This window comes from Streptomyces sp. MRC013 (genome assembly GCF_023614235.1).
In the GTDB taxonomy this organism is placed as follows: Bacteria; Actinomycetota; Actinomycetes; order Streptomycetales; family Streptomycetaceae; genus Streptomyces.
Genome location: NZ_CP094264.1, coordinates 1,143,437 through 1,258,779 on the forward strand (window position 1 = coordinate 1,143,437; position 115,343 = coordinate 1,258,779).

89 protein-coding genes, 5 tRNA genes, 10 pseudogenes and 1 riboswitch (2 of these 105 running past the window's edge) are annotated in these 115,343 nt (G+C 73.4%); of the genes and pseudogenes, 25 read left to right on the plus strand and 79 right to left on the minus strand.

Annotated elements, in window-relative coordinates; genetic code table 11:
• The 3 genes from ffh to nsdA form a co-directional block, all read right to left on the minus strand.
• A protein-coding gene (gene ffh, locus LUW75_RS05035) for a signal recognition particle protein (protein ID WP_250334546.1) crosses the window boundary here: on the minus strand, positions 1–1,528 show its 5' portion. It extends 23 nt beyond the left edge of the window; the window shows 1,528 of its 1,551 coding nt (coding positions 1–1,528); the start codon lies at positions 1,526–1,528; the stop codon falls past the left edge of the window.
• Positions 1,529–1,775: 247 nt separating this feature from the next.
• Complete coding sequence (locus LUW75_RS05040) at positions 1,776–3,131, minus strand: ammonium transporter (RefSeq protein WP_250334547.1); 1,356 nt, start codon at positions 3,129–3,131, stop codon at positions 1,776–1,778.
• Between the two features lie 303 nt (positions 3,132–3,434).
• Complete coding sequence (gene nsdA / locus LUW75_RS05045) at positions 3,435–4,904, minus strand: transcriptional repressor NsdA (RefSeq protein WP_250334548.1); 1,470 nt, start codon at positions 4,902–4,904, stop codon at positions 3,435–3,437.
• 429 nt (positions 4,905–5,333) lie between these two features.
• Here nsdA and LUW75_RS05050 point away from each other — a divergent pair, with 429 nt between their 5' ends.
• Positions 5,334–6,041, plus strand: coding sequence for a bifunctional DNA primase/polymerase (locus tag LUW75_RS05050; protein ID WP_250334549.1), 708 nt, complete (start codon positions 5,334–5,336; stop codon positions 6,039–6,041).
• Between the two features lie 437 nt (positions 6,042–6,478).
• Here the strand turns inward: LUW75_RS05050 and ftsY are convergent, their stop codons facing one another.
• From ftsY to LUW75_RS05075, 5 genes are all read right to left on the minus strand, one after another.
• Positions 6,479–7,708, minus strand: coding sequence for a signal recognition particle-docking protein FtsY (gene ftsY, locus LUW75_RS05055; RefSeq protein ID WP_250334550.1), 1,230 nt, complete (start codon positions 7,706–7,708; stop codon positions 6,479–6,481).
• Between the two features lie 304 nt (positions 7,709–8,012).
• On the minus strand, positions 8,013–9,431 hold the full coding sequence (locus LUW75_RS05060) for a sugar porter family MFS transporter (RefSeq protein WP_250334551.1): 1,419 nt from the start codon (positions 9,429–9,431) through the stop codon (positions 8,013–8,015).
• A gap of 204 nt (positions 9,432–9,635) precedes the next feature.
• Positions 9,636–13,205, minus strand: a complete 3,570-nt coding sequence (gene smc / locus LUW75_RS05065) for a chromosome segregation protein SMC (protein WP_250334552.1) — start codon at positions 13,203–13,205, stop codon at positions 9,636–9,638.
• A gap of 207 nt (positions 13,206–13,412) precedes the next feature.
• Entirely contained in the window at positions 13,413–13,625 is a 213-nt protein-coding gene (locus LUW75_RS05070; protein ID WP_010472387.1) for a hypothetical protein, read from the minus strand.
• Positions 13,626–14,021: 396 nt separating this feature from the next.
• Complete coding sequence (locus LUW75_RS05075; protein WP_250334553.1) at positions 14,022–14,303, minus strand: acylphosphatase; 282 nt, start codon at positions 14,301–14,303, stop codon at positions 14,022–14,024.
• A gap of 150 nt (positions 14,304–14,453) precedes the next feature.
• Between LUW75_RS05075 and LUW75_RS05080 the strand changes: the two genes are divergently transcribed.
• On the plus strand, positions 14,454–15,374 hold the full coding sequence (locus LUW75_RS05080; RefSeq protein ID WP_250334554.1) for a CAP domain-containing protein: 921 nt from the start codon (positions 14,454–14,456) through the stop codon (positions 15,372–15,374).
• A gap of 38 nt (positions 15,375–15,412) precedes the next feature.
• Positions 15,413–15,628 (plus strand): hypothetical protein, encoded by a 216-nt coding sequence (locus LUW75_RS05085; RefSeq protein WP_250334555.1) that lies wholly within the window; start codon positions 15,413–15,415, stop codon positions 15,626–15,628.
• 249 nt (positions 15,629–15,877) lie between these two features.
• Here the strand turns inward: LUW75_RS05085 and mutM are convergent, their stop codons facing one another.
• The 9 genes from mutM to LUW75_RS05130 form a co-directional block, all read right to left on the minus strand.
• Positions 15,878–16,747, minus strand: a complete 870-nt coding sequence (gene mutM, locus LUW75_RS05090; protein ID WP_250334556.1) for a bifunctional DNA-formamidopyrimidine glycosylase/DNA-(apurinic or apyrimidinic site) lyase — start codon at positions 16,745–16,747, stop codon at positions 15,878–15,880.
• A 121-nt stretch (positions 16,748–16,868) separates the two neighbouring features.
• Positions 16,869–17,744 (minus strand): ribonuclease III, encoded by an 876-nt coding sequence (rnc, locus tag LUW75_RS05095; protein ID WP_250334557.1) that lies wholly within the window; start codon positions 17,742–17,744, stop codon positions 16,869–16,871.
• A 7-nt stretch (positions 17,745–17,751) separates the two neighbouring features.
• Positions 17,752–17,925 (minus strand): 50S ribosomal protein L32, encoded by a 174-nt coding sequence (gene rpmF / locus LUW75_RS05100; RefSeq protein WP_250334558.1) that lies wholly within the window; start codon positions 17,923–17,925, stop codon positions 17,752–17,754.
• A gap of 2 nt (positions 17,926–17,927) precedes the next feature.
• On the minus strand, positions 17,928–18,533 hold the full coding sequence (locus LUW75_RS05105; protein WP_250334559.1) for a YceD family protein: 606 nt from the start codon (positions 18,531–18,533) through the stop codon (positions 17,928–17,930).
• Between the two features lie 200 nt (positions 18,534–18,733).
• Positions 18,734–19,807: an ATP synthase F0 subunit B gene (locus LUW75_RS05110; protein WP_250334560.1), complete on the minus strand. Its 1,074-nt coding sequence runs from the start codon at positions 19,805–19,807 to the stop codon at positions 18,734–18,736.
• A 133-nt stretch (positions 19,808–19,940) separates the two neighbouring features.
• Positions 19,941–20,450: a pantetheine-phosphate adenylyltransferase gene (coaD, locus tag LUW75_RS05115; RefSeq protein ID WP_250334561.1), complete on the minus strand. Its 510-nt coding sequence runs from the start codon at positions 20,448–20,450 to the stop codon at positions 19,941–19,943.
• Positions 20,447–21,031 carry a 16S rRNA (guanine(966)-N(2))-methyltransferase RsmD gene (gene rsmD, locus LUW75_RS05120; RefSeq protein ID WP_250334562.1) on the minus strand — a complete coding sequence of 195 codons (585 nt, stop codon included), beginning with the start codon at positions 21,029–21,031 and terminating at the stop codon, positions 20,447–20,449. The genes coaD and rsmD overlap by 4 nt, the downstream gene beginning before the upstream one ends.
• Before the next feature lie 69 nt (positions 21,032–21,100).
• Entirely contained in the window at positions 21,101–23,260 is a 2,160-nt protein-coding gene (gene recG / locus LUW75_RS05125; RefSeq protein WP_250337552.1) for an ATP-dependent DNA helicase RecG, read from the minus strand.
• Positions 23,261–23,415: 155 nt separating this feature from the next.
• Positions 23,416–25,047 (minus strand): DAK2 domain-containing protein, encoded by a 1,632-nt coding sequence (locus tag LUW75_RS05130; protein ID WP_250334563.1) that lies wholly within the window; start codon positions 25,045–25,047, stop codon positions 23,416–23,418.
• Positions 25,048–25,327: 280 nt separating this feature from the next.
• Here LUW75_RS05130 and rpmB point away from each other — a divergent pair, with 280 nt between their 5' ends.
• Positions 25,328–25,513 (plus strand): 50S ribosomal protein L28, encoded by a 186-nt coding sequence (gene rpmB, locus LUW75_RS05135; protein WP_003957616.1) that lies wholly within the window; start codon positions 25,328–25,330, stop codon positions 25,511–25,513.
• A 199-nt stretch (positions 25,514–25,712) separates the two neighbouring features.
• On the opposite strand, the pseudogene thiD reads toward rpmB, so the two are convergent.
• A pseudogene (gene thiD, locus LUW75_RS05140) lies at positions 25,713–26,536 on the minus strand (bifunctional hydroxymethylpyrimidine kinase/phosphomethylpyrimidine kinase).
• The gene (locus LUW75_RS05145; RefSeq protein WP_250334564.1) at positions 26,533–27,507 is read right to left on the minus strand and encodes a thiamine-phosphate kinase; all 975 of its coding nucleotides are present in this window, start codon (positions 27,505–27,507) and stop codon (positions 26,533–26,535) included. Before LUW75_RS05145 ends, thiD begins: the two are co-directional and overlap by 4 nt.
• Positions 27,508–27,770: 263 nt before the next feature.
• Between LUW75_RS05145 and LUW75_RS05150 the strand changes: the two genes are divergently transcribed.
• Both LUW75_RS05150 and LUW75_RS05155 read left to right on the plus strand, forming a co-directional pair.
• Positions 27,771–28,004 carry an Lrp/AsnC ligand binding domain-containing protein gene (locus tag LUW75_RS05150; protein ID WP_250334565.1) on the plus strand — a complete coding sequence of 78 codons (234 nt, stop codon included), beginning with the start codon at positions 27,771–27,773 and terminating at the stop codon, positions 28,002–28,004.
• 20 nt (positions 28,005–28,024) lie between these two features.
• Entirely contained in the window at positions 28,025–28,516 is a 492-nt protein-coding gene (locus LUW75_RS05155) for a DUF3515 domain-containing protein (protein WP_250334566.1), read from the plus strand.
• Positions 28,517–28,539: 23 nt separating this feature from the next.
• Here LUW75_RS05155 and LUW75_RS05160 read toward each other — a convergent pair whose 3' ends face one another.
• The 3 genes and pseudogenes from LUW75_RS05160 to LUW75_RS05170 all read right to left on the minus strand — a co-directional run bounded on the left by LUW75_RS05160 (position 28,540) and on the right by LUW75_RS05170 (position 31,481).
• Entirely contained in the window at positions 28,540–29,688 is a 1,149-nt protein-coding gene (locus LUW75_RS05160) for a D-alanine--D-alanine ligase family protein (RefSeq protein ID WP_250334567.1), read from the minus strand.
• A 34-nt stretch (positions 29,689–29,722) separates the two neighbouring features.
• Complete coding sequence (locus LUW75_RS05165) at positions 29,723–30,733, minus strand: NAD(P)H-dependent glycerol-3-phosphate dehydrogenase (protein WP_250334568.1); 1,011 nt, start codon at positions 30,731–30,733, stop codon at positions 29,723–29,725.
• Positions 30,730–31,481 (minus strand): annotated as a pseudogene (locus LUW75_RS05170) (lysophospholipid acyltransferase family protein). Before LUW75_RS05170 ends, LUW75_RS05165 begins: the two are co-directional and overlap by 4 nt.
• Positions 31,482–31,617: 136 nt before the next feature.
• Here LUW75_RS05170 and cofC point away from each other — a divergent pair.
• Positions 31,618–32,280 (plus strand): annotated as a pseudogene (gene cofC / locus LUW75_RS05175) (2-phospho-L-lactate guanylyltransferase); the annotation flags it as partial.
• Between the two features lie 378 nt (positions 32,281–32,658).
• Here the strand turns inward: cofC and LUW75_RS05180 are convergent.
• From LUW75_RS05180 to leuC, 4 genes are all read right to left on the minus strand, one after another.
• Positions 32,659–33,318, minus strand: a complete 660-nt coding sequence (locus LUW75_RS05180; protein ID WP_250334569.1) for an HU family DNA-binding protein — start codon at positions 33,316–33,318, stop codon at positions 32,659–32,661.
• A 143-nt stretch (positions 33,319–33,461) separates the two neighbouring features.
• Positions 33,462–33,689 (minus strand): SCO5555 family protein, encoded by a 228-nt coding sequence (locus LUW75_RS05185; RefSeq protein ID WP_250334570.1) that lies wholly within the window; start codon positions 33,687–33,689, stop codon positions 33,462–33,464.
• A gap of 338 nt (positions 33,690–34,027) precedes the next feature.
• Entirely contained in the window at positions 34,028–34,621 is a 594-nt protein-coding gene (gene leuD / locus LUW75_RS05190; protein ID WP_250334571.1) for a 3-isopropylmalate dehydratase small subunit, read from the minus strand.
• A 3-nt stretch (positions 34,622–34,624) separates the two neighbouring features.
• A complete protein-coding gene (leuC, locus tag LUW75_RS05195; RefSeq protein ID WP_250334572.1) occupies positions 34,625–36,049 on the minus strand; it encodes a 3-isopropylmalate dehydratase large subunit in 1,425 nt (474 codons plus the stop codon).
• A 185-nt stretch (positions 36,050–36,234) separates the two neighbouring features.
• Here leuC and ndgR point away from each other — a divergent pair, with 185 nt between their 5' ends.
• Positions 36,235–36,951: an IclR family transcriptional regulator NdgR gene (ndgR, locus tag LUW75_RS05200; protein WP_250334573.1), complete on the plus strand. Its 717-nt coding sequence runs from the start codon at positions 36,235–36,237 to the stop codon at positions 36,949–36,951.
• 153 nt (positions 36,952–37,104) lie between these two features.
• On the opposite strand, the gene LUW75_RS05205 is transcribed toward ndgR, so the two are convergent.
• The 9 genes from LUW75_RS05205 to LUW75_RS05245 form a co-directional block, all read right to left on the minus strand.
• A tRNA-Glu gene (locus LUW75_RS05205) sits at positions 37,105–37,177 on the minus strand.
• Between the two features lie 22 nt (positions 37,178–37,199).
• Positions 37,200–37,271, minus strand: a tRNA-Gln gene (locus LUW75_RS05210).
• A gap of 18 nt (positions 37,272–37,289) precedes the next feature.
• Positions 37,290–37,365: transfer RNA gene (locus LUW75_RS05215), tRNA-Glu, on the minus strand.
• A 61-nt stretch (positions 37,366–37,426) separates the two neighbouring features.
• Positions 37,427–37,499, minus strand: a tRNA-Glu gene (locus LUW75_RS05220).
• Positions 37,500–37,520: 21 nt separating this feature from the next.
• Positions 37,521–37,592 (minus strand) — tRNA-Gln (locus tag LUW75_RS05225).
• Positions 37,593–37,680: 88 nt separating this feature from the next.
• Complete coding sequence (locus LUW75_RS05230; RefSeq protein ID WP_250334574.1) at positions 37,681–38,400, minus strand: HAD family hydrolase; 720 nt, start codon at positions 38,398–38,400, stop codon at positions 37,681–37,683.
• A 266-nt stretch (positions 38,401–38,666) separates the two neighbouring features.
• Positions 38,667–40,142, minus strand: coding sequence for a glutamate--tRNA ligase (gene gltX, locus LUW75_RS05235; RefSeq protein WP_250334575.1), 1,476 nt, complete (start codon positions 40,140–40,142; stop codon positions 38,667–38,669).
• Positions 40,135–40,923, minus strand: a complete 789-nt coding sequence (locus LUW75_RS05240) for a fumarylacetoacetate hydrolase family protein (protein WP_250334576.1) — start codon at positions 40,921–40,923, stop codon at positions 40,135–40,137. The genes gltX and LUW75_RS05240 overlap by 8 nt, the downstream gene beginning before the upstream one ends.
• 123 nt (positions 40,924–41,046) lie before the next feature.
• Positions 41,047–41,226, minus strand: coding sequence for a hypothetical protein (locus tag LUW75_RS05245; RefSeq protein WP_250334577.1), 180 nt, complete (start codon positions 41,224–41,226; stop codon positions 41,047–41,049).
• Between the two features lie 588 nt (positions 41,227–41,814).
• On the opposite strand from LUW75_RS05245, the gene LUW75_RS05250 reads away from it, so the two are divergent.
• The 8 genes and pseudogenes from LUW75_RS05250 to LUW75_RS05285 all read left to right on the plus strand — a co-directional run bounded on the left by LUW75_RS05250 (position 41,815) and on the right by LUW75_RS05285 (position 52,266).
• Positions 41,815–45,450 (plus strand): sensor histidine kinase, encoded by a 3,636-nt coding sequence (locus LUW75_RS05250; protein ID WP_250334578.1) that lies wholly within the window; start codon positions 41,815–41,817, stop codon positions 45,448–45,450.
• 5 nt (positions 45,451–45,455) lie between these two features.
• Complete coding sequence (locus tag LUW75_RS05255) at positions 45,456–45,869, plus strand: roadblock/LC7 domain-containing protein (protein ID WP_250337553.1); 414 nt, start codon at positions 45,456–45,458, stop codon at positions 45,867–45,869.
• A gap of 132 nt (positions 45,870–46,001) precedes the next feature.
• Positions 46,002–46,412, plus strand: a complete 411-nt coding sequence (locus LUW75_RS05260; RefSeq protein WP_250334579.1) for a DUF742 domain-containing protein — start codon at positions 46,002–46,004, stop codon at positions 46,410–46,412.
• Complete coding sequence (locus LUW75_RS05265; protein ID WP_250334580.1) at positions 46,393–46,974, plus strand: GTP-binding protein; 582 nt, start codon at positions 46,393–46,395, stop codon at positions 46,972–46,974. The genes LUW75_RS05260 and LUW75_RS05265 overlap by 20 nt, the downstream gene beginning before the upstream one ends.
• A gap of 390 nt (positions 46,975–47,364) precedes the next feature.
• A pseudogene (locus LUW75_RS05270) lies at positions 47,365–50,663 on the plus strand (sensor histidine kinase).
• 10 nt (positions 50,664–50,673) lie between these two features.
• Complete coding sequence (locus LUW75_RS05275) at positions 50,674–51,087, plus strand: roadblock/LC7 domain-containing protein (protein WP_240111643.1); 414 nt, start codon at positions 50,674–50,676, stop codon at positions 51,085–51,087.
• Positions 51,088–51,182: 95 nt separating this feature from the next.
• Complete coding sequence (locus LUW75_RS05280; RefSeq protein ID WP_250334581.1) at positions 51,183–51,704, plus strand: DUF742 domain-containing protein; 522 nt, start codon at positions 51,183–51,185, stop codon at positions 51,702–51,704.
• Positions 51,685–52,266 (plus strand): GTP-binding protein, encoded by a 582-nt coding sequence (locus tag LUW75_RS05285; RefSeq protein ID WP_069978110.1) that lies wholly within the window; start codon positions 51,685–51,687, stop codon positions 52,264–52,266. Before LUW75_RS05280 ends, LUW75_RS05285 begins: the two co-directional genes overlap by 20 nt.
• A gap of 105 nt (positions 52,267–52,371) precedes the next feature.
• On the opposite strand, the pseudogene LUW75_RS05290 reads toward LUW75_RS05285, so the two are convergent.
• From LUW75_RS05290 to LUW75_RS05335, 10 genes and pseudogenes are all read right to left on the minus strand, one after another.
• Positions 52,372–52,566: pseudogene (locus LUW75_RS05290) on the minus strand (acyl-CoA carboxylase subunit epsilon); the annotation flags it as partial.
• 25 nt (positions 52,567–52,591) lie between these two features.
• Positions 52,592–54,175, minus strand: coding sequence for an acyl-CoA carboxylase subunit beta (locus LUW75_RS05295; RefSeq protein WP_250334582.1), 1,584 nt, complete (start codon positions 54,173–54,175; stop codon positions 52,592–52,594).
• A gap of 680 nt (positions 54,176–54,855) precedes the next feature.
• Positions 54,856–56,211, minus strand: a complete 1,356-nt coding sequence (locus tag LUW75_RS05300; protein WP_250334583.1) for a hypothetical protein — start codon at positions 56,209–56,211, stop codon at positions 54,856–54,858.
• A 46-nt stretch (positions 56,212–56,257) separates the two neighbouring features.
• Positions 56,258–57,858 (minus strand): annotated as a pseudogene (cimA, locus tag LUW75_RS05305) (citramalate synthase).
• Positions 57,859–58,430: 572 nt separating this feature from the next.
• Positions 58,431–59,522, minus strand: a complete 1,092-nt coding sequence (locus LUW75_RS05310; RefSeq protein WP_250334584.1) for a branched-chain amino acid aminotransferase — start codon at positions 59,520–59,522, stop codon at positions 58,431–58,433.
• Positions 59,523–59,786: 264 nt separating this feature from the next.
• Positions 59,787–60,830, minus strand: coding sequence for a 3-isopropylmalate dehydrogenase (locus tag LUW75_RS05315; RefSeq protein WP_250334585.1), 1,044 nt, complete (start codon positions 60,828–60,830; stop codon positions 59,787–59,789).
• Between the two features lie 112 nt (positions 60,831–60,942).
• The gene (locus LUW75_RS05320) at positions 60,943–61,086 is read right to left on the minus strand and encodes a hypothetical protein (RefSeq protein ID WP_250334586.1); all 144 of its coding nucleotides are present in this window, start codon (positions 61,084–61,086) and stop codon (positions 60,943–60,945) included.
• A 229-nt stretch (positions 61,087–61,315) separates the two neighbouring features.
• Positions 61,316–61,864, minus strand: coding sequence for a GNAT family N-acetyltransferase (locus LUW75_RS05325; protein WP_250334587.1), 549 nt, complete (start codon positions 61,862–61,864; stop codon positions 61,316–61,318).
• A 234-nt stretch (positions 61,865–62,098) separates the two neighbouring features.
• Positions 62,099–63,730 carry an L-glutamate gamma-semialdehyde dehydrogenase gene (gene pruA, locus LUW75_RS05330; RefSeq protein WP_250334588.1) on the minus strand — a complete coding sequence of 544 codons (1,632 nt, stop codon included), beginning with the start codon at positions 63,728–63,730 and terminating at the stop codon, positions 62,099–62,101.
• Between the two features lie 56 nt (positions 63,731–63,786).
• On the minus strand, positions 63,787–64,713 hold the full coding sequence (locus LUW75_RS05335; protein WP_250334589.1) for a proline dehydrogenase family protein: 927 nt from the start codon (positions 64,711–64,713) through the stop codon (positions 63,787–63,789).
• A gap of 183 nt (positions 64,714–64,896) precedes the next feature.
• Between LUW75_RS05335 and LUW75_RS05340 the strand changes: the two genes are divergently transcribed.
• Positions 64,897–66,099, plus strand: coding sequence for a PucR family transcriptional regulator (locus LUW75_RS05340; RefSeq protein ID WP_250334590.1), 1,203 nt, complete (start codon positions 64,897–64,899; stop codon positions 66,097–66,099).
• Positions 66,100–66,288: 189 nt separating this feature from the next.
• On the opposite strand, the pseudogene serA reads toward LUW75_RS05340, so the two are convergent.
• From serA to LUW75_RS05370, 6 genes and pseudogenes are all read right to left on the minus strand, one after another.
• Positions 66,289–67,877, minus strand: a pseudogene (gene serA, locus LUW75_RS05345) (phosphoglycerate dehydrogenase).
• Between the two features lie 258 nt (positions 67,878–68,135).
• The gene (gene ilvC / locus LUW75_RS05350) at positions 68,136–69,134 is read right to left on the minus strand and encodes a ketol-acid reductoisomerase (RefSeq protein ID WP_250334591.1); all 999 of its coding nucleotides are present in this window, start codon (positions 69,132–69,134) and stop codon (positions 68,136–68,138) included.
• An 82-nt stretch (positions 69,135–69,216) separates the two neighbouring features.
• Positions 69,217–69,741, minus strand: a complete 525-nt coding sequence (gene ilvN, locus LUW75_RS05355; RefSeq protein WP_168439028.1) for an acetolactate synthase small subunit — start codon at positions 69,739–69,741, stop codon at positions 69,217–69,219.
• Positions 69,742–69,763: 22 nt separating this feature from the next.
• Entirely contained in the window at positions 69,764–71,614 is a 1,851-nt protein-coding gene (locus LUW75_RS05360) for an acetolactate synthase large subunit (protein ID WP_250334592.1), read from the minus strand.
• Positions 71,615–71,857: 243 nt separating this feature from the next.
• Positions 71,858–74,722, minus strand: coding sequence for a putative bifunctional diguanylate cyclase/phosphodiesterase (locus LUW75_RS05365; protein WP_250334593.1), 2,865 nt, complete (start codon positions 74,720–74,722; stop codon positions 71,858–71,860).
• A gap of 435 nt (positions 74,723–75,157) precedes the next feature.
• Complete coding sequence (locus tag LUW75_RS05370) at positions 75,158–76,123, minus strand: 2-hydroxyacid dehydrogenase (RefSeq protein ID WP_250334594.1); 966 nt, start codon at positions 76,121–76,123, stop codon at positions 75,158–75,160.
• Between the two features lie 73 nt (positions 76,124–76,196).
• Here LUW75_RS05370 and LUW75_RS05375 point away from each other — a divergent pair, with 73 nt between their 5' ends.
• Together LUW75_RS05375 and LUW75_RS05380 are read left to right on the plus strand one after the other, a co-directional pair.
• Positions 76,197–77,207, plus strand: a complete 1,011-nt coding sequence (locus tag LUW75_RS05375) for an aldo/keto reductase (RefSeq protein WP_250334595.1) — start codon at positions 76,197–76,199, stop codon at positions 77,205–77,207.
• 91 nt (positions 77,208–77,298) lie between these two features.
• Positions 77,299–78,444, plus strand: coding sequence for a PQQ-dependent sugar dehydrogenase (locus LUW75_RS05380; protein WP_250337554.1), 1,146 nt, complete (start codon positions 77,299–77,301; stop codon positions 78,442–78,444).
• Positions 78,445–78,561: 117 nt separating this feature from the next.
• Here the strand turns inward: LUW75_RS05380 and LUW75_RS05385 are convergent, their stop codons facing one another.
• The 13 genes and pseudogenes from LUW75_RS05385 to mnmA all read right to left on the minus strand — a co-directional run bounded on the left by LUW75_RS05385 (position 78,562) and on the right by mnmA (position 94,098).
• Positions 78,562–79,128: a GNAT family N-acetyltransferase gene (locus LUW75_RS05385; protein WP_250337555.1), complete on the minus strand. Its 567-nt coding sequence runs from the start codon at positions 79,126–79,128 to the stop codon at positions 78,562–78,564.
• Between the two features lie 37 nt (positions 79,129–79,165).
• Positions 79,166–81,406: an MMPL family transporter gene (locus LUW75_RS05390; protein ID WP_250334596.1), complete on the minus strand. Its 2,241-nt coding sequence runs from the start codon at positions 81,404–81,406 to the stop codon at positions 79,166–79,168.
• Between the two features lie 196 nt (positions 81,407–81,602).
• On the minus strand, positions 81,603–83,117 hold the full coding sequence (gene gatB / locus LUW75_RS05395) for an Asp-tRNA(Asn)/Glu-tRNA(Gln) amidotransferase subunit GatB (RefSeq protein ID WP_250334597.1): 1,515 nt from the start codon (positions 83,115–83,117) through the stop codon (positions 81,603–81,605).
• A 17-nt stretch (positions 83,118–83,134) separates the two neighbouring features.
• On the minus strand, positions 83,135–83,374 hold the full coding sequence (locus LUW75_RS05400) for a hypothetical protein (RefSeq protein WP_250334598.1): 240 nt from the start codon (positions 83,372–83,374) through the stop codon (positions 83,135–83,137).
• An 88-nt stretch (positions 83,375–83,462) separates the two neighbouring features.
• Complete coding sequence (gene gatA, locus LUW75_RS05405) at positions 83,463–84,962, minus strand: Asp-tRNA(Asn)/Glu-tRNA(Gln) amidotransferase subunit GatA (protein WP_462933693.1); 1,500 nt, start codon at positions 84,960–84,962, stop codon at positions 83,463–83,465.
• 5 nt (positions 84,963–84,967) lie between these two features.
• Complete coding sequence (gatC, locus tag LUW75_RS05410) at positions 84,968–85,264, minus strand: Asp-tRNA(Asn)/Glu-tRNA(Gln) amidotransferase subunit GatC (protein ID WP_168438730.1); 297 nt, start codon at positions 85,262–85,264, stop codon at positions 84,968–84,970.
• 86 nt (positions 85,265–85,350) lie between these two features.
• Positions 85,351–87,489 (minus strand): putative bifunctional diguanylate cyclase/phosphodiesterase, encoded by a 2,139-nt coding sequence (locus tag LUW75_RS05415; RefSeq protein WP_250334599.1) that lies wholly within the window; start codon positions 87,487–87,489, stop codon positions 85,351–85,353.
• Positions 87,490–87,721: 232 nt separating this feature from the next.
• Positions 87,722–89,926, minus strand: a complete 2,205-nt coding sequence (gene ligA, locus LUW75_RS05420; protein ID WP_250334600.1) for an NAD-dependent DNA ligase LigA — start codon at positions 89,924–89,926, stop codon at positions 87,722–87,724.
• 13 nt (positions 89,927–89,939) lie between these two features.
• Positions 89,940–90,953 carry a methionine synthase gene (locus LUW75_RS05425; protein ID WP_284453803.1) on the minus strand — a complete coding sequence of 338 codons (1,014 nt, stop codon included), beginning with the start codon at positions 90,951–90,953 and terminating at the stop codon, positions 89,940–89,942.
• Between the two features lie 23 nt (positions 90,954–90,976).
• Entirely contained in the window at positions 90,977–91,666 is a 690-nt protein-coding gene (locus tag LUW75_RS05430; protein WP_250334601.1) for an SDR family oxidoreductase, read from the minus strand.
• Positions 91,667–91,691: 25 nt separating this feature from the next.
• Positions 91,692–92,231: an LOG family protein gene (locus tag LUW75_RS05435; protein ID WP_250334602.1), complete on the minus strand. Its 540-nt coding sequence runs from the start codon at positions 92,229–92,231 to the stop codon at positions 91,692–91,694.
• 249 nt (positions 92,232–92,480) lie between these two features.
• Positions 92,481–92,900 carry a hypothetical protein gene (locus LUW75_RS05440; protein WP_250334603.1) on the minus strand — a complete coding sequence of 140 codons (420 nt, stop codon included), beginning with the start codon at positions 92,898–92,900 and terminating at the stop codon, positions 92,481–92,483.
• Positions 92,901–92,963: 63 nt separating this feature from the next.
• Positions 92,964–94,098, minus strand: a pseudogene (mnmA, locus tag LUW75_RS05445) (tRNA 2-thiouridine(34) synthase MnmA).
• 61 nt (positions 94,099–94,159) lie between these two features.
• On the opposite strand from mnmA, the gene LUW75_RS05450 reads away from it, so the two are divergent.
• Entirely contained in the window at positions 94,160–94,867 is a 708-nt protein-coding gene (locus tag LUW75_RS05450; protein WP_250334604.1) for an N-acetylmuramoyl-L-alanine amidase, read from the plus strand.
• Between the two features lie 84 nt (positions 94,868–94,951).
• On the opposite strand, the gene LUW75_RS05455 is transcribed toward LUW75_RS05450, so the two are convergent.
• From LUW75_RS05455 to LUW75_RS05505, 11 genes and pseudogenes are all read right to left on the minus strand, one after another.
• Positions 94,952–96,115, minus strand: coding sequence for a cysteine desulfurase family protein (locus LUW75_RS05455; protein ID WP_250334605.1), 1,164 nt, complete (start codon positions 96,113–96,115; stop codon positions 94,952–94,954).
• A 113-nt stretch (positions 96,116–96,228) separates the two neighbouring features.
• A pseudogene (locus LUW75_RS05460) lies at positions 96,229–97,076 on the minus strand (thioesterase family protein).
• Entirely contained in the window at positions 97,076–97,756 is a 681-nt protein-coding gene (locus LUW75_RS05465; protein WP_250334606.1) for a trimeric intracellular cation channel family protein, read from the minus strand. The pseudogene LUW75_RS05460 and the gene LUW75_RS05465 overlap by 1 nt, the downstream one beginning before the upstream one ends.
• Before the next feature lie 131 nt (positions 97,757–97,887).
• Positions 97,888–98,970, minus strand: a complete 1,083-nt coding sequence (locus LUW75_RS05470; RefSeq protein ID WP_250334607.1) for an ABC transporter ATP-binding protein — start codon at positions 98,968–98,970, stop codon at positions 97,888–97,890.
• Positions 98,967–99,967: pseudogene (locus tag LUW75_RS05475) on the minus strand (ABC transporter ATP-binding protein). Before LUW75_RS05475 ends, LUW75_RS05470 begins: the two are co-directional and overlap by 4 nt.
• A gap of 6 nt (positions 99,968–99,973) precedes the next feature.
• Entirely contained in the window at positions 99,974–100,927 is a 954-nt protein-coding gene (locus LUW75_RS05480; protein ID WP_250334608.1) for an ABC transporter permease, read from the minus strand.
• Between the two features lies 1 nt (position 100,928).
• Positions 100,929–101,933, minus strand: coding sequence for an ABC transporter permease (locus tag LUW75_RS05485; protein WP_250334609.1), 1,005 nt, complete (start codon positions 101,931–101,933; stop codon positions 100,929–100,931).
• Positions 101,934–102,024: 91 nt separating this feature from the next.
• A complete protein-coding gene (locus LUW75_RS05490; protein ID WP_250334610.1) occupies positions 102,025–103,707 on the minus strand; it encodes an ABC transporter substrate-binding protein in 1,683 nt (560 codons plus the stop codon).
• A 187-nt stretch (positions 103,708–103,894) separates the two neighbouring features.
• Positions 103,895–104,632 carry an enhanced serine sensitivity protein SseB C-terminal domain-containing protein gene (locus LUW75_RS05495; RefSeq protein WP_250334611.1) on the minus strand — a complete coding sequence of 246 codons (738 nt, stop codon included), beginning with the start codon at positions 104,630–104,632 and terminating at the stop codon, positions 103,895–103,897.
• Positions 104,633–104,765: 133 nt separating this feature from the next.
• The gene (locus LUW75_RS05500) at positions 104,766–105,545 is read right to left on the minus strand and encodes an enhanced serine sensitivity protein SseB (protein ID WP_250334612.1); all 780 of its coding nucleotides are present in this window, start codon (positions 105,543–105,545) and stop codon (positions 104,766–104,768) included.
• Between the two features lie 80 nt (positions 105,546–105,625).
• Positions 105,626–106,270: an AAA family ATPase gene (locus tag LUW75_RS05505; RefSeq protein WP_250334613.1), complete on the minus strand. Its 645-nt coding sequence runs from the start codon at positions 106,268–106,270 to the stop codon at positions 105,626–105,628.
• 155 nt (positions 106,271–106,425) lie between these two features.
• Positions 106,426–106,523: riboswitch (glycine riboswitch) on the plus strand.
• A gap of 135 nt (positions 106,524–106,658) precedes the next feature.
• Between LUW75_RS05505 and gcvT the strand changes: the two genes are divergently transcribed.
• From gcvT to LUW75_RS05525, 4 genes are all read left to right on the plus strand, one after another.
• Positions 106,659–107,798, plus strand: coding sequence for a glycine cleavage system aminomethyltransferase GcvT (gene gcvT, locus LUW75_RS05510; protein ID WP_250334614.1), 1,140 nt, complete (start codon positions 106,659–106,661; stop codon positions 107,796–107,798).
• A gap of 93 nt (positions 107,799–107,891) precedes the next feature.
• On the plus strand, positions 107,892–108,266 hold the full coding sequence (gcvH, locus tag LUW75_RS05515) for a glycine cleavage system protein GcvH (RefSeq protein ID WP_250334615.1): 375 nt from the start codon (positions 107,892–107,894) through the stop codon (positions 108,264–108,266).
• A gap of 34 nt (positions 108,267–108,300) precedes the next feature.
• Positions 108,301–109,560, plus strand: a complete 1,260-nt coding sequence (gene glyA, locus LUW75_RS05520; protein ID WP_250334616.1) for a serine hydroxymethyltransferase — start codon at positions 108,301–108,303, stop codon at positions 109,558–109,560.
• 167 nt (positions 109,561–109,727) lie between these two features.
• Positions 109,728–111,095 carry an L-serine ammonia-lyase gene (locus LUW75_RS05525; protein WP_250334617.1) on the plus strand — a complete coding sequence of 456 codons (1,368 nt, stop codon included), beginning with the start codon at positions 109,728–109,730 and terminating at the stop codon, positions 111,093–111,095.
• A gap of 171 nt (positions 111,096–111,266) precedes the next feature.
• Here the strand turns inward: LUW75_RS05525 and LUW75_RS05530 are convergent, their stop codons facing one another.
• Positions 111,267–111,482 (minus strand): EF-hand domain-containing protein, encoded by a 216-nt coding sequence (locus LUW75_RS05530; RefSeq protein ID WP_168438314.1) that lies wholly within the window; start codon positions 111,480–111,482, stop codon positions 111,267–111,269.
• Positions 111,483–111,574: 92 nt separating this feature from the next.
• On the opposite strand from LUW75_RS05530, the gene LUW75_RS05535 reads away from it, so the two are divergent.
• Positions 111,575–112,213 carry a GNAT family N-acetyltransferase gene (locus LUW75_RS05535; RefSeq protein ID WP_250337558.1) on the plus strand — a complete coding sequence of 213 codons (639 nt, stop codon included), beginning with the start codon at positions 111,575–111,577 and terminating at the stop codon, positions 112,211–112,213.
• Positions 112,214–112,596: 383 nt separating this feature from the next.
• Here LUW75_RS05535 and LUW75_RS05540 read toward each other — a convergent pair whose 3' ends face one another.
• The 3 genes from LUW75_RS05540 to LUW75_RS05550 all read right to left on the minus strand — a co-directional run.
• Complete coding sequence (locus tag LUW75_RS05540) at positions 112,597–113,103, minus strand: ATP-binding protein (protein WP_250334618.1); 507 nt, start codon at positions 113,101–113,103, stop codon at positions 112,597–112,599.
• A 298-nt stretch (positions 113,104–113,401) separates the two neighbouring features.
• Positions 113,402–114,169 (minus strand): enoyl-CoA hydratase/isomerase family protein, encoded by a 768-nt coding sequence (locus LUW75_RS05545; protein WP_250334619.1) that lies wholly within the window; start codon positions 114,167–114,169, stop codon positions 113,402–113,404.
• An 86-nt stretch (positions 114,170–114,255) separates the two neighbouring features.
• Positions 114,256–115,343, minus strand: the 3' portion of a protein-coding gene (locus LUW75_RS05550; protein WP_250334620.1) for a L,D-transpeptidase. It continues 169 nt past the right edge of the window; only the last 1,088 of its 1,257 coding nucleotides appear in the window; its start codon lies off the right edge, out of view — the gene reads right to left on this strand; the stop codon is at positions 114,256–114,258.

Consider the following 115,343-nt stretch of genomic DNA (forward strand, 5'->3'; position numbering starts at 1 on the left):
CGTCGGGCAGCTCGAAGTCCTGGCCCGGCTGGCCCGTCGGGAGCCCGAACGCCCCGCCCTGCTGCGCCTGCTGCTCCCGGCGCTGCGCGGCGGCCTCCTCCTCGGCCCTCCGCTTCATCGGGTTGCCGCTGCGCCGCTTGCCCTTCGCCTGCTTCTGCTGCTTCTTCTGCCGGCCCGCGCCGCCCGTGCCGGGCATGCCCGGCATCCCCGGCAGGCCGCCGCCCTGCGCCATGCGCGACATCATCTTCCGCGCCTCGAAGAACCGCTCCACCAGCGACTTCACCGCGCTGACGTCCACACCGGAGCCGCGCGCGATACGTGCTCGGCGCGAACCGTTGATGATCGTCGGGTCCTGTCGCTCGGCCGGGGTCATCGACTTGATGATCGCCGCCGTGCGGTCGACGTCCCGCTCGTCGATGCTGTTGATCTGGTCCCGCATCTGCGCCATGCCGGGCAGCATGCCGAGCAGCTTGGAGATGGAGCCCATCTTGCGGACCTGCTCCATCTGGGCCAGGAAGTCGTCGAGCGTGAAGTCCTTGCCCTTGCTGCTCGCCAGCTTGGAGGCCATCTTGGCGGCCTCTTCCTGGCTGAAGGTCTGCTCGGCCTTCTCGATCAGCGACAGCACGTCGCCCATGCCGAGGATGCGGGACGCCATGCGGTCCGGGTGGAACGCGTCGAAGTCGTCCAGCTTCTCGCCGTTGGAGGCGAACATGATCTGGCGGCCGGTGACGTGGGCGATCGACAGGGCGGCGCCACCGCGGGCGTCGCCGTCGAGCTTGGACAGGACCACGCCGTCGAAGCCGACGCCGTCGCGGAAGGCCTCCGCGGTGTTGACGGCGTCCTGACCGATCATCGCGTCGACGACGAAGAGGATCTCGTCCGGGGAGACGGCGTCGCGGATGTCCGCCGCCTGCCGCATCATCTCCTGGTCGATGCCGAGGCGGCCGGCGGTGTCGACGACGACGACGTCGAACTGCTTGGTCCGCGCGTACTCGACGGAGTCCTTCGCGACCCGGACCGGGTCGCCGACGCCGTTGCCCGGCTCCGGCGCGTAGACGCCCACGCCGGCGCGCTCGGCGACGACGGAGAGCTGGTTGACGGCGTTCGGCCGCTGGAGGTCGCAGGCGACGAGCAGCGGCGAATGCCCCTGGCCCTTGAGCCACTTGCCGAGCTTTCCGGCGAGCGTGGTCTTGCCGGCGCCCTGGAGACCGGCCAGCATGATCACGGTCGGGGGCTGCTTGGCGAAGCGCAGCCGGCGGGTCTCGCCGCCGAGGACCTTCACCAGTTCCTCGTTGACGATCTTGACGACCTGCTGGCCCGGGTTCAGGGCCTTGGAGACCTCGGCGCCCAGGGCCCGTTCCTTCACGCTCTTGATGAAGGCCCGGACGACGGGCAGGGCGACATCCGCCTCGAGCAGCGCGATACGGATCTCACGTGCCGTGGCGTCGATGTCGGCCTCGCTGAGGCGTCCCTTGCCCCGGAGCGTTTTGAAGGTGTTCGCCAAGCGGTCGGAGAGAGTATCGAACACGGCGGTCGCGGATCCTCGGGTCTAGGGGGCGGACGGTCGCCCCCAAGGGTATCCGGCCCCTCCGGTGAGGGCGCCCCCACCGGAGGGGCGCGGACGGGGGCCGCGGCGGTCCCCGCCGTCCGCCGGACACATGCGCGCCGGCGCGTGCGCGGACGGCCGCACCGGCGGGGGCGGACCGCACCCGCCGGCACCGGCGGCTCCCCCGGGCCCGCCGGGCCGGTGCGTCCCGGTGGGCCCGGAGCGGGCCTCACGCGTCCACCGCGCGCCGCGCCGCCGTCACGGGCCGGGCGGGGAGGGGCACGGCCCCGCCGGGGGTGGGACCGTGCCCGTCCCCGCCGAGGTCGTACGCGGTCCCGGCGTGTTCGGCCCGGTCGATGCCGGAGACCTCGTCGTCCTCGCTGACGCGCATGCCGACCGTCCTGTGGAGGACCAGGGCGAGGGCGGCGGAGACGACCAGGGAGTAGACGAGGACCGCGGCGACGCCGACGACCTGCTTGACCAGCTGGTCCGTGCCACCTCCGTAGAGGAGGCCCCGGGCCTCGGACTGGACGCCGCCGGTGGCGAGGAAGCCGACGAGGACGGAGCCGACGACGCCGCCGACGAGGTGGACGCCGACCACGTCGAGGGAGTCGTCGTAGCCGAACCCGTGCTTGAGCCGGACGGCCGCCGCGCACAGGGGGCCGGCGACGGCGCCGATCGCGACGGCGCCGAGCGGGGAGCAGGAACCGCCGGACGGGGTGATGGCGACGAGGCCGGCGACGGCGCCGGAGGCGGCGCCGAGGGCGGTGCAGGCGCCGTGGCGGATCCTCTCGTACGCGAGCCAGGCGAGCATGGCGGCCGCCGCCGCGACCTGGGTGTTGACGAACACCACCGCGCCGACGCCGTCGTCGTTGCCGAGCCGGGAGCCGGCGTTGAAGCCGAACCAGCCGAACCAGAGGAGGGCGGTGCCGAGCATGACGAGGGGGAGGTTGTGGGGGTGTGCCGGGTCCTTCCCGAAACCGACGCGCCGGCCGATGACGAGGATCACGCCGAGGGCGGCGGCCCCGGCGTTGACGTGGACGGCGGTGCCTCCGGCAAAGTCCACGACGCCCGCCTCGAGGAGCCAGCCTCCCGGGCCCCAGACCCAGTGGGCGACGGGGAAGTAGACGGCCGTGGCCCACAGGGCGACGAACAGGACCCAGGAGCCGAACTTCACCCGGTCGGCGAGGGCCCCGCTGATCAGGGCGGGCGTGATGACCGCGAACATCAGCTGGAAGGCGGCGAAGGCGAGGACCGGGATCGCGTACCCGTCCCAGAGCCGGTCGCGGCCGACGCCGCTCAGTCCGGCGAAGTCCGGGGACCAGCCGACGACCGACCCGAAGTCCGTGCCGAAGGCGACACCGAAGCCGTAGAGGACCCACAGGACCGTGACGACCCCGAGGGCGGCGAAGCTCATCATCAGCATGTTGAGGGTGCTCCTGGAGCGGACCATGCCTCCGTAGAAGAAGGCCAGGCCGGGTGTCATCAGCATCACCAGGGCGGAGCAGAGGAGCATGAAACCGGTGTTGGCGGCGGAGAGGGCGGGGGTCTCCCCCGCGGTGAGCATCGGGGTGCCCGGTGGCATCGGCGTCTCCTCGTCGTCGGCCGGCCGGTGCGGGGCACGGACCGGGGCTGCGCGGCCGCGGGCGCGGCCGGTCGTGCCGCAGGAGCCTGGCGCGGCGCCGTTTCGGCCGGTGCCGTCCGGCGTTTCGGCGCGGTGACGAAGGGGCGGGCCGTGTTACGCCGCGGTGAACCACCGGCCGCGCTCCGATGACACGGTGCCCTCCGCCGGCCTCGGAGCGGCTGCCGGCCGACTGCGGCGGCCGCGCCCGTCCACCCGGCGCGGGAGCGGGCCGGCGGGCGCGGCGCCGGGGAGGCCGAGAGGGGGTCAGACCGCTTCGGCGGTCTCGGGGAGGGTCCTGGCCAGGAGGTCGGTGATGTCGACGATCTCCGGGACGTCGCCGAAGTCGCGTGCGGCGGTGCCGACGGTCTTGCGCAGGCGGGTGTTCACCCGCTCGGACCGGACGCGCCGGGCGACCTTCAGTGCCTGCCCCGCCCTGGCCGCCGCCTGCTCGGGCTCGCGCTTCAGCAGGTGGACGGTGGCCAGGCCGACGAGGTTGAGGGCGTAGGAGCGCTGGTGCTCCTCGTCCTCGGCGAACAGTTCGACGGCGCGCTCCATGACGGGTTCGGCGAGGGAGGCGTAGGCGGGGCTGCGGCCGGCGAAGTAGGCGAGGTCGCGGAAGGAGTGGGAGTTCTCGCCGTTGAGTTCGGCCTCGTTGAAGAAGCGGATCCAGTCGGGGTCCGGCTCGCCGTCGAGGCCCGCGTCGGCGAAGGTCTCCTCGGCCATCCGCACGGCCCGCTTGCACTTGCCGGGCTGGCCCATGTTCGCGTACGCGCGGGCCTCCATCGCGTACAGCATGGCCTGGGTGCGGGCGGTGGCGCAGTCGCGGCTGCCGTACTGCGCGAGGTGGATGAGTTCGAGGGCGTCGTCCGGCCGCCCGAGGTGGATCATCTGGCGGCTCATGGAGGACAGGACGTACGAGCCGAGGGGCTTGTCACCGGCCTCCTTGGCCGCGTGGAGGGCGAGGACGAAGTACTTCTGGGCGGTGGGCTGGAGACCCACGTCGTAGCTCATCCACCCGGCGAGCTGCGCCAGTTCGGCGGCGCAGCGGAAGAGACGGCGGGAGACGGCGGCCGGCTGCGGTTCCTGGAGGAGGTCGGTGACCTCGTGGAGCTGGCCGACGACGGCCTTGCGGCGCAGACCGCCTCCGCACTGGGCGTCCCAGGTGCGGAACATGGCGGTGGTGGACTCCAGCATCTCCAGTTCGGCGTGGGAGATCCGGTGCGGGCGCCGGCTCGGCGGGGGCGGGTCGGCGCGGTCGGCGGCGGGGCCCGGGATGAGCCAGCGCTGCATGGGCTCGATGAGGGAGGGGCCGGCGGCGAGGGTGAGCGACGTGCCGAGGAAGCCTCGCCGGGCGAGCATGAGGTCGCTGCGGGAGAACTCGCTGAGCAGGGAGACCGTCTGCGGGCCGGCCCAGGGCAGGTCGACACCGGACACCGAGGGCGACTGGTGGGTGGTGCGCAGACCGAGGTCCTCGACGGCGACGACGGTGCCGAAGCGCTCGGAGAACAGCTCGGAGAGGATGCGGGGGATGGGCTCGCGGGGCTGCTCGCCGTCGAGCCAGCGCCGCACGCGGGAGGTGTCGGTGCTGACGTGGTGGGCGCCCATCCGGCGGGCCCTGCGGTTCACCTGGCGCGCGAGCTCGCCCTTCGACCAGCCGCTGCGTACGAACCACGAGCCGAGTTTCTCGTTCGGGCGCTTCCCGGCGTTCGTACCGTCCGTGCCGCTGCCGCCCAATGGAAGGCCCCCATCCGCTGGATCTCCGTGTCGCCGAACCCCGGTCGGAATGCCGCGGACCGCGGTCCGGCGCCGGGGTCCGCACCCTCCGGGCGGGACGCCGGGTCGTCTCCGGCACACCTGCGGGTGCGGACGCTGTCCGGGGGTTCGGGCACCGAAAGTAACCCCGTGATCACGTGCCCTGCGGGGCCGATCACAGAAACGCCACCATTCGCCACCCCTTCGAATGAACTCTCCCAGCATCAGGCGCGATTCACTTGACACGCTGCGGTCGGGAGCACGGTGCACCGAGGTCTGAAGTGGCGCACGGGTGGCGTGCACGCTACCGGAAAAGCATCCACGCGCCTCCCGAGCGGAGACCTTAGTGACGGAGAGTAAGGAATAAGCTCCGCATGGTAACCATCGGCGAATCAATCCGTTGGAGGGGGCATGGGCTTCACGATCGGCGGCACGCGTATCCGCGAAACGCGGTCCGGGCGAGCGGGTCTCACCGGACTGGCCAGGCTGACGTTCCCGGGGACCCGTCGCCGCGGGACGCGGACGACGGAGTGCACGGTGGTGGCGGAGTACACCGGCCTGTGGGGCTGGGACGTGGTGCCCGGGGCCCGCATGGCACCGGGCGGGTGCTCCTGCGGGGAGACGTCCTGCGCGGCTCCGGGGGCCCATCCGCTCCGGGGGGCGCCGGAGGTGCCGGCGGGCGCCTCGCTGGACGAGGCGGTGGAGGCGTGGTCGCGGTTCCCGGACGCACCGTTGACGCTTCCGGTCGGGCGCTCCTTCGACGTGCTGGAGGTCGCGGAGGCGGCGGGGCGGCGGGCCCTGGTGCGGTTGGAGCGCATGGGGCTGCCGCTGGGACCGGTGTGCGTGACGCCGACGGGCCGGGCGCAGTTCTTCGTGGCGCCGGGGGCGGCGCAGGAACTGCCGCGGCTGCTCTACCGGTTGGGCTGGGATGACGCGGACCTGGACCTGCAGTGCCTGGGGCCCGGCTCCTGGATCACCGCCCCGCCGTCCGACCTCGGCGGTCTGGGTCCGGTCCGCTGGCTGCGGCCCCCGTCCCCGGAGGTCGGCCACACCGCCCCGCAGGCCCGCCTCCTGCTCGGCACCCTGGCCTACATCAGCCACCGCTCGGCCGCGGCCTGACCCCGGGCCGCCCCGGGCACGCGCCCTGCGGAGCCCCGGCCCGTCCGCGGGCGGCGGCCCGGGCACGCACGGCGGACGCCCGGCGCGTCCCGCCCTCCCCCCGGGCCCTCGGCGGCCCGGCCGCCCGCGTGCGCCGTCGCGCCGGGCGCGCCGCCGGTGAAACCGCGTGTCCGCCCCGGCCCGCCGCGGCACCGGGCGCCGGGGCTCCCCGGCCCCACCCGCGTCGTTCCCCGACCGGGCCGGGCGGCCGGAGCGTCCGCCGCCCGTCTCCCGGCAGCCCCCGTCGTTCCCAGCCACCACCCCGACCGCCCCGACCGCCCCGACCGCCCCGGGTACCGCCGGGTCCGCTCGACCGGCGGCGCGAACGGCGGCGGGGCGGCCCGCCGGACGCTTGTGCGCGTGCCGGCCGACCGCCCCGCTCGCGGGACGCGCGAGGCTCAGGCGCCCTCGCCGATCAGGGCGTCGACGAAGGCCTCCGGTTCGAAGGGGGCCAGGTCGTCCGGCCCCTCGCCGAGGCCGACGAGCTTCACCGGGACGCCCAGCTCGCGCTGGACGGCGATGACGATGCCGCCCTTCGCCGTACCGTCCAGCTTGGTGAGGACGATGCCGGTGATGTCCACGACCTCCGCGAAGACACGCGCCTGGATCAGGCCGTTCTGCCCGGTCGTGGCGTCCAGGACGAGGAGGACCTCGTCGAGCGGGCCGTGCTTCTCGACGACGCGCTTGACCTTGCCCAGCTCGTCCATGAGACCGGTCTTGGTGTGCAGGCGGCCCGCGGTGTCGATGAGCACCGCGTCGGCGCCCTCCGCGATGCCCTCCTTCACCGCGTCGTACGCGATGGAGGCCGGGTCGCCGCCCTCCGGACCGCGCACCGTACGGGCGCCGACGCGCTCGCCCCAGGTCTGGAGCTGGTCGGCGGCGGCCGCGCGGAACGTGTCCGCCGCGCCGAGCACGACGGAGCGGCCGTCCGCGACCAGGACGCGGGCGAGCTTGCCGGTCGTCGTGGTCTTTCCGGTGCCGTTGACGCCGACGACCATGACGACGCCCGGCGTCTCCAGTCCGCCCTCCGTCTTCACGGAACGGTCGAAGTCGGTCCCGACGAGGGCGAGCAGTTCCTCGCGGAGCAGGGCGCGCAGTTCGTCGGGCGTGCGCGTGCCGAGTACCCGGACGCGTTCCCGCAGACGCTTCACGAGCTCCTGGGTGGGGGCGACGCCGACGTCGGCGGTGAGGAGGGTGTCCTCGACCTCCTCCCACGTCTCCTCGTCGAGGGTGTCGCGCGAGAGCAGCGTGAGCAGGCCCCTGCCGAGGGAGTTCTGGGAGCGGGCGAGCCGGGCCCGCAGCCGGACGAGCCGGCCGGCGGCGGGTTCCGGGATCTCGATCTCGCGGACGGGAGGCTCCGCGACGACCGGGTCCTCGACGGCGGCCGGGGTCCCGACCGCCTCCTCCGCCGTCGGGAGATCGACCTCCTCGACGGTTCTGCGCGGTTCCCCGCGGGGTGTCTCCGCCTCCTCGCCGACGCGCGGCTCGGCGGGCGGAGCGGTGATGGTCGGCGTGGTCGACGGGGCCTCGGGCGGCAGCCGCCTCCTTCGGCGTCCGCCGACGACGAGGCCGCTGATCACTCCGACCGCGACCAGGGCGATGACTACAGCAAGGATGACGAATTCCATGGTCCGTCCAGTATGCGCGACGCCGCCGCCCCGGCTCCCTCATGGGAATGCCCCGCCCCGGTGATTGTGCGGCGGGCCCGGGGCGGGCCGGGACCGTGCACCCGTACCGGTCCGTCCAGGGCCGCCCCGGTGCGGGCGGCGCCGGGACCGGGCCGCCCGGAATGCCGGCGGTGCCGGCGGGCGGAGTGCCCCGCGGGCCGCCCCGGGGCACGCGGGGGGCGGAGGGGGCGGGACGGCAGGCCCGTGGGACGACCGGACGGTGGGGCGACGGGGCCGGTGGGACCGCATGGCGGCGGGGCGGCGGTCAGCCCATCTCCTCCAGCGCCTTGCCCTTGGTCTCCTTCACGCAGACGAGCACGAAGGGGAGGGAGAGCACGGCGAAGACCGTGTAGACGAGGTACGTGCCGGAGAGGTTCCAGTCGGCCAGCGACGGGAAGCTCGCGGTGATGAGCCAGTTGGCCAGCCACTGGGCGGAGGCGGCGACGCCGAGCGCGGCCGCCCGGATCCGGTTGGGGAACATCTCGCCGAGGAGAACCCACACGATCACGCCCCACGAGAGCGCGAAGAACAGGACGAAGGCGTGCGCGGCGATCAGGGCGACGACGGCCTGGGTGCCGGGGAGCCTGCCGTCCACGAGGTCGGCGGAGAACGCCCATGCCTCGAAGGCGAGGGCGAGGGCCATGCCTGCGGAGCCGACGAGGGCGAGCGGCTTGCGGCCTACCCGGTCGACCAGGACCATCGCGATCACGGTGCCGACGATGTTGATGATCGACGTGGTGAACGAGTAGAAGAACGAGCCGGACGGGTCGATGCCGACGGACTGCCACAGGGTGGCGGAGTAGTAGAAGACGACGTTGATGCCGACGAGCTGCTGGAACACCGACAGCCCGATGCCCACCCAGACGATCGGCAGGAGCGCGAAACGGCCGCCGACCAGGTCTTTGAAGGTGGACTTGCGCTCGCGGCGCATGGCCGCCTCGATCTCGGCCACGCGCGCGTCGAGGTCCACGCCTCCGCCCTCCACCTCGGCGAGCACCTCGCGGGCGCGGCCCTCGCGGCCCACGGAGATCAGGAAGCGGGGCGACTCGGGGATGGCGAGGGACAGCAGGCCGTAGAGGAGGGAGGGTACGGCCATGACGCCGAGCATCCACTGCCAGGCCTCCAGGCCGGCGATCTCGCCGCGCTGGTCGCCGTCGGCGACGTTGAGGATGGCCCAGTTGACCAGCTGGGAGACGGCGATGCCGACGACGATGGCGGCCTGCTGGAAGGCGCCGAGCCGGCCGCGGTACGCGGCGGGGGCGACCTCCGCGATGTAGGCGGGGCCGATGACGGAGGCCATGCCGATGGCGAAGCCCCCGACGACGCGCCAGAAGGCGAGGTCCCACAGCGCGAACGGCAGGGCCGAGCCGACGGCGCTGGACGTGAAGAGCACGGCGGCGATCTGCATGCAGCGGATGCGGCCGATGCGGTCGGCGATCCGGCCGGCGGTGGCGGCGCCCACGGCGCAGCCGATCAGGGCGACGGCGATGACCTGGGCGAGGGTGCCGGAACCGATGTCGTACCGGTCCCGGACGGCCTCGACCGCGCCGTTGATGACGGAGCTGTCGTAGCCAAAGAGGAAGCCGCCCATGGCGGCGGCCGCCGTGATGAAGACGACGTGGCCGAGGTGGTCGGGGCGAGCCTGCCGGGCTCCCGACGCAGGGGGTTGCGTGGCGCTGGTCAACGTGTGCTCCTGGGCCCGGCACCGCCGGGTGTGTGGGGGTCCCTTCCGGTGGTGCACGGCCTCACGGCGCCCCACCACCCGGAAGAGGGCGTTCCCTCGAACGTACTCCTTCGGGTCCCGAAGCCGGTGATGCGGGTCCCGCTTCCCGCACGCCTGCGGATCGGTCGATCGGCTTCGGGGGGCGGAGCCGGTCCCGCGAGCGCGTCAGCGGAGTCTCTGACTCACGACCTTCGACACTCCGTCGCCCTGCATCGACACCCCGTAGAGCGCGTCCGCCACCTCCATCGTCCGCTTCTGGTGGGTGATGACGATCAGCTGCGAGCTCTCCCGGAGCTCCTGCATGATCCGGATGAGCCGCTGGAGGTTGGTGTCGTCGAGCGCGGCCTCCACCTCGTCCATCACGTAGAAGGGGCTGGGCCGCGCCCTGAAGATGGAGACGAGCACGGCGACGGCCGTCAGCGACCGCTCGCCGCCGGACAGCAGCGACAACCGCTTGACCCTCTTGCCGGGCGGCCGTGCCTCGACGTCCACCCCCGTGGCCAGCATGTCGCCCGGGTCGGTCAGCACCAGCCGTCCCTCGCCGCCCGGGAACAGCCGCGAGAAGACGCCCTCGAACTCGCGTGCCGTGTCCCGGAACGCCTCGGTGAAGACCTGCTCGACCCGCTCGTCGACCTCCCTGACCACGCGGAGGAGGTCCGCGCGGGTCTTCCTGAGGTCGTCCAGCTGCTCGGAGAGGAACCCGTGCCGTTCCTCCAGCGCCGCGAACTCCTCCAGGGCGAGCGGGTTCACCTTCCCGAGCTGCTGGTACGCCCGCTCGGCCGCCCTCAGCCGCTTCTCCTGCTCGGCGCGGACGAAGGGCCTGCCCGGCGCGCCGTCGGCGTCCTCGGAGGGTTCCCCGCCGTCGGCGGGCGGCGGGGGCGGTACGGGCTGGTCGGGCCCGTACTCGGCGACGAGCACCGCGGGCCCCACGCCCAGCTCCTCCAGTGCGCGGCTTTCCAGCTGCTCGATGCGCAGCCGCTTCTCGGCGCCGAGGACCTCCCCGCGGTGCACCGAGTCGGTCAGCTTGTCCAGCTCCTCCTTGAGATCGCGGCCCCGGGCCCGGGCCGCGGCCAGGTCCTGTTCGCGGGCGGACCGGGCGGTCTCGGCCGCGGACCGCTCCCGCTCGGCGCGCACGAGGGACGCCTCGATGTGCGCGAGCAGCCGGCGGGCACCGGAGGCGACGGCGGCGGCGACCTCCGCCTCCTGGCGCAGCCGGGCGCGGCGCCGCTCGGCGCGGACGCGGACCTCGCGCTCGGCGCGGGCCGCGCGGTCGAGGGAGTCGGCCCGGCCGGCGAGGGCCTTGGCGCGCTCCTCGTGGGTGCGCAGCTGGAGGCGGGCCTCCAGTTCGGTCTGACGGGCGTCGGCGCCCTCGGCGGCCAGCCGGTCCCGTACGGAGGCGTCGGGCTCCTCCTCGGCGGGGGCCTCCTCGGCCACGGCCAGCCGTTCGGCCAGCTCCGCGGCCTCCTCCGCGGCCCGGTCGAGGGCCTCCCGGGCGCGCACCGCGGCCGCGGCGGCCCGTTCGGCCTCGCCTGCCGCGCCCCTGGCCTGCCCGGCGAGCCGCCCGAGCCGCTGGGCGACGGCCGACTTCTCCCGGTCGGCGGCCCGGCGCCGCTCCCCCAGCTCCTCGACCCGGTCGGCGCACGCCCGGCGGTGTCCGGCGGCCCGTTCCTGCCGTTCGGCGAGCTCCTCGCACCGTACGGCCAGCGCGTCCAGCTCGGCGGCGGCCTCGTCCACGGAGGCCCGGACCTCCAGGAGGCTGGGTGCGCCGGAGGAGCCGCCGTACGCGAAGTGGGCGGCCAGCAGGTCGCCGTCGGCGGTGACGGCGGTGGTCCCGGGCCGGGCGCGCACCAGGTCCTCGGCGTCCTCCAACGTGGCGACCACCACGACGTCCCGCAACAGGCGCCGCACGGCCGGCATCAGGTCCTCCGGGCCGTGCACCAGGTCGACGGCGTACCCGGCGCCCTCCGGAAGGGCGGGACGCTCCGCGTCCGGCGGGCCGGACGGGCCGGGTGCGGGCGGGCCGGCGACGAGGAGGGCGGCGCGGCCGGCGTCCTGCTTGCGCAGCAGCCGGATCGCCTCCGCGGCGGCCGCCGGGCCGTTCACGGCGAGGGCGTCGGCGGCGGCGCCGAGGGCGGCGGCGAGCGGGACCTCCCGGCCCGGGGTGACGGTGAGCAGTTCGGCGGCGGGGCCGAGGAGGCCGGTGAGGCGCCCCGCCTCGTCGAGGAGGGTGCCGGTGCCGTCCTTGCGGCGCAGGCCGAGGGCGAGGGCGTCGTGCCGGGCGCGGGTGGCGGCACGGCGGCGTTCGGCGTCGGTGGCGGCTTCGCGGGCGGTGGCGAGTTCGGCGTCGGCGCCGGCCAGTTCGCGTCTGGCGGCCTCGTGGGCGGCGGCGAGTTCGGCGTCGGCGGCGTCGAGGCCGTCGACCTCGGCCCGGAGCCGTTCGTACTCCTCCCCGGCGGCGGCGGCGCGTTCCCGCGCCTCGTCGCGGGCGGCGGCCAGGCGGTCGGCCTCGTCGCGGGCGGCGGCGGCACGGGAGCGGGCGGCACCCACCCGGCCGGTCAGCCGGGCGAGCCCCTCGCGGCGGTCGGCGGCGGCGCGGGCGGCGTCCTTGAGGCGGCGCTCCTCGGCGGCGAGCGCCCGTTCCAGTTCGGCGCGGCGGGCGACGGTGTCCTCCAGTGCCCGTTCGGCCGCCTCCCGGGCGGCCTGGAGCTCCGCCTCCTGCTCCCGCACGCGGGCCGCCTCGCGCTCCAGGTCCTCGGGGTCGCGGCCGCGGGGCTCCTCGGCGGGCCGGGCGGTGGCGCTCTTGACGCGGGCGTCGGCCAGGGAGACGGTGCCGCGCACCCGCTCGGCGAGCCGCGACAGCTCGTACCAGGTGTGCTGGGCGCGCTGGAGGCGGGCAGCGAGGCACCGCACCTCCTCCTCCAGGGCGCTCTCGCGGGCGAGGGCCGCCCCCAGCTCGGCCTCGGCGTGCTCCTTGCGCTCCTTGAGCGCGGCCTCGTCGGCGAGCTCGGCGTCCAGGGCCTCGCGGAGGCGTACGAGGTCGTCGGCGAGGAGCCGCAGCCTCGCGTCCCGCAGCTCGGCCTGGATGACGGCGGCACGCCGGGCGACGGCGGCCTGCCTGCCGAGGGGCTTGAGCCGACGCCGCAACTCGTCGGTGAGGTCCTGGACCCGCGCCAGGTTGGCCTGCATGGCGTCGAGCTTCCGCAGCGCCTTCTCCTTGCGCTTGCGGTGCTTGAGGACGCCTGCGGCCTCCTCGATGAAGGCCCGGCGCCCCATCGGGTCGGCGTGGAGGACGGCGTCGAGCCGGCCCTGGCCGACGATGACGTGCATCTCGCGGCCGATTCCGGAGTCGCTGAGGAGTTCCTGGACGTCCAGGAGGCGGCAGGTGTCGCCGTTGATCTGATATTCGCTGCCGCCGTTGCGGAACATGGTCCGCGTAATGGTGACCTCCGCGTAGTCGATCGGAAGGGCACCGTCGGAATTGTCGATCGTGAGGGACACCTCGGCCCGTCCGAGGGGCGGCCGGCCGGTCGTCCCGGCGAAGATGACGTCTTCCATCTTGCCGCCCCGCAGGGATTTCGCCCCCTGCTCGCCCATGACCCAGGAGAGGGCGTCGGCGACATTGGACTTTCCGGAGCCGTTGGGGCCGACGACGCAGGTGATGCCCGGTTCGAACCGCAGGGTGGTGGCGGAGGCGAACGACTTGAATCCGCGGAGGGTCAGGGCCTTGAGGTGCACGCTCCCGGACTCTACCGGGCGGGTTTCGTTTGGCCCGTGAACCAGGAGGGCAGATCAGTCGGTAAGTGCGGCGCCCGCGGTCGACGGCGCGCCGGCGGACGCAGGGCGAAAAGAAAGAAGGGACGCCGAAGCGTCCCTTGCATATCTGTTCGCGAGAGTGTTTCTCACCGTCCCGCGGATCCGAGTGGCGCGGGTTCCCCGGCGGGGTCAGGTGAGCGCAGGCTCGCCCTTGGGTACGTCGATGTCGATGCCGTCGAGCAGCGGCTCGCGGTGAGCGGCGGCAGCGGCGAGCGCGTCCTTCTCGGACTGGATCCGGACCAGCTCGGACTCCAGGTCCTGGACGCGCTGCTGAAGCCGTCGCATCTCGGCGAGCAGTCGCGGGTCGGTACCGCCGACATAACCGAGAAGCGCCTTTGCCATGATGGATGGTCCTCCACACTGAGTGACCGACCGAAGCGGTGTGGGTCGTGAGGGATTCGCACCTGCGGTGCCCGGTGGCGGGTATGCCGCTGCGGTTCTTGCCACCGAACAGCCGAGGTGCGCGGGGCTTCCAGAATCTCACCAAAAAGTTTGACGGTCAACACGATCACGCCCCCGATCGACGGGCGGCCGGGGGCGACACTGCCGCTGGACATGCGGCGGCGCCTCGCACGGCACCCGGAAGGGCGTGGGGATCATCCTTGCGCGCCGGGGCCGCCACCACAACCCTTTCTCGGCAATCACCTGGTCATTTCCGTGCCGGCAGGTGCCGTGGACGGTCGGCGACGAGGCCCCGGACACCCCGTGCGCATACCGGGGCGGGAGGCGCGCGCCCTTTCAGCGGACCTCGAATCCCCCATACCCGCCGCGCGGCGTGTCCCAGATCTCCGTGACCCCCTCGACGCGTCCGGGTGTGTCGCCGGAGCGCAGCCAGTCCAGAAGACGGTGGCAATTCTCACGCCGGCCTTCGGCCACGACCTGGACGCGGCCGTCGTCGAGGTTCAGGGCGAAGCCGGTGAGACCGCCGATCTCCAGGGCGTTCGCCCTGGTGAACCAGCGGAATCCCACTCCCTGTACCCGTCCGCGTACCCATGCCGTGAGCCGTGCCTCGTCGTCCATGGCTGCACGCTAACCGGCCGATTATTCCGGCGACGCTTCACCCCGGCGTGTCATGGCGTACAGTCCCCGTCCAATGAGCCTCACTCGTTCGGGTGTATTTCAGCGGTTCGGGCTCACGACCGACAGACAGCAGTGCAGGAGGCAGAGCAGATGGGACGCCATCGGCGCTCCGGCGCCGCACCCGCCGCCGACGCGTACGCGGCCGGCGCCGCCGGTGAGCCCCGCGGACACCGGGGGACACGGCGGAGGAAGCGGACGCTGCCCCTCCGCGGAGGGTTGCTCGGTGCTTCGGCCGCCGTGGCGGTGGGCGTCGCCGCGGTGACGTCGGGGATCCTGCCCGGCGGTGGGACGTTCGTGGTCAGCGGCGACGTTCCGCAGGAACGGACACGTCCCGGCGGTGTGTCGGAGCTGGACGCCCAGGGCCGCGCCCACGCCGTACCGGACACCGGGGCACCGGTCTCCCCGGGACCGGCGGCCGTACCGAGCGCGACGCCGTCTCCGGCGGCCTCCTCGAAGCCCCCGTCGGGGACGCCCTCCCCCGAGCCGTCCGCCCCGTCGTCCTCGCCGGCGCGGACCGGGACGGCGTCCCCGGCGCCCGTGCGGACGTGGACGCCCTCGGTCCCGTCCCGCACGGAGGTGCCCGCGCCGGACGGGAGCACCACCCCGCCCCCCTCGCGGACGGCGACGAGCCGGGCCGTCGCGATGGAGGCCGCTGTCCTCGACCTGGTCAACCGGGAGCGCGCCGCGGTGGGCTGCAGCCCGGTCCGCGCCTCGACGGAGCTGGGTGACCTGGCGCGGGCGTTCAGCCAGGACATGGCGGAACGGGACTTCTTCTCCCACACGGACCCGGACGGCGACGGTCCCTGGGAGCGCGCCGCGCAGGCGGGCGTCGAGGGTCTGGGCGGCGAGAACATCGCCCGCGGCCAAGCCGACGCGCAGGCCGTGATGGACTCCTGGATGAACAGCGACGGACACCGCGCGAACATCCTGAACTGCGACTTCAAGCGCCTGGGAGTCGGCGTCCACATCGCCGGCGGCGGCCCGTGGTGGACCCAGGACTTCGGCTTCTGAACTGGTGGGGGGCGGCCCCCGGCTGCCAGGATCGATCCGTGAGCAAGTCTTCGAGAGTCACGGGACCGGGCAGGACCCTCGACTGGGCGGGACTGGTCCCGTCCGGCCTCCTGCTGGCGACCGGAATCAGGGACTACCGCGACGGCGGGTCCGTGGGGTGGCCGATCGGCGGGGCGCTGCTCGTCCTGATCAGCCTCTGGGTGGTGTACCGCGGGAGGGCCCGCCGGGCCCGTGACTCCGCCACTCCCCGATAGGCGTACGGCAGCGCCGTGCGCGCCGCTCCGGCCCGCAGCCGTCGCTCCGCCCCGGGACGCCTCGCGGCGGCCGCGGTACGGCCGTCGGCGGCCGGTTCCGCCGGAGCCGCGGGCCACGGACCGAGCGGCGGGCGGCGGGCAGGCGTAGGGCCGTACGCCGCTCGCGAGGGTGGCACATCACTCGCACACCGGACGGCGGACGGCGCTGTGCGGTCGCGCGGCGCTCGCGCGCCGGGCGGGGCGGGCGCCTCAAACGCCGGGCGCCGCCGGCCGGGGCGGGCGCTGGCAGCGCGGGCAGAAGTAGCTGGACCGGTTCATCCACGGGCGGCGGCGCAGCGCGGTGCCGCAGCGCCGGCAGGGCTCGCCCTCGCGCCCGTACGCGTCGAGCGACCGGTCGAAGTAACCGGATTCGCCGTTCACGTTGACGTACAGACTGTCGAAGCTGGTCCCGCCGGCCGCGAGGGCGGCGTTCATCACGTCCCGGACGTGGCCGAGCAGCTCGTACGAGCGGGGGCGGGTGAGCAGCGCGGTGGGACGGTCGTAGTGGAGGCGGGAGCGCCACAGCGCCTCGTCCGCGTAGATGTTGCCGACGCCGCTGATCAGGCTCTGGTCGAGCAGGGCGCGCTTGACGGTGGTGCGGCGCAGCCGCAGCGCCGTGTGGAAGGCGGCGGCGTCGAACGCCGGGTCCAGCGGGTCGCGGGCGATGTGCGCGATGGCGTCCGGCAGGCCGTCGGGGGTGTTGTCGTGGAGGGAGAGCCCGCCGAAGGTGCGCTGGTCGACGAAGCGCAGCTCGGTGCCGAGCGGGTCGTCGAAGCGTATGCGGACGCGCAGGTGCCTCTCGTCGAGGGCGGTCTCGGGCTGGACGAGGAGCTGGCCGCTCATGCCGAGGTGGCCGAGGACGGAGGCTTCCGTGCCGTCGAGCGGCAGCCACAGGTACTTGCCGCGCCGTCGAGCGACGCCGAAGCGGTGCCCGGTGAGGCGCGCCGCGAAGTCGGGCCCGCCTCCGAGGTGTCGCCGCACGGCACGCGGGTGCAGCACCTCGACGGCGGCGACGGTGCGTCCGCTCACCCAGCGTTCGAGACCCCGCCGGACGACTTCGACCTCGGGTAGCTCGGGCACGGCACTCCTCGGATGAGGGACGGTGGGGCGGGTGGCGTGGACGTGCCTCCGGCGGCCGGCCCGAGCGGGCGGCCGCCGGAGGCGCGGCGGATCGGGGCCCGGCGGGCCGGGCCCCGGAGCGTCAGGCCGTCATCGAGTCGGCCGTCGCCGGTCCGGACGCGGGCTCCCCGGCGGGGAGGTCCTCGACCGGGGGCTCCTCGGCCCGCGGCGCCGCGGCCGCGTCGGCCTCCTCCGCCGCCGCCTCGCGTTCGTCGGCGGCCGCGCGGATGGCGCGCCACGCGGACTCCGCCGCCTGCTGCTCCGCTTCCTTCTTGCTGCGGCCGGTGCCGGTGCCGTACGAGACACCACCGACGCGGGCGGCAGCAGTGAAGGTCTTCTCGTGGTCCGGACCCGTCTCGGTGACGAGGTACTCCGGCACCCCGAGGCCCTCGGCCGCGGTGAGTTCCTGAAGGCTGGTCTTCCAGTCCAGGCCCGCACCGAGGTTCGAGGACTTCTCGATCAGCGGGTCGAAGAGCCGGTGGACCAGCTCGGACGCCGCGTCGAGACCCTGGTCGAGATAGACCGCGCCGATCACCGCTTCGAGGGTGTCGGCGAGGATGGACGCCTTGTCCCGGCCGCCCGTGCCCTCCTCGCCCCGGCCGAGCCGGATGAAGGAGCCCAGGTCGAGCCCGCGGCCGACCTCCGCCAGCGCACGCGAGTTGACCACCGCGGCCCGCAGTTTGGCCAGCTGGCCTTCGGGCAGGTCGGGGTGGGTGCGGTACAGCGTGTCCGTGACCACCAGGCCGAGCACGGAGTCCCCGAGGAACTCCAGCCGCTCGTTGGTGGGCAGGCCGCCGTTCTCGTACGCGTACGAACGGTGGGTCAGCGCACGCACCAGAAGGGCGGACTCGACCTGGTAACCGAGCCGCCCTTCCAGAAGCGTGTGGGACGAGGCCGTGTTCTCCGCCTGCTTCTTGGCGTCATCCGCCGTTTCGTGGCTGGACACGGTGCCTCTCACCAGCCGCTCAGACCGCGAGGACCTGGCGCTTGTTGTACGTGCCGCAGCTGGGGCACGCGATGTGCTGCCGCTTCGGCTCCTGGCAACGCTCGCACGAAACCAGGGTGGGGACCGCAGCCTTCCACTGCGACCGGCGGTGGCGCGTGTTGCTGCGCGACATCTTCCGCTTCGGAACAGCCACGGCTACTTCTCCTGCTTCTCGTCGACGCCCGGTTCGGCGCCGCTCATGTCGTCCTTCTCGTCGGTCCCGAGTGAACCGGCGAGTCCCTGCAGTGCCGCCCAACGGATGTCGACGGCGTCGTGGTGGTGGTCCGGGTCGTCGTTCAGGTCGGCCCCGCACTCGGGGCACAGTCCCGCACAGTCCTCCCGGCACACCGGCTGCATCGGCAGTGCGAGCACCACCGCGTCACGCAGCACGGGTTCGAGGTCGAACATGCCGTCCTCGAGGGGGGTGACGTCCTCGTCGTCCTCGGCATCGTCGTCCGCGGCCGCCCTGCGGTGGCCCCGGTCGTCGGTGTCGGGGTACGAGAACATCTCCTGGAAGTCCGCCGCGACATCCTGGCGCAGCGGCTCCAGACACCTTACGCACTCCCCCTCGGCCGACGCACGGGCGGTGCCCGTGACGAGCACCCCCTCCATGACCGACTCGAGGCGGAGTTCGAGCTCGACGGGCGAGCCCTGCGGTACGCCGACGACCCCGTCGATGCCGAGGTCGGCGGGGGCCGCCACCTCGCGGGTGAGCCGCTGGAGGGCACCGGGACGCCGCCCCAGCTCGTGCGTGTCGAACACGAGGGGGTTGCGGTGGTCGAGGCGCGTGCTCAGGGCTCTTCCTGCCTTCGGGATCGGGGGTGGGCCGTCCGCGCCGTGTGCGGCGAAGCGGGCAGCCTGGACCGCGGACGTACCCGCGACCGAACAGCCAGGATACTGGACGCTCCGCCCAGGACCCAATCCGGCCGGTCGCGCGAGGGCCGCCGCGGGGCCCGCGGGGGTCAGTGCCCCTGGCCGTGGCCCTGCTCGTAACGGCGCAGCTGCTCCAGGTCGATCATGCTCGTGTCGAAGAAACTGGTCTCGTCGAGCGCCGCCGCCTGCTGGTGCGGCACCTGCGGGGCGCGGGGGGCCTCCTGGGGCTGCTGGTAGGCGTACGGGTCGGGCTGGGCCCCGTAGCCCTGGGTGTAGCCGCCCTGGTCGTAGGCCTGCTGGTGGTAGGCGTAGGGGTCCTGCCGGTAGGCGTAGGCGTCCTGGGGCTGCTGCGCCGGGTAGCCGTACGGGTCCGGCTGGTGCGCGGGCGGGGGCGGGGCCTGCGCGGGGACGGCCGCGGCGGCGGGCCGGGGCTCGGCGGACTCGGCGAGGCCCGCCAGGTAGTCGGCGTCGCTGGTGTGCGGCTGCTGCGGACCCGCGGCGTCCTGGGCGGCCATGTGCTCGCCGAGTGCGTCCGCGGTGGTGCGCCCGTGGAGCTTCTGGCGCCCGCGGCCCACGGCCTCCAGGGTCTTGCCGAGGACCGCCTCGAAGGCGCTCAGCTTGGCGTCCACGTACTCGTCGGCGCGCTGGACGAGGGTCTGCGGGTCGGGGCTGTACTCGGGGGCGTCCTCGTCGGCGTACCCCTGCTCGTCGAGGCCCGGGCCGCGGCCGAGGAGCTTCTCGCGGCCCCGGTCGACGGAACCGATGGTCTTGGTGAGGACGACCTCGAAGTTGGCCAGCTTGGAGTCGACGTAGTCGTCGGCCTCGGCGCGGATCTCCTCGGCCTCCCGGCGGGCCTCCCGCAGGATCCGGTCGGCCTCCTCCCGGGACTGGCGGGCGACCTGGCTGTCGGAGACCAGCGAGCCGCGTTCGGCGTGGGCGGCCGCGATGATCCGCTCGGCCTCCCGGCGGGCCTCCTCGACCATCTGCTCGCGTCCGCCGATCAGCTCCCGCGCCTGGGCGAGGGAGCCCGGGAGGGCCCGGCGGACCTCTTCGAGCATCGCGAGCAGTTCGGCGCGGTTCACCACGCAGGAGGCCGACATGGGCATGGAGCGGGCGCTCCCGACCGCCTCGACGATCTCGTCGAGTTTCTTCTGCACGTCCACCGTGTGCTCGCCACTCTCTACAACCGGATGGGAAGACGGACGGGACGACTGTACGGCCAGTCCGGCCCCGTCCGACACCGGTCCTCCGGGCCCGGTCCCGATCGCTCCGGGGTCCCGCCGGGCCGCCGGGCGGTCACTTCTCGCGGAGCCGCGCCACCAGCGCCTCGTGCACGGCCGGCGGCAGCAGGTGCGAGACGTCGCCGCCCCACGCCGCGACCTCCTTGACCAGCGAGGAGGAGAGGAAGCTGTACGTGGGGTTGGTCGGCACGAACAGCGTCTCGACCCCCGTGAGGCCGTTGTTCATCTGGGCCATCTGGAGCTCGTAGTCGAAGTCGCTGACCGCGCGCAGGCCCTTCACGATGGCCGGGACGCCGCGCTCGCGGCAGAAGTCGACGAGGAGGCCGTGGTGCGACTCGACCACGACGTTGTCGTACTCGGCGGTGACCCGGCGGATGAGGTCCATCCGCTCCTCGACGGTGAACAGGCCGCTCTTGGACTTGTTGATCATCACGGCCACGTGCACGACGTCGTACAGCCTGGAGGCGCGGGCGATGATGTCGAGGTGTCCGTTGGTGATGGGGTCGAACGACCCCGGACAGACTGCTCGGCGCAACTGAAGTCCCTCGCTCTCCGGTCCGGTCATGGTGCCCCTCCGCACGCGGAGGCGGCGCGACCGTACCAAAACGTTCCCTCGCCGTAGCGACGGGACCGCAGCGGTTCGAACCCCTCCGGCCAGCCGAATTCCCCGCCCCTGGTGCTGCGCTCCACGGTGACGAGGGCGTCCGCCGCGAGCCAGCCCCGGGTCCGGAGTGTGAGGAGTATCTCGCGGAGATCGTCGTCGGAGACGGCGTACGGCGGGTCCAGGAAGACCGCGTCGTACGGCTCGGCGGGCGCGGGTCCGGCGACGGCCTGCTCCGCCCTGCCGGTGCGGACCTCGGCGCCGGGCAGGCCGAGCGCGCGGACGTTCTCGCGGACCGTGCGGGCGGCACGGGCGTCGGCCTCCACGAGCAGGGCGTGCGCGGCGCCCCGCGAGAGGGCTTCCAGGCCGACCGCGCCGGACCCCGCGTACAGGTCGGCGACGCGGATGCCGTCGAGCGTGCCCAGGAGTGCCTGCCAGGTGGAGAACAGGCCTTCGCGCGCCCGGTCCGAGGTGGGGCGGGTGCCGTTGCCCGGCGGCACGGCCAGGCGGCGTCCGCCGGCCGCCCCGGCGATCACGCGGGTCATGTCAGTCCTTGTCGGTCGTTCACGGGCCTGCCTCGGCTCCACGATATGGCCGGCGCGCCCGGGGGCGCGTCATCCCTTCTCCAGGTACCGCTCGCGCTCCGCGTCCAGCAGCGCGTCGAGGGCGGTGCGCAGCTCCGGGTGGCGCTCCAGGTCGGGGTCGGCGGCGACGAGGGCGGTGGCCTCGGCGCGGGCGGCGGCGATGACCTCCTCGTCCTCGACGACGGTGAGCACGCGCAGGGAGGAGCGGACGCCGGACTGGGCCTGGCCGAGGACGTCGCCCTCGCGGCGCTGTTCGAGGTCGATGCGGGAGAGCTCGAAGCCGTCCAGCGTGGCGGCGACGGCGGCCAGCCGCCGCCGGGCGGGGGCGGCCTCGGGCACGTCGGTCACGAGGAGGCACAGGCCGGGGGCGGAGCCGCGGCCGACGCGGCCGCGCAGCTGGTGCAGCTGGGAGACGCCGAACCGGTCCGCGTCCATGATCACCATGGCGGTGGCGTTGGGGACGTTGACGCCGACCTCGACGACGGTGGTCGCGACGAGCACGTCGGTCTCGCCCGCGGCGAAGCGGCGCATGACGGCGTCCTTGTCGTCGGGGTGCATCCTGCCGTGCAGGACCTCCACGCGCAGGCCCGCCAGGGGGCCCTCGGCGAGCTGCCCGGCCACCTCGGTGACGGCGAGCGGCGGCCGCTTCCCGGCGTCCTCCGCGGCCTCGGCGCTCCCCGTCTTCTCCGCGGCCCTCGCGGCGGACCCGGCGCCGCCCTGCTCGTCCTGGTCGTCGCCGATGCGCGGGCACACGACGTACGCCTGGTGGCCGTCCCCCACCTCCTCGCGGACGCGCTCCCAGGCGCGGGCGAGGAAGTGCGGCTTGTCCCGGGCGGGCACGACGTGGGTGGCGATCGGCGAGCGGCCGGCCGGGAGCTGGTCGAGGACGGAGGTCTCCAGGTCGCCGAAGACGGTCATGGCGACCGTGCGCGGGATGGGTGTGGCGGTCATGACCAGCAGGTGGGGCGGGTGACTGCCCTTGCCGCGCAGGGCGTCGCGCTGCTCGACGCCGAAGCGGTGCTGCTCGTCGACGACGACGAGGCCGAGGTCGTGGAACCGGACCCTGTCCTCGATCAGCGCGTGCGTGCCGACGACGATGCCGGCCTCGCCCGTGGCGAGGTCGAGGAGCGCCCGGCGGCGGGCGGCGGCGCCCATGGAGCCGGTGAGCAGGACGACCCTGGTGGCGTGCTCGGCGCCGCCGAGCATCCCGCCCTGGGCCAGGTCGCCCATCATCTCGGTGATCGAGCGGTGGTGCTGCTGGGCGAGGACCTCGGTCGGGGCGAGCATGGCGGCCTGCCCTCCCGCGTCGACGACGGCGAGCATGGCGCGCAGGGCGACCATCGTCTTCCCGCTGCCCACCTCGCCCTGGAGGAGGCGGTGCATGGGGTGGTCGGTGGCGAGGTCGTCGAAGATCTCCTTGGAGACCGCGCGCTGGCCGTCGGTGAGGGTGAACGGCAGGCGCTCGTCGAAGGCGTCGAGGATGCCGCCGGGGACGGGCACGCGGGGGACGGCGGGCAGCTGCGCGTCGGCGTACCGGCGGCGGGCGAGGGCGACCTGGAGGACGAACGCCTCGTCCCACTTGAGCCGTTCGCGGGCGTCGGCGACGTCCGCCCCGGTCCGCGGGCGGTGGATCCCGCGGAGGGCGTCGGGCAGGTCGGCGAGGCCCCGGCCCTCGCGCAGGGCGGGGGGCAGCGGGTCGACGGCCTCGTGGACGCGCGGCAGGACCGCGTCGACGGCCTTGGCGATCTTCCAGGACTCCAGTTTCGTGGTGGCCGGGTAGATCGGGATGAGGGCGCCGGCCCAGGCGTCCACGGCCTCGCCGCCGTCCCCGTGCAGGAGTGCGTAGGCCGGGTGGGCGAGCTGGAGCCGGCGGTTGAAGAGGGAGACCTTGCCGGCGAACATCGCGCGGGTGCCCGGCAGGAGTTCCTTGTGCGGCTTGTGGACCCCCTTGCCGAAGAAGACCAGCCGCAACCGCCCGGTGCCGTCGGTGATGGTCACCTCCAGCCGCTGGCCGCGCCCCCGGGAACCGCTGTACGTGTGCAGGCGCGCGTCGGCGACCTGCGCGACGACCGTGACGTGCTCGTCCAGCGGCAGGTCGGACATCGCGGTCAGCTCGCCCCGCTCGGCGTACCGGCGCGGGTAGTGGTGCAGGAGGTCCCCGACGGTGTGCAGGTCGAGGTCCTCGGCCATCACCTTGGCGGTGGCCGGCCCGAGGACCTTCCTCAGGGGTTCGCTCAGCACGGCAGCCTCCTCCTCCGTACCCCGTCCCGGTCAGGGGTCCATTCCACACCACGCCGCCGACAGCGGGCGGCGGCCCGGCCCGGCCACCGGGACCGGGGGCCGGGTCACTCGACGCCGATGAGGAGCGGGGCCTGCTGGCGGCCGCCGCGGTAGACGCAGGTGTCGACGGCGAGGTACCGGTCGCGCACGTGGCGCTCCAGGTGGTCGGCGAGGGCCGGCGGGGCGTCGTCGGCGAGGACCAGGGTGACCAGTTCGCCGCCGCCCGACAGCATCCGGTCGAGGAGGGTCCGGGCCGTCTCGGCGAGGTCGTGGCCGATCACGGCCACGTCGCCGTCGATGAGGCCAAGGACGTCCCCGGCCTGGCAGACCCCGGCCGAGGTGAACGACCGGTGCTCGGCGACGGCCAGTTCGCCGTGGCGGGTGGCGCCCGCGGCGGCCGTCATGGCGACCACGTCCTCGTCGAAGCGGCGGCCCGGCTCGTGGACGGCGAGCGCGGCGATGCCCTGGACGGCCGCCCTGGTGGGGACGAGGGCGACGCGCACCCCCTCGGCCCGGGCCTGCTCGGCGGCGGCCGCGGCGGTGTGGCGCAGCTCGGTGGAGTTGGGCAGGAGGACCACTTCACGCGCGTGGGCGCGGCGGATCGCGTCGAGCAGTTCGCCGCTGGCGGGCGGGCGGCCCGGCAGCGCCAGGACGGTCGTGGCGCCCGCCTCGGCGCACAGCCCGGCCAGCCCCTCGCCCGGGACGACGGCGACGACCGCGCGCTGGGCCGGTTCGGCCGGCCCGGCCGGGGGCCTCGCGGCTCCGGCGGCGAAGTGGGTGACGCGGATCCGGTACGGGCGGCCGGCCTCGACGCCCGCCTCCACGGCCGCGCCCGCGTCGTCGACGTGCACGTGGACGTTCCACAGGCCGTCGCCGCCGACGACGACCAGGGAGTCCCCGAGCCCGTCGAGGCGGGTGCGCAGCCGGGCGACGGCGTCGTCGTCGGCCTCCAGCAGGTAGATCACCTCGTACGCGGGCCCGCCCGCCGCGCAGGGCCCCGCCGCCGCGGCGGCCGGCGGGGAGGACACGGCCCGCCGGGGGCGCGGCGCCCTCGCCGGCGCCTCCCCCGACAGCGCCTCGACGAGCGCGCCGAGCACGGTGACGAGGCCGCGCCCGCCCGCGTCGACGACGCCCGCCCGGGCCAGGACGTCCAGTTGGCCGGGGGTGTCCTCCAGTGCGGCGAGGGCGCCCTCGTACGCGGCCCCGGCCACCGCCGGGAGGGTGGAGCCGGCCTCGGCGGCGGCCCGTGCCGCGGCCGCGGCGACGCTGAGGATGGTCCCCTCGACGGGGTGGGCGACGGCCCGCCGGGCCGCGGCGGAGGCGGTGCGCAGCGCCTCCGCCAGGTGGTTTCCGTCACATCCGCGGGCCAGCACCTCGGCCATGCCGCGCAGGAGCTGCGCCAGGATGGTGCCGGAGTTGCCCCGGGCGCCGATCAGCGCGCCGTGCGCCAGGGCCCGCACGGTGTCGGCGGGCGCGGGGGCGGTGCCGTCCGCGTCGTGCGCGGCGAAGACGGCCTCCACAGCCTGGCGCGCGGCCTCCACGGTCAGGTAGAGGTTGGTGCCGGTGTCCCCGTCCGCGACCGGGTAGACGTTGATCGCGTCGATCTCCTCGCGCTCCCTGCCCAGGGCGTCCAGCGCCAGTGCGCACCAGGCGCGGACCGCTGCGGGGTCGAGGTCCCGCCCCAACTTCTCCGGCACCTGGTGATCCTCCTCGTGGGGCTCCCGCGCGCCGCCGGGCGCCGGGTGTGGACTGCACCGCAGGGTAGACCCAGGGAGGCCGCGGGGACCGGGGCGGGGGCCCGGCGGCCCGTGGTAGTTTCGTTCTATCGAAGCGGCCGTTGTATGCTGCTCCGGTTGCCCGATGAGAATCGGGCCGTTTCCCCGGCAACGCCACTTCAGTCACCGACCTGATGTCATCGACCTGATTCCGGCTCGCCGGATTTCACTGTAAGTGCATCTGAAGTCTTTGGAGTGACCCGTGGCTGCCAACTGCGACGTCTGCGGCAAGGGGCCGGGCTTCGGCAACAACATCTCCCACTCGCACCGCCGCACGTCCCGTCGCTGGAACCCCAACATCCAGCGCGTGCGTGCCGTGGTCGGTCGGACGCCGAAGCGGCTCAACGTCTGCACCTCGTGCATCAAGGCCGGCAAGGTCTCGCGCTAAAGGCGACGTCCCGTCGCGGCGCAGCCTCTGCGGTTGCCTTGGAAGCCGGTCCGCCCTCGGGCGGGCCGGCTTCTCGCCGTTCCCGGCGCCCCCGCACCCGGTGAGACCGCGCCCGGCGCGTGCGGCGCGGGCGCCGCACGGGCCGGGAGGGAGCGCGCGGCGCCCAGGGGCGGAGGACCCGCGCGACCGGGCCGGTTCCTCACCGGGCGCCGGGAGCCGGACCGCTTTCCCGGCGGAGGCGCCAGGCGTGGTCGACCGGGCCGATCCCCCCGCCCAGCGCGAACCCCGCGGCGATGGCCCCGGTGACGTACTCCTTGGCGCGCCCCACCGCGTCCGGCACGGACAGGCCCCCTGCCAGTCCCGAGGCGATCGCGGAGGCGAGCGTGCAGCCCGTGCCGTGGGTGTGCCGGTTGTCGAGACGGGGGGCGCGGAACCAGTGCTCCTCGCGGCCGTCCGTCAGCAGGTCGACCGCCTCGCCGGCCAGGTGCCCGCCCTTCACCAGCGCCCAGCGCGGCCCGAACGCCAGCACGGCGCCGGCGGCCCGCCGCAGGTCCTCCTCGCCCTCCACCCGTACACCGGCGAGCTGCTCCACCTCGTCGAGGTTCGGGGTCGCGACGGTCGCCAGGGGAGCAGCCGCCCGCGCACCGAGTCGAGCGCGGAGGCGGCGAGGAGCGGGTCGCCGTGCTTGGAGACGCCCACGGGGTCGACCACGACGGGGGCGTCCGTCGCCGCGAGCAGTTCCGCGACGGTCTCGACGAGCGGGGCGGACGCGAGCATCCCCGTCTTCACGGCCTGCACGCCGATGTCTCCGACGACGCTGCGGTACTGGGCCCGTACGGCCTCCTCCGGCAGTTCCCAGGCGCCCTGCACGCCCAGCGAGTTCTGCGCGGTGACGGCGGTGAGGACGCTCATGCCGTGGACGCCGAGGGCGAGCATGGTCTTCAGATCCGCCTGGATTCCGGCGCCGCCGCCGGAGTCGGACCCGGCGACGGTGAGCACGCGGGGCGGGGCCTGGCGGGTCACTCGCCCTCCCCGTGGGGGCCGCCGAAGTGGTCCCAGCCGCCGGCGGTGTGCCAGGGCGCGCCGTCGACGGTGACCCGGGGCAGGGCGGACGGGTGGAGGACCTCGCCGATGACCTTCCAGCGGGCAGGCAGCTTCACGTCGGGCGGGAAGGTGGCGACGATCGCGTGGTCCTCTCCCCCGGTGAGCACCCACTGCAGCGGGTCGACGCCGACGGCCTGCCCGATGTCGCTCATCTGCGTGGGGATGTCGATGGCGCCGGAGCGCAGGTCGATGCGGACCTTGCCGGCCGCCGCGATGTGCCCGAGGTCCGCGATGAGGCCGTCGCTGACGTCGCACATGGCGGTGGCGCCGAGGCTCGCCGCGGCGGGACCGGCATGGTACGGGGGCTCCGGCCGGCGGTGGGCCTCGACGAACGCGCGCGGGGAGCGCAGGCCGCGGGAGAGGACCGCGTACCCGGCGGCGGACCAGCCGAGCCAGCCGGTGTAGGCGACGACGTCGCCGGGCCGGGCGCCGCCGCGGGTGACGGGTTCGTGGTTGCGCAGGTCGCCGAGGGCGGTGATGGCCACGGTGATCGTGTCGCCGCGCACGACGTCGCCGCCGACGACGGCGGCTCCGGCGACCTGGCACTCGTCGCGCAGCCCGTCCATGAGCTCGGTGGGCCAGGTGGCGGGGAGTTCGGCGGGCACGACCAGGCCGAGGAGGAGCGCGGTGGGGACGGCGCCCATGGCGGCGATGTCCGCGAGGTTCTGCGCGGCGGCCTTGCGCCCCACGTCGTACGCGGTGGACCAGTCGCGGCGGAAGTGGCGGCCCTCCAGCAGGACGTCCGTGCTGGCGACGACGCGCCGGTCGGGTGCGGCCACGACGGCGGCGTCGTCCCCCGGCCCGATCCGTACCGCCGGGGTGGTGGTGAGCCGGGAGGTGAGCTCCCTGATGAGCCCGAACTCCCCGAGCTCGCCGACAGTGCCCTTCACCGAGGTCCACCTCTCCATGTCGTCGTGGGCTCACCGTGCGACCGGCTGGTCCTCGTGCGGTTGCGGTCGCGAGCCGTCACTGCTGTAGGTACGGTCATCGAGACGGGCGAAGCCGTCAACTTCTGTCTTGCGTGCACCGTGTTCCGGGCACCCGCCGACCCGCGGTCTCCCCGCCGCGCGCGGCGACGCGATACCGTGGCGTCCCTTTCTCCCCCCGGGTCCTTCCGGCCCGGAATGGTCCCCGTGGTCGCCCTGGAGGTTCCGTGGTACAGGCGTACATCCTCATTCAGACCGAGGTGGGCAAGGCGTCGCTGGTCGCCGAGACCATCGCGCAGATCTCCGGCGTGATCCGGGCCGAGGACGTGACGGGCCCGTACGACGTGATCGTGCGCGCACAGGCGGACACGGTCGACGAGCTGGGCCGCATGGTCGTCGCCAGGATCCAGCAGGTGGAAGGCATCACCCGCACCCTGACCTGCCCGGTGGTCCACCTGTAGCCCCCGTCTACGCTGAGCCGGTGAAGTCCTCCCACCGGTTCTCCCGCCTGCCCGCCGCGGTCGGCGCCGTCGCCGCGGCGGTGCTGCTGGCGACGGCGCCGGGCTGCGCCATGACGGACGCGAAGGCGCCCGTTCCGGTTCCGAGCCCGGCCGCCGAGGACGTCTCGTACTGCCGGGCGCTGCACCGGGAACTTCCGGACGCGGTCGCGGGCCTGCGCCGGAGCGCGACGGAGCCGCGTTCCGAACTGACCGCCGCGTGGGGGGACGGGGCGATCGTACTGCGCTGCGGGGTGCCCCGGCCCGCCGCGATGAGCGACCCGCAGGCGCAGGCGGTCGAGGTGAACGGCGTCGGCTGGCTGGTGGAGCGGCGGGAGGGGACCGGACCGCGCTTCACCACCACGTACCGCGAGGCGTACGTGGAGCTGTCGCTCGACCGGAGGTTCGCGTACGACGGCGGCCCGCTGGTGGCGTTCGCCGGACCCGTGGGCAGGACCGTCCCGCCGACCGTCTGAGGCGGCCCCGCCGTGCGCGGGTGCTAGCGCAGTCCGGTCGGACGGCGCAGCGCGGCCTGGACGAGGCGGTCGATCAGCTCGGGGTAGCCGACGCCGCTCGCCTCCCACATGCGCGGGTACATCGAGATCGGGGTGAAGCCCGGCATGGTGTTGATCTCGTTGATGACGAACTCGCCGCCGTCGGTGAGGAAGAAGTCGGCGCGCACCAGGCCCTCGCAGGAGGCGGCCTCGAACGCGGCGATCGCGAGCCGCTGCACCTCGGCGGTCTGCTCCGGGGTGATCGGGGCGGGCACCACGCCGGACGCCGAGTCGATGTACTTCGCCTCGAAGTCGTAGAAGTCGTGGTCCCCGACGGGCGGGATCCAGGCCGGGGCGCTGGCGCGCGGGCCGTCCTCGAACTCCAGGACGCCGCACTCGATCTCGCGGCCGGTGAGCAGCGACTCGACCAGGACCTTGGGGTCGTGGCGGCGGGCCTCGGCGATGGCCGCGTCGAGACCGGACTCGTCGTCGACCTTGGTGATGCCGATGGAGGAGCCGGCGCGGGCGGGCTTCACGAACAGCGGCCAGCCGTGCTCGGCGGCGAAGTCGGTGACCTTCCGCCGGGCGGCGGCCGGGTCGCGGTCCCACTCGCGGGGGCGGACGACCTCGTACGGGCCGACGGGCAGGCCGAAGGAGGCGAAGACGCGCTTCATGTACTCCTTGTCCTGGCCGACGGCGGAGGCGAGGACGCCCGCGCCGACGTAGGGCACCCCGGCCAGCTCCAGCAGTCCCTGAAGGGTGCCGTCCTCCCCGTACGGGCCGTGGAGCACGGGGAAGACGACGTCGACCTCGCCCAGGGCCTTCGGGACGGAGCTGGGCTCCGTGTAGACGATCTCCCGGTTGGTGGGGTCGGCGGACAGCACGACGCTGCCCTCGCCGTGCTCGGCGAGGTCGTCGACGCTGGGCAGCGCGCGGTCGGCGATGGCCATCCGCTCCGGGGCGTCGGCGGTCAGCGCCCAGCGGCCGTCGGTGGTGATGCCGATGGGCAGCACGTCGTACTTCGTCCGGTCGATGGCGCGCAGGACGGCGCCGGCCGTGACGACGGAGATGGCGTGCTCGGAGCTGCGTCCGCCGAAGACGACGGCCACGCGCGGCTTACGCCCGGGGCTGGTGGGGAGGTTCTCGCTGCTCATATCGCGATGAGCGTACCCGCTCGCCCCGGCTCCGTCAGCGCCGCTCGGGCTTGGCGCTCCGGGACATCAGCTCCTTGAGGGCCACCATCGGCGGCTTTCCCCCGTGGACGATGCCGACGACGGTCTCGGTGATCGGCATGTCGACGCCGTGCCGGCCGGCCAGGTCGAGGACGGACCGGCAGGACTTGACGCCCTCGGCGGTCTGGCGGGTGACGGCGATGGTCTCCTCCAGCGTCATGCCCTTGCCGAGGTTGAAGCCGAACGTGTGGTTGCGGGACAGCGGCGAGGAGCAGGTGGCGACCAGGTCGCCGAGGCCGGCGAGGCCGGAGAAGGTGAGCGGGTCGGCGCCCATGGCGAGCCCGAGCCGGGTGGTCTCGGCCAGGCCTCGGGTGATGAGGGAGCCCTTGGCGTTGTCGCCGAGGCCCATCCCGTCGGCGATGCCGACGGCGAGGCCGATGACGTTCTTGACGGCGCCGCCCAGTTCGCAGCCGACCACGTCGGTGTTGGTGTAGGGGCGGAAGTAGGGGGTGTGGCAGGCGGCCTGGAGCCGCCGGGCGACGGCCTCGTCCCGGCAGGCGACGACGGACGCGGCCGGCATGCGCGCCATGATCTCCTTGGCGAGGTTGGGTCCGGTGACGACCGCGACGCGGTCGGCCGGGGCCCCGGCGACCTCCTGGATCACCTCGCTCATCCGTTCGCAGGTGCCGAGTTCGATGCCCTTCATCAGGGAGACGAGGACGGTGCCGGGGGCGAGGTCCGGCACCCAGGCGGCGAGGTTGCCGCGGAGGGTCTGGGAGGGGACGGCGAGCACCGTGAAGTCGGCGCCGGCGGCGGCCTCGGCGGGATCGCCGGTGGCGCGGAGGTTCGCCGGCAGTTCGACGCCGGGGAAGTAGTTGGGGTTGGTGCGCGTGGTGTTGATGGCGCGGGCGACCTCGGGGCGGCGGCCCCAGAGGGTGACGTCGCAGCCGGCGTCGGCGAGGACCATGCCGAAGGCCGTGCCCCACGAGCCGGTTCCGAAGACCGCCGCCTTGACGGGGGGTGTCACTCGGCTTCCCTCCCCACGGTCCTGCGGCGCTGCCCCGGCCGGGCCCCGCGGTGGTCGTACGGCTCGTCGGGGGCCTTCTCGCCCCGGACCTCCTCCAGCAGCGCGGTGATGGCCCGCATGATCTCCTCGGTGGCCTCGTGCAGCACCTCGCTGGTGGGTTCCACGCCGTGGAACCGGGAGAGGTCGACGGGCGGGCCGGCGACGACGGTCAGCGTCTTGCGCGGGAAGAGGCGGAGCCTGCCCTTCTCGGCGTAGGGCGGCATCACCAGGTTGGCGCCCCACTGGGCGACGGGGATGACCGGCGCCCTGGTGAGGAGGGCGACCCGGGCGGCGCCGGTCTTGCCGGTCATGGGCCACATGTCGGGGTCGCGGGTGAGGGTGCCCTCGGGGTAGAAGGCGACGCACTCGCCCCTCTCGATGGCGTCGACGGCGGCGCGGAAGGCGTCCAGGGCGTTGGTCGTCTCGCGGTAGACGGGGATCTGCCCGGTGCCGCGGAGTATCGCGCCGACGAAGGCCCCCGGAAAAGGCCGGCCTTCGCCAGGAACCGCGGCACGCGTCCGGTGTTGTACTGGAAGTGCCCGTACGACAGCGGGTCGAGATACGAGTTGTGGTTCACGACCGTGATGAACCCGCCGTCGGCGGGAATGTGCTCCATTCCGCGCCAGTCCCGCTTGAACAGAACCACCAGCGGCGGTTTCGCGATGACCGCTGCCAGGCGGTACCAGAAGCCGATTCTACGGCGGGACACGCGGACACCTTTCTGTGGTACTCGTCTTGCCGGGGGTCAAGTGTCGCCCCACGCCCCTGACCTGTCGAGGACACCGTACGCCCCGCCCCCAGGGCCGGTTCCCCGGGCCGCGGCCGGCCGCGCCACAATGGCGCGGATGGAGAAGGACGCGGAGCGGGCCGTCGGCGCCGGCGGACGGGGGCGGACGGGGCCGTCCTGGTCGCTGGTGGTCCCGCTGAAACCCCTTGCCGTGGCGAAGTCCAGGCTCGCCGGGGCGGTCGGGGCGCCGGAGCGGCGGCGGCTGGCGCTGGCGTTCGCGCAGGACACGGTGGCGGCGGCGCTGGCCTGCGCCGCGGTACGGGATGTGGTGGTCGTCACGGACGACCCGGTGGCCGCGACGCGGCTGGTCGCGCTGGGCGCCGGGGTCGTACCGGACCGGCCGGCCGCGGGGCTCAACGCGGCGCTGGCGCACGGGGCGGAGGCGGTGCGGGCGCGGCGTCCGCGGGCCGCGGTGGCGGCGGTGAACGCGGATCTCCCCGCGCTGCGCCCGGCGGAGCTGGAACGGGTCCTGGCGGCCGCGGGCCGCTTTCCTCGGGCCTTTCTGGCGGATGCCGCCGATATCGGCACGACTTTCCTGTCCGCAGCGCCGGGAATTGAATTGCGTCCGGCTTTCGGGGGTGCCTCGCGGCTGCGTCATTTGTCGTCGGGCGCGGTGGAAATCCGGCTCGGTGGCGTGGCGTCCGTGCGGCGGGACGTGGACACGGAGGCGGACCTGCGGGCGGCCCTGCGCCTGGGCGTGGGGCGGCACACGGCCCGGTGGTGCCGGGCGGGAACCCCGCCGGCGGGGTGGCGGGATAGGCTGCGGCGCATGCAGGCGACCGCGTACACGTACGACCCCGAGACCCGCAGCGGCAGCGTGCTGCTCGACGACGGCACGCCGGTGGAGTTCGGCGCGGAGGCGTTCGACGCGGGGGGCCTGCGGCTGCTGCGGCCCGGGCAGCGGGTGCGGATCGAGACGGAGGGCGGGGACGGGGTCCCGCGGATCACGCTGGTGACGCTGCAGACGTTCTGAGCGGCTCCCCCGCCGGCACCCGGACGACACCGCGGGCCGGGCCTCCCCGGAGGGAGGCCCGGCCCCGCGTGCGTGCGGCCCGGCGGGTCGCCGCCGTCGCCGTCGGGTGTCTCCTCGCCGCGCCGCCTACTTGTTCCTCGCCGACGTGGTCTTCTTGGCCGTGGCGGTCTTGCGCGCCGTGGTCTTCCTGGCGGGAGCCTTCCTGGCGGTGGCCTTCTTGGCGGGCGCGGTCTTCTTCGCCGTGGTCTTCTTCGCGGCCGCGGGCGCGGTCTTCGCGGGGGTCGCCTTCTTGGCGGGCGCGGTCTTCTTCGCCGCGGTCGTGGCGGTCTTCCTGGCCGCCGCGGTGGTCTTCGACGCCGTCGCCGTCTTCCTGGCCGGGGTCGCCTTCTTCGCCGCGGCCTTCTTCACGGCGGCCTTCTTGGTGGCGGCCTTGGCGATGGTGGGCGGCGCGCCCGAAAGGCTGCCCTTGGGGGCCTTCTTGACGGCGACCTCGCCGCCCTTGGGCAGCTTCTTGGTGCCGCTGACCAGGTCCTTGAAGCCCTGACCGGCGCGGAAGCGGGGAACGGAGGTCTTCTTGACCCGCACGCGCTCGCCGGTCTGCGGGTTGCGGGCGTAGCGAGCCGGCCGCTCGACCTTCTCGAACGAGCCGAAACCGGTGACCGAGACCCGGTCGCCGGCGACCACCGCACGGACGATCGCGTCGAGTACCGCGTCGACGGCGTCGGCCGCCTGCTGCCGGCCCCCCATCTTGTCGGCAATCGCTTCTACGAGCTGCGCCTTGTTCACGTCTTCCCCTTCGGAGACATTGCCGGAACGAAAGTGTTCAAGCGATTTCGCACGTTAGGCAGATATATACCGCAAATCAAACACGAAACGGGCTAATCACCCTTGTGCCGCAACGCAGTAGCCGTTCGCGGACTTCCGGGCGGTCAGTCCCCTTCAGGGAGTCGGCCCTCGTCGAGGTCCCTCATCAACCGGTCGAGACGCCGCGCCGCGTCCGCGAGATCGTGCTTCGCCGCGGCCGTGACGACCAGCAGCTTCCGGGACAGCGCCACCCTTACGCCCTCCGGGACTTGCAGTGCGCGCACCCGGGAGTGCGCTTCTTTCAGCCGGGCCGCGACCGCCTCGTAGAGCTCGAGTTGGCTGTCGCGTTCCATGCGCCGATTGTGCCATCTGGGGCGAGTTGTCGCCCGCGTAGGGGGTAACTGACATGTTCCAACAGCGTTTCGACATGGGGTGGGTCGCCTTCCGTGCGGCACCTCCCGTTTGCCCAAAGCCCCAGGTCATAAACCGAGTTGGCTCCGCTCCGACCACTCCCGGGGCGGCTCCGGAGGTGTCCGGGCACGTGGTGCGCGGCGTCAGCCGGATGGCGGCGGGACACTCCTCACGGGGGTCCCGAGGGTCGTTTTCACGCCAGTTGGATACGGCGGTGCCCCCGGCCGCCGGGGGCGGTCGGGGGCACCGGGTGCCGTGCGGGAGCGGGTCCTCCGAGAGGTCAGGCCGGGAGGGTGCGCGGCTTGTACGAGGGGCGCCCGGCCTCGTACGCCGCGATGTCCGCCTCGTTCCGCAGGGTGATGTCGATGTCGTCGAGGCCGTTGAGCAGCCGCCAGCGGGCGTTCTCGTCGAGTTCGAAGCCGGCGGTGACGCCTTCGGCGCGGACCTCGCGGGCGACGAGGTCGACGGTGACCCCGGCCCGCGGGTCGGCCTCGGTGAGCTCCCACAGGGCGTCGATCTCGCTCTGGTCGAGAACCACCGTGAGCAGGCCGTTCTTCAGCGAGTTGCCGCGGAAGATGTCGGCGAAGCGGGAGGAGAGGACGGCCTTGAAGCCGTGGTTCTGCAGGGCCCACACGGCGTGCTCGCGGGAGGAGCCGGTGCCGAAGTCGGGGCCGGCGACGAGGACGGTGGCGCCCTGCCGCTCGGGGTGGTTGAGGACGAAGCCGGGGTCCTTGCGCCAGGCCTCGAAGAGACCGTCCTCGAAGCCGTCGCGGGTGACCTTCTTGAGCCAGTGCGCGGGGATGATCTGGTCCGTGTCGACGTTGCTGCGACGCAGCGGCACGGCGCGGCCGGTGTGCGTGGTGAAGGCTTCCATGGTTCAGACCCCCGCGAGAGTGGTGGCGTCGGACAGGTCGGCCGGGGAGGCCAGGCGGCCGAGGACCGCGGTGGCGGCGGCGACCTGCGGCGAGACGAGGTGGGTGCGGCCGCCCTTGCCCTGCCGCCCCTCGAAGTTGCGGTTGGAGGTGGAGGCGCAGCGCTCGCCGGGGGCCAGTTGGTCGGGGTTCATGCCGAGGCACATGGAGCAGCCCGCGTGCCGCCATTCGGCACCGGCCTCCTTGAAGACCTCGTCCAGGCCCTCGTCGACGGCCTGGAGGCCGACGCGGACGGAGCCGGGGACGACAAGCATGCGTACGCCCTCGGCGATCCGGCGGCCTTCGAGGACCGCGGCGGCGGCGCGCAGGTCCTCGATGCGGCCGTTGGTGCAGGAGCCGACGAAGACCGTGTCGACCCTGATCCCGCGCAGGGGCTGCCCGGGGGCGAGGTCCATGTACTCCAGGGCCTTCTCGGCGGCGAGCCGCTCCGAGGCGTCCTCGTACGAGGCGGGGTCGGGGACGGACGCCGAAAGGGGCGCTCCCTGGCCGGGGTTGGTTCCCCAGGTGACGAACGGGGACAGCTCCGAGGCGTCGATGACGACCTCGGCGTCGAAGACGGCGTCGTCGTCGGTGCGCAGGGTCCTCCAGTACGCGACGGCGGCGTCCCAGTCGGCGCCCTCGGGGGCGTGGGGGCGGCCCTTGAGGTACGCGAAGGTGGTCTCGTCGGGGGCGATCATGCCCGCGCGGGCGCCGGCCTCGACGGACATGTTGCAGACGGTCATGCGGGCCTCCATCGAGAGCTTCTCGACGGCGGGACCGCGGTACTCCAGGACGTGGCCCTGGCCCCCGCCGGTACCGATCCTGGCGATGACCGCCAGGACGAGGTCCTTGGCGGTGACGCCCCCGGGCAGTTCGCCCTCGACGGTGACGGCCATGGTCCTGGGCCGGGCCATGGGCAGCGTCTGGGTGGCCAGCACGTGCTCGACCTGGGAGGTGCCGATGCCGAACGCGAGCGCGCCGAAGGCGCCGTGCGTGGAGGTGTGGGAGTCGCCGCAGACCACGGTCGTGCCGGGCTGGGTGAGGCCCAGCTGGGGGCCGACGACGTGGACGACGCCCTGCTCCACGTCGCCGAGCGGGTGGAGGCGCACGCCGAACTCCGCGCAGTTCCGGCGCAGGGTCTCCAGCTGGATCCGGGAGACGGGGTCGGCGATGGGCTTGTCGATGTCGAGGGTGGGGGTGTTGTGGTCCTCGGTGGCGATGGTCAGGTCGAGTCGCCGCACCCGGCGGCCGCTCCTGCGGAGGCCGTCGAAGGCCTGCGGGCTGGTCACCTCGTGCAGCAGGTGCAGATCGATGAAGAGGAGGTCGGGCTCGCCCTCGGCGCGCCGGACGACGTGGTCGTCCCAGACCTTCTCCGCGAGTGTCCTACCCATCGCTTTCCCTCCGGCCGGCGGGTGGGCCGGCGGTCTAGAGACACGTGCGCCGGCGTCCGGGTCCCCGTGGTCCCACGTTCCGGACGGCGGCAGCGGACCGTGGATGCCGGGCCGCTCCACCAGACTGGCAAGATCCCGGGAAAATTGAACTTGCGTTTCACAGAGTGAGACGTGAATATCGTTGCATGGACAACTCTAGCGGCGTCGGCGTTCTCGACAAGGCGGCTCTGGTTCTGAGCGCTCTGGAGTCCGGTCCGGCCACCCTCGCCGGGCTGGTCGCGGCGACCGGGCTCGCGAGGCCCACGGCCCACCGGCTGGCCGTGGCACTGGAACACCACCGGATGGTGGCGAGGGACATGCAGGGCCGGTTCATCCTGGGCCCGCGGCTGGCCGAGCTGGCCGCCGCGGCCGGCGAGGACCGCCTGCTGGCCACGGCGGGCCCGGTGCTCACGCATCTGCGCGATGTGACGGGCGAGAGCGCCCAGCTCTACCGCCGCCAGGGCGACATGCGGATCTGCGTGGCGGCGGCGGAGCGGCTGTCGGGTCTGCGCGACACGGTTCCGGTGGGGTCCACGCTCACGATGAAGGCCGGCTCGTCGGCGCAGATCCTCATGGCCTGGGAGGAGCCGGAGCGGCTGCACCGGGGCCTGCAGGGCGCCCGTTTCACGGCGACGGCCCTGTCGGGCGTACGGCGCCGCGGCTGGGCCCAGTCGATCGGCGAGCGGGAGCCGGGGGTCGCGTCCGTCTCGGCGCCCGTGCGCGGCCCGTCGAACCGGGTGGTGGCCGCCGTGTCCGTGTCGGGCCCGATCGAGCGCCTGACGCGCCACCCGGGCCGGATGCACGCCCAGGCCGTCATGGACGCGGCCTCCCGCCTGACGGAGGCGCTGCGCCGCGCGGGCTGAGCGCCCGCCCGCACCCGCGGGCCTTCCGCGTACGGCCCCGGCCCACCGCTCCGACGCCGCGGCGGTGGGCCGGGGCCGTACGCGGTGCCACTCGTGCGCGCCGCAGGACGCGAGGAAGCCCTCCCCCTGTGGGGGAGGGCTTCCTCGAACGAGTACCCCCGACCGGATTCGAACCGGCGCTACCGCCTTGAGAGGGCGGCGTGCTAGGCCGCTACACAACGGGGGCGTGGATCACTCGCGTGAACCCGCTGGCCTACCTGGACTCGAACCAAGACTAACTGAACCAGAATCAGTCGTGCTGCCAATTACACCATAGGCCACTGGTGGTTTAGACCAATTGGTACCCCCGACCGGATTCGAACCGGCGCTACCGCCTTGAGAGGGCGGCGTGCTAGGCCGCTACACAACGGGGGCCCTAGCGATCCTGCATCGGGATCATCGGGTGCGACCCTGATGATCCCGCGGGAAGGATCTGTACCCCCGACCGGATTCGAACCGGCGCTACTGCCTTGAGAGGGCAGCGTGCTAGGCCGCTACACAACGGGGGCTTTGCAGATGAGCTCTGCGAGCTGGCCTACCTGGACTCGAACCAAGACTAACTGAACCAGAATCAGTCGTGCTGCCAATTACACCATAGGCCACCGGAACGCGACCCCTGAGGAGGTCTTGTTCGGCTCACGCTCCGGGCTTCCGGCCTCTCGGCCCGTTTCCCTCGGCGCAGGAAGAACATTACCCGAAGGTGTCCGGCGCTCCAAAACGGGTATCGCCGCGGAGCAGGGCGGGAAGCTGGTGGAGGTCGGTGATCCGGGGGAGCTCGGGGCGGCCGCCGAGGCCGGAGCGGTCCAGCCACACCCCCAGGAGGCCCGCCTCGGCGGCGCCCCGGGCGTCGATGTCGGGCTGGTCGCCGACGTACACCACCTCGCCCGGGGCCAGGCCGAGGGCGTCGCAGGCGATGTGGAAGGCGGCGGCGTCGGGCTTGGACACGCCGATGTCGGCGGCGCAGAGCACCACCTCGAACCGGTCGCGCACGCCGAGGAGGCGGAGCTTGCGGTCCTGGTTGAGGAGGGAGGAGTTCGACAGGACGGCGTGCCGGTACCCGGCGGCGAGGACGCTCAGTACGGGGAGGGCGTCCGGGAACAGCGCCCAGGCCGCCTCGTAGTGCGCCAGGTACCGCTCGAACCAGGCGTCGGCCTCGTCGTCGCCCAGGGGTGCGCCCAGGAACGTGCGGACGCGGTCGCGAAGCTGCCCCTCCCACGTGGTCTCCCCCGCGGCGAACCGCGCCCAGTGCAGCACGGTCGCCTCCCGCCACCGCCGCAGGGCGTCCTCGACCCCGTCGAACCGACCGGCCAGCCCCTCGTCCCGGAGGTGCCGGCGCATCCCGGCCCGGTCGGCGGAGGCGTAGTCGAAGATCGTGTCATCGATGTCCCACAGGATCGCGCGGATCTCCATACCGCGCCATTATCCGGAGGCCCGGCACGCGCGGCCACCGGCCGGCGGGGCGGCCCTCCGGGCCCCGGGACCGGGAGCGGATCCTCGGCGGGACGGATCCGACACGGACCCGGTAGGCCCCCGCTTCGGCGGGGTGGCCCGGGGGCGACGGCCCGCCCCGGTACCGGGTCGTCGCCCCGGCCTGCGGACCGGGGGGCGCGGCGGAGGCAGCCGACGCGGCCCCCGCCCGCACCCGGAGGGCGGGGGCCGCGTCGGGGCGGGCGACGCTACGCCGCCAGCTTCGCCAGGGCCGCGTCGACGCGGGCCAGGGTCCTGTCCCGGCCCAGGACCTCCAGGGACTCGAAGAGGGGCAGGCCGACCGTGCGGCCGGTGACGGCGACGCGTACCGGGGCCTGGGCCTTGCCGAGTTTCAGCCCGTGCTCCTCGCCCGCCTTCAGGACGGCGTCCTTCAGCGACTCGGGGCTGGACCAGTCGGCGGCCTCCAGCTTCGCGCGGGCGGTGGTGAGGAGCGCCGCCGGATCGCCCTTCATCGCCTTCTGCCAGGACGCCTCGTCCTCGACCGGCTCCTTCAGGAACAGGAAGTCGACGTTCTGGGTGATCTCGGAGAGGACCGTCAGGCGCGTCTGGGCGTGCGGGGCGATCCGCTCCCACGCCCCGCGGTCGAAGTCCTCGGGCGCCCACGGGGCGTGCGGGGCCCGCAGCCACGGCTCGCAGGCGTCGACGAACGCCTTCGCGTCCAGCATGCGGATGTGGTCGGCGTTGATCGCCTCGGCCTTCTTCAGGTCGAAGCGGGCCGGGTTGGCGTTGACGTCCGCGACGTCGAACCTCTCGATCATCTGCGGGATCGTGAAGACGTCCTGGTCGGCGGAGAAGGACCAGCCGAGGAGCGACAGGTAGTTCAGCAGCCCCTCGGGGAGGAAGCCGCGCTCCCGGTAGAGGTTCAGCGAGGACTGCGGGTCGCGCTTGGAGAGCTTCTTGTTGCCCTCGCCCATGACGTACGGCAGGTGGCCGAACTCCGGGATCGCCTTGGCGACGCCCAGTTCGATCAGCGCCTTGTACAGGGCGATCTGGCGCGGGGTGGAGGAGAGCAGGTCCTCGCCGCGCAGTACGTGCGTGATCTCCATCAACGCGTCGTCGACCGGGTTGACCAGCGTGTACAGCGGGGCGCCGTTGGCGCGGACGATGCCGTAGTCCGGGACGTTGTCCGGGGTGAAGGTCAGCTCGCCGCGGACCAGGTCGCGGAAGGTGATCGGCTCGTCGGGCATGCGGAAGCGGACGATCGCGGCGCGGCCCTCCGCCTCGTACGCGGAGACCCGCTCGGCGGTCAGCTCGCGGCAGTGGCCGTCGTAGCCGGAGGGCCTGCCGGCGGCGCGGGCGGCCTCGCGGCGCTCGTCCAGCTCCTCGGCGGTGCAGTAGCAGCGGTAGGCGTGGCCGCCCTCCAGGAGCCGGGCGACGACGTCCCGGTAGACGTCCATGCGCTGCGACTGGCGGTACGGCGCGTGGGGGCCGCCGACCTCGGGGCCCTCGTCCCAGTCGAGGCCGAGCCAGCGCATGGCGTCGAGGAGCTGCCGGTAGGACTCCTCGGAGTCGCGGGCCGCGTCGGTGTCCTCGATGCGGAAGACCATGGTGCCGCCGTGGTGCCGGGCGAAGGCCCAGTTGAACAGGGCGGTGCGGACCAGGCCCACGTGGGGGTTGCCGGTCGGCGAGGGACAGAAACGTACGCGGACGGTCGCGTTAGCCACGCTTGATCACCTTGTTGGTGAGAGTGCCGATGCCTTCGATGGTGACGGCGACCTCGTCGCCGACGTTGAGGGGGCCGACCCCGGCGGGGGTGCCGGTGAGGATCACGTCGCCGGGGAGCAGCGTCATGGCCTCGGTGATGTGGACGACCAGGTCCTCGACGGAGCGGACCATGTCGCTCGTACGACCGAGCTGGCGCTGTTCGCCGTTGACCGTGCACTGGACGGCCAGGTCGCCCGGGTCGAGGTCGGTCTCCACCCAGGGGCCCAGGGGGCAGGAGGTGTCGAAGCCCTTGGCGCGGGCCCACTGCTTCTCGCGCCTCTGCGCGTCGCGGGCGGTGACGTCGTTGGCGCAGGTGTAGCCGAAGACGACGTCCCTGACGCGCTCGCGGGGGACCTCTCGGCACATGCGGCCGATGACGACGGCGAGCTCGGCCTCGTGGTGCAGCTCGTTCGAGAAGGAGGGGTACTCGATGGCGTCGCCGGAGCCGATCACGGAGGTGGTGGGTTTGAGGAAGGCGACGGGCACCTCGGGGACCTCGTTGCCGAGTTCCGCGGCGTGCTCCGCGTAGTTGCGGCCGATGGCCACGACCTTGTTGGGGAGCACCGGCGGCAGGAGCCGGACCTTGTCCAGCGGGACCTTCGTGCCGCTGAGTTCGAAGTCGGTGTACGGGATGCCCTTGATGATGTCGAGGACGAGGCCGCCCTCCGCGCCGGGGGCGCTTTCACCCTCGACCGCGCCGAAGGCGACATTGCCGTCGATGGAGAACCTGGCGATGCGCACGGATGCGTGTGCCCCTCACTGAGCTGGCTGGAGTCTGACGCTCCAGGCTAGCGCGGGAGGGAGCACCGGTCCGCCGCGCGGCGGTGCGCGCGCACCGACCCGCGGGCCGCGCGCACCGGCCCGTCAGCCGGCGGCGGGGGCCGGGACCGCCGTCAGGACCGTGCGGCGCGGGTTCGCGGTGACGGCGGGCAGCTCGGTCGCCTGCCCGGGCAGGGCGCCGCGGTCCAGCCCGGCCGCGTCCTCCAGGTGGACGAGGGTGGTGCGGCGGGGGTTGGCGGTGCTGCGGATCGTCGTCGTCTTCACGGTGGCGTCGGACCTCGTTCGCTCGGCTCGGCGGGAGGCCGGGACGGCCTCGGCGGGCGACCCGGCCCGTTAGGGCGTCAGGCTAAACGCTAAACATCGAGTCACTCGTCAATACCCCGAACCGGCCACTACGAGCATGTGAATTTCCTCACCACGTCCTACCCAAGGCGGGCATTCCGGACCATCCTTCCGGGCGGCCAAATGAGACATATCCCCATTGAACGCTTCATTCCGATGCCGATCGTCTCGACTGGTACACCCTCCACGCGTAAGAGACTCATACCAGAAAGTACCTTTTCCTCCCGATCCATCATCACCAGTCGCAATCATCGAAGCACATTCCGTCACCGGACGCGCGGGGCCGGCCACCGCCCTTGTTGGAGATCCGGCACTGTGCTGGAATTCCACGCACCGCCGTGATGGAGACCGGCAAGCTGGGGCGCAGAGGCAGCGCCGAGCGGCGGTGGGAAAGGGGGACTCCGCGCCGGTCACCGACGACCACCCAGGAGCGCACTCGCGCTCCCACGACGCCGACACCGTCCCGTCCGTTCACGCGGGGGGACGCCTGGTCCAGAGGTTGCGACGCTAGTGCAGGGACGTTTCAAGAGGGATGGCAGCGCTGCGGCGGAACAGGAGCCGCGCGGCGGGACCGACCGCGGCTCCTCGCCCCAGCACACCCATGACCCGGGACCGGCGGCCGCCGGCGGCCGCGCGACGGGTGCGGCGGCCGGGTCCGAGGCGGCGGGCGGCGGTAAGGGCGCGAAGCCCGGGCGGCGCGACAAGGCGGGCAGGTCCGCCAAGCCGGGCAGATCCGCCAAGGCGGGGAAGGAGCCGAAGGCCGCGGTACCGGGCGAGACCGGCTCGCGAATAGCCCTGCGCAACTGGCGCATCAGCACCCGGTTGGTCTCCCTCCTCGCCCTGCCCGTGGTCGCCGCGACCTCGCTGGGCGGACTCCGCATCCAGGAGTCGATGGAGAACATGGAGCAGCTGGACCACATGCAGCTGCTCACCAAGCTCACCCGCGAGGCCCACCACCTCGCGCAGGCGCTCCAGCAGGAGCGCGACCAGTCGGCGGGTCCGATCGCCAACGACACCCCCCTCACCGACTTCAAGATCAAGGACCCCCGGGACAAGACCGACGCGGCGCAGCGGGCGTTCCTCGACGCCACCCAGGAGATCGGCGACACCCAGGACGACGAGGCGCTGGCCAGCATCCGCGCCAACGTCACGCAGATCGCCAACCAGGTCATCGGGCTCGGCGTGATCCGCCAGGAGGCATACAAGGACCAGATGACCTCCGCGACGGTGGGCAAGTACAACCGGCTCATCGAGTCGCTGCTCACCCTGTCCCAGGACATGGCGCAGGCGACCAACAACCCCGAGATGATCAAGCGCACCCGTGCGCTGGCGGCGTTCTCCTCCGCCAAGGAGTACGCGTCCATACAGCGGGCGATCATCGCCGCAGCACTGCCCAAGTCCACCTCGGAGAAGGCGGTGATGAACGAGAACGACCGCCAGTACGCCGAGGACGCCCGCGTCAACGAGAACTCCGCCCTCAAGTCGTTCGGCTCCATCTACGAGTCGGCCGGCGGCGACGCCACCGACCTGCTCGGCCCGCTGACCTCCGGCAACCCCGCGATCCAGGCCGCCAACCAGTACGCGGACCGCGTACTGGGCGAGCGGAACGGCCTCAGCCGCACCCCGGTCCGCACCTACCTCGACTGGACCGAGGAGGCCGAGACCAAGCTGCGCGCCATGGAGACCATCGAGGCCACGCTGCTGGGCGAGATGGAGAGCAAGGCCCGCGAGCTGCGCCAGGAGGCGCAGCGCGACGCGATCATCAACGGCGCCCTGATCATCCTGGTCCTCGGCGTCTCCCTGATCGGCGCCTTCGTGGTGGCCCGATCCATGATCACCTCGCTGCGGCGGCTCCAGGACACCGCGACCAAGGTCGCCCAGGAACGGCTGCCCCAACTGGTCAAGCAGCTCTCCGAGGCCGACCCGCAGGACGTCGACACGTCCGTCGAGTCCGTCGGCGTGCACTCGCGCGACGAGATCGGCAAGGTGGCCGCGGCCTTCGACGACGTGCACCGCGAGGCGGTCCGCCTCGCCGCCGAGCAGGCCCTGCTGCGGGGCAACGTCAACGCGATGTTCACCAACCTCTCCCGCCGCTCCCAGGGCCTGATCCAGCGCCAGCTGTCCCTCATCTCCGAGCTGGAGTCCCGCGAGGCCGACCCGGACCAGCTGTCCTCCCTGTTCAAGCTCGACCACCTCGCCACGCGCATGCGCCGCAACGGCGAGAACCTCCTCGTCCTCGCCGGCGAGGAGCCGGGCCGCCGCTGGACGCGGCCCGTGCCCCTCGTCGACGTGCTCCGCGCCGCCGCGTCCGAGGTGGAGCAGTACGAGCGCATCGAGCTCGCCTCCGTACCGGCCACCGAGGTCGCCGGCCGCGTCGTCAACGACCTCGTGCACCTCCTCGCCGAGCTGCTGGAGAACGCCACGTCCTTCTCCTCGCCGCAGACCAAGGTGCGCGTCACCGGCCACGCGCTCCCCGACGGGCGCGTGCTGGTCGAGATCCACGACACCGGCATCGGCCTCTCCCCCGAGGACCTCGCCGCGATCAACGAGCGGCTCGCGTCGCCGCCCACCGTGGACGTCTCCGTCTCCCGCCGCATGGGCCTGTTCGTGGTCGGCCGCCTGTCGCTGCGGCACGGCATCCGGATCCAGCTGCGCCCGTCCGACTCGGGTGGTACGACCGCACTGGTCATGCTGCCCGTGGACGTCACGCAAGGCGGCAAGAGGCCCGGCGGCCCCGGTGGCCCGGGAGGGCTGCCGCAGGGCGGCCCCGGCCGGACGGCCGTCGGCCAGGGCGGGGCACCGGGCGGCGGACGGTCCGGCCCGGGCGGTTCCGGCCAGGGTGCCGCGCCGCAGAACCGGCTGGCCGCCGGCCTCTCCGGCGGGCGCGGCCAGACGGGTCCGGGCGGCGGCGCCCGCCCCGCGCTGCCGGGCCGCGAGGAGCCCGGGGACCGTCCGGGCGGCACGCAGGACGGCGGGCTGTTCGGCGGACCTCAGGGCGGGCAGCCCGGCCGGAGCGGCCTGCAGCAGGACGACCCCGGCCGGAGCGCCAGGTTCCCCGACGCGTACGAGGACCAGGGCGGTCAGGGGCAGCAGGCCGGCCCCGTGCAGGACGGCATCCCCACCCGCTCCGACGTGTGGCAGAGCGGACGGGCCCCGCAGAGCGGACAGGAGCAGCAGCTCCCGCCCCCCGGCGGTCCGCGCGCCGAACTCCCCGGCGGCCCGCAGCTCCCGGCACCCCCGCGGTCCGGCGGCTGGGGCGGCGACCGCAACGCTCCCCGCTCCCCGCTCGACACGCCGCGCGGCCACGAGGAGCACGAGGCCACCGGTCGGCACGCGTCGCCGCGGACGGACCACCCGGATCCCGGCTCCACGGCCGGGTTCCCCCGGCCCGCCTTCGACGTCCCGCACCCGGACACGGGCGGGCCGCAGGGCGGCCAGGCTCCGCAGGACCCGTCGGCCACCGCGCCGGTCCCGCGCCCGGACTTCGGCGCCCCACGCCGGCCGGCCGGCAGCCTGCCGCCCGCCACCGGTCCCGACGACGGTCGCACCCCGCTGTACGACACGCTGGAGACCGACTGGTTCCGCAACCAGCAGGGGGGCGGGAACGCCCCGCAGGAGCCGGCGCGGAGCCAGGGGCCGGACCCGCGGCAGGACCGCCCCGCCGACGGGCCCCACCCGGCGTACGACCGGACGGCGCCCACCCCGGTCGTACCGCCGCAGCAGTTCGCGCCGCCCCTGCGACCCGCGCACGGCCGCCCGGCCCCGGCGATGCCCCAGCAGCGCGCCGACCAGGACCAGTACCGGGGCCCGGACGGCCAGGGCCAGGACTCCGGCACCGCTCCGGCGGGCTGGCGCACGACGCCCAACGACGAACTGGTCCGCCAGGCGGAGCGCGTGCGCAAGCCCGCGGCCGGCGGCGTCACCACCTCCGGCCTGCCCCGACGGGTTCCGCGCGCCAACCTGGTGCCGGGCACGGCGCAGGAACAGCCACTCCAGTCCGGTCCGCAGGTCTCCCGGGCACCCGACGACGTACGGGGCCGCCTGACCAACCTGCGGCGTGGTATCCAGCAGGGACGTCAGGCCGGGTCCGGTAACACCGGTAGTTTCCAGGTCGGCCCCACTCACCAGCAGGAGCGTGAGTTTTGAGCGCGATGAGCCAGGCGGCGCAGAATCTGAACTGGTTGATCACCAGCTTCGTGGACAACACCCCCGGGGTGTCGCACACGGTGGTGGTCTCCGCCGACGGACTCCTGCTGGCGATGTCCGAGGGGTTCCCGCGTGACCGTGCCGACCAGCTGGCCGCCGTCGCGTCCGGTCTGACGTCGCTGACCGCGGGGGCGTCCCGGATCTTCGAGGGCGGTCCGGTCAACCAGACCGTGGTGGAGATGGAGCGCGGCTTCCTCTTCATCATGTCCATCTCGGACGGCTCCTCCCTGGCCGTCCTGGCCCACCCGGACGCCGACATCGGTCTCGTCGGCTGCGAGATGGCGCTTCTCGTGGACCGCGCGGGCAGCGTCCTGACCCCGGACCTCCGCGCGGAGCTCCAGGGAAGCCTGCTCCACTAACCCGGCCGGGCGGGTGCGCCCCTCCGTACCCGCCCCGGCCCTGTGTCATCTACCCGCCGGCCGCCTCATCCGGCCCCCCACCGGCCCAGTCAGACGGCACGCAGACCACCTGCTGTCACGACCGGAGGACTCATGACCCCGCCCCCCGCCTCTCACGATCCGTACGGTGCGTCGTTCGACGACGCCTCGTACGGGCACGAAGGCGATCAGCCGCTGGTCCGCCCCTACGCGATGACCGGCGGCCGGACCCGGCCCCGGTACCAGCTCGCCATCGAGGCGCTGGTCTCCACCACGGCCGACCCGGCACACCTCGCCGGGCTGCTCCCCGAGCACCAGCGGATCTGCCACCTCTGCCGTGAGGTGAAGTCGGTGGCCGAGGTGTCGGCGCTGCTGTCGATGCCGCTCGGCGTGGCCCGGATCCTCGTCGCCGACCTGGCGGAGGCGGGCATGGTGGCGATCCACCAGCCAGGAAACGGAGAGGCCGGCGGCACGCCGGACGTGACACTGCTCGAAAGGGTGCTCAGTGGACTTCGCAAGCTCTAGCGGCGGTGCGGCCCGCTCAACCACCAGCGCGAAGATCGTGGTGGCGGGCGGCTTCGGCGTGGGCAAGACCACGTTCGTCGGCGCCGTCTCGGAGATCAACCCGCTGCGTACCGAGGCCGTCATGACCTCCGCCTCCGCAGGCATCGACGACCTCACCCACACCGGCGACAAGACCACCACCACCGTCGCCATGGACTTCGGCCGGATCACCCTCGACCAGGACCTGATCCTCTACCTCTTCGGCACCCCCGGACAAGACCGCTTCTGGTTCATGTGGGACGACCTCGTACGCGGCGCCATCGGCGCCGTCGTCCTCGTCGACACCCGACGCCTCGCCGACTGCTTCCCCGCCGTCGACTACTTCGAAAACAGCGGCCTGCCCTTCGTCATCGCCCTCAACGGCTTCGACGGACACCAGCCCTACACCCCCGACGAAGTACGCGAAGCACTCCAGATCGGCCCCGACACCCCCATCATCACCACCGACGCCCGCCACCGCGCCGACGCCAAAAGCGCCCTCATCACCCTCGTCGAACACGCCCTCATGGCACGACTGAAGTAGGCGCCCGGAAGCGCGCGGGAGGGGCCTACCCGGCAGACCGGTCGCCAAGTAGGCGCACGCACCGGATAGTTGCCCTGAGCGCTCGACGGGCGGGCTGTGTCGTCTGACACGGCCCGCCCGCGCGTTCATAACGTTTCGACAGAGAATTGCGAACTCTCCGACACGACACGCAGCCGTATGGTGCCACTGCGCTCACACGGACTCCGCCTTTTGACGCACCATGCACCTTATATCCGTTTCTCTCGTTGTGCAGACCGCCGACGATCACTCGATCGGGCTGTTTGGAACGCGGCCGCTTTACGTGCTGCAATGCACGAACTCCTGAGTATTACGGCTCTGAAGCAGAAGAACGGCACATCGAGGTGCCGACGCCGAGAGGTTGTTGGTCGAGTGAGGCGAAGCACGAAAAACGCCGCGGAGCAGCAGGCACGGGGGAACTTCACCCCGCCGCCGCGCACGGCGGTGCCGCCCGCGGACGCGCCCGCGACACCCCCGGCCGGCCGCGCCCCCGCCGGTGGCAGCCCCAGCCGGTTCTCCCCCGCAACTGGCACGTGGCGACGCGCCTGAACGCCATCCTCCTGGTGCCCGTGCTGGTCGGCCTGGTGATGGGCGGCTTCCAGGTGAGCGCCTCCATCGACACCTGGAGGAAGGCGCGGAACGCGGAGAGGACCGCGATCATCGTGCGGGCCGCCTCCGAGTACGGCCAGGCGCTGCTCAACGAACGCGACCTCACCGCGGAGCCGCTGCTCACCGCCAAGAGCGAGGACGACCGGAAGGCGAACGCCGTCGTCGACGCGTACGCCACCACGGACGCCGCGAAGCAGGAGTTCGACGAGGCCGTCCGCACCCTGCCCCCCGGCCAGGGCCTGGAGCGCCGCCTCGAACTGTTCCGCAAGGAGGAGCCCCAGCTCCAGGCCCTGCGGAAGGCCGCGTACACCAAGCTCCTGGACCCGGTGAAGACCGAAGAGGGCTACACCAAGGTCCAGCACGTGCTCATGGAGTTCTCCAACGAGCTCGGTCTGGGCGCGGACAACGTCACGAGCTTCGGCCGCACCGTCTACGCCGTCCAGCTCGCCAAGGCCGCCGAGTCGCTGCAGCGCTCGATCGGCATGCACCTGCTGCTCCGGCCCAGCGGGGACGACGAGGTCTTCAAGACCCAGTCCAAGGCCTTCAACTCCTACAAGTACCTGGAGAACATCGCCGTCGCCGAGTTCGTCTCCAGCGGTACGCAGGAGGACGTCGACCGGCTCAGCGAGATCATGACCCGCAAGGCGCAGGACGGCGCGAGGGAGTTCACCGCCGCGGGCGTGCAGCCGCCGGTCGCCGAGACGGCCACGGGCGAGAAGTCGGTCTTCGAGGGCATGGCCAACGAGATCGGCAAGGCCGAGGACGCCGGCGACATCAGGGCGCTGATCAAGCGCAGGCAGGGCGGGGTCACCCCCGAGACCTGGATGGCCGTGTCCACCGGCAAGTTCGAGGGGTACGCCGAGGTCGAGGAGGAGCTGCTCGCGAAGACGATCGGCGAGGCCACCCGGATCGCCGACGAGGCCCGGACGGACGCGTTCGTCAACGGCGGCGTCGTCGTGGTCTCGCTGCTCGCCGCCTTCGTCCTGGCCGGCCTCATGGCGCACCAGATGAGCCGTTCCATGCGCAGCCTGCGCCACGCCGCGCTGGGCGTCGCCGAGCAGCGCCTGCCGATGCTGGTCGACCAGCTGTCGCGGACCGACCCGGGCAAGGTGGACACCCGTGTCGAGCCGATCCCGATCGACACGCACGACGAGATCGGCGAGGTGGCGCGCGCCTTCGACCACGTCCACCGCGAGGCGGTCCGCCTCGCCGCCGAGCAGGCCCTGCTGCGGGGCAACGTCAACGCGATCTTCACCAACCTCTCGCGGCGCAACCAGTCGCTGATCGAGGGCCAGCTGACGCTGATCACGGACCTGGAGAACAACGAGGCCGACCCGGACCAGCTGGAGAACCTCTTCAAGCTGGACCACCTGGCCACGCGCATGCGCCGCAACGGCGAGAACCTGCTCGTCCTCGCCGGCGAGGAGCCGGGCCGCCGCTGGGACCAGCCGGTCCCGCTGGTCGACGTCATGCGCGCCGCCGTCTCCGAGGTGGAGCAGTACGAACGCGTCGAGCTGTCGGGCATCCCCGAGGCGGAGATCCACGGCCAGGCCGTGACCGACCTCGTGCACCTGCTCGCCGAGCTGCTGGAGAACGCCACCACCTTCTCGTCGCCGCAGACCAAGGTGCGCGTCACCGCGACGCGGCTGCCCGACGGCCGGGTGATGGTCGAGATCCACGACAAGGGCATCGGCCTCACCGCCGAGGACTTCGCGGACATCAACCACAAGCTGGCCAACCCGCCGACGGTGGACGTCGCGGTCTCCCAGCGCATGGGCCTCTTCGTGGTCGGCCGCCTCGCCGACCGGCACGGCATCCGCGTCCAGCTGCGCCCCTCGGGCGAGCAGGCCGGCACGACGTCGCTGGTCATGCTGCCGGACGCGATCACCCGCGGTGGCGGCGGCGAGCCGCCGGAGGAGGACTTCACGGTCTCCCAGATCATCCCGGAGCAGCAGGCGTACGAGGCGGTCCCGATGCGGACCGCCGCGGAGCTCGGCTTCGACGACTCCCGCTACGAGCCGCAGCAGGACGGCGCCGCGCTGGACCCGGTGAGCCGCTCCCTGATGCGCAAGGACCGCCGTGCCGCGCTCGGCGCGCAGCTCCAGGCCGCGACGCCGGCCGACGGCCGGGAGCAGGAGCGGTACGAGGACGGCTACGAGACCCCGTACGGGCGGCAGGACGCCCTGCAGGCCCACCCGCCCGGCGGGTACGCCCAGCAGCAGTCCGGTCACGACGGCCTCCGGGCCCGGCAGGAAGGCCACCCGGGCGACGGCCGGGGCCACGGCGACGGGTACCGGGACGAGACCCTCGACGCCGGGGGCGAGTACCGCGGCGGGTACTCCGGCGACGGCTACGCCCACGACGGCGGACATGCCGCCGGCGAGTACTCCGGGACCGTGTATCCGGAGGGCGGCTTCACCGACCGGAGCGCCGGACAGCCGTCGTACGGAGGCCACGTCGAGGCCTGGCCCGACCAGGCCGGGTGGCAGGCCCAGGAGGCGTACCGGGGCGGCTACGGCGGCGGTCACGCGGGCGATTCGGAATCTGCCCGGGACGCTCCCGCGAACGGTCCGGACCGCGTAGGCTTCGACCGGCCGGGTTCTGTGCCGACCGCCGGGCACGAGCTGACCGGTGCGGGGCTGCCGCGCCGCGGCAGCCTGCGGCCGGACGGGGGCCGGGAGCACCAGCAGGACACTCCGGGCCAGCCGTCCCAGCCGGTCCGGCAGGCTCCCCAGAGCGACGCGGACGACTCCGGCGCCTGGCGTTCGGCGAACGACGAACGCTGGCAGCGGGCCGGGAAGCTCAAGGAGCCGAAGGCCGGCGGGGTCACGGCCTCCGGGCTGCCCCGGCGGGTCCCCAGGGCGAACCTGATCGAGGGGACCGCGGAGCAGACCCCGCGGGGCGGCCCGCAGGTCTCCCGCGCCCCCGAGGACGTCCGCGGCAGGTTGAGCAACCTGCGGCGCGGTGTCCAGCGGGGGCGCAGCGCCGGGGCGGAGATGAACGGATCGGCCACTTACGATCGACACAGTGGTCCGGGTAGTACCTACAACCAGGAGCGTTAGTGTGAGCCCGATGAGCCAGGCGGCGCAGAATCTGAACTGGTTGATCACCAATTTCGTGGACAACACCCCCGGGGTGTCGCACACGGTGGTGGTCTCCGCCGACGGACTCCTGCTGGCGATGTCCGAGGGGTTCCCGCGTGACCGTGCCGACCAGCTGGCCGCCGTCGCGTCCGGTCTGACGTCGCTGACCGCGGGGGCGTCCCGGATCTTCGAGGGCGGTCCGGTCAACCAGACCGTGGTGGAGATGGAGCGCGGCTTCCTCTTCATCATGTCCATCTCGGACGGCTCCTCCCTGGCCGTCCTGGCCCACCCGGACGCCGACATCGGTCTCGTCGGCTACGAGATGGCGCTTCTCGTGGACCGCGCGGGCAGCGTCCTGACCCCGGACCTCCGCGCGGAGCTCCAGGGAAGCCTGCTCAACTAGCAGGGGAACGTGCGTTCAACTCCACCGCACTCTAAGGTGCGGTGGCGCGGCTCCACAGGAACACGGGCCGATGAACGGCAGCATGAGGAGGAAAAGTGGCTACACCCCCGGGCGGACACCACCCGTACGACGATGGTGCGCACCAGGTGCAGGGCGGCAACGCCTGGAACCACTACGACTTCCCCTCTGTGCCGGGCGGACGGGGATACCGGCAGCCGCAGGCACCGCGCAGCCGGCCGGTGCGGCAGCACCGCCCGGAGCCGGCCGCGAGCGCCCACAACCCGCTGGTCCGCCCCTACGCGATGACCGGCGGCCGGACCCGGCCCCGGTACCAGCTCGCCATCGAGGCGCTGGTCTCCACCACGGCCGACCCGTCGCGGTTGTACGGGCAGTTGCCCGAGCACCAGCGGATCTGCCGGCTGTGCTTCGAGATCAAGTCGGTGGCCGAGATCTCGGCGCTCCTCTCCATCCCCCTCGGCGTGGCCCGGATCCTCGTCGCCGACCTGGCCGAGGCCGGACTCGTCGCCATCCATCAGCCCGGCGGTGACGAGGCCGCCGGAGGCCAGCCAGACGTGACACTGCTCGAAAGGGTGCTCAGTGGACTTCGCAAGCTCTAGCGGCGGTGCGGCCCGCTCAACCACCAGCGCGAAGATCGTGGTGGCGGGCGGCTTCGGCGTGGGCAAGACCACGTTCGTCGGCGCCGTCTCGGAGATCAACCCGCTGCGTACCGAGGCCGTCATGACCTCCGCCTCCGCAGGCATCGACGACCTCACCCACACCGGCGACAAGACCACCACCACCGTCGCCATGGACTTCGGCCGGATCACCCTCGACCAGGACCTGATCCTCTACCTCTTCGGCACCCCCGGACAAGACCGCTTCTGGTTCATGTGGGACGACCTCGTACGCGGCGCCATCGGCGCCGTCGTCCTCGTCGACACCCGACGCCTCGCCGACTGCTTCCCCGCCGTCGACTACTTCGAAAACAGCGGCCTGCCCTTCGTCATCGCCCTCAACGGCTTCGACGGACACCAGCCCTACACCCCCGACGAAGTACGCGAAGCACTCCAGATCGGCCCCGACACCCCCATCATCACCACCGACGCCCGCCACCGCGCCGACGCCAAAAGCGCCCTCATCACCCTCGTCGAACACGCCCTCATGGCACGACTGCGGTGAGTGCGCCGCTCCGCCGCGCGGCGGAGCGGCCCCCGAGAACGCGGGAGGACCCCGCACCCGTGCTCTTGGGTGCGGGGTCCTCCCGCGCGTACGGGCGGCGGGGCGTCAGCCCTGCCAGGAGTGCGGCGCCCGGAAGCCGGACTGGCGTTCCAGACGGCGCCAGCCGGCCGCGGAGCGGGCGCGGTGCGCCGGGGCCGCGGAGCGGGCGCCCGCGCGGGCCAGGATGACGGCGGTGAGGGCGGCGAGCTCCTCGGGGGCGGCATGGCCCCTCTCGACCCTGAGGAGGGAGGCGTCTGCCGGGGGGTGTGGTCACGGGTTCTCCTCGTTACTGCGGGGGGTTGCCGTGCTTGCGGGACGGCAGGTCGGCGTGCTTGGTGCGGAGCATGGCGAGGGACCTGACGAGGACCTCGCGGGTTTCGGCGGGGTCGATGACGTCGTCGACCAGACCGCGTTCGGCGGCGTAGTAAGGGTGCATCAGCTCGGCCTTGTACTCCTTGACCATGCGGGCGCGCATGGCCTCGGGGTCGGGGGCGTCGGCGATCTGGCGGCGGAAGATGACGTTGGCCGCGCCCTCGGCGCCCATGACGGCGATCTCGTTGGTCGGCCAGGCGTAGGTCAGGTCGGCGCCGATGGACTGGGAGTCCATGACGATGTACGCGCCTCCGTAGGCCTTGCGCAGGATCAGCGAGATGCGCGGGACGGTGGCGTTGCAGTAGGCGTAGAGCAGCTTGGCGCCGTGGCGGATGATGCCGCCGTGCTCCTGGTCGACGCCGGGCAGGAAGCCGGGCACGTCCAGGAAGGTGACGATGGGGATGTTGAACGCGTCGCACATCTGGACGAAGCGGGCGGCCTTCTCGGAGGCCTCGATGTCCAGGACGCCGGCCAGGACCTGGGGCTGGTTGGCGACGATGCCCACGACCTGGCCGTCGAGGCGGGCCAGGGCGCAGACGATGTTGCGGGCCCAGCGCTCGTGGACCTCCAGGTAGTCGCCGTCGTCGACGATCTCCTCGATGACCTTGTGCATGTCGTAGGGGCGGTTGCCGTCGGCGGGCACCAGGTCCAGCAGCGCCTCGCCGCGCCGGTCGGCGGGGTCCTCGGCGGGGTGGGCGGGCGGGTTCTCGCGGTTGTTGGAGGGGAGCATCGACAGCAGGTAGCGGACCTCGGCGATGCAGGTCTCCTCGTCGTCGTAGGCGAAGTGCGCCACCCCGGAGGTCTCCGCGTGCACGTCGGCGCCGCCGAGCCCGTTCTGGGTGATCTCCTCGCCGGTGACGGCCTTGACGACGTCGGGGCCGGTGATGAACATCTGCGAGGTGTCGCGGACCATGAACACGAAGTCCGTCAGCGCCGGTGAGTAGGCCGCGCCGCCGGCGCAGGGGCCGAGCATCACCGAGATCTGCGGGATGACCCCGGAGGCGCGCGTGTTGCGCTGGAAGATCCCGCCGTAGCCGGCGAGCGCGGAGACGCCCTCCTGGATACGGGCGCCGGCGCCGTCGTTCAGCGAGACCAGCGGGGCGCCGGCCGCGATGGCCATGTCCATGATCTTGTGGATCTTCGTGGCGTGGGCCTCGCCCAGCGCCCCGCCGAAGATCCGGAAGTCGTGCGCGTAGACGAAGACCGTACGGCCCTCGACCGTGCCCCAACCGGTGACGACACCGTCGGTGTAGGGCTTCCTGCCCTCCAGGCCGAACCCGGTCGCCCGGTGCCGGCGCAGCTGCTCGACCTCCCGGAACGACCCCTCGTCCAGCAGCAGCTCGATGCGCTCGCGCGCGGTCAGCTTGCCCTTGGCGTGCTGCGCCTCGGTCGCCCTCTCACTCGGTCCGGCCACCGCCCGCTCACGCAGGACACGCAGCTCGGCCACGCGCCCACGGGTGTCGGCGGGCTCTCCCCGGGTTTCGTCCACAACGGTCATGCACCGACCCTACGGAGCCGACCGAGGAAATCCCGCCGTTGACTCCGTACAGTCTCCGGACCGATCTGCTGTGCGCCCTGGACAGAACGGCGTCGGAGGGCAGGCGAAGTACCAGCTTTCGGCCCCATTCCGTTGTGGGGTTCCCATAATCGCCCCGAGGTGGCGCAGGCCGGGGCGGGCGGTGCCGGGGCGAACCCGGGGGCGGGCACTCGGTCGACCGGGCCGCGGGCGAGGGGCCGGTGGGCCGGATGGTATCGGGTGTTCCCCGCGGGTCGTCCCCTGGGGGCGGCTCGCCGGTACGGCGGGCGGCGGTACGGGCCGTGCCGACGCTCCGGGGCGGCCGCCGGGGGCCGAGGCGGTCAAGCGCGTCGGGGCGCGGCGGGCGGCGGGCGGGGACGGTCCGGTGGGGAGCGGGCGGGGACGGCCCGGCGAGGGGGGGATTTGTCGAGGGCCTCCAGCCGGCGCGGATCGGCGGCACGGACGGCGGCGGCGCGGCGGGAGGCGCCGACGTCACCGGATGGGCGTACGCCCGTCGGGGGGTCGGCGCCGCGGTCGGGGCGGGGCCCCGTGCGGCGGACACGGCGCCCGGGGCCGGTAGCGGTCACCGGTCACCCGCCGTCGGCCGCCGGCGCGGTCCGGCCGGAGTCCGCGCCCGTGGGGCGTGCGGCCCCGGCCGGGGGTCAGAACCCCCCGCCGAAGTCGCCGCCGCCCCCTCCGCCGAAGTCGCCGCCTCCGAAGTCACCGCCGCCGAAGTCGCCGCCGAAGTCCGATGGGTTGTAGTCCGCGCCCGAGAAGTCGCCGCCGGCGAAGGTGTCGTACCCGTCGCCGCCGTACTCGGCCGCGTAGACCGGGGTGGCGAGGGTGGTGCCGAGCATCGTGCCGACCAGGAGGCCCGGCAGGAGCGCGCCGCCGTAGTAGCCGCCGGCCCAGGGGCCGTACGCCGGGCCCGCCTCCCAGTAGGGGCGGGGACCCCACTCGGTGGCGACCTGGCGGGCCGCCGGGTCCCGGCCCGCCCTGACGCGGGCCTCGTCCTCCGCGCAGACCGGCACGTCGCGGGGGGTGCCTCCGTGCGGCGCCCACGGGACGTCGGCCACCGAGGGGCCGTGCCGGGGGTCGAAGAAGCAGGGTGCCCGCCGCTCGGGAAGCGGGCGGCCCTCGCGGCGGGCGGCGAGGACGGCCAGCGCGTGGCGGCCGTCCGCGAGCGCCTCGGTCACGCCCCGGACGTCGTGGGGGTGACTCGCCCCGGCCATGAGCCGTTTCGCCTCGTCGTACGCGTCGAGCGCGCGCTCGTAGTCGTGGCGCATCGCGTCGTCGGCGGCCGGGTCGGCGGGGTGGAAGTCGAGGCGGTCCAGCTCCTCGCCGTACGCGGTGATGTCCTCGTCGACGACGACGCGGAGCTTCTCCAGCGACTCCCGGTCCTCGGAGCGCCTGCGGTTGCGGCTGCGGACCGTCACCAGCGACACGCCCGCCGCCATCACCGCGAAGAGCACGCCGATGGTCACCAGGCCCCCGACCGGCGCCCCGTCGCCCGGCACGCCCGTCCACGAGGAGGGTGCCGAGCCGCGCACCTGCGGCAGGGACTGGTCGACGAAGGCGTTCAGCTCCGTCGCCGCGTCCACGCCCGGCCGGTGGACCGCCGACACGAGGTTCTCCACCGCCCGCGGCGCGAGCACCGACCGGTCGGCGCCCGCGTCGAAGGCGTCGCCGAGGCGGACGGCGTACACGCCCGTCACGCCCGTGAGGGTGCGGAGGTCGCGCAGGAGGGTCTCCTCCGGGAACTCCTCGGTGTCCGGCAGGACGGCCACCATGAGGGGCTTGTCCGCGTCGAGGATCCGCCGCTCCAGCGCCCGGGCCTCCCGCGGCGACAGCTCGCCGGCCGCCGCGGGGTGCACGTAGACGGGTCCCTGCCGGAGGGCCTCAGCCGCCTCCCTCACCCCGTCCGACGCCCTGGCGGCGGCAGCGGGGGCCAGGGCGAGGAGGAGCAGGAGCACCACGCCCGCCAGGGCCGACAGGAAAGAGAGGGGGTTTCTCCTCATACCATCGAAACTACCCCATATGGGTTTGTTCGCACCTTCCGGGGCGCTACTTCTCCGTCGGCCGCACGCCCGCCTTCAGCAGGCCGTACGTGTACGCGTCCACCAGCGCCTGCCAGGACGCCGCGATCACGTTGTCCGCGACGCCGACCGTCGACCACTCGGTGTCGCCGTCGCCGGTCGTGATCAGGACGCGGGTCGTGGACTCGGTGCCGTGGCGGCCCTCCAGGATGCGGACCTTGTAGTCGACCAGCTCGAACTTGGCCATCTGCGGGTGGATCCGCTCCAGGGCCGCCAGCAGCGCGCGGTCCAGGGCGTTCACCGGGCCGTTGCCCTCGGCGGTGGCGACGATGCGCTCGCCGCCCGCCCACACCTTCACCGTCGCCTCGTTGGCGTGGGAGCCGTCGGGGCGGTCCTCGACGATGGTCCGCCACGACTCCGTGCGGAAGAAGCGCAGGGGGTGCCCTTCGGCTTCTTCGCGCAGGAGGAGTTCGAAGGAGGCGTCGGCGGCCTCGTAGGTGTACCCCCGCAGCTCACGCTCCTTGACCCGCGCCACCACCCGCCCCACCAACTCCCGATCCCCACCCAACTCCACCCCCAACTCCCTGCCCTTCAACTCCACCGAAGCACGACCCGCCATGTCCGACACCAACATGCGCATCGTGTTGCCCACCCGCTCCGGATCCACATGCTGATACAGACCCGGATCCACCTTGACCGCCGAAGCGTGCAACCCCGCCTTGTGCGCGAAAGCCGACACCCCCACATACGGCCGATGCGCCGCAGGCGCGAGATTGACCACCTCCGCAACCGCATGGGAGATCCGCGTCATCTCCGCCAACGCCCCCACCGGCAACACCCTCCTGCCGTACTTCAACTCCAACGCCGCCACCACCGAGAACAGATCCGCATTACCCACCCGCTCCCCGTAACCGTTGGCGGTGCACTGCACATGACTGGCCCCCGCCTCCACCGCCGCCAGCGTATTGGCCACCGCACACCCCGCATCGTCCTGGGCATGAATCCCCACACGCACCCCACCGGCCACCACCCGCGAAACCACCCCGTGAACCTCCGACGGCAACATCCCGCCATTGGTGTCACACAACACCACCACCTCCGCACCCGCCCCCCACGCCGCATCCACCACCGACCGCGCATACGCCTCATTGCCCCGATACCCGTCGAAGAAGTGCTCACAGTCCACGAACACCCGCCGCCCCCGCTCCCGCAGATACGCCACCGTCTCCCGCACCATCGCCAAGTTCTCCTCCAACGTGGTCCGCAACGCCAGCTCCACATGCCGGTCATGCGCCTTGGCCACCAACGTCACCACCGAAGCACCCGACTCCACCAACGCCCCCACCTGCGGATCACTCTCCACCCGCACCCCCGGACGCCGCGTCGCACCGAACGCCACCAACCGGGCGTGACGCAACTCCACCTCCCGCGCCGCCCGCGCGAAGAACTCCGTATCCCGCGGATTGGCCCCCGGCCACCCCCCTCGACGAACCCCACCCCGAACTCATCCAGATACCGGGCGATACTCAACTTGTCCGCCACACTCAGACTGATCCCCTCCCGCTGAGCACCATCACGCAACGTCGTGTCGAAAACATGAAAACCGTCGTCGGGCTGGTCCGTGGTCATGGCCGTCCTGCTCCTGTCGGATGGGCTCCGCTGGCGTCCTCCCCCGCCCGCTCCGGGCCGTGGGTGGGGCCTGGGCGGAGGAATGGAATGAATTGATCCGTTCGTCCCCATTCTCGCGCGCTCGCCGCCGGCCCGTGGTGGGGCCCGGAAAACGAAAAGACCCCTCGCGGGTGCGAGAGGTCTGCGCGCGGGTCTGGGACACGGTGTCCGCTGCCGCGACGGGATGGTGCCGGGGTTCAGCGGTCACTGCGGACCGGCGCGCCGCTGCCGATAATCATCGGGTTTGCGAGCACGTGGGCAGTGTGCCACAAATGGGCCGCGCCGTGGTCACGGGTCTCACGATGTGGTCGCCTCCTGCGGGCGGCGCCCCTCCGGGCGTCTTCTCCCGGCGTTCGCCCACGGGCCGCCGCCTCCGCCGGGACGTCGGGCGCAGGCCGCCGGGGCCCTGGGGCGCGCGGCCCCCGTGGAGGGCGTACGCCTGCGGGAAGCGGGCGCGCCCGCCGCGGTCCGGGCCTCCCCGAGGGGGGCGGCCCGGACCGCGGCGGCTCCCGGGGCCCCCGGGTGCGGGGGGGTCAGACGACCCGGTGGGTCCAGCCGTGGGCGTCCTCGGCGGCGCCCGTCTGGATGTCCAGCAGGGCCCTGCGGAGCTTCAGGGTGACCTCGCCCGGCTGCCCGTCGCCCTGCGTCCACTCACCGCCGGCGGACTTGACCGTGCCGACCGGGGTGATCACCGCGGCCGTACCGCAGGCGAAGACCTCCGTCAGGGTGCCGTTCTCCGTGTCGCGGCGCCACTGGTCGGTGGAGATGCGGGCCTCCTCCGACTCGTAGCCGAGGTCGCGGGCGAGCCGGAGCAGGGAGTCGCGGGTGATGCCGGCCAGCAGGGACCCGGTCAGCTCCGGGGTGACGATCCTGTTCCCGTACACGAAGTACAGGTTCATGCCGCCCATCTCCTCGACCCACCTGTGCTCCAGCGCGTCGAGCCAGACGACCTGGTTGCAGCCCTTCTCCGTCGCCTCGGCCTGGGCCAGGAGGGAGGCGGCGTAGTTGCCGCCGGTCTTGGCGAAGCCCATGCCGCCGGGGACGGCGCGGACGTAGTTCTCCGACAGCCAGACCGAGACCGGCCTGACGCCGCCCGGGAAGTACGCGCCGGCGGGCGAGGCGATGACGATGAACAGGTACTCGTTGGCCGGCCGGACGCCCAGCCCGACCTCCGTGGCGATCATGAACGGGCGCAGGTAGAGGGACTCCTCGCCGCCGTGCGGCGGGACCCACTCCGCGTCCTGCCGGACCAGCGCGTCGCACGCGGCGACGAAGGTCTCCACGGGCAGCTCGGGCATGGCCAGGCGGCGGGCGGAGCGCTGGAAGCGCTCGGCGTTGGCCTCCGGGCGGAACAGCGAGATCGAGCCGTCGGGGCGGCGGTACGCCTTCAGCCCCTCGAAGATCTCCTGCGCGTAGTGCAGGGTCATGTTGGCGGGATCGATGGACAGCGGCGCGTACGGCGTGAGCTGCGCGTCGTGCCAGCCGCGGCCCTCCGTCCACCTGATGGTCACCATGTGGTCGGTGAAGTGGCGGCCGAAGCCGGGGTCGGCCAGGATCGCCTCGCGCCGAGCGGCGGACAGCGGGGTCGAGGAGGGCTTGAGCTCGATCGTCGTGGGCGTCGTCATGAGTGCTGTGTCCTTCACCGGTGTGTGTGGATCGGACCGCGCTCACGCCGCCGCTCCGGCCGCTGCCGCAGCTGGGACGTCCGAGCGGCACGCATACCGCGGCCCGTGGCCGATTATCGCCCCTGGGGGGTACGGCGGGGAAACGGGTGCGGCGCGGTCCGGGGTTCGATGGTGGCACCCGCGGTCGCGCAGGAGAAGCCGCCGGACGCTTCCGCGTCCCGGCGGCCGCGTCCCGGTGCCCCGCGCCCCGGTCGGCGCGGCGGGTCAGCCCGCCGCGCGTGCCGCGAGGGCGTCGCCGATCCCGTCCGTGGTGCGGGCGGCGGCGCCGGCCCGGTCGGCCAGGTCCGCGGCGACGGCCTCCTCGACGCGGGCGGCCTCGGCCCCGTACCCGAGGTGGCGGAGCAGCAGCGCGACGGAGAGGACGGTCGCGGTGGGGTCGGCCTCGCCCCGGCCCGCGATGTCGGGCGCGGAGCCGTGGACGGGTTCGAACATCGAGGGGAACGTGCCCGCCGGGTTGATGTTGCCGGACGCGGCCAGGCCGATGCCGCCGGTCACGGCGGCGGCGAGGTCGGTGAGGATGTCGCCGAAGAGGTTGTCGGTGACGACGACGTCGAACCGCTCGGGCCGTGTGACGAAGAAGATCGTCGCGGCGTCGACGTGCAGGTAGTCGGTGGTGACCCCCGGGTACTCCTCGCCGACCCGGTCGAAGACGCCCTTCCACAGGCGGCCCGCGTGGACGAGGACGTTGTCCTTGTGGACGAGCGTCAGCCTGCGGCGGGGGCGGGCCGCCGCCCGCTCGTACGCGTCGCGGACGACGCGCTCGACGCCGTACGCCGTGTTGACGCTGACCTCCGTGGCGACCTCGGCCGGCGTTCCGGTGCGCAGGCTGCCGCCGTTGCCGGTGTACGGGCCCTCGGTGCCCTCGCGCACGACGACGAAGTCGACCTCGGGACGGCCCGCGAGCGGGGTCTCGGTGTGCGGGAAGAGCTTGGACGGGCGGAGGTTCACGTAGTGGTCGAAGGCGAAGCGCAGCTTCAGCAGCAGCCCCCGCTCCAGCACGCCGGACGGCACGGACGGGTCTCCGACCGCTCCGAGGAGGATGGCGTCGTGGCCCTTGAGGGACTCCAGCTCCGCCTCGGGGAGGGTCTCCCCCGTGCGGTGCCAGCGCCGGGCGCCGAGGTCGTACTCCCGAATCTCCAGCTTCACGTCCTGCGGGAGGACCGCGCGGAGGACCTTGAGGCCCTGGGACACGACCTCCGGGCCGATGCCGTCACCGGGGATCACTGCGAGATCGAGGCTGCGAGACATGGCGACACCCTAACCTCCCATCCCACTGTCTGACACGATCCGTCCGCCATGCGGACGGATGGCGTGCGGGCCGGAGGCCGGGCGGCGGGGGGCCGCCGCCCGGAGGGGCCGGTCAGCGGCCGGTGGAACCGCCGTTGTCCCGGCGGTCCAGGGCGCGCTGGAGGGCGGCGGCGGCGTTCTCGCGGTCCGCCCCGGCGGGCCGGGCGCCCGTGTGGCGGACGCGGCGGACGCGGCGGGCCTCGGTGGTGGTGTTCATGACGGGGCTCCTCTGCAGGGCGGGTGCTGGTGAGGCGCCGGAAGGGGGCGGGGAGCGCTGCCGCAGGGGTGGCCTGCCGAGGGGCACCGCGCTCTGGTCCGCCGTTCGCTGATGGAGCGAGACGTTCGGCTCCCACCACGCTAGGTGAGCGCGCCGCCGATGTCTTCCCGATTACTCGGGCTTCCTACTATCTGAGACGGCGTGCCCGCCGGGCCGCCTCGCCGCGCGGTCACAGCACGTCGCCGTCCCTCCAGTCGAACTGCAGGGGCCCGCCCTCGGGTGCGGGCAGCGGACGCCCGGCGGCGGGGCGCAGGAACGTGCAGTCCTCCTCGTCCGCCAGGTGGGCCACCCCCCGCGGGCCGTACCCCTCGACGCGGCCGTTCCACAGGTGCCAGCCGCGCGAGCGGTAGAGCGCGGCGCCCTCGTCGGAGGCGGACAGGGCGCCGAAGTCGTACGCGCCGTCGACGACCTCCTCCAGCGCCGCCATCACCCGGCCGCCCAGCCCCTGGCGGCGGCGCTCCGCCCGCACGCCCACGGCCTCGACGTACCCGACGCGGTGGGCCCGCCCGGCGTGCACGGCGCGGCGCATGACGACGCTGCCGTGCGCGACGACCCGTCCGGCGGCGTCCTCGACGTAGGCGTGGACGCCGCCGAGGCCGTGCTCCCAGTCCTCCTCGCTCAGGTCGCCGTCGAAGGCGTCCTCGAGCGCGGCGCGGATCGCGGTGAGCACGGCCGGCTTCAACTCGTAGGTGTGGGCGGTGTGGAGGCGATCGCTCATACCGCCCACTGTGGCATCCCGCCCTCGGCGGCGGGCGCGATCAGGTACGCGTTCACGCCACGGGCGGCGGCCCCGGTCCGGTGCCGGGCCGCGCGCACCGGGCGGGGCGCCCGGCCGCCGCGGGGGAGCGCGGCCCTGTCCGGCGCCGGACCGGGGCGGAAGCGGCGCCGCCCCCGCCCGGCGCGGGGCCGGACGGGGGCGGTGCGGGGCGGCCCGTGCGGGCCGCGGGGGGCGTCAGCCCATGTGGGGGTAGCCGTACTCGGTCGGCGGGACCAGCGTCTCCTTGATGGCGCGGGTCAGCGTCCAGCGCATCAGGTTCTGCGGGGCGCCGGCCTTGTCGTTGGTGCCGGAGGCGCGGCCGCCGCCGAAGGGCTGCTGGCCGACGACGGCGCCGGTCGACTTGTCGTTGATGTAGAAGTTGCCCGCGGCGTACCGCAGCTTGTCCATCGTGTGCGCGACGGCGGCGCGGTCGTTGGCGATGACCGATCCGGTCAGCGCGTAGGCGGAGACCGACTCCATCTGCTCCAACATGGCCTCGTAGCGGTCGTCCTCGTAGACGTGCACGGCGAGGATCGGGCCGAAGTACTCCTCGCGGAAGACCTCGTTCTCCGGGTCGGTGCACTCGATCACGGTCGGGCGGACGAAGTAGCCGACCGAGTCGTCGTACGTGCCGCCCGCGACGATCGTGCAGGCCGGGTCGGCCTGGGCGCGGTCGATCGCGGCCTTGTTCTTGGCGAAGGCGCGCTCGTCGATGAGGGCGCCGATGAAGTTCGACAGGTCGGTGACGTCGCCCATCCTGATGCCGTCGACCTCGGCCGCGAACTCCTCCTTGAAGCCGGAGTTCCAGATCGAGGCGGGGACGTACGCGCGCGAGGTCGCCGAGCACTTCTGGCCCTGGTACTCGAAGGCGCCGCGGGTCAGCGCGGTCTTCAGGACGGCGCGGTCGGCGCTGGGGTGCGCGACGACGAAGTCCTTGCCGCCGGTCTCGCCGACGATCCGCGGGTAGGAGCGGTACTTCTCGATGTTGTTGCCGACGGTCTTCCACAGCTGGTGGAAGACCCTCGTCGAGCCGGTGAAGTGGATGCCGGCGAGCATCGGGTGCTCCAGGACCACCTCGGAGACGGCGGCACCGCTGCCCGTCACCAGGTTGATGACGCCCTTGGGCAGGCCGGCCTCCTCCAGCAGCTCCATGAGCAGCACGGCCGCGTGGGTCTGCGTCTGGGACGGCTTCCAGACGACGACGTTGCCCATCAGGGCCGGGGCGGTCGGCAGGTTGCCGGCGATCGCGGTGAAGTTGAACGGGGTGATCGCGTAGACGAAGCCCTCCAGCGGGCGGTGGTCCAGGCGGTTCCACACGCCGGGCGCGTTCGCCGGGGGCTGCTCGGCGAGCAGGTCGCGGGCGTACTTGACGTTGAAGCGCCAGAAGTCGACGAGTTCGCACGGGGTGTCGATCTCGGCCTGCTGGGCGGTCTTCGACTGGCCGAGCATGGTGGAGGCGGCCAGCGTCTCGCGCCAGGGCCCGGAGAGCAGTTCGGCGGCGCGCAGGAAGATCGCGGCGCGGTCGTCGAAGGACATGGCGCGCCAGGCCGGGGCGGCCGCCAGGGCGGCGTCCACGGCGTCCCGGGCGTCCTGCGGCGTGGCACCGGCGAAGGTGCCGAGGACCGCCCGGTGGTTGTGCGGCTGCACGACGTCCGTCCGCTCGCCGCCGCCCATGCGCTTGACGCCGCCGATGGTCATCGGCAGGTCGATCGGGTTCTCGGCCAGTTCCTTGAGCTTGGCCTCCAGCCGGGTGCGCTCGGGGGAACCCGGGGCGTAGCCGTGCACCGGCTCGTTGACCGGGGCGGGGACCTGGGTCACAGCGTCCATGGGTCTCGTAACTCCTTCGGTGAGGGTGTCGGGGGCGTGGCCCCGCAGGCTCCGGGTCAGTTCTTGGTGATCATCGAACGGGCGAAGAACAGCAGGTTGGCCGGCTTCTCGGCGAGGCGGCGCATGAAGTAGCCGTACCAGTCCGTCCCGTACGCGGTGTAGACCCGCATCCGGTGGCCCTCGGCGGCCAGCCGGACGTGCTCCTCGCTGCGGATGCCGTACAGCATCTGGAACTCGTACTCGTCCAGTTTGCGTCCCTGGCGGCGCGCCAGCTCCCGGGTGACGGCGATGAGCCGCGGGTCGTGCGTCCCGACCATGGGGTAGCCGTCGCCCGCCATGAGGGTCTTGAGGACGCGGACGTAGGCCCGGTCGATCTCCGCCCTGTCCTGGTACGCGACGGAGGCGGGCTCCTTGTAGGCGCCCTTCACCAGGCGGACGCGGCTGCCGCTCGCGGCGAGGCGGCGGACGTCCTCCTCGGTGCGGAAGAGATAGGCCTGGACGACGCAGCCGGTCTGCGGGAAGTCCTTCCGCAGCTCCTCGTGGACGGCGAACATCGAGTCGAGGGTGGTGTGGTCCTCGGCGTCCAGCGTGACGGTGGTGCCGATGGCGGCGGCCGCCTCGACGACGGGCCGGACGTTGGCGAGGGCCAGGTCGTGGCCGCCCTCCAGCGCCTGGCCGAACATCGACAGCTTGACGGACATCTCCGCCCTCCCGCCCAGCTCCAGCGGCTCCAGGCGGCGGACGAGCTCCAGGTAGGCGTCGCGGGCGGCGGCGGCCTGCCCGGGGGTGGTGATGTCCTCGCCGACCACGTCGAGGGTGACGTCGAGGCCCTTGCCCGTCAGGTCCGTGACGACGGGGATGACCTGGTCGACGGTCTCGCCGGGGATGAAGCGGTCGACGACCGGCCTGGTCACCGGGGCCGCCGACACGATGCGGCGCATCTTGTCGCTGCGCGAAGCGGCGAGGATCACGGGACCCAGCACGGGGCACCTCCACGAACAGGGGGCTGACAACGGGCAATGCGGCCGGAACCCGACGGGTGCGGAAACGACACGGGGAACCACCGTGAAACCTAAGGATCGCCCCGGGCGCGTGCCATCGACAGCTGTCACGCATCCGTGCCGCAGATCTCAGACAACTGTCTGAAAGGGTGGCAGACTGTCCGGGTGAAGGGCGACTACCAGGAACTGGTCGACGAGGTCTCGGCGCTCCTCGGCGCCCCGGCCACGCTGGAGAACCGGGATTTCGGCCTGATCGCCTTCGGCGCGCACGACGGCGAGGACCCCTCCGCCATGGACCCGGTCCGCACCCGGTCGATCCTCACCCGCAAGTCCACCCCCGCCGTGCGGGCCTGGTTCGAGGGGTTCGGCATCGCCCGCGCGACCGGCCCCGTGCGCATCCCCGCCGCGCCGGAGGCGGGCGTGTACCGCGACCGCCTCTGCCTGCCCGTGCGCCACCGGGGCGTCGTCCTGGGATACGTGTGGCTGCTCGACACCCCGCCCGGCCCGGCGCCGGAGCGGCTGGCCGCGGCCATGGAGGTGACCGACCGGATCGGGGCCCTGCTCGCCGGCGAGGAGCGGGCCGGCACCGATCTGTCGCGGGAGCTGCGCGCCGCGCTGACCGCGGAGCGGGAGTGGCGGTACGACCTGGCCCTGGCCGCGCTCCGCTCGGCGCTCGGACCGGACGCGGACGGGCTGCACGCCCTGGTGTGCGTCGCCCCGTGGCCGGAGGGCGGGGACCCCCCGGTCCGTACGGTCCCGGGCGCGGCCGCCCTGTGCACGGCGCCGTGGCCCGCGGCGTACGGCCGGGCGGCGGGGGGCGCCCCGACGCCCGGGGGCGGGCCGGCCGGGGACGGGCAGGTGCTGGGCGTCCTGGTCCGCCTCCGCTCCGCCGGGGCCCTCTCCCCCGCGCTGACGGCCGCCGCCCGGCTGTGCGACGCCGCGGGGCCGGGCGCCGCCGCCGGGGTGGCCGCCCCGCGACGGGGCCTGGCGGAGCTGGCCGCCGCCTGGACGGAGGCCGCGTCGGCGGCGCGGGCGGCGCTGGCCGAACCACGGCTGGGTCCGGTCACGCCCTGGGCGTCCGTCGGCCCCTACCGGCTGCTCACCGCGCTGCCCCCGGACGCCGCCCGCGACCCCGCGGTACGGCCGCTGCTGGACCGGGCGCACGCCGAGCTGGCCCGCACCGCCGAGGTCTTCCTCGACCACGCGGGGCAGGCGGGCCGCACGGCCGCGGCGCTCGGCGTCCACCGGCAGACGCTGTACTACCGGCTCTCCCGGGTCGAGCAGCTCACCGGGCTGGACCTCGACGACGGCGGGGAGCGGCTGCTGCTGCACATGGCTCTGAAGGCCCACCGGCTGCACGGGGTGTGAGCGCCCCGCGGAGGCGCCCGCCCCGGCCGCCCGGTACGGGGCGGGCGCCGCGGGCCGTGCGGCGCGCGAGGTCCGCGCCCGCGCCGGGCGGGCGAGGGCGCCCCCGGCGGGCGGCGCGCGGAACGGCCGTGCGGCGCGCGGCGCCCGCCCGCACGGGGGTGCGGGCGGGCGCCGGTGGGGCGGGGGCCGTCAGGTCAGGTCGACCGAGCGGACGGAGGTCGCGCCCACCTCGTCGGCCAGCTCCGCGAGGACCGGCTGCGGCACCGTGTCGTCGACGGTCAGGACCGCCAGCGCCTCGCCGCCCTCCTCGGCACGGGAGACCTGCATGCCGGCGATGTTCAGGCCGGCCTCGCCGAGGATCCGGCCGACCGTGCCGACGACACCGGGGCGGTCCTCGTAGCGCAGGACGACCATGTGGTCGGCGAGCGCGAGGTCCACGTCGAAGTCTCCGACGGCCACGATCTTCTGGAGGTGCCTGGGGCCGGCCAGCGTGCCGGACACGGCGACCTCCTCACCGCTGCCGAGCGTGCCCCGGACGGTGATGACGTTGCGGTGGTCGGGGGACTCGCTGCTCGTGGTGAGCCGCACCTCGACGCCGCGCTCCTGCGCGAACAGCGGGGCGTTGACGTACGAGACGGTCTCGTCGACGACGTCCTCGAAGACGCCCTTGAGGGCGGACAGCTCCAGCACCTTGACGTCGTGCTGGGTGATCTCGCCGTACACCTCGACGTCGAGGCGGACCGCGACCTCGCCGGCGAGGGCCGTGAAGATCCGGCCGAGGCGCTCGGCCAGCGGCAGGCCCGGCTTGACGTCCTCCGCGATGACCCCGCCCTGGACGTTCACCGCGTCGGGGACCAGTTCGCCGGCGAGGGCGAGGCGGACCGAGCGGGCGACGGCGATGCCCGCCTTCTCCTGCGCCTCGCCCGTGGACGCGCCGAGGTGCGGCGTGCAGACGACCTGGTCGAACTGGAACAGCGGCGAGTCCGTGCACGGCTCCTCGGCGTACACGTCGAGGCCGGCGCCGGCGACGCGGCCCTCCTTGAGCGCCGCGTGCAGCGCCCCTCGTCGACGATGCCGCCGCGCGCGGCGTTGACGATGCGGACGGTCGGCTTGACCTTGCGCAGCGCCTCGTCGCCGATGAGGCCGATCGTCTCGGGCGTCTTCGGCAGGTGGACGGTGATGAAGTCGGAGGTCTCCAGCAGCTCGTCCAGGGAGAGCAGCCTGACGCCCATCTGCGCGGCGCGGGCGGGCTGGACGTACGGGTCGTAGGCGACGACCCTCATGCCGAAGGCGGACATGCGCTGGGCGACCAGGACGCCGATGCGGCCGAGGCCGACGACGCCGAGGGTCTTCTCGCTCAGTTCGACGCCGGTGTACCTGCTGCGCTTCCACTCGCCGTTCTTCAGGGCGGCGTTGGCCTGCGGGATGTTGCGGGCCGTGGCGATCAGCAGGCCGCAGGCGAGCTCGGCGGCGGTGACGATGTTGGACGTGGGGGCGTTGACGACCATCACGCCGGCCTTGGTGGCGGCGGAGACGTCGACGTTGTCCAGGCCCACGCCGGCGCGGGCGACGACCCTGAGCCTCCGCGCGGCGGCGATGGCCTCGGCGTCGACCCTGGTGGCGGAGCGGACCAGGATGGCGTCGACGTCGGCGACGGCGGGGAGCAGCTCCTCCCGGTTCACGCCGTCGCAGTGCCTGATCTCGAAGTCGGGGCCGAGGGCGTCGACGGTGGCGGGCGACAGCTCTTCGGCGATGAGTACGACGGGTTTCGAGCTCACGTGAGGTCCTCACAAGTCCAGTGCGGACGGCCGTCCCGACGGCCGCAGGCGTTGGGGGGTGGCATGCCGCGTGGAAGACGCACGACGCTGTGGGCCTGACGCGTGTTGCTGTGCAGTGTAGTGGCGGCGGGGGCCGAGCGCCGTGTCCCTCCGCCGGATCACCCGCACGGGGCCGGGCACCGCGGACGGGCCCCCGGACGGGCGGGGAGGGAGGGGCGGCGGGGACGGGCGGTGCGCCCGTCCCCGCCGCCGGGAGGTTCACGCCTCGTCGTCCACCCAGCTCATGAGCTTGCGCAGCTCCTTGCCGGTGGTCTCCAGCAGGTGCTCGGAGTCCTGCTTCTTGTACTCCTCGTACTTCTTCAGGCCGCCGTGGTACTCGTCCATCCAGTTCTTGGCGAACGTGCCGTCCTGGATCTCGGAGAGGACCTTCCTCATCTCGGCCTTGGTGGCGTCCGTGACGACGCGCGGGCCCGTGACGTAGTCGCCCCACTCGGCGGTCTCGGAGACCGACCAGCGCATCTTCTCCAGGCCGCCCTCGTACATGAGGTCGACGATCAGCTTCAGCTCGTGCAGGCACTCGAAGTAGGCGATCTCCGGCTGGTAGCCGGCCTCGACCAGGGTCTCGAAGCCCGCCTTGACCAGTGCGGAGGCGCCGCCGCAGAGCACGGCCTGCTCGCCGAACAGGTCGGTCTCGGTCTCCTCGGTGAAGGTCGTCCTGATGACGCCCGCGCGCGTGCCGCCGATGGCCTTGGCGTACGAGAGGGCGAGGGCGAAGGCACCACCGGTGGCGTCCTGCTCGACGGCGGCGATCGCCGGGACGCCGCGGCCCTCCTCGTACTGGCGGCGGACCAGGTGGCCGGGGCCCTTCGGGGCGACCAGCGCGACGTCCACGCCGGCCGGGGGCTTGATGAAGCCGAAGCGGACGTTGAAGCCGTGGGCGAAGAACAGCGCGTCGCCGTCCCTCAGGTTGTCCCTGACGGACTCCTCGTAGACCCGGGCCTGGATCGGGTCCGGGATGAGGATCATGATCAGGTCGGCCTCGGCCGCGGCCTGTGCGGGGGTGACGACGCGCAGGCCCTGCTCCTCGGCCTTCGCCTTGGACGTGGAGCCCTCGTGCAGACCGACGCGGACGTCGACACCGGAGTCGCGCAGGGACAGCGCGTGGGCGTGGCCCTGGCTGCCGTAGCCGATCACCGCGACCTTGCGGCCCTGGATGATGGACAGGTCGGCGTCGTCGTCGTAGAACAGCTCGGCCACTGGGTTTCTCCTTGGATGGTCTGGTGGTGCGTCCCACCGTACGGCGGGGAGGGGTCGGGGAGTCGGGGTCTCGGCGCCCGGACTACGCCGAGCGGTCGAGGGCGCGCAGCGACCGGTCCGTGATGGACCGGGAGCCGCGCCCTATGGCGATCGTGCCGGACTGGACGAGCTCCTTGATGCCGAACTGCTCCAGCATCTTCAGCATCGCTTCGAGTTTGTCACTCGATCCGGTGGCCTCGATGGTGACCGCCTCGGGCGAGACGTCGACGGTCTTGGCGCGGAAGAGCTGGACGATCTCGACGACCTGGGAGCGGGTCTCGTTGTCGGCGCGGACCTTCACCAGGACGAGCTCGCGCTGGATCGCGGCGCCGGGCTCGAGTTCGACGATCTTCAGGACGTTGACCAGCTTGTTGAGCTGCTTGGTCACCTGCTCCAGCGGCAGGTCCTCGACATTGACCACGATGGTGATGCGGGAGATGTCGGGGTGCTCGGTGACGCCGACGGCGAGCGAGTCGATGTTGAAGCCGCGGCGGGAGAAGAGGGCGGCGATCCGGGCCAGGATGCCGGGGGTGTTCTCCACCAGGACGGAGAGGGTGTGCTTGGACATGGTTTCTCGGCTCAGCTCTCTCTCAGTCGTCTTCGCCGTCGCCGAAGTCGGGGCGGACGCCGCGGGCGGCCATGACCTCGTCGTTGGATGTGCCTGCGGCGACCATGGGCCACACCTGGGCGTCCTCGTGGACGATGAAGTCGACGACGACGGGGCGGTCGTTGACGGCGTTGGCCTCGGCGATGACCGCGTCCAGGTCCTCGGGGCGCTCGCAGCGCATCGCCACGCAGCCCATCGCCTCGGCCAGCTTCACGAAGTCCGGGACGCGGGTGCCGGCGCCGGGGTCCCCGGCGGACGGTTCCGGGCCGGAGCGCAGGACGGTGTTGGAGTAGCGCTGGTTGTAGAAGAGCGCCTGCCACTGGCGGACCATGCCGAGGGCGCCGTTGTTGATGATGGCGACCTTGATCGGGATGTTGTTCAGCGCGCAGGTGACCAACTCCTGGTTGGTCATCTGGAAGCAGCCGTCGCCGTCGATGGCCCAGACGGTGCGGTCCGGGACTCCGGCCTTGGCGCCCATGGCCGCCGGGACGGCGTAGCCCATGGTCCCGGCGCCGCCGGAGTTGAGCCAGGTGGCCGGCGTCTCGTAGTCGATGAAGTGGGCGGCCCACATCTGGTGCTGGCCGACGCCGGCCGCGAAGATCGTGCCCTCGGGCGCGAGCTGCCCGATGCGCCGGATGACCTGCTGGGGGGCGAGGCTGCCGTCCTCCGGCTGGTCGTAGCCGAGGGGGTAGGTCTCGCGCCAGCGGTTGAGGTCCTTCCACCAGGCGCCGTAGTCCCCGGTGCGGCCTGCGGTGCGCTCCGCCTGGACGGCCTGGACCAGGTCGGCGATGACCTCGCGGGCGTCGCCGACGATCGGCACGTCGGCGGCGCGGTTCTTGCCGATCTCGGCCGGGTCGATGTCGGCGTGGACGACCTTGGCGTACGGGGCGAAGCTGTCCAGCCTGCCGGTGACGCGGTCGTCGAAGCGGGCGCCCAGCGCGACGATCAGGTCGGCCTTCTGCAGCGCCGTGACGGCGGTGACGGAGCCGTGCATGCCGGGCATGCCGACGTGCTGCGGGTGGGTGTCGGGAAAGGCGCCGAGGGCCATCAGCGTGGTGGTGACGGGGGCGCCGGTCAGCTCGGCGAGGATCTTCAGCTCCGCGGTGGCGCGGGCCTTCAGGACGCCGCCGCCGACGTAGAGGACCGGGCGCCTGGCGGAGGTGATCAGCCTGGCGGCCTCGCGGATCTGCTTGGCGTGCGGCTTGGTGACCGGGCGGTAGCCGGGCAGGTCCGTCTGCGGGGGCCAGCTGAAGGTGGTCTTCGCCTGGAGGGCGTCCTTGGAGATGTCGACCAGGACGGGGCCCGGACGGCCGGTGGAGGCAATGTGGAAGGCCTCGGCGATGGTCCTCGGGATGTCGTCGGCGCGGGTGACCAGGAAGTTGTGCTTGGTGATCGGCATGGTGATGCCGCAGATGTCGGCTTCCTGGAAGGCGTCGGTGCCGATCGCCTTGGAGGCGACCTGGCCGGTGATCGCGACGAGCGGGACGGAGTCCATGTGGGCGTCGGCGATCGGGGTGACCAGGTTGGTGGCGCCGGGGCCGGAGGTGGCCATGCAGACGCCGACCTTGCCGGTGGCCTGGGCGTAGCCGGTCGCGGCGTGGCCGGCGCCCTGCTCGTGGCGGACCAGGACGTGCCGGACCCTGACGGAGTCCATCATCGGGTCGTAGGCGGGCAGGATCGCGCCGCCGGGGATGCCGAACACCGTCTCGGCCCCGACTTCCTCGAGGGAGCGGATCAGGGACTGGGCACCCGTGACGTGCTCAGCGGTGGCGGAGGGCTGTCCGCCGGAACGGGGCCGCGGCTGCGGGTGGGCCCCGGTGGCCTGCTCGGTCATCGGCATTCTCTTCTCGAAGCTGAGGGTTTTGACGAGAGTTTTCGGCGGGTCTGTCGGTGTCTGTCAGAGTGTGTCGCGAGGTGCCCGTGCAACAAAAAACCCCTCGTGCCGTGAGGCAAGCGAGGGGAGCGCGCCGGTGGAGGATCCGCAGGGCCGTGGAGGACCCGCTCAGCCGGCGCGCTTTCCGATTACGAGAATTCGGGTGCGCATGGCTCCGACCCTCCACCCAGCGCACTGCCGGTGTCAAGTGGGTGGGACGCGAGTCTCATTATGTGAACACATCGGCGGGAGAGAACGGGACGGGAGCGCCTGGGTGGGGACCGCTCCGCCGGCGAGGACCGGCAGGGGCGCCTTGCCCGGGACCGGGAAGACGCCGCGCACCAGGGCCCGGTGGAGCCGGTGTTCCTCGAGCGACCCGGAGAAGACCGTCCCCCGCGCGTGCGTGCAGCCCATGGACCGCAGGGCGCGGGCCTGGTCCGGTACGTCGACGCCTTCGGCGACGGTCTGGAGGCCGAGGTCGCCGGCGATCCTGAGCAGCCCGCCGGTGATCTTGTGGAGTCTGGGGGACTCGGCCACCCCCTCCACGAGGCCCCGGTCCAGTCTCAGGATGTCGACCGGGAGCCGCCGGAGGGCGTTGATCGCGGCGTGTCCGCCGCCGAAGCCGTCGAGGGCGACGCGGACGCCGAGCCGGCGGAGGGCGACCAGTCGCTGCTCCAGCTCGTCGGAGGAGAGGCACGGGTCGCTGTCGGCCAGTTCGACGACGAGTGCGCCGGCGGGCAGGCGGTGCCGGGCGAGGAGGGTCTCGACCGCGCCGAGCGGTCCGGACCGGTCGAGGAGGCGGCGGGCGGGCACACGGACGCAGACGGGGACGCGATGGCCCCGGCGGTGGCGTTCGGCGGCCTGCGCGACGGCCTCCTCCAGCATCCAGTGGCCGAGTTCGGCGCCGCGCTCCCCGGCGCCGTCCGCGACGCGGAGGAACTCCGCGGGGCTGAACAGGATGCCCTGGGCGGAGCGCCAGCGGGCCTGCGCGGCGACGGCGGCGATCCGGCCCGTGGCCAGTTCCACCACGGGCTGGTGGAGGAGGACGAACTCCCCGTCGTGCGGTGCGGTGCGCGACCGGGCGGCCGACTCCGCGCGGCGGACGGCCTCGACCCGCATCTGGGGCGCGTACAGCTCGACGCGGTTCTTGCCGCCGGCCTTGGCGCGGTACATGGCCAGGTCGGCGTTGCGCAGGAGGTCGCCGGCGGTGATGCCGGGCTCGGCGAAGGCGACGCCGATGGAGGCGGCGACGCGGGCCTCGGCCCCCTCGATCCGGTACGGCTGGGAGAGCGCGAGGCGGAGCCGGTCGGCGATCTCGTGGATCCGGAGCTCCCGGGCGGCGGGGTCGTGCCCGGTGCCCCCGGCGATGAGGGCGGCGAACTCGTCGCCGCCGAGCCGGGCGGCCGTGTCCCCGGAGCGCACGGAGTCCTGGAGGCGGCGGGCGACCTGGACCAGCAGTTCGTCGCCGGCCTGGTGGCCGAGGCGGTCGTTGACGCCCTTGAAGCCGTCGAGGTCGATGAAGAGCACGGCCGCGCCGGAGTCTCCGGAGCGGCGTCCGCCGAGGGCCTGCCGTACGCGCCGAGTGAACAGCGCGCGGTTGGGCAGGTCGGTGAGCGGGTCGTGTTCGGCGTTGTGCTGGAGCTGGGCCTGGAGGCGGACGCGCTCGGTGACGTCCCGGCTGTTGAAGATCAGGCCGCCCTGGTGGCGGTTGACGGTGGACTCGACGTTGAGCCATTCGCCCGTACCGGACCTGAAGCGGCACTCGATGCGCGTGGTGGGCTCCTCGGACGGCGGGGCGGCGAGGAACCTGCGCACCTCGTGGACGACGCCGCCGAGGTCGTCGGGGTGGATGAGGGCGGTCAGCTCCGTGCCCACGAGCTCCTCGGCCTCCCGTCCGTACACGCCGGACGCGGCGGGGCTGACGTAGTGGAGGACGCCGCTGGGCGCGGCGATCATGATGACGTCGCTGGAGCTCTGGACCAGGGACCTGAAGTGGTTCTCCTTCTGGGCCAGTTCCTGGGCGAGCGCGATGTTGTCGAGCAGCATGATGCCCTGGCGGACGACCAGGGCGAGCACGACCGTGCAGCCGGTGAGGACGACGAAGCGGTCCACACGACGGCCCTCGACGAAGAAGTACAGGATGCTGAGGGTGCAGACCCCGGCCGCGAGGTACGGCGCGAGCGCGGTGAGCGAGCCGGCGATGGTGCGGCCAGGGGGGCGCTGCGCGCGCTCCGGGGGCGGCGTCCCGGCCGTCCTGTGCGCGCTCCAGGGGGCGTAGGCGAGGAGCAGGGAGCCCGTGAACCAGCCGGCGTCGAGGAGCTGTCCCGAGCGGTACGTGTCCCGCATCAGCGGCGAGGTGAACAGGGCGTCGCACAGCACGGTGAGAGCGAGTGCGGCGACGGCGGTGCGGACCGCCGAGTAGTTGGCTCTGGAGTGGCGGAAGTGCAGGGCGAGGAGCATGCTCACGAGGACGATGTCGAGGAGCGGATAGGCCAGGGAGAGGGCCGCGCGGGCGACGCTCTCGCCGTCGAAGCGGGCCGTGTGGGCCAGGGCGAGGCTCCAGGACAGCGTGAGCAGCGAGCCGGCGATCAGCCAGGAGTCCAGTACGAGGCAGACCCATCTGGCGCGGGTGACGGGGCGCTTGGCGAGGACGAGCAGGGCGATGATCAACGGGGGTGCGAAGAGCAGGAAGAACAGGTCGGCGAGGGAGGGGTCGGGCACCGGTCGGTGGAGTACCACCTCGTACCACCCCCAGACGGCGTTGCCGCAGGCGGCCATGGCGGAGGACAGCGCGAACAGCAGCCATGCCGGGCGGAAGGGACCGCGGTGGGCCCGGGCGCAACGGAAGCACGAGACCGCGGCGGCCAGGGCGGCGGCGCTCAGCCCGAAATCGCCCATGACCATCGCCAGCCCCTCGGTTCCCCAGCCGAACAGGGCCCCCGTGGCGTAGCCGCCGCAGAGGAGGACGAGGAGCAGCCTCCCCCTCGTGCCGTCCCTGACGCCGGAAGGGCCGCAGAGCGCGCCGCCGGTCGCCGGCGCGCGGTCGGCGACGGCGCCGGGGGCGCTCATCGGCATGCTCCCATCCGGAGGGTTTCCGTCCGGAATCTTTCGGTCGGGAGGGGTCCGGCCCGGAAGGTCCGGCCGCCCCGCCGCTTCGGATCGTCGCTGCATCGACCGCGCATCGCCCGTCGCCCCCCTCGGATTCTGATCGGCAATCACGTCGGCATCACGTCTTCCCCGGTGCCGGTCCTCATGTCCGACGTGCCCCCGCGTCGCGACGATACACCAGGATCGTCACACAGCGACAGGGGCTTTATACGCTGCGTAACGATCGAGTCGGCTATACGTACGCACTGCACCCGAATCGCTCCGGATCGTATCGGTCCGGGCGTACCGGCGGTGCGGGTGGAGCGCACCGGTACGTTCCGCCGGGGCGGGACGGTGGAACATGCCGCTGGCACGCGCCGGGGGTGGTTGCCCAGGAGGTGTGCCGGACGGCGTGATCTAACCGGTGGTCAGGACGACGTTGCACAGCGGCTCCCCGGCCGCGAAACGGGTGAGCTGATCGGCGACCAGCCGCTTGGCGCGAGGCGTGAACGCCGAGGTGGAGCCGCCGACATGGGGGCTGATCAGCACACCGGGCGCGTGCCAGAGCGGGTGCCCGGCCGGCAGCGGCTCGGGGTCGGTGACGTCCAGGGCGGCGGTGAGGCGGCCCCCCTCGACCTCCGCGAGGAGGGCTCCGGTGTCCACGACGGGGCCGCGGGCGACGTTGACGAGCAGCGCGCCGTCCCTCATGCGGGACAGGAAGCGGGCGTCGGCGAGGCCTCGGGTCTCCTCGGTGAGCGGGGTCGACAGGATCACCACGTCCGCCTCGGGGAGGAGATCGCGCAGATCGGTGAGTGCGTGCACGGGGCCGCGCGCGGTGGTGCGGGCGGAGCGCGCGACCCGAGCGACCCGCGCGCACTCGAAGGGTGCGAGCCGGTCCTCGACGGCGGCGCCGATCGCCCCGTACCCGACGATCAGCACGGACTTGTCGGCGAGCGCCGGGTAGAAGCCGTCCCGCCACTCCTCGCGGTCCTGGCCCCGGACGAACCCGGGGATGCCGCGCAGCGACGCCAGCACCAGCGCCAGGGCGAGCTCCGCCGTGCTCGCCTCGTGGACCCCCCGGGCGTTGCACAGCACCACGCCCGGCGGCACGTCGGGGAGGCCCGGCGTCACGTGGTCGACGCCGGCGGTCAGGGTCTGGACGACCCGCAGCGAGGTCATCGCGGCGAGCGGGCGCACCGCGACCTCCGTGCCCTTCATGTACGGGACGACGTAGAAGGCGCAGCGGGCCGGGTCGGCCGGGAGGTCGGGGCCGCCGTCCCAGAAGCGGTAGGCGAGCCCGGCCGCGGACGGGTCCGGGAGGCCCTCGATCCCGTCGGCGGGCACGGGCAGCCACACGTCGGCGGTCGCATCGGCAGCGGTCATGCCAGGAGGCTAAGCGAAGACGGCGGCCCCCCATTGGTTAGTTTTGGTGGGCTGCACAGGGAGGTACGGGGAGTTGGAGCGCAGGACACTCGGGGCGACCGGGCTCGACGTGGGGGCGGTCGGCCTCGGCTGCATGCCGATGAGCTGGGCGTACAGCGCCTCCCAGCAGCGCGGCGACCGCTCGCTGCGCGCCGTGCACGCCGCGCTCGACGCGGGGGTGAGCCTGCTCGACACCGCCGACATGTACGGGCCGTTCACCAACGAGCTGCTGCTGGGCCGGGTGCTGAGGGAGCGGCGCGCGGACGCGTTCGTCGCGACCAAGTGCGGGCTCCTGGTGGGCGACGGGCACATCGTGGCCGACGGGCGCCCCTCGTACGTGCGCCGGGCCTGCGACGCGTCGCTGCGGCGGCTCCAGACGGACGTGATCGACCTGTACCAGCTGCACCGGCCCGACCCGGAGGTGCCGGTCGAGGAGACCTGGGGAGCCATGGCGGAGCTGGTGACCGCCGGGAAGGTGCGCGCGCTGGGGTGGTGCGCGGTGGGGGTGCGCGGGACGCGGCGCGGGGCTCCGTACGACCTGTACGACGGAACGGTTCGCCGGCTGGAGCGCGTCCAGCAGGTGTTCCCGGTGAGCACCGTGCAGGCGGAGCTGTCCGTGTGGTCGCCGGAGGCGCTGGCGCGGCTGCTGCCGTGGTGCGCGGCGCGCGGCGTGGGGTTCCTCGCGGCGATGCCGCTGGGCAGCGGCTTCCTGACCGGGACGCTGACCCCGGGCGGCGGGTTCGAGCCGGACGACCCGCGGGCCCGGCATCCGCGGTTCACCGCCGAGATGATGGCCGCGAACCAGCCGCTGGTCGCCGGGTTGCGCCGGGTGGCCGAGCGGCACGGCGGGGCGGCGTCCGGGGTGACGCCGGCTCAGGTGGCGCTGGCCTGGACCCTGGCGCAGGGCCGGCACGTCGTCCCGGTTCCGGGGACGAAGCGGGAGCGCTGGGCGGTGGAGAACGCGCGCGCGGCCGGCCTGGCGCTGACCCCGCGGGACCTCGCGGAGATCGCGGCGCTCCCGCCGGCGCGGGGCTCCTGGGACTGAGGCGCTCGGGCCGGGGCGGGGCGCCTAGGCTGGGCGGGACGGGCTCCACCCAGCCGCCGGGGAAGGAACGAAGAACGTGCGACGTCCTGTTGTGAGGGCCGTGTCGGCCGCTGCCGCTCTGCTGCTGGCGACCGGGTGCTCGGAGGGCGGGGGGAACGGCCCCGCGGGCCCCGCGGCCGGCACCCCGACCCGCCCCGCCGCGTCCTCGCCCTCGCCGTCCCCCTCCGTCACCGCGCCGCCCGCGAAGGGCTCCGTGCGCGTCGTGTCCACGGTCGCCCGGGGGCTGAGGTCCCCGTGGGGGCTGGCCGCGCTCCCGGGCGGCGACCTGCTGGTCTCCTCGCGCGACGAGGGGACCGTCACGCGCGTCGACGCCGAGACCGGCGGGCTGACGGTGCTCGGCGAGGTGCCGGGGGTGGCGCCCGGCGGGGAGGGCGGCCTGCTGGGCATCGCCCTGTCCCCGAAGTTCGCCGAGGACCACCTGGTCTACGCGTACTTCACCACCGAGTCCGACAACCGCATCGCCCGCATGCTGTACGACGAGGGCCGGCCGGCCGGGCAGCAGCTGGGCGCGCCCGACACGGTCCTGCGGGGCATTCCGAAGGGCGTCGTCCACAACGGCGGCCGGATCGCGTTCGGCCCGGACGGGATGCTGTACGCGGGCACCGGCGAGACGGGGGAGACGGGGCTGGCGCAGGACAGGGCCTCGCTGGGCGGCAAGATCCTGCGGATGACCCCGGACGGGCAGCCCGTGCACGGGAACCCGGAGGCGGACTCGGTCGTGTACTCGTACGGGCACCGCAACGTCCAGGGCCTCGCGTGGGACGCCGGCAAGCGGCTGTGGGCCGCCGAGTTCGGGCAGGACACCTGGGACGAGCTGAACCTGATCAGGCCCGGCGGGGACTACGGCTGGCCCGGAACCGAGGGCAGGGGCGGCGGGGACGGCTCCGTCGAGCCGGTCGCCCAGTGGCCGGTGGCCGACGCCTCGCCGAGCGGCATCGCCGTCGTACGCGGCTCGGTGTGGATGGCCGGGCTGCGGGGCGAGCGGCTGTGGCGGGTCCCGCTGTCCGGCGAGAAGGCGTCGGCGGCGCCCCAGGCGTTCCTGGAGGGCGCCCACGGCCGGCTGCGCACGGTGGCGGCGGCGGGCGGGAACCGGCTGTGGCTGGTCACCAGCGAGACCGACGGACGCGGCACGCCGGAGGCCGGCGACGACCGGATCCTCCTGCTGGAGGTGGAGTGAGGGCGGGCTGACGACCCGGAGGCTCCGGGGCCTGCGGGGCCGCGCGGCGCCTTCCCGCCGGCGGTGTCCCGCCCCGGCCCCGGGGCGGGCCCGGCCGCACGGGAGGCGCGGGGGGTCCTATGCGCCGTCCCCGCCCGCGCGGAGGGCGCGCCATTCGGGGGCGAGGACGGACCAGACCTCCAGGTCGTGGCGTACTCCCCGGTACAGGTGGGCCTCGCGCAGAACCGCGTCCCTGGCCATGCCGAGCCGCTTGGCGACGTTGACGCTGGCGGTGTTGCCCGAGGCGACCAGCCACTCGACGCGGTGGATGCCGCGCACCTCGACCGCCCAGTCGACGAGGGCGCGGGCGGCGCGGGTCACCAGGCCCCGGCCCACGGCGGCCGGCTCCAGCCAGCAGCCCGCCTCGCAGGTGCCGGCGGCGGCGTCCATGGTGCGGAGCATGACCCCGCCGACGAGGGTGCCGTCCTGGCGGATGCCGAGGATGCGGCCGGTGTCGGCGGCGGCCTTGTCCGCGTACGACTGGAGGAAGGCGCGTGCGGACGGCAGGTCCGGGGCGACGTCGGCGAGGGCGATGTACCGCCCGACGTACTCGCGGCCCCGGTCGAGGTGGGCCAGGTACTCCTCGGCTTGCCAGGGCTCCAGCGGCCCCAGCTCCGCCCCGTCCCCCAGGGACAGGCCGAACAGGCTCATCGTGCTCCCCCTCCCCCGCCGACCGGCGGGACTACGGCACGAGTTCGCCCTCGCCGCTCGTGCGCTTCCCCGGAATCCTCGCACACGCCGGCCCGCGGTCCGCGGGGGCCTCGATGCCGATGCGGGGCAGCCAGCGGTCGAGGGAGCGGGGCATCCACCAGTTGGCGCCGCCGAGCAGGTGCATCAGGGCCGGGACGAGCAGGGTCCGCAGGACGAACGCGTCGAGGGCGACGGCGGCGGCCAGCCCGATGCCGAACATCGCGATGACGCGGTCGCCGGAGAGGACGAACGCCAGGAACACGGCGATCATGATCACGGCGGCGGAGTTGATCACGCGGCCGGTCTCGGCGAGGCCGACGCGGACGGCCCGCCGGTTGTCACCGGTCTCCAGCCACTCCTCGTACATCCGGCTCACCAGGAACACCTGGTAGTCCATGGAGAGGCCGAAGAGCACGGAGACGGCGATGACCGGCAGGAACGGTTCGACGGGCCCGGCCCGGCCGAGACCGAGGAGCTCGCTGCCCCAGCCCCACTGGAAGACCGCCACGACGGTTCCGAGCGCCGAGGCGACGGCGGCGACGTTCATCGCGGCGGCCTTCAGGGGGATCCCGACGGACCGGAAGGCCATCAGCAGGAGCAGGCAACCCAGTGTGATCACGGTGCCGACGAACAGCGGCAGCTTGCCGACGACGACCCGCGCGAAGTCGTCGTGCGCCGCCGTGACGCCGCCGACGTGCACGTCGAGCGGGGAGCCGGCCACGGCGGCGGGCAGCACGTCGGCGCGCAGCCGGTCCACCAGGTCGCTGGTCCGCCGCGACTGGGGCGCGGAGTCCGGTACGACGGTAACGACGGCGGCGTCGCCGCCGTACTCGACGGGACCGGCCGACTCGACGCCCTCCGTGGCGCGGAGCCGCGCGGGCAGCCGGTCCGCGGCGAGGCGGTCGCCGGCGCCGTCGATCCGCGCGACGAGGGTGAGCGGCCCGTTGGCGCCGGGCCCGAAGCCCTCGGCGAGCAGGTCGTACGCCTGCCGGGTGGTGGCCGCGACGGGGCCGTTCCCCTGGTCGGAGGTGCCCAGGCGCAGGGAGAGCGTGGGCAGGGCGAGGACGAGCATGACGACGGCGGCGACGGCGCCCAGCTTCTTCGGGTGGCGTTCGACGAAGGCGGACCAGCGGGCGGCGAACCCGGTGGCCGTCTCCGGTCCGGGACCGTGCTCGGCGAGGCGGCGGCGCTCGCGGCGGGAGAGGGCCCGCACGCCGATGAGGGAGAGCAGGGCGGGCAGCAGCGTGACGGAGGCGGCGACGGTGAGGACGACGGTGAGGGAGGCCGCCACCGCAACGCCGTCGAGGAAGTCCAGCCGCAGGACCAGCATGCCGAGCAGGGCGATGCAGACGGTGGCGCCGGCGAAGACGACGGCCCGGCCGGTGGTGGCGAGGGCGTCCCGGGCGGCCCCGGCGACGTCGAGCCCGCGTTTGAGGCCCTGGCGGTGGCGCGTGACGACGAACAGCGCGTAGTCGATGCCGACGCCGAGGCCGATGAGCGTGCCGAGCATCGGGGCGAAGTCGGCCACGGTCATGAGGTGGCCGAGCAGGGCGACGCCCGAGTACGCGGTGCCGACGCCGACCAGGGCCGTGGCGATGGGCAGGGCGCTGGCGGCGAGGGAGCCGAAGGCGAGGAGGAGGACGACCGCCGCCACGGCGACGCCGACGGCCTCCGCGGCGTGGGAGCCGCCGCCCTCGGTGAGGGCGGCGACGGGGCCGCCGACCTCGACCCGCAGGCCGTCGCCGGCGGCGGCGCGGGCGGTGTCGACGAAGGCGCGGGCCTCCGCCTCGGGGATGTCGTCGGCGAACCGGTCGAAGGCGACGGTGGCGTGGGCGGTGCGGCCGTCCCCGCTGATCCGCCCGCCGTCCGCCCCGCCTCGCGGGGCCGCGGCCCCGGGGAGCCCCGCGGGGCCGTACGGGGTGGCGACGGCGGTGACTCCGGGCAGCCCGGCGACCTCGTCGAGCATGGCGGTGACGCGCTGTTCGACGGCCCCTTCCCGCACGTCGCCGCGCTCGGTGTGCCAGACGACGGTGGCGCTGTCGCCGCTCCGGTCGGGGAACGCCTCCCGGAGCACGGCCGCGGCCCGGCCGGACTCGGTGCCCGGGATCTCGTAGTCGTCGCAGTAGGCGGGGCCGACGGCTCCGGCGGCCGCCGTGGCGCCGCAGAGGGCGGCGAGCCAGAGCAGTACGACGGCGAGGCGGTGGCGCATGCACCACCGGGCGATGGCTGCCAAGGACTTCGCTCCCTGCTCGGAGGTTCTGGCCCTGCGCCGGAGGCCTCCGGGAGGACGCGTGACCGTACAGGAGGCAACTTTGACACCGAACAGCGGCTTTGCGCCCGTTTGATGGGCTTGCTCACCGCACGTGCAGCACGAAGGGCGGTACGCCGGCTCCCGGTGCACCGCCCCCGTACGCCCGTACGGCTCCGGCTCAGCCCTCGGCGACGCCCAGCCTCTCCAGGATCAGCTCCCGCACCCGGGCCGCGTCGGCCTGTCCGCGCGTGGCCTTCATGACCGCGCCGACCAGCGCGCCGGCCGCGGCGACCTTGCCGCTGCGGATCTTGTCGGCGATCGCGGCGTTCGCGGCGATGGCCTCGTCGACGGCGGCGCCCAGGGCGCCCTCGTCGGAGACGACCTTCAGGCCGCGCTTCTCGACGACGGTGTCCGGGTCGCCCTCGCCGCCGAGGACGCCCTCGATGACCTGGCGGGCCAGCTTGTCGTTGAGGTCGCCGGAGGACACCAGCTCCGCCACCCGGGCGACCTGCGCCGGGGTGATGGCCAGCTCGTCCAGGGAGGTCCCGGCCTCGTTGGCGTGCCGGGACAGCTCGCCCATCCACCACTTGCGCGCCTGGTCGGCCTGGGCGCCCGCCTCGGTCGTGGCGACGATCAGGTCGAGCGCCCCGGCGTTGAGGATGGACTGCATGTCCAGCGCGGAGACGCCCCACTCCTCGCGCAGCCGGTTGCGGCGCACCCGCGGCAGCTCGGGCAGTCCGGCGCGGAGCTCCTCCACCCACTCCCGGGGCGGGGCCACGGGCACGAGGTCGGGCTCCGGGAAGTAGCGGTAGTCCTCCGCCTCCTCCTTCACCCGGCCGGACGTCGTGGAGCCGTCGTCCTCGTGGAAGTGGCGGGTCTCCTGGACGATCGTCCCGCCGCCGACGAGGACCGCGGCGTGCCGCCGGACCTCGTAGCGGACGGCCCTCTCGACGGACCGGAGCGAGTTGACGTTCTTGGTCTCGCTGCGGGTGCCGAACTTCTCCGTACCGACGGGGCGCAGCGACAGGTTCACGTCGCAGCGCATCTGGCCCATCTCCATGCGCGCCTCGGAGACGCCCAGGGCGCGGATCAGCGCGCGCAGCTCGGCGACGTACGCCTTGGCGATCTCGGGGGCGCGGTCGCCGGCCCCGACGATCGGCTTGGTGACGATCTCGATCAGCGGGATGCCCGCGCGGTTGTAGTCGAGCAGCGAGTGGGACGCGCCGTGGATGCGGCCGGTCGCGCCGCCGACGTGCGTCGACTTGCCCGTGTCCTCCTCCATGTGGGCGCGCTCGATCTCCACGCGGAAGATCTCGCCGTCCTCCAGCTGGACGTCCAGGTAACCGTCGAAGGCGATCGGCTCGTCGTACTGGGAGGTCTGGAAGTTCTTCGGCATGTCCGGATAGAAGTAGTTCTTCCGGGCGAAGCGGCACCACTCGGCGATCTCGCAGTTCAGCGCGAGGCCGATCTTGATCGCGGACTCGACGCCGGTCGCGTTGACCACGGGCAGCGCGCCGGGCATGCCGAGGCAGACCGGGCAGGTCTGGGTGTTCGGTTCCGCGCCCGGCTCGGTGGAGCAGCCGCAGAACATCTTGGTCTCGGTGCCGAGTTCGACGTGCACCTCCAGGCCCATGACGGGCTCGAAGGTGGCGAGGGCGTCCTCATACGACACCAGGTCAGTCGTGACGGTCACGGTGGAAACATTCCCTCTCAGCCGAACAGGACGTCGTCGTCGCCGACGCGCTTCAGCTCGCGCACCAGGATGGCGAGGCCGGTCGCGATGGCGGCGGCGGACACGACGGCGTCCAGCAGCAGGAGCGCGTCGCTCTCGGTGCGGGCCTTGCGGGCCTGCTTGACCACGCTCATCGCGCCGAACGCGGTGGTGGCGATCGACAGGTACGTGCCGGCCCTCGACTTCTTGAAGCCCTTGGCCTTGCTCAGTGCGCTCACAGTGCTCCTCCGTTCGCTTCTCCGCCCACGCGGCGCAGAGGTGCGGTCTTCGTCGTCGTCCGCGGCCCGGCGGCCGCGTGTGCGTCGCTCACAGCGAAGGAGCCTCCTCCAGCAGCGGGTGGCCCCAGCGTGCCACGTAGGCGGCCTCGACCGCGGCGCCCACCCGGTACAGGCGGTCGTCCTTCATGGCCGGGGCGATGATCTGCAGACCGACCGGCAGGCCGTCCTCCGGGGCCAGGCCGCAGGGGAGCGACATGGCGGCGTTGCCCGCGAGGTTGGTCGGGATGGTGCACAGGTCGGCCAGGTACATGGCCATCGGGTCGTCGGCGCGCTCGCCGATCGGGAAGGCGGTGGTCGGGGTCGCCGGGGAGACGATCACGTCGACCTGCTCGAAGGCCTTCTCGAAGTCGCGCGTGATGAGCGTGCGGACCTTCTGCGCGGAGCCGTAGTACGCGTCGTAGTAGCCGGAGCTGAGCGCGTACGTGCCGAGCATGATGCGGCGCTTGACCTCGTCGCCGAAGCCGGCCTCGCGGGTGAGGGAGGTGACCTCCTCCGCCGAGCGCGTGCCGTCGTCGCCGGTCCGCAGGCCGTAGCGCAGGCCGTCGAAACGGGCGAGGTTGGACGAGCACTCGGAGGGCGCGATCAGGTAGTACGCGGAGAGCGCCAGGTCGAAGGAGGGGCAGTCCAGCTCGACGACCTCGGCGCCCAGCTCCCTCAGCAGCTCGACGGCCTCGTCGAACCGCTGGACGACGCCGGCCTGGTACCCCTCGCCGCGGAACTGCTTGACGACGCCGACGCGCGTCCCCCGGACGCGGCCGTTGCGGGCGGCCTCGACGACCGGCGGGACGGGTGCGTCGATGGACGTGGAGTCCATCGGGTCGTGGCCGGCGATCACCTCGTGGAGGAGGGCCGCGTCCAGGACCGTGCGCGCGCAGGGGCCGCCCTGGTCGAGGGAGGAGGAGAAGGCGACCATGCCGTACCGGGACACCGCGCCGTACGTCGGCTTGACGCCGACCGTGCCGGTGACGGCGGCGGGCTGGCGGATGGAGCCGCCGGTGTCCGTGCCGATGGCGAGCGGGGCCTCGTACGAGGCGAGGGCGGCCGAGGAGCCGCCGCCGGAGCCTCCCGGGATCCGGGTGAGGTCCCAGGGGTTGCCGGTCGGGCCGTAGGCGCTGTTCTCGGTGGAGGAGCCCATGGCGAACTCGTCCATGTTCGTCTTGCCCAGGATGACCACGTCGGCGGCGCGCAGCCTCGCGACGAGCGTCGCGTCGTACGGCGGGATCCAGCCCTCGAGCATCTTCGAGCCGACGGTGGTCGGCATGTCGCGCGTGGTGAAGATGTCCTTCAGGGCGAGCGGGACGCCGGCGAGCGGGCCGAGCTGCTCGCCGCGCTCGCGCTTGGCGTCGACGGCGCGGGCCTGCGCGAGGGCGCCCTCGCGGTCGACGTGGAGGAAGGCGTGGACCTTCTCGTCGACCGCCTCGATGCGCGCGAGGTGTGCCTCGGCGACCTCGACGGCGGTGAGTTCGCCGGAGGCGATCCTCGCCGCGAGCTCGGCGGCGGTGAGCTTGACGATGGTGCTATCCGTCATGTCGGTCAGTCCTCCCCGAGGATCTGCGGCACCTTGAAACGCTGCTGCTCCCGGGCCGGGGCCCCGGAGAGCGCCTGCTCGGGGGTGAGCGACGGACGGACCTCGTCCGCGCGCATGACGTTGGTCAACGGCAGCGGGTGGGAGGTCGGCGGGACGTCTTGGTCGGCGACCTCGGAGACGCGGGCGACCGCGCCGATGATGTCGTCGAGCTGGGTGGCGAAGTGGTCGACCTCTTCGTCCCCCAGCTCCAGACGCGCCAGCCGGGCGAGGTGGACGACCTCCTCGCGCGTGATGCCAGGCATGCAGCGATCCTCAGGGGTGAGTGATTGGGTTGTGGCCCAATCCTATGGGTCCCGCCGCGATGCCCGTGAAACGGTTTGCCCTCCTCCTAGGTGACGGGGTGGCTCGACGGGTGGTCGGAGGAGTGGTCGGACGGGGCGGCAGGGAGCGTCCTCGCGGGCCGCTGCCAGCCGTGCACGCCGCGGGCGCGGAGCCAGGCCGTCGTCTCGTGCGGCGGCATCGCGGCGGCGACCAGCCAGCCCTGGACAGCGTCGCAGCCCAGGTCGCGCAGGCGCTCCCAGGTCTCGTCGTCCTCCACGCCCTCGGCGACGACGAGGAGCCCGAGGGAGTGGGCCAGGTCCACGGTGCAGCGGACGATCTCGGCGTCCTCCGTGTCGACGGCGAGGCGGGCGACGAACGAGCGGTCGATCTTCAGCTCGCTGACCGGCAGGCGGCGCAGGTGGACCAGGGAGGAGTAGCCCGTGCCGAAGTCGTCCAGGGACATCTTCACCCCGTGGCCGGTGAGGCCGGCGAGGGTGTCGGCGGCGCGTTGCGGGTCCTCCAGGAGGACGTGCTCCGTGATCTCCAGTTGCAGTGCGCCCGCGGGGACGCCGTGGCGGGCGAGGCGGGCGGCGACGGCGCCGGCGAAGCCGGGGCTGTGCACGTCGCGCGGGGAGACGTTCACCGCGACGGGGACCTCCAGCCCCTGGGCGCGCCACCGCGCAACCTGGCCGAGCGCCGTCTCCAGCACGTACTCGGTGAGGTGCGGCATCAGGCCGGACGACTCGGCGATGGCGATGAACTCGTCCGGGGGGACGCGGCCGCGCTCCGGGTGGACCCAGCGCACCAGCGCCTCCAGGCCGGCGACGTGGCCGTCGAAGCGGACCTTGGGCTGGTAGTGCAGCTCCACCTCGCCCGCGTCGAGGGCGCGGCGCAGGTCGCCGAGGAGGCCGAGCCGGTCCGGGGTGTTGGAGTCGCGCTTGGACTCGTACACCTCGACGCCCGTGCGGTCCCGTTTCGCCTGGTACATGGCCACGTCGGCGCGCTGGAGGATCTCCTCGGCGTCGAGGGCGTGGTCGGGGAAGACGGCGACGCCGGCGCTGGCCTCCAGGACGAGGGTGAGCCCGTCGAGGTCGAGCGGGGACGACAGGTCGGCGGCGAGGTGGCGGGCGACGCGCTGGGCGCTGGTCGTGGAGTCGACCGCCGGCAGGAGGACGGCGAACTCGTCGCCGCCGAGCCGGGCGGCCTCGGCGCCGCGCGGCAGGGCGAGGCGCAGGCGCTCCGCGATCTGCAGGAGGAGCCGGTCGCCGGCGAGGTGGCCGAGCGTGTCGTTGACGGACCGGAAGCGGTCGAGGTCGATCAGGACGAGCGCGGCGCGCCGGCCGTCGGCCTCGGCGGCCTCCAGGGCGGCCCAGGTGCGTTCGAGCAGCCACTGCCTGTTGGGGAGGCCGGTGAGCGGGTCGCGGAGCTGCTCCTCGGCGCGGGCCCGGGCGATCCAGAGCGTGGAGTCGAGGGCGATTAAAGGCACGGCGAACAGCGGCAGCAGGACCGGCAGGGCGACGGCGACCACGCAGATGAGCGGGGTGATGCCGAGCAGGGCGACGGCGACGAGGCACTGCCGGAGCAGCGCCGTGCGGACGGCCGTGGGCAGGTCGCCGATCCGCGGGGCGCGCGTGTACCACAGGGCGAGCCGGGTCACCACCAGGTACGTCCCCGCGGCGAGGGCGACCTCCGGTACCGCGGCGATCCCCCATTCGAGCGGCTGCCAGGGCCGTTCGACGGAGGGCACGTCGTCGAAGGCGGCGAGGACGAGCGCGGCGCCGCCGATGCCGAGGACGTCGGCGGCGCCGTGCAGCAGGCCCTGCCGCCAGCGGTGCCTGCGGGCGGCGCCGACGAGGACGACGACGGCGAGGCTGACCAGGCCGGCGGGGACCCAGCCGAACAGGAGCAGCACCGCGAGGGTGAGGGCGGCACCGGAGCCCGTGCCGCCCCACCAGCGCTCGGGGCCGAGGGCGACGAGGTGGCCGACGACGATGCCGGTGAGGACGGCGAGGGACCAACCGGTCGTCCCGCCGGGGAAGAGGGCGTGCCCCCCGCTCACGGCGCGGTGCAGGCCGGTGGCGACCGCGACGCAGGCGAGGGCCACGACGACGACGGGCAGTCTGGAGAGGAGGCCTTCCAGGGCCGCCGCGCGCCGCGCTCGCACACGCGGCCGTGTGACCGGATCGGCACTCTCGGTCGGTTTCATTCCGTCCCTCTCACAGCCGGCGGTGCCGTTGCCTCTGCCTCGTGATGGCCCGGTGACCCGTCACCGCGGCCGGATTCGCCCAACGTGGCCGTACAGAACAGGCGCACGTCACAACAGTAGGCCGCGGAGGGCGTTCACGGGCAGCGCTCTACAGCTCTTGCCCGATTGCCACCCCGCCACCCTTATGCGGCCGGTATGCGCCGAACGGGTGATGTCTTCCGGCCTGTTCGGCTCAGGCGCCCTCCTGCTGCTCGAACGGGACGGCGGCTTCGCGGGCGGCGTCGGGGCCCTGTTCGAGCAGGACGGCGAAGCCGTCCTCGTCCAGCACCGGGACCTTCAACTGCACCGCCTTGTCGTACTTGGAGCCGGGGTTCTCCCCCACCACCACGAACGCCGTCTTCTTGGACACGGACCCGGTCACCTTCGCACCGGCGCCCTGCAGCGCTTCCTTCGCGCTGTCCCTCGTGTGGTTCCGCAGTGTGCCGGTGACGACGACGGCGAGCCCCTCCAGGGGACGCGGGCCCTCGTCCCCTCCGGCGTGCTCCTCCTCCATCCGGACGCCCGCGGCACGCCACTTGCGCAGGATCTCGCGGTGCCAGTCCTCCGCGAACCACTGCTTCAGGGACGCGGCGATGACGGGTCCGACGCCCTCGACGGCGGCCAACTCCTCCTCGGTCGCCTGTTCGATGCGGTCGACGGAGCGGAACTCGCGGGCCAGCACCCCGGCGGCGACGGGGCCGACGTGGCGGATCGACAGGGCCGTGATGACCCGGGCGAGCGGACGCCGCTTGGCCTCCTCGATGTTGGCGAGCATCGCGAGGGCGTTCTTCTTCAGCTCGCCCTGCTGGTTGGCGAAGACCGTGACGACCTTCTCCTCGCCGGTCTTCGGGTCGCGCTTGGGCAGCCCGCTGTTCTGGTCCAGGACGTACGCCTTGATGTCCCGCAGCCGGTCGGCCCGCAGGTCGAACAGGTCCCCCTCGTCGGCGATCGGCGGCTCGGCCGGCTCCAGGGGGCGCGTGAGCGCGGCAGCGGCCACGTAGCCGAAGTTCTCGATGTCGAAGCAGCGGCGCCCGGCCAGGTAGAACAGGCGTTCCCGCAGCTGGGCGGGGCAGGTGCGGGCGTTCGGGCAGCGCAGGTCGACGTCGCCCTCCTTCATGGGCTTCAGCGGCGTCCCGCACTCGGGGCACTCGGACGGCATGACGAACTCGCGCTCGCCGCCGTCGCGCAGGTCGACGACCGGTCCCAGGATCTCCGGGATGACGTCGCCGGCCTTGCGCAGCACGACCGTGTCGCCGATGAGGACGCCCTTGGCCCGCACCACGTCCTGGTTGTGCAGGGTGGCGAACTCCACCTCGGAACCCGCCACCGTGACCGGCTCCACCTGCGCGTACGGAGTGACGCGGCCCGTGCGGCCGACGCCGACGCGGATGTCGACCAGCCTGGTGTTGACCTCCTCGGGCGCGTACTTGTACGCGATGGCCCAGCGCGGGGCGCGGGAGGTGGAGCCGAGGCGGCCCTGGAGGCGGATCTCGTCCAGCTTGACGACGACGCCGTCGATCTCGTGCTCCACCGAGTGGCGGTTCTCGCCGTAGTGCGCGATGAACTCCCGCACCCCGTCGATCCCCTCCACCACGCGGTTGTGCCGCGCCGTGGGCAGGCCCCACCCGTGGAGCAGCGCGTAGGCCTCGGACAGGCGGTCGAGGGCCAGGCCCTCGTGCGCGCCGATGCCGTGCACCACCATGTGCAGCGGGCGCGCGGCCGTGACGCGCGGGTCCTTCTGGCGGAGCGAACCGGCCGCGGCGTTGCGCGGGTTGGCGAACGGCTTGTCGCCGGCGGCGACCAGCCGTGCGTTCAGCTCCTCGAACTCCTCCATCGGGAAGTAGACCTCGCCGCGGATCTCCACGAGGTCCGGGACGCGGTCGCCCTCCAGCCGGTCGGGGACGTCGGAGATGGTCCGCACGTTCGGCGTGATGTCCTCGCCCGTGCGGCCGTCCCCGCGGGTCGCCGCGCGCGTCAGCCGGCCCTTCTCGTACGTCAGGTTCACGGCGAGGCCGTCGACCTTCAGCTCGCACAGGAAGTGGTGCTCCGCCGAGCCGACGTCGCGCCCGACGCGCTCGGCCCAGGCGGCCAGCCCCGCGTCGTCGAAGACGTTGTCGAGGGAGAGCATGCGCTCGCGGTGCTCGACGGCGGTGAACTCCGTCTCGTACGTCCCCGCGACCTTCTGGGTGGGCGAGTCGGGGGTGCGCAGCTCCGGGTACCGCTCCTCCAGCTCCTCCAGGGACCGCAGCAGCCGGTCGAACTCGGCGTCGCTGATGACCGGCTGGTCCTTCACGTAGTACCGGAAGCGGTGCTCCTCGACCCGTTCCGCCAGCCGGGCGTGGTCCTCCCGGACCTCCGCCGGTACCGCGTCGCGCTGGTCGTGCTGTTCGACAGCCACGTCGATCCTTCCGTCACTCAGGGTCGTCCGCGAGGGACTTCGCCGCCTTGACACAGTGCGCCAGCGCGCGGCGGGCGTAGCCGGGCGAAGCGCCCGCCAGCCCGCACGCCGGAGTGATCACCAGGGACTCCGCGAGGGTCCCCGGATTCAGCCCCAGCCTGCGCCACAGCGTCCTGACCCCCATGACGCTACCGGCAGGGTCCGACAACGCGGCGTCGCTGGAGGGCACGACGCCCGCGAAGAGTTTCGTGCCGCCCTCGACGGCCTCGCCGATCGCCTCCTCGTCACGCTCGGTGAGGAGCCCGAAATCGAACGAGACGGCCGAGGCACCCGCACGGCGCAGCAGCGCGAACGGCGCGCCGGGGGCGCAGGAGTGCACGACGGAGGGCCCGCCGTGGACGCCGATCACGTCGCGCAGGGCGCTCTCGGCGACCTGCCGGTCGACGGCCCGGTGGGTGCGGTAGCCGCTGGCGGTCCTGACGCGGCCGTGCAGGACGGCGGTGAGGGACGGCTCGTCGAGCTGGAGCACGACCCGGGCGCCGGGCACCCGGCGGCGCACCTCGGCGAGGTGGCCGCGGAGCCCCTCGGCGAGCGACGCGGCGAGGTCGCGGCAGGCCCCGGGGTCGCCGAGGGCCGCCTCGCCGCCCCGCAGCTCCAGCGCGGCGGCGAGCGTCCACGGTCCGACCGCCTGGACCTTCAGGGGTCCCGTGTACCCCTGGGTGAACTCCTCCAGCGCGTCGAGGTCCTCCCCCATCCAGGAGTGTGCCCGGCGCGTGTCGCGGCCGGGCCGGTCGCTGACCCGCCACCCGCTGGGCTCCACGTGGGCGTAGACCTCGACCAGGAGTCCCAGCGTCCGGCCGATCATGTCGGCGCCGGGCCCGCGGGCGGGCAGTTCGGGCAGGTGGACGAAGTCCTCGAAGGACCCGGCCACGGTCCTGGCGGCCTCGCGCGCGTCGCCGCCCGGCATCGACCCGACTCCTGTGGCCGGGCCCCAGCCGATGTCGTCGCTGTGGTTGTTCTCGCTCACCCGGGAAGGGTACGCGGAAGAGATCAGGCCCTCGGCCGGACGGTCAGGTCCTGGATCTCCGCGTCGCGCGGCAGGTCGACGGCCGCGAGGACGGTCGCCGCGACCGACTCGGGGTCCATCAGGCGGGACGTGTCGTACTCCCTGCCCTCCTGCCGGTGGACCTTGGCCTGCATGGGGCTGGCCGTGCGGCCCGGGTACACGGAGGTGACGCGGACCCCGTGGGCGTGCTCCTCCGCGCGCAGGGCGTCGGCGAGCGCCTTCAGGCCGTGCTTGGACGCGGCGTACGCGGCCCACTCGGGGTTCGCGCGGAGCCCCGCGCCGGAGTTGACGAACACGACGTGCCCCTGGGCGACCCGCAGCTGCGGCAGGAGCAGCCGGGTCAGCTCGGCGGGGGCGACCAGGTTCACGTCGAGCTGGGTGCGCCACGCCCTGGTGGTCAGCTCGCCGACCGGGCCGAGGTCGACCACGCCCGCGACGTGCAGGAGGGTGTCGAGCCGGTCGGGCAGCTCCTGGTGGGAGAACGCCCAGGACAGCCGGTCCGGGTTGGCCAGGTCCCCGACGAGGGTGCGGGCGCCCGGGTACAGGTCGGCCAGCTCCCTGGCCCGGCCGGCGTCCCGGGCCAGCAGGATCAGGTCGTCCCCGCGCGCGTGGAGGCGACGGGTCACGGCCGCGCCGATGCCGGAGCCGGCGCCGGTGATCAGGTGTGTGGTCATGGGTGCCATGCTCGCACCCGCGCGGTTACCGGACCCCGGCGGCCTGTTCCAGGTAGGCGAGCGCACAGGCGCCGTCCTCGGCGAAGAACACCAGGTCGCTGAGGGGCAGCGGCAGGAAGCCCTCCTCCTCCATGCGGCGGAGCTGCTGCTCGAGGCCGTCGTAGAACCCGGCCGAGTTGAGCAGGACGACCGGCTTGGCGTGCAGGCCGTGCTTCTTCAGCTCCAGGATCTCGGTGGCCTCGTCCAGGGTGCCGGTGCCGCCGACCATGACGACGACCGCGTCGGAGCGGGCCAGCAGCCGCGCCTTCCGCTCCGCGAGGTCCACGGCGACGACCATCTCGTCGCAGCCGGGACGCGCCTTGTGGGCGAGGAACTCCACGGACACCCCGGCGAGCCGTCCGCCCGCCTGCTGCACGGCGTCGGCGACGACCTTCATCAGGCCGGTGTCCGAGCCGCCCCACACGAGCGTGTGGCCGCCCTGCGCGAGGAGCCGGGCGAACTCGCGCGCGGGGACGGTGTAGCGGTCGTCGAGGTCGGCGGCGGAGAGGAAGACGCAGATGTCCATGGGAAGACCGTACGGGCGGCGCGCTGCGGGAACCGGGCGGGGCCCGGTCCGTTGTCCGGCTGTGCCCACCCCGGGACACCGCGTCACCGTCGGGCCGGCGGCCGGACCGGTCCGCGTCGTCCGGGACGGCGTGCCGGCCGCGGGGGGACTGGTTCTCCGGGTGGGAGGCGGCGGCGCGCACGGCGGCGGCGATGACGTCCTTCGTCACCGCGGACGTGACGTCGGGGCCCCCGGCCGCCTTGAGTCCGTTCAGCGTCCTGGCGTACCGGGCGTCACCTCCCGCGCGGCCCGGACGGCGCGGGCGATCCGGTCGGCCGCGTCCTGCGCCTCGGTCGCGTTCGGGTCGACCGGCAGGAGGCCGGGCTGTCCGTCGAAGTACGGCGACTCGAGTCTCGGACCGGGCGGGTACGGGCCCGTCGGGAGCCCAGCGCTGCCCCGGGCGGTGCCGCCCGGGGCCTGCCGCTTGCCGCCCGCGATGTTCCGGACCCCGACGGCCGGGTGGTCCACCGAGCCGTCCTCCACCGTCAGGTTCGTGCTCGCGGCGTCCGCCGGGGCGCCCACGAGGAGGCGCTGGGGTCCGGCGAGGTCCGATGCGAAACCGTTCGGTGCGGTGCGGACGAGGCCGCACTCGGAGTGGACGTACGGGAAGTCCCGGCTGAGGCGCTGCAACCGCCACGCCGCCCTGACCGGCCCGGGCCCACGCGGTCGCTCCGCACGCCCGCCGGGCGAGGGTCAGGCGCCGGCCGAGGCGGTCGCCGTGCGGCGGGTGGTGGTGGCGATGGTGGCCGAGCCGACGACGCGGGTGCCGTCGTACAGGACGATCGCCTGGCCCGGGGCGACGCCGCGGACCGGCTCGGCGAAGGCGACGCGCAGTTCGCCGTCGACGGGTTCCGCCGTCACCTCCGTCTCGCCGCCGTGCGCGCGCAGCTGGGCCGTGTACGCGCCGGGGCCCTCGGGGGGCGCGGCCGCACCAGCGGGGCCTGATCGCGGTGAGCGCGGTGACGTCCAGCGCCTCGGCGGGGCCGACGGTGACCCTGTTGTCCACCGGCGAGATGTCCAGGACGTACCGGGGCCTGCCGTCGGGTGCCGGGTGGCCGATGCGCAGGCCCTTGCGCTGGCCGACGGTGAAGCCGTACGCGCCGTCGTGGCCGCCGAGCCGGTTGCCGGCCTCGTCCACGATGTCGCCCTCGGACCTGCCGAGCCGGGCGGCGAGGAAGCCCTGGGTGTCGCCGTCGGCGATGAAGCAGATGTCGTGGCTGTCGGGCTTCCTCGCGACGGCCAGGCCGCGCCGCTCGGCCTCGGCGCGGATCTCGTCCTTGGTGGTGACCGTGTCGCCCAGCGGGAACAGGGCGTGGGCGAGCTGGCGCGCGTCGAGGACGCCGAGGACGTACGACTGGTCCTTGGCCTCGTCGGAGGCGCGGTGCAGCTCGCGGGTGCCGTCGGGGAGGGTGACGACCTTGGCGTAGTGGCCGGTGCAGACCGCGTCGAAGCCGAGGGCGAGGGCCTTGTCGAGGAGTGCGGCGAACTTGATCTTCTCGTTGCAGCGCAGGCACGGGTTGGGCGTGCGGCCGGCCTCGTACTCGGCGACGAAGTCCTCCACGACGTCCTCGCGGAAGCGCTCCGCCAGGTCCCAGACGTAGAAGGGGATGCCGATCACGTCGGCGGCGCGGCGGGCGTCGCGGGAGTCCTCGATCGTGCAGCAGCCGCGGGCACCGGTGCGGAAGGACTGAGGGTTGGCGGAGAGCGCCAGGTGCACCCCGGTCACGTCGTGGCCCGCCTCGGCGGCGCGGGCGGCGGCGACGGCGGAGTCCACGCCGCCGGACATGGCGGCGAGGACGCGGAGGGGGCGCGGGGAGGTCTCAGTCATAACCCCACCAGGGTACGGGGCCGCGGGAACCGCCGTCGCGGGAGTGAGCGTTCTCCGTGGCATGGGTGGAGAGACGGGTCGGGGAGAGAACCGGCGGGTGGGGCGGCGCGCCGTGCTGGTCGGCGGCGGCGCCGCGGCGGCGGGCGCGGTCGCACTGGGGTGGGACGGGCTGCGGCGCCTGTGGTGGCGGCTGCCCGGCACGGAGAGGCGGCGTGTGGAGGGCGAGCTGGACCACGCGGGCGCGGTGTGGACGGCGGCGGCGCGGGCGAACTGGCGCCGGGCGGACCGGCCGGGCGACTTCGGCATCGACCGGGTGGTGATCCACGTGGTGCAGGGCAGCTACGCGACGGCGCTGCGGGTGTTCAAGAACCCGGGCCACGGCGCGGCGACGCACTACGTGGTGGGCAGGGACGGGCGGATCGCGCAGATGATCCGCGAGCTGGACGTGGCGTTCCACGCGGGGAACCGCGAGATGAACGAGCGGAGCATCGGCATCGAGCACGAGGGCTTCGTGGACCGCCCGCAGGACTTCACGCCGGCGATGTACGCGGCGTCGGCGCGGCTGACGGCGGACATATGCGCCCGGTACGGCATACCCGTGGACCGGGAGCACGTCATCGGCCACGTCGAGGTGGAGGGGACGGACCACACCGATCCGGGCCCGCACTGGGACTGGGACCGGTACATGGAGCTGGTGCGGCGGGCCGCGGCGGCCCCCCGCCCGGTCCCCTCCCCCGCCTCCGCGTCCCGCACGACGCGAAGGGCGTGAGCGGACGGCCACCGGCCCGCGCCGCGCCCGCCGGGGACGGCCGGGCGGCGCGGCCCGCGGACACGCCCGCGCCCGCCGGGCCCGCTAGCTGAGTCCGGCCGTGCGGGCGCGCTCCACGGCGGGGCCGATGGCCCGGGCGACGGCCTCGACGTCGGCGCGGGTGGAGGTGTGCCCGAGGGTGAAGCGGAGCGTGCCGCGGGCCAGGTCCGGGTCGGAGCCGGTGGCCAGGACGACGTGGCTGGGCTGGGCGACGCCGGCGGTGCAGGCCGATCCGGTGGAGCACTCGATGCCCTGCGCGTCGAGGAGGAGCAGCAGCGAGTCGCCCTCGCAGCCGGGGAAGCTGAAGTGGGCGTTGGCGGGGAGGCGGTCCTCGGGGTCGCCGCCGAGGACCGCGTCGGGGACGGCCGCGCGGACGGCGGCGACGAGTTCGTCGCGCAGGGCGCCGACCTCGCGGGCGAACCGTTCGCGCCGTTCGGTGGCGACCCGTGCGGCGACGGCGAAGGCGGCGACGGCGGGTACGTCGAGGGTGCCGGAGCGGACGTGGCGTTCCTGGCCGCCGCCGTGGAGGACGGGCACGGGGCTGTGGGCGCGGCCGAGGAGCAGCGCGCCGGTGCCGTACGGGCCGCCGATCTTGTGGCCGGAGACGGTCATGGCGGCGAGCCCGGATCCGGTGAAGCCGACCGGCACCTGGCCGACGGCCTGGACGGCGTCGGAGTGCAGCGGAACGTCGAACTCGCTCGCCACGGCGGCCAGTTCGGCGACCGGCATGACCGTGCCGATCTCGTTGTTGGCCCACATGACGGTGGCGAGGGCGACGCTGCCGGGGTCGCGGGCGAGGGCTTCGCGCAGCGTGTCGGGGTGGACGCGCCCGTACCCGTCGACGGGCAGGTACTCGACGGCGGCGCCCTCGTGCTCGCCGAGCCAGTGGACGGCGTCGAGCACGGCGTGGTGCTCCACGGGGCTGGTGAGCACGCGGACGCGGCGCGGGTCGGCGTCCCGGCGGGACCAGTAGAGCCCCTTGACGGCGAGGTTGTCCGCCTCGGTGCCGCCGGAGGTGAGGACGATCTCGCTGGGGCGCCCTCCGAGGGCCTCGGCGAGCGCCTCGCGGGCCTCCTCGACGGTGCGGCGGGCTCGGCGGCCGGAGGCGTGCAGGGACGAGGCGTTGCCCGTGGCGGTGAGCTGGGCGGTCATCGCCTCGATCGCCTCCGGGAGCATCGGTGTGGTCGCGGCGTGGTCGAGGTAGGCCATGGTTCCCCGATTCTACGAGTCCTCGCCGGGCGCGCCCGGCGGGGCGTACCCGGCGGGGAGCGCCCGCCGGCCGACGGTGCGCCCGGGGCGCCCCCGGGGACCGGCGCGCGGGGTCAGGCCCCCCGCGGGGCGCGGGCGAGCTGGCGGGACTGGGCGACCAGGCGGTCGGCGCCGTCCCACACCTCGGCGTCCTCCTCCAGGAAGCCGCCGGCGAGGTTGCGGGTGGTGATGGAGACCCGCAGCGGTCCGGGCGCGGGCCGGCAGCGGATGTGCGCGGTGAGCTCGACGGTCGGCGTCCAGCCCGCGAGCCCCAGGTCGAAGGCGGTCGGGGGAGCGCGTCGACGGTCAGGAGCAGGGACAGCGGGTCGGGGTCGCGGCCGTCCGCGAGGCCGAACCAGCCGCGGATCTCCCCCTTGCCGGAGGGGGCGCCGACCGCCCAGCCGACGGTCGCCGGGTCGAGCCTGAGGTCGAGGAGCCGGGTGATCTCGGCGGCGCCGGGCAGCGGGGTCGGCGCGTCCGCCGGGCCGAAGCAGTGCTCGTAGGGCGGGATCGCGGGCGGCTTGGCGCTGGTGCGCACGTCGTCGGGGAGGGCGTCGAGGTCGCCGTAGGTGGCGAGGAGGCGGATGCGTTCGGTCTCGGTGCCGTCCTGCGCGTACTGGAAGAGGGAGGCCTGGCCGGTCGAGAGCGTGCGCCCGGTGCGGACGGTCTCGGTGCGGATCACGGCGGGGCCGGGGAGCGAGGGCGCCAGGTAGTGGGCCGACACCGAGAAGGGGTGCGGGTGCGGCAGGGCGTCGCCGAGGGCCCGGCCCAGCAGGGCGAGCAGGTAGCCGCCGTTGACGACGCCGAATATCGTCCAGTCGGCGGAGAGGTCCGCGGCGTAGACACCCGGCGTGCGCCGGGTCACCGCGGTGTCGCGGTCGAACTGGGTGCTGTCCATGGCCGGAACGGTACAACAACGCATTACTGAGCGGTAGCTTTGCGGTCGGGCCCCTCGGTCGCCGAAGAGCGCCGGTTCCAGGCGCGCGGCGCCCGCCAGCGGTAGCGCAGCGCGAGCAGGCGCAGGGCGAACGCGGCGAGCGCGGCGACGGTGCTGGTGAGGGGGGTGAGCACCTCGAAGCGGATGAACAGCACGACCAGGGCCGAGCCGGCGATGGCCGGGACGGCGTACAGGTCCCGGTCCCAGCGCAGCAGGGAGGGGGCCTCGTTCGCCAGGACGTCCCGCAGGAGGCCGCCGCCGACGGCGGTCGCCACCCCGAGGACGGCCGACTGCGTCAGGCCGAGCCCGTACTCGTACGCCTTGGTCGTGCCGGTCACGCAGAACAGCCCCAGCCCGGCGGCGTCGAAGGCGTTCACCGCCGTCTGGGTGCGCTCGACGACGGGGTGCAGGAAGAAGACCAGCGCCGTGGCGACCAGCGGCATGAGGAAGTAGCCGAGGTCGGTGAAGGCGGCGGGGGGCACCGCTCCGATGACCAGGTCGCGGAAGAGCCCCCCGCCCAGTGCGGTGACCTCGGCGAGGACGGCCATGCCGACCACGTCGAAGTTCCTGCGCACGGCGAGGAGGGCGCCGGAGATGGCGAAGACGAAGATCCCCGCCAGTTCGAGGGAGTGGAGGACGGAGGGCGTGAACAGGTCCGGGAGCACCGCACCGTTGTACCGCGCGCGGCGCCCGGTGCGGTAGGACGGCCGGGGCGGCCCCGCCCGGCCCGCGGCGGAGAGGTCCGCCCGCGGCCCGGCCGGGGCCGCCCCGTCGGGCGGGCCCCGGCCGGTGCCCGCTACGCGCTCCCGGCGGCCTCCGGCCCGGGTCGCGCCGGGGACGCGGCCGTGCCGACCACCGCCTCCACGCCCGTGGGCCGGGTCAGGGGCAGCTCGCCGGACTCGATCTCGGCCGCGAAGTGGCACGCCACCCTGTGCCCGCCGCCCAGGTCCGTCAGCACCGGCCGCTCCTCGCCGCATCGGGGCTGCGCCCAGGGGCAGCGGGTGTGGAAGCGGCAGCCGGTCGGCGGGTTGGCCGGGGAGGGGAGGTCGCCGTGGAGGAGGATGCGCTCGCGGCGGTCCTCCACCTCCGGGTCCGGCACCGGGACGGCCGACATCAGGGCCCTGGTGTACGGGTGCTTCGGCGCCGCGTACAGCGCGTCGCTCGGCGCCTCCTCCACCAGGGAGCCCAGGTACATGACGCCGATGACGTCCGAGATGTGCCGGACGACGGCCAGGTCGTGGGCGATCACCAGGTAGGTGAGGCCCAGCTGCTCCTGGAGCTCCTCCAGCAGGTTGACGACCTGCGCCTGGATCGACACGTCCAGGGCCGACACGGGCTCGTCGCAGATGATGACGTCGGGCTCCAGCACGAGCGCCCTGGCGATGCCGATGCGCTGGCGCTGGCCCCCGGAGAACTCGTGCGGGTACCGCGACAGGGCGTTCGCCGGGAGGCCGACCCGCTGCAGGATCGCCTTGATCCTCTCGCGGCGCTCCTCCTGGTTCGCGCCGATGGAGTGCGCGATCATGCCCTCGGAGAGGATCGACTCGATGTTCTGGCGCGGGTTCAGGCTGCCCAGCGGGTCCTGGAAGACCATCTGCAGGCGGCGCCGGAACCTCCGCATCTCCTCCTCGGACAGCTTCGCCAGGTCGGTGCCGTCGAAGACGACCTCGCCGTCCGTGACGTCGACCAGCCGCAGCACGGCCCGGCCCAGCGTCGTCTTGCCGCAACCCGACTCGCCGACCAGGCCGTACGTCTGGCCGGCCTCGACCTTCAGCGAGACGCCGTCGACGGCGTAGACGTGGCCGACGGTGCGGTCGAAGAGGAGACCCCTCCTGACGGGGAAGTGGACCTTCACACCGTTCAGTTCGAGCAGGCTCATGCCGGTACCTCCTCGGCCGGTGCGTCGGGCAGCACGGGGTTGACGCAGCGCACGTGGTGGCCCTCGGTGCGCGGCTGGGTCAGCTGGGGCGTGCCGGTGAGGCACTCCAGGGTGTAGAAGTCGCAGCGCGGCGCGAACGCGCAGCCGTCCGCCCAGGCGATCTTGTCGTTGATGGAGCCGCGGATCGGGTTGAGCGGCTCACCGCGCGGGGCGTCCAGGCGCGGGATGGAGCCGAGGAGGCCGTGCGCGTACGGGTGGGTGGGGTGGGCGAACAGCTCCCTGCGGCCGGCCGTCTCCACCGCCTTCCCCGCGTACAGCACGTTCACCTGGTCGCAGAGGCCCGCCACCACGCCGAGGTCGTGGGTGATCATCAGCAGGGCGGTGCCCTCCTGGTCCACCAGTTCCTTCAGCAGCTCCAGGATCTGCGCCTGGATCGTCACGTCCAGCGCCGTCGTGGGCTCGTCGGCGATCAGCAGGCGCGGGGCGCAGGCCACCGCCATGGCGATGAGGGCGCGCTGGCGCATGCCGCCGGAGAGCTGGTGCGGGTACTCCCTGAGGCGGCGGGGCGGGTCGGGGATGCCGACGCGGTCGAGCAGGTGCGCGGCCTCCTTCCGCGCCGCCTCGCCCTTCAGGCCCCGGTGCCGCTGGAGGATCTCGGTGACCTGGAGGCCGATCGGGATGACCGGGTTCAGCGAGGACAGCGGGTCCTGGAAGATCATCGCGAGCTTGCTGCCGCGCATGTCGCGGAGCCGCTTCGGGCTCAGCCGCAGCAGGTCCTCGCCGTCGAAGACGGCCCGCCCGCCGATCGTGACGCCCTTGCCCGGGAGCAGGCCCATCAGGGCGAGGGAGGTCACGGACTTGCCGCAGCCGGACTCGCCGACCAGGCCGACGACCTGGCCCTGGTCGACGGTGAAGGAGACCCCGTCGACCGCGGTGGAGGGGTGCGGCCGCGTCCGCCGAAGGTGACGGTGAGTTCGTCAACAGTGAGCAGTGGCATGGCAGTTCAGCCTCGCAGCTTCGGGTCGAGGGCTTCGCGCATGGCCTCGCCGAGCAGGGTGAAGCCGAGGGCGGTGATGATGATGCCGACCGCCGGGTAGACGGCCATCATCGGCGCGTTGTCGAAGAACCGCTGCGCCTGGGCGAGCATGACGCCCCACTCGGGCACGGCCGGGTCGGGGTTGCCCAGGCCCAGGTAGGACAGGGCGGCGGCCTCGATGATCGCGGTGGCGAGGCTCAGGGTCGCCTGGACGATCACGGGGCTGACCGAGTTCGGCAGGATCTGGGTCAGCACGATCCGCTTGCGCCGCACGCCCAGCGCCTTGGCGGCGAGCACGTAGTCGGAGCCGCCCTGCGCCAGCATCGAACCGCGCAGCAGGCGCGCGAAGACCGGGATCTGGACGACGCCGACGGCGATCATCACGGTCGTCAGGGACTGGCCCATGACGGCCGCGATGGAGACGGCCAGCAGCAGCGAGGGCAGCGACAGCATGATGTCGATGACGCGCATGACGAAGGTGTCGACGCGCTGTCCCGGCTTGCCGCCGAGGGTGGCGGCGGCCCCGGACAGCATGCCGATCAGCGCGCCGACGAGCAGGCCGATCAGCATGGAGACGACACCGACGAGGAGGGTCTGCCGGGCGCCGACGAGGAGCCGCGAGAACATGTCGCGGCCGAGGTGGTCGAGGCCGAACAGGTTGCCGTCGCGCATGCCGACGAACCGGCCCTGGTTGGGGAAGACCTCGCCGCGCCAGGTCTGCGCGGTCGGGGAGTACGGGGCGAGCCAGGGGCCGACGACGGCGACGACGACGAAGGCGCCGATGACGCCGACGCCGATGAGCGCCATCTTGCTGCCCTTGAGGCGGCGGAACGCCTCGCGCCACAGGCTGCCGCCCGAGGTGCTGTCCGTGCTCTGGGTGAGTTCCGCGAGGCGGTCGATCTTGTCGGTCTTGGTGGACACGTCAGTTCACCCGCACTCTCGGGTCGATGAGGCTGTACGCGAGGTCCACCAGCAGGTTGATGACGACGTACACCATCGTGATGAACATGATGAAGCCGACGAGCACCGGGTAGTCGCGGGCGTCGATGGCGAGGCGGATGAAGTTGCCGATGCCGTTGAAGGAGAAGACCGACTCGGTGAGGACCGCGCCGGACAGCAGGGAGCCGGTCAGCAGGCCGATGGCCGTGACGACGGGCAGCAGCGCGTTGCGCAGCACGTGCCGGACGCGGACGACGCCCTTCTCCAGGCCCTTGGACTCGGCGGTGCGGACGTAGTCCTCGCCGAGGACCTCCAGGACGCTGGCGCGGGTCATCCGGACGATGACGGCGAGCGGGATGGAGGCGAGCGTCAGCGCCGGCAGGACCAGGTGCCACAGGGCGTCGGCCGAGGCGTCGAGCTCGCCGGTGAGCAGGCCGTCGAGGACGGCGAAGCCGGTGACCTCGGTCGCCTCGATGCCCGTGGTCATCCGCCCGAAGCTGGGGAACAGGCCGAGCTGCACGGCGAGGATCCCCTTGAGGATCATGCCGAGGAAGAACACCGGTACGCAGATCCCGAAGAGCGAGCCGGAGACCGAGGCCACGTCGAGCCAGCCGCCGCGGCGCCGGGCCGCGAGGTAGCCGAGGGGGATGCCGACCACGACCGCGATGAGCATCGCGGTGAGGCTGAGCTCCACGGTGGCCGGGAACCGCAGGACGAACTCGTCCCACACCGGCTGGCGGGTCCGGGTCGAGGTGCCCAGGTCCAGGTGGGCGATGCGCTCCAGGAAGCGCCAGTACTGGACCCAGACCGGCTGGTCGAGGCCGAGGGCCCGGTTGATGCGCGCCACATCGGCCGGCGTGGCCCGCTCGCCCAGGATCGCTGAGGCGGGTCCGCCGGGCAGCCGGTTCAGCCACAGGAAGAGCAGAACCGACAGGCCGAGCAGGGTGGGTATCAGCTGTAGCAGTCTTCGTACGACGAGTCGCAGCACCCCGCGTGCCCCTTTCTTGCGTGTGCGTGAGATGCGGGTCCGCCCGGCCACCCTTCTGGTGTGACCGGGCGGACCCCGCATGGGACGGCGATTACTTGGGGGATTCCTTGAAGGAGACCTCGGCGAAGTTCTCCTGCGTCAGCGGGGAGACCTTCGGCGGGTTGACGTTCTTGCCGAACGCGATGGCGGGCGGCGACGAGGAGACCGGGAGACCGGGCAGGTACTCCATGATCTTCTCGTTGGCGGCCTTGTACGCCTCGACGCGCTTGACCGGGTCGGTCATCTTCGAGGCACCGGTCACGGCGCCGAAGACGGCGGGGTCCTTGAAGCCCCACTGCTTGTCGTACTCGGAGAACCAGGTGCCGATGAAGTTGTAGCCGTCGTTGAAGTCACCGGTCCAGCCCAGCATGTGCAGGGCGCAGGCGCCGGCCTCGGTGGCGTCCAGGTAGTCCGGGGCCCACTTCATCGGCTTCGGGGTGACGGTGATGCCGGCCTTCTCCAGGTCGGACTTCATCTGCTCGAAGATGTCCTGCGGGGCCGGCATGTAGGGCCGGGTGACCTCGGTCGGGTAGCAGAACTCGACCTTCAGCTTGGGCTCGCCCGCCGCGGCCAGCAGTTGCTTGGCCTTGTTCGTGTCGTGCGGGTACGTCTTCACCTCGTCCGACCAGCCGGCGACCGTGTCGGGCATGAACTGCGTCGCGACCTTGCCGCCCTCGGGCAGCTGCGTCTTGACGATGTTCTCGCGGTCGACGGCGTGCGCGATGGCCTGGCGGACCTGGGGCTTCTTCAGCGCCGGGTTCTTCTCCTGGGAGAAGCCCACGTAGAAGAGGTTGAAGACGTCGCGGGTCGGGACCTCGAAGCCCTCGGCCTTCAGGGTCTTCACGTCCGCGGGCGACACCAGGTCGTAGCCGTCGATGTCGCCGGCCTGGAGGGCCTGGCGACGGCCCTCCTCCGTGTCGATCGTGCGGAAGACCAGGTTCTTCACCTTGGCCTTCTCACCCCAGTAGCCGTCGAATCGTTCGAGGGTGACTTCCTTGTTGCCCTTGTTCCAGCCGGTGATCCGGTACGGGCCGGTGCCGACGACGGTGCCGGGCTCCTGGCTGTACTTGGGGTACGTGATGGCGTCGCCGGAACCGCCGGCGGCCTGCTTCTCGTACTCCTTGATCGCCTTCGGCGAGTGGATCGCCAGCGCCTGGAGGGAGAAGCCGCCCGGCAGGTTGGCGGAGGGCTCGTGAACCTCGATGACGGCCGTGTTCGGGTCCTTCGCGGTGCAGGACTTGTAGTTGGCCTTGGGGGTCTCCTTGTCCTCGTTCTTCGCGAAGCCGCCCATGATGGTCTGCCAGTAGTAGGAGACCGCGCTGGACTGGTAGGTGCCCGTCCAGTTGAACCAGTGGTCGTAGTTGGCGCAGACCGCGTCCGCGTTGAAGGCCTCGCCGTCGTGGAACTTCACCCCCTTGCGGAGGTTGAACGTCCACACCTTGCCGGACGGGTCGCTGGACCACTTTTCGGCCAGGCCGCCGACGAGCTTGCTGCCGCCGGGCTCGTGCTCCAACAGCGCCTCGAATGCCTGGCGCGTGACGCGAAACGTTTCGCCGTCGCTGGCGAGGGCAGGGTCGAGGGAGCTCGGGTCACCGGCGCCGGCGAACACGAACGTGTCCTTGCCGCCGCCCTTGCCGCTGTCCTTGCCTCGTTCGCTGGCGCAGCCCGTCGCGATCATTCCGACGGCGAGCGCCGCGGTGACCACCCGGACCGCACGGGACTTGGATATTCGCATGGGCCACCCCTGGTTCGGCCTAATGGGCGAGGTCTTGACCGGCCGAACACTACCTACGGGTGGCATCTCGGAGAACAGTCCGGATAGCGGCGATATCTAGTCGAGACCCGGACAGTCGCCAAACCGCCCCCATCTCGGACAAGCCCCCCGCCCCGGGGGGGCTTCGAGGCACCCTCCGGACGGGGGGTCAGCCCTGCTGGGGGTAGCCGTAGGAGGCGGTTCCGCGCTGGGGCGGGGCGAGGTGGGCCTCGCGGTCGTAGAAGGGGCGGGCGTGGGCGCGCAGCCACATCGCGACCGGGTCGTGCCCGTCGGACATGGCGACCGTCGACACGGGCAGCCCGTCCGGGACGGCCGCGACGGACTGCCGCATCATCGCGCGGACCGCTTCGACGGACGCGTGGTCCGTCCCGTAGAGGTCGAGGCCGATGGCGAGGTACGGCGTGCCGAGGGACGGCTGCACCCAGACCCGGCGCAGGGAGCGCACGGCGGGGGTGCGGTGGGCGTTCTGGGTGAGCAGGGCGTAGAACTGCGGCAGCTCGACGGCGGGCTCGGAGAGCCGGAGCGGGCCGGCGGGCATGCGGTCCAGCCCGGTGGCGATCCGCCGCAGATCGGCCCAGGGGACGCCGACACCGCCGCCGGGGGCGTGCGGGTTGAGCCAGAGACCCCACCGGTCGGGGTAGAGGGCGCGGGCCACGTCGCGGACGGCGACCACCTCGTGGGCGCGGTTCCAGCCGGAGAGGGCCAGTTCCTGGGCGGAGGTGACGCACGGGGCGTAGCCGAGGCCGTCGACCTCCATCTTCCCGTACTGGGCGTCGGGGGAGCCGGCCCGGCCGTGCCAGAGCAGCATCCACACCCGGCCCTCGGCGAGGGCGTGGAGCAGCGCCTCGTACGCGTCGTAGCGCCCGGGTGCGACCTGCCGCAGCATGTGCTCGACCTTTTCCGGAGGTCCCGGCTCCGCTCGGCCGGGGAGGCCCCGCCGCCCGCCGCCGTGCCTGACGCGCTCACCCGATCCCGCCCCTCGTTCGCAGACTTCCGCTCCAGCTTAAGGGGACGCCCGGTCAGGGGAGGGGTTCGCGGCGGTAGAAGGGGCGCACCTTTTGGAGCATCCAGTCGCCGACGGGGTCGTCGGCGACGTCGAGGAGGACCAGGTTGACCGGCCACGGCACGGGAGCGGCGCCCAGGGCGCGGCCGAGGGCGTCCAGGGGGGCGGCGCGGTCGGAACCCTCCGGGGAGAGGAGCTGGACGCCGACGAAGAGGGCGGGCGGGTCCCCCTCGACGCTGGCGAGGGCGCGCCGGGCGGTGAGCACCGCCCCGGTCGCCTCGAACTCGGCCCTCGCGGCGGAGAGGAAGTCGACGGGGTCGTCCTGCCAGTCGGGTTCGAACAGCCGGACGCGCGCACCGGAGGCGGCCCCCTCCAGCGGGCTCCGGCCGGCGCGGCACAGCTCGGCGACGGCGGGCGGCGGGAGGGGCGCGCCGACGGTGCCGCCCGGGTTGAGGGCGAGACCGAGCTGCGGCGGCAGCCCGCGGGCGAACTCGACGGCGGGGGCGACGGCGTACGCCATGTGGCCGCCGGCGCAGGCGCGGAACTGGCCCTCGGAGGTGAACACCGGCACGTACGGCAGGCCGTCCAGCTCCAGCGTGGGCAGGTCGAGGCCGGGAGCTCCGGGACCGGCGCCGTCGGGGGAGCCGCCCTCGGGCAGGGGCACCCAGACCCGGCTGCGGCCGAGGACCTCGACGATGCGGGCACCGGCGGCGCCCTGGCCGAGGGAGGCGGAGAGGACCTCCTCCAGCTCGTTGGACGGCCATGCGGCGTCGACTGCGGCGGGTGCGGTGTCCACGGTGTCCCTGCGTCCTTCCCCGGTCTTCCGGTACCTGCCGCAGCACCCTAGCGGGCGGGGGCCGGGCCGCCCCCGGCGGATCAGCGGAAGCGGATGCGGGCCAGGGCCGCGGCCGCCGGGCGGTCGAGGAGGACCGCGGAGCCGCAGCCGCCGGGCAGGACCCCCTGCTCGGCGTCGCGGACGAGCCGGCCCACGGCCCTGCGGTGCCGGGCGAAGGCGTACGCGGAGACGCCCCTCCCCCGCTGCCGCTGGCCCTCGCGGGCGGTGCCGGGGTCGACGTCGAGGAGCACCAGGTGCAGGGTGCCGCCCCGGCGGCGGGCCTCGCGGGCGAGCCAGCGGCGCACCCAGGACTGCGTGCCGCAGTCGTGGACGACGACGCCGAGGCCGGCGCGCAGCCGGGTCCACAGGCCGGCGTAGTGGGCGGCGCGGACGAGGGGGCGGTAGGCGGCGTACGGCAGGAGGCGCGGCACGCGGCCCTCCCAGCGTTCGCGGGTGTCCTGGGAGTCGACGGCGCGGTCGGGGGCGATCCGCCGGATGAGTGTGGACTTGCCGCTTCCGGGTAGTCCCGAGACGACGACCACGTCGGCCTCGGCGAAGGCCAGCTCGCGCGGGACGCGCCCGCCGCGGTCGCGGAGGTCGCGGAGGACGGGGGCGGCGGTCGTGCGGGCGGGCAGCGCCGGCGGCACTCCCGCGGTCGTGGCGTACGCGCCGGACCGCTGCGACATGATGGCCCCTCCCGAGCTCGGCTCCCCCCCCCAGCCTGCCCAAGGAGTGTAAAGAAACGGTAATGGGGCGCAAGCGATTTGCCGACAAGCCGAGGGTTTGCCTATCCGGACCCTCATGCGATGATGTGCGCGCCGACAACCGCATACAGGCCGCTCGAATCCGTGCGGGAGAGTCCCGGGCCGTCGTCGGCCCGGGCGCCGAAGGAGCAAGTTCCTCCCTTGAATCTCTCAGGCCCCGCACCGCACGGATGAGGCAGATCTGAAAAGCGAGCCGCTCCCCGCACCGCCGGGGCGCCGCTCCACCCAAGGTGCAAGCCGCTCCCCGGCAGGGGTCACGGCGAACCTCTCAGGTTCCGATGACAGATGGGGAGGACCGTCCTCGCCATCCATGCCCCGGACCTGGGAGCCCCCTCATGAGCACTTCCCCCGCCGCACGGCCCTCGATGCGCTGCATCGTGCGCTGGGCGCGACCATGACCGACTTCGCCGGCTGGGACATGCCGCTGCGGTACGGCAGCGAGCGGGACGAGCACACCGCCGTCCGCACCCGGGCCGGCCTGTTCGACCTCTCCCACATGGGTGAGATCACCGTGACCGGCGCGCAGGCGGCGGACCTCCTCGACCACGCGCTGGTCGGCAACATCGGCGGCGTCGGCGTGGGCCGCGCCCGCTACACGATGATCTGCCGCGAGGACGGCGGCATCCTCGACGACCTGATCGTCTACCGGCTCGCCGAGCAGGAGTACATGGTCGTCGCCAACGCCTCCAACGCCCAGGTGGTGCTGGACGCGCTGACCGAGCGCGCGGCCGGCTTCGACGCCGAGGTCCGCGACGACCGCGACGCCTACGCGCTGATCGCCGTCCAGGGCCCCGAGTCCCCCGGCATCCTGAAGTCGGTCACCGACGCCGACCTGGACGGCCTGAAGTACTACGCGGGCCTGCCCGGCACGGTCGCCGGCGTCCCGGCGCTGATCGCCCGCACCGGTTACACCGGCGAGGACGGCTTCGAGCTGTTCACCGCGCCGGAGCACGCCGAGACCCTGTGGAAGGCGCTGACCGCGGCCGGCGAGGGCGCCGGGCTGATCCCGTGCGGCCTGTCCTGCCGCGACACGCTGCGCCTGGAGGCGGGCATGCCGCTGTACGGGCACGAGCTGACGACCGACCTGACCCCCTTCGACGCGGGCCTGGGCCGGGTCGTGAAGTTCGAGAAGGCCGGTGACTTCGTGGGCCGCGCCGCGCTGGAGGAGGCCGCCGCGCGCGCCGAGACCGCGCCGCCGCGCAGGCTGGTCGGCCTGGTCGCCGAGGGCCGCCGCGTGCCGCGCGCCGGGATGTCCGTGGTCGCCGGCGGCCGGGTGGTCGGCGAGGTCACCTCGGGCGCCCCGTCGCCGACGCTGGGCAGGCCGATCGCCATGGCGTACGTGGACGCGGAGCACGCCGCGCCGGGCACGCCGGGCGTGGGCGTCGACGTCCGCGGTACCCACGAGCCGTACGAGGTCGTGGCGCTGCCGTTCTACAAGCGGCAGAAGTGACACCCCCGCGGCTGCCGCTCCCGCGGTGCCGGGTCTGACCCCGCACCCCTCCCCGTTCACCACCACTCCCGCCCGTACAGGAGAATCCAGACCATGAGCAACCCCCAGCAGCTGCGCTACAGCAAGGAACACGAGTGGCTGTCGCCCGCCGAGGACGGCGTCGCGACGATCGGCATCACGGAGCACGCGGCGAGCGCCCTCGGCGACGTCGTGTACGTCCAGCTCCCGGAGGTCGGTGCCACGGTCACCGCGGGCGAGACCTGCGGCGAGCTGGAGTCCACCAAGTCCGTCAGCGACCTGTACTCGCCGGTCACCGGTGAGGTCGTCGAGGCGAACCAGGAGGTCGTGGACGACCCCTCCCTGGTGAACAGCGCCCCCTTCGAGGGCGGCTGGCTGTTCAAGGTGCGCGTCACCGAGGAGCCGGAGGACCTGCTCTCGGCCGACGAGTACACCGAGTTCGCCGGCTGACCGGCCCGACACCCACACCCGTAGGGACCGCGTGATGTCGCTTCTGAACACCCCCCTCCACGAGCTGGACCCGGACGTCGCCGCAGCCGTCGACGCCGAGCTCCGGCGCCAGCAGAACACCCTGGAGATGATCGCCTCGGAGAACTTCGCTCCGGTCGCGGTCATGGAGGCCCAGGGCTCCGTCCTCACCAACAAGTACGCCGAGGGCTATCCCGGCCGCCGCTACTACGGCGGCTGCGAGCACGTCGACGTGGTCGAGCAGATCGCCATCGACCGCATCAAGGCGCTGTTCGGCGCCGAGCACGCCAACGTGCAGCCGCACTCCGGCGCGCAGGCCAACGCCGCGGCGATGTTCGCCCTGCTCAAGCCGGGCGACACGATCATGGGTCTGAACCTCGCCCACGGCGGGCACCTGACCCACGGCATGAAGATCAACTTCTCCGGCAAGCTCTACAACGTCGTCGCGTACCACGTCGACGACGCGACGGGCCGGGTCGACATGGACGAGGTCGAGCGCCTCGCCAAGGAGTCCCAGCCGAAGCTGATCGTCGCCGGCTGGTCCGCCTACCCGCGGCAGCTGGACTTCGCGGCCTTCCGCCGGATCGCCGACGAGGTCGGCGCGTACCTCATGGTCGACATGGCCCACTTCGCGGGCCTCGTCGCGGCCGGGCTCCACCCGAACCCGGTGCCGCACGCCCACGTGGTCACCACGACCACGCACAAGACGCTGGGCGGCCCGCGCGGCGGCGTCATCCTGTCGACCGCCGAGCTCGCCAAGAAGATCAACTCCGCGGTCTTCCCCGGTCAGCAGGGCGGCCCGCTGGAGCACGTCATCGCGGCGAAGGCGGTCTCCTTCAAGGTCGCGGCGAGCGAGGAGTTCAAGGAGCGCCAGCAGCGCACCCTGGACGGCGCGCGGATCATCGCGGAGCGCCTGGTGCGGGCCGACGTCGCCGAGGCGGGCGTCTCCGTCCTCTCCGGCGGCACGGACGTGCACCTGGTCCTGGTCGACCTGCGCGACAGCGAGCTCGACGGCCAGCAGGCCGAGGACCGCCTCCACGAGATCGGCATCACGGTCAACCGGAACGCCGTCCCGAACGACCCGCGGCCCCCGATGGTCACCTCGGGCCTGCGCGTCGGCACCCCGGCGCTGGCCACGCGCGGCTTCGGGGCCGAGGACTTCGCCGAGGTCGCCGACGTCATCGCCGAGGCGCTGAAGCCGTCGTACGACGCGGACGCGCTGAAGGCCCGGGTGGCGGCCCTGGCCGCCAAGCACCCGCTCTACCCCGGCCTGTAGGCGCATCCGGCGCCCTGCCGGCGTCGGGTACGTCACAGACTGCACTGCGGGGCACCGCGCACACTGGAGAGTGGGTGCGGTGCCCCGTCCCGTGCACACCGCGCACCCCAGCCCCCGCACCACACGACGGCGGACGGCGTCGTCCACCACCACCAAGGAGTACCCCCGTGGCCATCTCGGTCTTCGACCTGTTCTCGATCGGCATCGGCCCGTCCAGCTCCCACACGGTCGGCCCCATGCGGGCCGCCCGGATGTTCGTGCACCGCCTGAAGAACGAGGGCCTGCTCGCCCCCACCACCAGGGTGCGCTGCGAGCTGTACGGCTCGCTGGGCGCGACCGGCCACGGCCACGGCACGCCCAAGGCCGTCCTGCTGGGCCTGGAGGGCGACTCCCCCCGCACCGTCGACGTGGGGACCGCCGACGACCGGGTCGAGGAGATCAAGGCCGGCGGCCGGATCAGCCTGCTCGGCACCCACGAGATCGGCTTCGACTTCGACGGGGACCTGGTCCTGCACCGCCGCAAGGCGCTCCCGTACCACGCCAACGGCATGACCCTGTGGGCGTACGACGCCGAGGGCGCGACGCTGCTGGAGAAGACGTACTACTCGGTCGGCGGCGGGTTCGTCGTCGACGAGGACGCGGTGGGCGCGGACCGGATCAAGCTCGACGACACCGTCCTGAAGCACCCCTTCCGCACGGGCGACGAGCTGCTGCGCCTCACCCGCGAGACCGGCCTGTCGATCTCCGCGCTGATGCTGGAGAACGAGAAGGCCTGGCGCACGGAGGAGGAGATCCGCGCCGGCCTGCTGGAGATCTGGCGCGTCATGCGGGAGTGCGTCGACCGCGGCATGTCGCGCGAGGGCATCCTGCCGGGCGGCCTGAGGGTCCGCCGCCGCGCCGCGACCACGGCCCGCAAGCTGCGCTCCGAGGGCGAGCCCCAGGCGCTCGCCATGGAGTGGATCACCCTGTACGCGATGGCGGTCAACGAGGAGAACGCCGCCGGCGGCCGGGTCGTCACCGCCCCGACGAACGGCGCGGCCGGCATCATCCCGGCGGTACTCCACTACTACGCGAACTTCGTGCCGGGCGCCGACGAGGACGGGGTCGTCCGCTTCCTCCTCGCGGCGGGCGCGATCGGCATGCTGTTCAAGGAGAACGCCTCCATCTCCGGCGCCGAGGTCGGCTGCCAGGGCGAGGTCGGCTCGGCCTGCTCGATGGCGGCGGGCGCCCTCGCCGAGGTCATGGGCGGCTCCCCCGAGCAGGTGGAGAACGCCGCCGAGATCGGCATGGAGCACAACCTGGGCCTGACCTGCGACCCGGTCGGCGGCCTGGTGCAGATCCCGTGCATCGAGCGCAACGGCATGGCCGCCGTGAAGGCCGTGACGGCGGCGCGGATGGCGATGCGGGGCGACGGCAGCCACAAGGTCTCCCTCGACAAGGTCATCAAGACGATGAAGGAGACCGGCGCGGACATGTCGGTCAAGTACAAGGAGACCGCCCGGGGCGGGCTGGCGGTGAACATCATCGAGTGCTGAGGGCACCGGGGGCGGGGCGCGGCCGGGGGCACACGCCGTCGCCGCCCTCCGGCCGCGCGGACCCGGGCCGTCGCCGCCGGGCGGCCCCGGTCGATCCCGTACACGCTCCGGGGGGCGCCGTCCCGCCGCGACCCGCGGCCGGTGGCGCCCCCCGGGCGTGTGCGGGGCGGTTCAGGCCCGGTTGAGGTGCGCCCAGAACTCGTCCCAGCTCAGCAGGCCGTCGGCGTTGCCGTCCTGGGCGTTGATGACCGCCTGGGCCACCGGCTCGGTGACGTGGAAGTCGCCGAGCTGCGCCATGACGCTCTTGTACTCCGCGGCCGTGATGAACCCGTCGCCGTTCACGTCGTAACGGTCGAAAGCCTTGCGCGCGGCCTCGATGTCCGCCATCGCTCCACCCCTTCGTATGTCTGTACTACGGCGGCAAGGGTAGCGGCAGGGCCGGTGGCCGTACGCGGTGGGCCATGGAGGACGATGGGGGCATGGGCGACGAGGTGGCACGCGTTCTCCGGGCGGCGGCACGCGGCGAGTTCCCGCCGCCGGACGGCGCGACGCGGATCGTCCCGCAGCCGAGCCGGCGCGACGCGGGCGTACTGGCCTTCACGGCGCATTCGGTGGTGTTCCTCGACGAGGACCCGGAGTGGGTCCGCGCGGAGCTGGCCGCGGCCGGCGACGATCCGCTGGCCGCGTCGGTGAGCCCGCCGTTCCTGGTGTCGCTGATGCGCCGCACGGGCCGGTCCGTGAGGACGGTGGATCTGCTGACCGTGGCGCCGGCGCTCCCGGGCGGGCCGCCCGTGGCGCTGCGGGAGATCGAGGACCCGGAGCACCCGCGGGTGGTGCGGGCGCGCAGGTACCGCGACGACGTGCGGGTGTGGCGGGCGGACGGCGGGATCGTCGTCCTGGGCCGCGCCGTCGCGGGCCGGTGGGAGGCCGCCGTCGAGGTGGACGGGGAGGCGCGCGGGCGGGGCCTGGGCGTCCGGCTGGCCCTGGCGGCACGCCACTTGGTGCCGGAGGGCCACGTGTGGGCGCAGCAGACGCCGGGCAACGCCCGCAGCGTACGGACGTTCCAGGCGGCCGGCTACCGCCCGGTGTGCGCGGAGGCGCTGCTCACGGCGGGCTGAGGGGCGGGGCGGCCCCGGCTCCCGGAGCGGGGGTGAGGGCCGGTGCGCGAGGCGCCTTCCGTGCGCCGAGGGTGCGCGGAAGACGCCCCGGCGGAATGGAAGCACCTGATCGGCTCGAAGATCGTTAGCGGTTTTCCAGGCAGGTGCCTCACATCACCTTTGAACCACCGCAGGAATGCCCGTTTGGTACAGGTATTCGGCCTTTCGGGCGTTTGATGGCGGGGTCCGCGTCTGCCATAGTCGGGTGGTACGACCCCCCGACCCGGGCCGAGTCGTCGACGCCGCCGGACACACCCCTCTTCCCGTCCGCGGCGTTCCGTCCGGAAGCCCCCGCCGCGCCCCACGACGGCGCGCAGGGGGCTTCCGCGCGCTCCGGGCCGCCGTCAGCGGTCGGCGACCCGCAGCTCGAACCAGGTGTTCTTGCCGCGCGGCAGGAGGTCGACGCCCCAGCGGTCCGCGAGCGTGTCGACGACGAGCAGTCCGCGCCCGCCGATGTCCGTGCTCCGCGCCGGCATGAGGCAGGGCAGGCCCCGCGACGGATCGCGCACCTCCACCCGGATCCGGCCACCGCGGAGGCGGTGCACGCGCAGGCCGATCTCTCGGGCGCCGGTGTGCAGCACGGCGTTGCCGACGAGTTCGGAGACGAGCAGGACCACGTCGTCGGCCACCCGCGGGCCGAGCGACCAGGCGTGCAGGACGACGCACCGGGCGAGCCGGCGGGCGGTCGCGGCGGACTCGGGGCGGGACGGCAGCCGCACCTCCTCCACGGCCGGATCCCCGTACCGCTCAAGCGTTTTGAGGTCCTGCTCGTCGCCCGCGGAGGGCACCCGTCTCGCCGCGGCGGCACCACCGTGATGCCACGGTCGCTCCACACCATCCAGCCCCGCCATGACCACCATCATGGCCGTCCGGCGGGGCCCGCGGGGCGGTTCCGCGGGAATCGGGCCGGCGAAACCGCCGTCCCCGCGGGCATCCGTCGGCATATGACCGGGGCAGGGGACAACCTCTGTACCTGCACCGACCTGCGGTGACGGACCGTGTCGACGAGGTGACGGAGATGGCCGACTCATGTCGTGCCAACGGTTCCCCGAGGGGGGCCCAAACCACCCGGACGGTGGAATTCCCGGTGGCGGCGCTCCCGCGCCCGGCCACCGTCCGGCCGGCTCGGACGGCCCAAAGGGGCTCCGGTCAGAGGAACTTGGCCTTGCCGGGGCCCTCCTCGACGAAGCTGCGCATGCCGCGCTCCCGGTCCTCGGTGGCGAACAGGCCCGCGAACCAGTTGCGTTCGACGGCCAGACCCGTGTCGAGGTCCGTCTCCAGAGCGACGTCCACCGACTCCTTGGCGGCGCGCAGGGCGAGCGCCGGGCCCTGCGCGAGCTTCGCCGCCCAGGCGTGCGCCTGCTCGTACACCTCGGCGGCGGGGACGACCCGGTCGACCAGGCCCATCGCCAGGGCCTCGTCGGCCCTGACGTGGCGGCCGGTGAAGATGAGGTCCTTGGCCTTGGAGGGGCCGACGAGGCGGGCGAGCCGCTGGGTGCCGCCCGCGCCGGGGATCAGGCCGAGCAGGATCTCGGGCTGGCCCAGCTTCGCGTTGTCGGCGGCGATGCGGAAGTCGGCGCACAGCGCGAGCTCGCAGCCGCCGCCCAGCGCGTAGCCGGTGACCGCGGCGACGACGGGCTTCGGGATGCGGGCGACGGCGGTGAAGGAGTCCTGGAGGGCCTTGCCGCGCAGCACCATGGCCGTGTGGTCCATGTCCTGCATCTCCTTGATGTCCGCACCGGCGGCGAACACCTTCTCGCCGCCGTAGAGGACGACGGCGCGGACGTCGTCGCGGCCCGCGGCCTCCTCGGCGAGCTCCTTCAGCCGGTCCTGCGTGGCGATGTCCAGCGCGTTCATCGGGGGGCGCTCCAGGCGGATGGTGCCCACGCCCGCGGAAACTTCGAGAGTCACTGTCATACGGGGCAGGTTAGCCGCCGTTAACGGCGCGGGGACCGGTGCCGTTCGTCACAGCGCCGGTCCCCGCGGACAGGGTCCGCGCCCGGTTACCCGATCCACTCCGACCACGGCATGTTCCAGCCGTTGAGGCCGTTGTCCGGCTGGATCTGCTTGTCCTTGGAGTTCTTCACGACGACCACGTCGCCGATGAGCGAGTTGTCGTAGAACCAGGCGGCGGGCATCGAGCCGTCGTGCGCGCCGCGCACGTCGCGCAGGCCGACGCAGCCGTGGCTGACGTTCTTCGTCCCGAAGGTCCCCGACGACGCCCAGTAGTTGCCGTGGACGAAGGTGCCGGAGGTGGACAGGCGCATCGCGTGCGGCACGTCCTTGATGTCGTACTCGCCGGCGAAGCCGACGGACGAGCCGTTCATCCGGGTCACCTTGTACTTCTCGCTGATGACCATCTGGCCGTTGTACGTGGTGGTGGACGGGGCTCCCGCGGTGATCGGGATCGTCTTGAGGGTCCTGCCGTCGCGGACGACCGTCATCGTCTTGGCGCTCGCGTCGACGGTGGAGACCTGGCTGCGGCCGATGGTGAAGGAGAACTTCTTGGCCTGCTTGCCGTAGACGCCGGGGCGGCCCTCGACCCCGTCCAGGTTCAGCTCGACGGTCACCCTGGTGCCGGGCTTCCAGTACTTCTCCGGGCGGAAGTCGAGCCGGTCGTTGCCGAACCAGTGGCCCTCGATCCGCACGGCCGGTACGGCGGTCACCTTGACGGCGGCCTCGACGGCCTCCGGGTCGGTGATGCCGCGGCTGAAGTTGATGGACACGGGCATGCCGACGCCGACCGTCTGGCCGTCCTCGGGCGTGTAGTGGCCGATGAAGGTGTTCTTCGGCGCGAGCGTCGTGAACGTCGTGTCCTTGGCGGACTCGCGGCCCGCCGCGTCCTCGGCGACGGCGTGCACCTTGTACCTGGTGGCCGCCGCCAGGTGCCTGACCGGCTGCCAGCTCGTGGCGTCCGCGGACAGGGCGCCCTCGACGGGCCGGCCCTTGGAGTCGGTGACGGTGACCGTGGTCAGCCTTCCCTTCTCCGCGGTGACCCTCAGCGCACCGCTGGTGGCGACCGCGTCGGCGCCGTCCTTGGGCGTGACGGCGACGACGGCCTGCGAGGCGGCGTTCCCCGCCCGCCCCGAGC

What these genes read in the sequence shown, in the direction of transcription:
- leuC (WP_250334572.1), bottom strand. Translation starts at nt 36,049, where the DNA reads ATGGGTAGGACACTCGCGGAGAAGGTCTGGGACGACCACGTCGTCCGG.
- LUW75_RS05540 (WP_250334618.1), bottom strand. Translation starts at nt 113,103, where the DNA reads ATGGCGGGGCTGGATGGTGTGGAGCGACCGTGGCATCACGGTGGTGCC.
- LUW75_RS05415 (WP_250334599.1), bottom strand. Translation starts at nt 87,489, where the DNA reads ATGAAACCGACCGAGAGTGCCGATCCGGTCACACGGCCGCGTGTGCGA.
- LUW75_RS05450 (WP_250334604.1), top strand. Translation starts at nt 94,160, where the DNA reads ATGGGTGGAGAGACGGGTCGGGGAGAGAACCGGCGGGTGGGGCGGCGC.
- LUW75_RS05070 (WP_010472387.1), bottom strand. Translation starts at nt 13,625, where the DNA reads ATGGCAAAGGCGCTTCTCGGTTATGTCGGCGGTACCGACCCGCGACTG.
- LUW75_RS05325 (WP_250334587.1), bottom strand. Translation starts at nt 61,864, where the DNA reads ATGAGCGATCGCCTCCACACCGCCCACACCTACGAGTTGAAGCCGGCC.
- LUW75_RS05300 (WP_250334583.1), bottom strand. Translation starts at nt 56,211, where the DNA reads ATGAGGAGAAACCCCCTCTCTTTCCTGTCGGCCCTGGCGGGCGTGGTG.
- LUW75_RS05260 (WP_250334579.1), top strand. Translation starts at nt 46,002, where the DNA reads ATGACCCCGCCCCCCGCCTCTCACGATCCGTACGGTGCGTCGTTCGAC.
- ndgR (WP_250334573.1), top strand. Translation starts at nt 36,235, where the DNA reads ATGGACAACTCTAGCGGCGTCGGCGTTCTCGACAAGGCGGCTCTGGTT.
- LUW75_RS05530 (WP_168438314.1), bottom strand. Translation starts at nt 111,482, where the DNA reads ATGGCGGACATCGAGGCCGCGCGCAAGGCTTTCGACCGTTACGACGTG.
- LUW75_RS05160 (WP_250334567.1), bottom strand. Translation starts at nt 29,688, where the DNA reads ATGAGCAGCGAGAACCTCCCCACCAGCCCCGGGCGTAAGCCGCGCGTG.
- ftsY (WP_250334550.1), bottom strand. Translation starts at nt 7,708, where the DNA reads ATGGAATTCGTCATCCTTGCTGTAGTCATCGCCCTGGTCGCGGTCGGA.
- LUW75_RS05455 (WP_250334605.1), bottom strand. Translation starts at nt 96,115, where the DNA reads ATGGCCTACCTCGACCACGCCGCGACCACACCGATGCTCCCGGAGGCG.
- LUW75_RS05320 (WP_250334586.1), bottom strand. Translation starts at nt 61,086, where the DNA reads ATGAACACCACCACCGAGGCCCGCCGCGTCCGCCGCGTCCGCCACACG.
- gcvT (WP_250334614.1), top strand. Translation starts at nt 106,659, where the DNA reads ATGCCCCGGACCTGGGAGCCCCCTCATGAGCACTTCCCCCGCCGCACG.
- LUW75_RS05360 (WP_250334592.1), bottom strand. Translation starts at nt 71,614, where the DNA reads ATGACCGAGCAGGCCACCGGGGCCCACCCGCAGCCGCGGCCCCGTTCC.
- LUW75_RS05230 (WP_250334574.1), bottom strand. Translation starts at nt 38,400, where the DNA reads ATGGAGATCCGCGCGATCCTGTGGGACATCGATGACACGATCTTCGAC.
- rsmD (WP_250334562.1), bottom strand. Translation starts at nt 21,031, where the DNA reads ATGACCCGCGTGATCGCCGGGGCGGCCGGCGGACGCCGCCTGGCCGTG.
- gatC (WP_168438730.1), bottom strand. Translation starts at nt 85,264, where the DNA reads ATGCCTGGCATCACGCGCGAGGAGGTCGTCCACCTCGCCCGGCTGGCG.
- LUW75_RS05080 (WP_250334554.1), top strand. Translation starts at nt 14,454, where the DNA reads ATGGGACGCCATCGGCGCTCCGGCGCCGCACCCGCCGCCGACGCGTAC.
- LUW75_RS05365 (WP_250334593.1), bottom strand. Translation starts at nt 74,722, where the DNA reads ATGAGCGCCCCCGGCGCCGTCGCCGACCGCGCGCCGGCGACCGGCGGC.
- LUW75_RS05255 (WP_250337553.1), top strand. Translation starts at nt 45,456, where the DNA reads ATGAGCCAGGCGGCGCAGAATCTGAACTGGTTGATCACCAGCTTCGTG.
- LUW75_RS05315 (WP_250334585.1), bottom strand. Translation starts at nt 60,830, where the DNA reads ATGTCTCGCAGCCTCGATCTCGCAGTGATCCCCGGTGACGGCATCGGC.
- gcvH (WP_250334615.1), top strand. Translation starts at nt 107,892, where the DNA reads ATGAGCAACCCCCAGCAGCTGCGCTACAGCAAGGAACACGAGTGGCTG.
- LUW75_RS05470 (WP_250334607.1), bottom strand. Translation starts at nt 98,970, where the DNA reads ATGAGCCTGCTCGAACTGAACGGTGTGAAGGTCCACTTCCCCGTCAGG.
- ilvN (WP_168439028.1), bottom strand. Translation starts at nt 69,741, where the DNA reads ATGTCCAAGCACACCCTCTCCGTCCTGGTGGAGAACACCCCCGGCATC.
- leuD (WP_250334571.1), bottom strand. Translation starts at nt 34,621, where the DNA reads ATGGAAGCCTTCACCACGCACACCGGCCGCGCCGTGCCGCTGCGTCGC.
- pruA (WP_250334588.1), bottom strand. Translation starts at nt 63,730, where the DNA reads ATGGACGCTGTGACCCAGGTCCCCGCCCCGGTCAACGAGCCGGTGCAC.
- LUW75_RS05535 (WP_250337558.1), top strand. Translation starts at nt 111,575, where the DNA reads ATGGGCGACGAGGTGGCACGCGTTCTCCGGGCGGCGGCACGCGGCGAG.
- LUW75_RS05050 (WP_250334549.1), top strand. Translation starts at nt 5,334, where the DNA reads ATGGGCTTCACGATCGGCGGCACGCGTATCCGCGAAACGCGGTCCGGG.
- glyA (WP_250334616.1), top strand. Translation starts at nt 108,301, where the DNA reads ATGTCGCTTCTGAACACCCCCCTCCACGAGCTGGACCCGGACGTCGCC.
- LUW75_RS05275 (WP_240111643.1), top strand. Translation starts at nt 50,674, where the DNA reads ATGAGCCAGGCGGCGCAGAATCTGAACTGGTTGATCACCAATTTCGTG.
- LUW75_RS05075 (WP_250334553.1), bottom strand. Translation starts at nt 14,303, where the DNA reads ATGGACGACGAGGCACGGCTCACGGCATGGGTACGCGGACGGGTACAG.
- LUW75_RS05430 (WP_250334601.1), bottom strand. Translation starts at nt 91,666, where the DNA reads ATGACCACACACCTGATCACCGGCGCCGGCTCCGGCATCGGCGCGGCC.
- recG (WP_250337552.1), bottom strand. Translation starts at nt 23,260, where the DNA reads ATGGCCGAGGACCTCGACCTGCACACCGTCGGGGACCTCCTGCACCAC.
- LUW75_RS05370 (WP_250334594.1), bottom strand. Translation starts at nt 76,123, where the DNA reads ATGACCGCTGCCGATGCGACCGCCGACGTGTGGCTGCCCGTGCCCGCC.
- LUW75_RS05435 (WP_250334602.1), bottom strand. Translation starts at nt 92,231, where the DNA reads ATGGACATCTGCGTCTTCCTCTCCGCCGCCGACCTCGACGACCGCTAC.
- LUW75_RS05185 (WP_250334570.1), bottom strand. Translation starts at nt 33,689, where the DNA reads ATGGAACGCGACAGCCAACTCGAGCTCTACGAGGCGGTCGCGGCCCGG.
- LUW75_RS05505 (WP_250334613.1), bottom strand. Translation starts at nt 106,270, where the DNA reads ATGTCGCAGCGGTCCGGCGCGTACGCCACGACCGCGGGAGTGCCGCCG.
- LUW75_RS05490 (WP_250334610.1), bottom strand. Translation starts at nt 103,707, where the DNA reads ATGCGAATATCCAAGTCCCGTGCGGTCCGGGTGGTCACCGCGGCGCTC.
- coaD (WP_250334561.1), bottom strand. Translation starts at nt 20,450, where the DNA reads ATGACCGGACCGGAGAGCGAGGGACTTCAGTTGCGCCGAGCAGTCTGT.
- gatA (WP_462933693.1), bottom strand. Translation starts at nt 84,962, where the DNA reads ATGACGGATAGCACCATCGTCAAGCTCACCGCCGCCGAGCTCGCGGCG.
- LUW75_RS05040 (WP_250334547.1), bottom strand. Translation starts at nt 3,131, where the DNA reads ATGCCACCGGGCACCCCGATGCTCACCGCGGGGGAGACCCCCGCCCTC.
- LUW75_RS05310 (WP_250334584.1), bottom strand. Translation starts at nt 59,522, where the DNA reads ATGACGACGCCCACGACGATCGAGCTCAAGCCCTCCTCGACCCCGCTG.
- LUW75_RS05495 (WP_250334611.1), bottom strand. Translation starts at nt 104,632, where the DNA reads ATGCTGCGGCAGGTCGCACCCGGGCGCTACGACGCGTACGAGGCGCTG.
- LUW75_RS05295 (WP_250334582.1), bottom strand. Translation starts at nt 54,175, where the DNA reads ATGACCGTTGTGGACGAAACCCGGGGAGAGCCCGCCGACACCCGTGGG.
- LUW75_RS05545 (WP_250334619.1), bottom strand. Translation starts at nt 114,169, where the DNA reads ATGACAGTGACTCTCGAAGTTTCCGCGGGCGTGGGCACCATCCGCCTG.